The sequence below is a fragment of the Marinobacter sp. DSM 26671 genome (assembly GCF_900112835.1).
GTDB lineage: Bacteria > Pseudomonadota > Gammaproteobacteria > Pseudomonadales > Oleiphilaceae > Marinobacter > Marinobacter flavimaris.
The window spans coordinates 57,672-172,352 of sequence record NZ_FONF01000003.1; the positions used below are offsets into that span (position 1 = coordinate 57,672).

At 58.8% G+C, this 114,681-nt stretch carries 106 protein-coding genes, 1 other RNA gene and 1 riboswitch (2 of these 108 running past the window's edge); of the genes, 69 read left to right on the top strand and 38 right to left on the bottom strand.

The window, feature by feature from the left end; all coding sequences use genetic code 11:
• From BM035_RS04170 to BM035_RS04185, 3 genes are all read left to right on the top strand, one after another.
• Window positions 1–491, top strand: the final stretch of a protein-coding gene (locus BM035_RS04170; RefSeq protein ID WP_053113106.1) for an alpha/beta fold hydrolase. 541 nt of this gene lie to the left of the window's left edge; only the last 491 of its 1,032 coding nucleotides appear in the window; its start codon lies off the left edge, out of view; its stop codon occupies window positions 489–491.
• Window positions 492–675: 184 nt separating this feature from the next.
• A riboswitch (guanidine-I (ykkC/yxkD leader) is annotated at window positions 676–784 on the top strand.
• 66 nt (window positions 785–850) lie between these two features.
• On the top strand, window positions 851–1,666 hold the full coding sequence (locus BM035_RS04180) for an ABC transporter permease (protein WP_008171002.1): 816 nt from the start codon (window positions 851–853) through the stop codon (window positions 1,664–1,666).
• Window positions 1,666–2,451: an ABC transporter ATP-binding protein gene (locus tag BM035_RS04185; protein ID WP_053113107.1), complete on the top strand. Its 786-nt coding sequence runs from the start codon at window positions 1,666–1,668 to the stop codon at window positions 2,449–2,451. The genes BM035_RS04180 and BM035_RS04185 overlap by 1 nt, the downstream gene beginning before the upstream one ends.
• Window positions 2,452–2,515: 64 nt before the next feature.
• On the opposite strand, the gene BM035_RS04190 is transcribed toward BM035_RS04185, so the two are convergent.
• The 3 genes from BM035_RS04190 to pedF form a co-directional block, all read right to left on the bottom strand.
• Window positions 2,516–4,291, bottom strand: a complete 1,776-nt coding sequence (locus BM035_RS04190) for a PQQ-dependent methanol/ethanol family dehydrogenase (RefSeq protein WP_092030407.1) — start codon at window positions 4,289–4,291, stop codon at window positions 2,516–2,518.
• Window positions 4,292–4,482: 191 nt separating this feature from the next.
• Entirely contained in the window at window positions 4,483–5,439 is a 957-nt protein-coding gene (locus BM035_RS04195) for a substrate-binding periplasmic protein (RefSeq protein ID WP_092030408.1), read from the bottom strand.
• 77 nt (window positions 5,440–5,516) lie between these two features.
• Complete coding sequence (gene pedF, locus BM035_RS04200; RefSeq protein WP_092030410.1) at window positions 5,517–5,945, bottom strand: cytochrome c-550 PedF; 429 nt, start codon at window positions 5,943–5,945, stop codon at window positions 5,517–5,519.
• 366 nt (window positions 5,946–6,311) lie between these two features.
• Between pedF and BM035_RS04205 the strand changes: the two genes are divergently transcribed.
• Both BM035_RS04205 and BM035_RS04210 read left to right on the top strand, forming a co-directional pair.
• Complete coding sequence (locus BM035_RS04205) at window positions 6,312–8,165, top strand: methanol/ethanol family PQQ-dependent dehydrogenase (RefSeq protein WP_175497336.1); 1,854 nt, start codon at window positions 6,312–6,314, stop codon at window positions 8,163–8,165.
• Between the two features lie 68 nt (window positions 8,166–8,233).
• Window positions 8,234–8,887 carry a pentapeptide repeat-containing protein gene (locus tag BM035_RS04210; protein WP_092030412.1) on the top strand — a complete coding sequence of 218 codons (654 nt, stop codon included), beginning with the start codon at window positions 8,234–8,236 and terminating at the stop codon, window positions 8,885–8,887.
• A 12-nt stretch (window positions 8,888–8,899) separates the two neighbouring features.
• Here the strand turns inward: BM035_RS04210 and BM035_RS04215 are convergent, their stop codons facing one another.
• Window positions 8,900–9,556, bottom strand: a complete 657-nt coding sequence (locus BM035_RS04215) for a response regulator (protein WP_092030413.1) — start codon at window positions 9,554–9,556, stop codon at window positions 8,900–8,902.
• Complete coding sequence (locus BM035_RS04220; RefSeq protein ID WP_092030415.1) at window positions 9,553–10,773, bottom strand: sensor histidine kinase; 1,221 nt, start codon at window positions 10,771–10,773, stop codon at window positions 9,553–9,555. Before BM035_RS04220 ends, BM035_RS04215 begins: the two co-directional genes overlap by 4 nt.
• A 163-nt stretch (window positions 10,774–10,936) precedes the next feature.
• On the opposite strand from BM035_RS04220, the gene BM035_RS04225 reads away from it, so the two are divergent.
• From BM035_RS04225 to BM035_RS04240, 4 genes are read left to right on the top strand one after another with little or no spacing between them, the layout of a single operon-like run.
• Window positions 10,937–12,109, top strand: coding sequence for an ABC transporter substrate-binding protein (locus BM035_RS04225; protein ID WP_175497337.1), 1,173 nt, complete (start codon window positions 10,937–10,939; stop codon window positions 12,107–12,109).
• 41 nt (window positions 12,110–12,150) lie between these two features.
• Complete coding sequence (locus BM035_RS04230) at window positions 12,151–13,125, top strand: YVTN family beta-propeller repeat protein (protein ID WP_092030417.1); 975 nt, start codon at window positions 12,151–12,153, stop codon at window positions 13,123–13,125.
• Entirely contained in the window at window positions 13,122–13,844 is a 723-nt protein-coding gene (locus BM035_RS04235) for an ABC transporter ATP-binding protein (RefSeq protein WP_092030419.1), read from the top strand. The genes BM035_RS04230 and BM035_RS04235 overlap by 4 nt, the downstream gene beginning before the upstream one ends.
• 1 nt (window position 13,845) lies before the next feature.
• Entirely contained in the window at window positions 13,846–14,652 is an 807-nt protein-coding gene (locus BM035_RS04240) for an ABC transporter permease (protein WP_092030421.1), read from the top strand.
• A gap of 208 nt (window positions 14,653–14,860) precedes the next feature.
• On the opposite strand, the gene BM035_RS04245 is transcribed toward BM035_RS04240, so the two are convergent.
• Genes BM035_RS04245 through BM035_RS04255 form a run of 3 tightly spaced genes read right to left on the bottom strand, consistent with a single transcriptional unit; the run spans window position 14,861 to window position 17,251 of the window.
• Window positions 14,861–15,532 (bottom strand): ATP-binding cassette domain-containing protein, encoded by a 672-nt coding sequence (locus tag BM035_RS04245; protein ID WP_092030423.1) that lies wholly within the window; start codon window positions 15,530–15,532, stop codon window positions 14,861–14,863.
• The gene (locus BM035_RS04250; RefSeq protein WP_092030425.1) at window positions 15,525–16,301 is read right to left on the bottom strand and encodes an ABC transporter permease; all 777 of its coding nucleotides are present in this window, start codon (window positions 16,299–16,301) and stop codon (window positions 15,525–15,527) included. Before BM035_RS04250 ends, BM035_RS04245 begins: the two co-directional genes overlap by 8 nt.
• A complete protein-coding gene (locus tag BM035_RS04255) occupies window positions 16,298–17,251 on the bottom strand; it encodes an ABC transporter substrate-binding protein (protein WP_092030426.1) in 954 nt (317 codons plus the stop codon). Before BM035_RS04255 ends, BM035_RS04250 begins: the two co-directional genes overlap by 4 nt.
• Window positions 17,252–17,621: 370 nt before the next feature.
• Between BM035_RS04255 and BM035_RS04260 the strand changes: the two genes are divergently transcribed.
• On the top strand, window positions 17,622–18,299 hold the full coding sequence (locus BM035_RS04260) for a response regulator (protein WP_062786421.1): 678 nt from the start codon (window positions 17,622–17,624) through the stop codon (window positions 18,297–18,299).
• Between the two features lie 54 nt (window positions 18,300–18,353).
• Here BM035_RS04260 and BM035_RS04265 read toward each other — a convergent pair whose 3' ends face one another.
• The 4 genes from BM035_RS04265 to BM035_RS04280 form a co-directional block, all read right to left on the bottom strand.
• On the bottom strand, window positions 18,354–20,615 hold the full coding sequence (locus BM035_RS04265; protein ID WP_092030608.1) for a hybrid sensor histidine kinase/response regulator: 2,262 nt from the start codon (window positions 20,613–20,615) through the stop codon (window positions 18,354–18,356).
• Window positions 20,593–21,762 (bottom strand): nitric oxide-sensing protein NosP, encoded by a 1,170-nt coding sequence (gene nosP / locus BM035_RS04270; protein ID WP_441295076.1) that lies wholly within the window; start codon window positions 21,760–21,762, stop codon window positions 20,593–20,595. Before nosP ends, BM035_RS04265 begins: the two co-directional genes overlap by 23 nt.
• A gap of 239 nt (window positions 21,763–22,001) precedes the next feature.
• Window positions 22,002–23,102 carry a porin gene (locus BM035_RS04275; protein WP_092030431.1) on the bottom strand — a complete coding sequence of 367 codons (1,101 nt, stop codon included), beginning with the start codon at window positions 23,100–23,102 and terminating at the stop codon, window positions 22,002–22,004.
• Between the two features lie 187 nt (window positions 23,103–23,289).
• On the bottom strand, window positions 23,290–24,696 hold the full coding sequence (locus BM035_RS04280) for a WS/DGAT domain-containing protein (protein ID WP_092030609.1): 1,407 nt from the start codon (window positions 24,694–24,696) through the stop codon (window positions 23,290–23,292).
• Window positions 24,697–25,020: 324 nt separating this feature from the next.
• Here BM035_RS04280 and BM035_RS04285 point away from each other — a divergent pair, with 324 nt between their 5' ends.
• The gene (locus tag BM035_RS04285; protein WP_008170999.1) at window positions 25,021–25,944 is read left to right on the top strand and encodes an alpha/beta hydrolase; all 924 of its coding nucleotides are present in this window, start codon (window positions 25,021–25,023) and stop codon (window positions 25,942–25,944) included.
• A gap of 83 nt (window positions 25,945–26,027) precedes the next feature.
• A complete protein-coding gene (locus BM035_RS04290; RefSeq protein ID WP_053113119.1) occupies window positions 26,028–26,777 on the top strand; it encodes an FFLEELY motif protein in 750 nt (249 codons plus the stop codon).
• Between the two features lie 20 nt (window positions 26,778–26,797).
• Here BM035_RS04290 and BM035_RS04295 read toward each other — a convergent pair whose 3' ends face one another.
• The gene (locus BM035_RS04295; protein WP_014578400.1) at window positions 26,798–27,076 is read right to left on the bottom strand and encodes a polyhydroxyalkanoic acid system family protein; all 279 of its coding nucleotides are present in this window, start codon (window positions 27,074–27,076) and stop codon (window positions 26,798–26,800) included.
• 125 nt (window positions 27,077–27,201) lie between these two features.
• Here BM035_RS04295 and ubiE point away from each other — a divergent pair, with 125 nt between their 5' ends.
• From ubiE to BM035_RS04340, 9 genes are all read left to right on the top strand, one after another.
• A complete protein-coding gene (gene ubiE, locus BM035_RS04300) occupies window positions 27,202–27,993 on the top strand; it encodes a bifunctional demethylmenaquinone methyltransferase/2-methoxy-6-polyprenyl-1,4-benzoquinol methylase UbiE (RefSeq protein ID WP_092030433.1) in 792 nt (263 codons plus the stop codon).
• Entirely contained in the window at window positions 27,993–28,634 is a 642-nt protein-coding gene (locus BM035_RS04305) for a ubiquinone biosynthesis accessory factor UbiJ (RefSeq protein ID WP_092030435.1), read from the top strand. The genes ubiE and BM035_RS04305 overlap by 1 nt, the downstream gene beginning before the upstream one ends.
• Window positions 28,631–30,274, top strand: a complete 1,644-nt coding sequence (gene ubiB / locus BM035_RS04310) for a ubiquinone biosynthesis regulatory protein kinase UbiB (RefSeq protein WP_092030437.1) — start codon at window positions 28,631–28,633, stop codon at window positions 30,272–30,274. The genes BM035_RS04305 and ubiB overlap by 4 nt, the downstream gene beginning before the upstream one ends.
• Window positions 30,275–30,301: 27 nt before the next feature.
• Window positions 30,302–30,718 carry a phosphoribosyl-AMP cyclohydrolase gene (gene hisI / locus BM035_RS04315; protein ID WP_064229909.1) on the top strand — a complete coding sequence of 139 codons (417 nt, stop codon included), beginning with the start codon at window positions 30,302–30,304 and terminating at the stop codon, window positions 30,716–30,718.
• Window positions 30,719–30,730: 12 nt separating this feature from the next.
• Window positions 30,731–31,060, top strand: a complete 330-nt coding sequence (locus BM035_RS04320) for a phosphoribosyl-ATP diphosphatase (RefSeq protein WP_014578404.1) — start codon at window positions 30,731–30,733, stop codon at window positions 31,058–31,060.
• A gap of 88 nt (window positions 31,061–31,148) precedes the next feature.
• Complete coding sequence (gene tatA / locus BM035_RS04325; RefSeq protein ID WP_014578405.1) at window positions 31,149–31,388, top strand: Sec-independent protein translocase subunit TatA; 240 nt, start codon at window positions 31,149–31,151, stop codon at window positions 31,386–31,388.
• 11 nt (window positions 31,389–31,399) lie between these two features.
• Entirely contained in the window at window positions 31,400–31,873 is a 474-nt protein-coding gene (tatB, locus tag BM035_RS04330) for a Sec-independent protein translocase protein TatB (RefSeq protein ID WP_092030439.1), read from the top strand.
• Window positions 31,870–32,655, top strand: coding sequence for a twin-arginine translocase subunit TatC (gene tatC, locus BM035_RS04335; RefSeq protein ID WP_092030440.1), 786 nt, complete (start codon window positions 31,870–31,872; stop codon window positions 32,653–32,655). The genes tatB and tatC overlap by 4 nt, the downstream gene beginning before the upstream one ends.
• The gene (locus BM035_RS04340) at window positions 32,652–33,371 is read left to right on the top strand and encodes a 16S rRNA (uracil(1498)-N(3))-methyltransferase (RefSeq protein ID WP_092030442.1); all 720 of its coding nucleotides are present in this window, start codon (window positions 32,652–32,654) and stop codon (window positions 33,369–33,371) included. The genes tatC and BM035_RS04340 overlap by 4 nt, the downstream gene beginning before the upstream one ends.
• Before the next feature lie 13 nt (window positions 33,372–33,384).
• On the opposite strand, the gene BM035_RS04345 is transcribed toward BM035_RS04340, so the two are convergent.
• The 5 genes from BM035_RS04345 to BM035_RS04365 are packed head-to-tail and all read right to left on the bottom strand — an operon-like array spanning window position 33,385 to window position 38,770.
• Window positions 33,385–34,299 (bottom strand): DUF808 domain-containing protein, encoded by a 915-nt coding sequence (locus tag BM035_RS04345; protein ID WP_092030444.1) that lies wholly within the window; start codon window positions 34,297–34,299, stop codon window positions 33,385–33,387.
• A gap of 19 nt (window positions 34,300–34,318) precedes the next feature.
• The gene (locus tag BM035_RS04350) at window positions 34,319–35,542 is read right to left on the bottom strand and encodes an FAD-dependent monooxygenase (protein ID WP_092030446.1); all 1,224 of its coding nucleotides are present in this window, start codon (window positions 35,540–35,542) and stop codon (window positions 34,319–34,321) included.
• Window positions 35,535–36,818, bottom strand: a complete 1,284-nt coding sequence (ubiH, locus tag BM035_RS04355) for a 2-octaprenyl-6-methoxyphenyl hydroxylase (RefSeq protein ID WP_092030448.1) — start codon at window positions 36,816–36,818, stop codon at window positions 35,535–35,537. The genes BM035_RS04350 and ubiH overlap by 8 nt, the downstream gene beginning before the upstream one ends.
• A gap of 6 nt (window positions 36,819–36,824) precedes the next feature.
• Window positions 36,825–38,144, bottom strand: a complete 1,320-nt coding sequence (gene pepP, locus BM035_RS04360) for a Xaa-Pro aminopeptidase (protein ID WP_092030449.1) — start codon at window positions 38,142–38,144, stop codon at window positions 36,825–36,827.
• 26 nt (window positions 38,145–38,170) lie between these two features.
• Window positions 38,171–38,770: a UPF0149 family protein gene (locus BM035_RS04365; RefSeq protein ID WP_014578413.1), complete on the bottom strand. Its 600-nt coding sequence runs from the start codon at window positions 38,768–38,770 to the stop codon at window positions 38,171–38,173.
• Between the two features lie 136 nt (window positions 38,771–38,906).
• Between BM035_RS04365 and BM035_RS04370 the strand changes: the two genes are divergently transcribed.
• On the top strand, window positions 38,907–39,470 hold the full coding sequence (locus BM035_RS04370) for a ZrgA family zinc uptake protein (protein ID WP_092030451.1): 564 nt from the start codon (window positions 38,907–38,909) through the stop codon (window positions 39,468–39,470).
• A gap of 6 nt (window positions 39,471–39,476) precedes the next feature.
• Here the strand turns inward: BM035_RS04370 and BM035_RS04375 are convergent, their stop codons facing one another.
• The gene (locus tag BM035_RS04375; RefSeq protein ID WP_008170977.1) at window positions 39,477–39,998 is read right to left on the bottom strand and encodes a DUF3299 domain-containing protein; all 522 of its coding nucleotides are present in this window, start codon (window positions 39,996–39,998) and stop codon (window positions 39,477–39,479) included.
• Window positions 39,999–40,065: 67 nt separating this feature from the next.
• Between BM035_RS04375 and BM035_RS04380 the strand changes: the two genes are divergently transcribed.
• The 6 genes from BM035_RS04380 (at window position 40,066) to BM035_RS04405 (ending at window position 43,543) form a co-directional block, all read left to right on the top strand.
• Complete coding sequence (locus BM035_RS04380; RefSeq protein WP_092030453.1) at window positions 40,066–40,782, top strand: ABC transporter ATP-binding protein; 717 nt, start codon at window positions 40,066–40,068, stop codon at window positions 40,780–40,782.
• Window positions 40,779–42,053, top strand: coding sequence for an ABC transporter permease (locus tag BM035_RS04385; protein ID WP_092030455.1), 1,275 nt, complete (start codon window positions 40,779–40,781; stop codon window positions 42,051–42,053). Before BM035_RS04380 ends, BM035_RS04385 begins: the two co-directional genes overlap by 4 nt.
• Before the next feature lie 103 nt (window positions 42,054–42,156).
• A complete protein-coding gene (locus BM035_RS04390; protein ID WP_008170964.1) occupies window positions 42,157–42,363 on the top strand; it encodes a TIGR02449 family protein in 207 nt (68 codons plus the stop codon).
• Window positions 42,363–42,659: a cell division protein ZapA gene (locus tag BM035_RS04395; protein ID WP_014578418.1), complete on the top strand. Its 297-nt coding sequence runs from the start codon at window positions 42,363–42,365 to the stop codon at window positions 42,657–42,659. The genes BM035_RS04390 and BM035_RS04395 overlap by 1 nt, the downstream gene beginning before the upstream one ends.
• A gap of 62 nt (window positions 42,660–42,721) precedes the next feature.
• Window positions 42,722–42,903: non-coding RNA, 6S RNA (gene ssrS, locus BM035_RS04400), on the top strand.
• A 4-nt stretch (window positions 42,904–42,907) separates the two neighbouring features.
• A complete protein-coding gene (locus tag BM035_RS04405; protein WP_008170954.1) occupies window positions 42,908–43,543 on the top strand; it encodes a 5-formyltetrahydrofolate cyclo-ligase in 636 nt (211 codons plus the stop codon).
• On the opposite strand, the gene BM035_RS22590 is transcribed toward BM035_RS04405, so the two are convergent.
• Window positions 43,525–43,686 (bottom strand): hypothetical protein, encoded by a 162-nt coding sequence (locus BM035_RS22590; RefSeq protein ID WP_008170953.1) that lies wholly within the window; start codon window positions 43,684–43,686, stop codon window positions 43,525–43,527. The genes BM035_RS04405 and BM035_RS22590 overlap by 19 nt on opposite strands.
• A gap of 269 nt (window positions 43,687–43,955) precedes the next feature.
• Window positions 43,956–45,491 (bottom strand): threonine ammonia-lyase, biosynthetic, encoded by a 1,536-nt coding sequence (ilvA, locus tag BM035_RS04410; protein WP_008170952.1) that lies wholly within the window; start codon window positions 45,489–45,491, stop codon window positions 43,956–43,958.
• A gap of 151 nt (window positions 45,492–45,642) precedes the next feature.
• Between ilvA and rpiA the strand changes: the two genes are divergently transcribed.
• From rpiA to ppa, 3 genes are all read left to right on the top strand, one after another.
• Complete coding sequence (gene rpiA / locus BM035_RS04415) at window positions 45,643–46,323, top strand: ribose-5-phosphate isomerase RpiA (RefSeq protein WP_092030457.1); 681 nt, start codon at window positions 45,643–45,645, stop codon at window positions 46,321–46,323.
• Between the two features lie 146 nt (window positions 46,324–46,469).
• The gene (locus BM035_RS04420; RefSeq protein WP_092030459.1) at window positions 46,470–47,609 is read left to right on the top strand and encodes an acyl-CoA dehydrogenase family protein; all 1,140 of its coding nucleotides are present in this window, start codon (window positions 46,470–46,472) and stop codon (window positions 47,607–47,609) included.
• Window positions 47,610–48,083: 474 nt separating this feature from the next.
• Window positions 48,084–48,611 carry an inorganic diphosphatase gene (gene ppa, locus BM035_RS04425; RefSeq protein ID WP_008170949.1) on the top strand — a complete coding sequence of 176 codons (528 nt, stop codon included), beginning with the start codon at window positions 48,084–48,086 and terminating at the stop codon, window positions 48,609–48,611.
• An 83-nt stretch (window positions 48,612–48,694) separates the two neighbouring features.
• Here the strand turns inward: ppa and BM035_RS04430 are convergent, their stop codons facing one another.
• Both BM035_RS04430 and BM035_RS04435 read right to left on the bottom strand, forming a co-directional pair.
• Complete coding sequence (locus tag BM035_RS04430) at window positions 48,695–49,747, bottom strand: DUF2333 family protein (protein ID WP_014578424.1); 1,053 nt, start codon at window positions 49,745–49,747, stop codon at window positions 48,695–48,697.
• Window positions 49,748–49,754: 7 nt separating this feature from the next.
• Window positions 49,755–51,755, bottom strand: a complete 2,001-nt coding sequence (locus tag BM035_RS04435) for a bifunctional diguanylate cyclase/phosphodiesterase (RefSeq protein ID WP_092030461.1) — start codon at window positions 51,753–51,755, stop codon at window positions 49,755–49,757.
• Between the two features lie 198 nt (window positions 51,756–51,953).
• Here BM035_RS04435 and BM035_RS04440 point away from each other — a divergent pair, with 198 nt between their 5' ends.
• The 13 genes from BM035_RS04440 to BM035_RS04500 all read left to right on the top strand — a co-directional run bounded on the left by BM035_RS04440 (window position 51,954) and on the right by BM035_RS04500 (window position 68,045).
• Entirely contained in the window at window positions 51,954–53,567 is a 1,614-nt protein-coding gene (locus BM035_RS04440) for a diguanylate cyclase (protein WP_008170942.1), read from the top strand.
• Window positions 53,568–53,883: 316 nt separating this feature from the next.
• Complete coding sequence (gene aroQ / locus BM035_RS04445; protein ID WP_008170941.1) at window positions 53,884–54,324, top strand: type II 3-dehydroquinate dehydratase; 441 nt, start codon at window positions 53,884–53,886, stop codon at window positions 54,322–54,324.
• A 27-nt stretch (window positions 54,325–54,351) separates the two neighbouring features.
• Window positions 54,352–54,819 (top strand): acetyl-CoA carboxylase biotin carboxyl carrier protein, encoded by a 468-nt coding sequence (accB, locus tag BM035_RS04450; protein ID WP_008170940.1) that lies wholly within the window; start codon window positions 54,352–54,354, stop codon window positions 54,817–54,819.
• A gap of 18 nt (window positions 54,820–54,837) precedes the next feature.
• Window positions 54,838–56,184 (top strand): acetyl-CoA carboxylase biotin carboxylase subunit, encoded by a 1,347-nt coding sequence (accC, locus tag BM035_RS04455; RefSeq protein ID WP_014578428.1) that lies wholly within the window; start codon window positions 54,838–54,840, stop codon window positions 56,182–56,184.
• Window positions 56,185–56,186: 2 nt separating this feature from the next.
• The gene (gene prmA / locus BM035_RS04460) at window positions 56,187–57,083 is read left to right on the top strand and encodes a 50S ribosomal protein L11 methyltransferase (RefSeq protein ID WP_008170937.1); all 897 of its coding nucleotides are present in this window, start codon (window positions 56,187–56,189) and stop codon (window positions 57,081–57,083) included.
• 61 nt (window positions 57,084–57,144) lie between these two features.
• Window positions 57,145–58,401, top strand: a complete 1,257-nt coding sequence (locus BM035_RS04465) for a DUF3426 domain-containing protein (protein ID WP_092030463.1) — start codon at window positions 57,145–57,147, stop codon at window positions 58,399–58,401.
• 224 nt (window positions 58,402–58,625) lie between these two features.
• Window positions 58,626–59,624 carry a tRNA dihydrouridine synthase DusB gene (gene dusB, locus BM035_RS04470; protein ID WP_008170935.1) on the top strand — a complete coding sequence of 333 codons (999 nt, stop codon included), beginning with the start codon at window positions 58,626–58,628 and terminating at the stop codon, window positions 59,622–59,624.
• Entirely contained in the window at window positions 59,621–59,938 is a 318-nt protein-coding gene (gene fis / locus BM035_RS04475; RefSeq protein WP_008170934.1) for a DNA-binding transcriptional regulator Fis, read from the top strand. Before dusB ends, fis begins: the two co-directional genes overlap by 4 nt.
• 84 nt (window positions 59,939–60,022) lie before the next feature.
• Window positions 60,023–61,603: a bifunctional phosphoribosylaminoimidazolecarboxamide formyltransferase/IMP cyclohydrolase gene (purH, locus tag BM035_RS04480; protein WP_008170932.1), complete on the top strand. Its 1,581-nt coding sequence runs from the start codon at window positions 60,023–60,025 to the stop codon at window positions 61,601–61,603.
• A 12-nt stretch (window positions 61,604–61,615) separates the two neighbouring features.
• Complete coding sequence (gene purD, locus BM035_RS04485; RefSeq protein ID WP_008170931.1) at window positions 61,616–62,902, top strand: phosphoribosylamine--glycine ligase; 1,287 nt, start codon at window positions 61,616–61,618, stop codon at window positions 62,900–62,902.
• A gap of 194 nt (window positions 62,903–63,096) precedes the next feature.
• A complete protein-coding gene (locus BM035_RS04490; RefSeq protein ID WP_092030465.1) occupies window positions 63,097–65,238 on the top strand; it encodes a TonB-dependent receptor family protein in 2,142 nt (713 codons plus the stop codon).
• A gap of 184 nt (window positions 65,239–65,422) precedes the next feature.
• On the top strand, window positions 65,423–66,361 hold the full coding sequence (locus BM035_RS04495; RefSeq protein WP_092030467.1) for an alpha/beta fold hydrolase: 939 nt from the start codon (window positions 65,423–65,425) through the stop codon (window positions 66,359–66,361).
• 109 nt (window positions 66,362–66,470) lie between these two features.
• Entirely contained in the window at window positions 66,471–68,045 is a 1,575-nt protein-coding gene (locus BM035_RS04500; RefSeq protein WP_092030469.1) for a cation:proton antiporter family protein, read from the top strand.
• Between the two features lie 2 nt (window positions 68,046–68,047).
• Here BM035_RS04500 and senA read toward each other — a convergent pair whose 3' ends face one another.
• From senA to BM035_RS04515, 3 genes are all read right to left on the bottom strand, one after another.
• Window positions 68,048–69,439: a selenoneine synthase SenA gene (gene senA / locus BM035_RS04505; protein ID WP_175497338.1), complete on the bottom strand. Its 1,392-nt coding sequence runs from the start codon at window positions 69,437–69,439 to the stop codon at window positions 68,048–68,050.
• A gap of 69 nt (window positions 69,440–69,508) precedes the next feature.
• Complete coding sequence (locus BM035_RS04510; protein ID WP_082220614.1) at window positions 69,509–71,323, bottom strand: SLC13 family permease; 1,815 nt, start codon at window positions 71,321–71,323, stop codon at window positions 69,509–69,511.
• 163 nt (window positions 71,324–71,486) lie between these two features.
• Window positions 71,487–73,079 (bottom strand): isocitrate lyase, encoded by a 1,593-nt coding sequence (locus BM035_RS04515; RefSeq protein WP_014578440.1) that lies wholly within the window; start codon window positions 73,077–73,079, stop codon window positions 71,487–71,489.
• A gap of 278 nt (window positions 73,080–73,357) precedes the next feature.
• On the opposite strand from BM035_RS04515, the gene BM035_RS04525 reads away from it, so the two are divergent.
• Genes BM035_RS04525 through BM035_RS04535 form a run of 3 tightly spaced genes read left to right on the top strand, consistent with a single transcriptional unit; the run spans window position 73,358 to window position 75,601 of the window.
• Window positions 73,358–74,851: a DUF1538 domain-containing protein gene (locus BM035_RS04525; protein ID WP_053113140.1), complete on the top strand. Its 1,494-nt coding sequence runs from the start codon at window positions 73,358–73,360 to the stop codon at window positions 74,849–74,851.
• Complete coding sequence (locus tag BM035_RS04530) at window positions 74,848–75,198, top strand: hypothetical protein (protein WP_014578443.1); 351 nt, start codon at window positions 74,848–74,850, stop codon at window positions 75,196–75,198. Before BM035_RS04525 ends, BM035_RS04530 begins: the two co-directional genes overlap by 4 nt.
• A gap of 13 nt (window positions 75,199–75,211) precedes the next feature.
• Window positions 75,212–75,601, top strand: a complete 390-nt coding sequence (locus BM035_RS04535) for a CBS domain-containing protein (protein ID WP_014578444.1) — start codon at window positions 75,212–75,214, stop codon at window positions 75,599–75,601.
• A gap of 7 nt (window positions 75,602–75,608) precedes the next feature.
• Here BM035_RS04535 and BM035_RS04540 read toward each other — a convergent pair whose 3' ends face one another.
• Window positions 75,609–77,555, bottom strand: a complete 1,947-nt coding sequence (locus BM035_RS04540; RefSeq protein ID WP_053113141.1) for a CASTOR/POLLUX-related putative ion channel — start codon at window positions 77,553–77,555, stop codon at window positions 75,609–75,611.
• A 71-nt stretch (window positions 77,556–77,626) separates the two neighbouring features.
• Window positions 77,627–79,378, bottom strand: coding sequence for a C4-dicarboxylic acid transporter DauA (gene dauA, locus BM035_RS04545; protein WP_053113142.1), 1,752 nt, complete (start codon window positions 79,376–79,378; stop codon window positions 77,627–77,629).
• A 112-nt stretch (window positions 79,379–79,490) separates the two neighbouring features.
• On the opposite strand from dauA, the gene BM035_RS04550 reads away from it, so the two are divergent.
• Together BM035_RS04550 and BM035_RS04555 are read left to right on the top strand one after the other, a co-directional pair.
• Window positions 79,491–79,670 carry a hypothetical protein gene (locus tag BM035_RS04550; RefSeq protein WP_008173301.1) on the top strand — a complete coding sequence of 60 codons (180 nt, stop codon included), beginning with the start codon at window positions 79,491–79,493 and terminating at the stop codon, window positions 79,668–79,670.
• A gap of 88 nt (window positions 79,671–79,758) precedes the next feature.
• Complete coding sequence (locus BM035_RS04555; protein ID WP_008173303.1) at window positions 79,759–80,703, top strand: ChaN family lipoprotein; 945 nt, start codon at window positions 79,759–79,761, stop codon at window positions 80,701–80,703.
• Between the two features lie 9 nt (window positions 80,704–80,712).
• Here the strand turns inward: BM035_RS04555 and BM035_RS04560 are convergent, their stop codons facing one another.
• A complete protein-coding gene (locus tag BM035_RS04560) occupies window positions 80,713–81,246 on the bottom strand; it encodes a macro domain-containing protein (protein ID WP_008173304.1) in 534 nt (177 codons plus the stop codon).
• A gap of 116 nt (window positions 81,247–81,362) precedes the next feature.
• On the opposite strand from BM035_RS04560, the gene BM035_RS04565 reads away from it, so the two are divergent.
• Window positions 81,363–82,073 carry an SIMPL domain-containing protein gene (locus BM035_RS04565; protein ID WP_053113143.1) on the top strand — a complete coding sequence of 237 codons (711 nt, stop codon included), beginning with the start codon at window positions 81,363–81,365 and terminating at the stop codon, window positions 82,071–82,073.
• A gap of 9 nt (window positions 82,074–82,082) precedes the next feature.
• On the opposite strand, the gene BM035_RS04570 is transcribed toward BM035_RS04565, so the two are convergent.
• Window positions 82,083–83,150, bottom strand: coding sequence for a beta-N-acetylglucosaminidase domain-containing protein (locus tag BM035_RS04570; RefSeq protein ID WP_008173310.1), 1,068 nt, complete (start codon window positions 83,148–83,150; stop codon window positions 82,083–82,085).
• 118 nt (window positions 83,151–83,268) lie between these two features.
• Between BM035_RS04570 and BM035_RS04575 the strand changes: the two genes are divergently transcribed.
• The 6 genes from BM035_RS04575 to BM035_RS04600 all read left to right on the top strand — a co-directional run bounded on the left by BM035_RS04575 (window position 83,269) and on the right by BM035_RS04600 (window position 89,553).
• Window positions 83,269–83,727: a hypothetical protein gene (locus tag BM035_RS04575; protein ID WP_008173312.1), complete on the top strand. Its 459-nt coding sequence runs from the start codon at window positions 83,269–83,271 to the stop codon at window positions 83,725–83,727.
• Window positions 83,728–83,872: 145 nt separating this feature from the next.
• Window positions 83,873–84,949 carry a TRAP transporter substrate-binding protein gene (locus tag BM035_RS04580; protein ID WP_008173314.1) on the top strand — a complete coding sequence of 359 codons (1,077 nt, stop codon included), beginning with the start codon at window positions 83,873–83,875 and terminating at the stop codon, window positions 84,947–84,949.
• Window positions 84,950–85,051: 102 nt separating this feature from the next.
• On the top strand, window positions 85,052–85,597 hold the full coding sequence (locus tag BM035_RS04585; protein WP_008173316.1) for a TRAP transporter small permease subunit: 546 nt from the start codon (window positions 85,052–85,054) through the stop codon (window positions 85,595–85,597).
• Window positions 85,594–86,889: a TRAP transporter large permease gene (locus BM035_RS04590; protein ID WP_053113144.1), complete on the top strand. Its 1,296-nt coding sequence runs from the start codon at window positions 85,594–85,596 to the stop codon at window positions 86,887–86,889. The genes BM035_RS04585 and BM035_RS04590 overlap by 4 nt, the downstream gene beginning before the upstream one ends.
• 226 nt (window positions 86,890–87,115) lie before the next feature.
• The gene (locus tag BM035_RS04595) at window positions 87,116–88,429 is read left to right on the top strand and encodes an SAM-dependent methyltransferase (protein WP_053113145.1); all 1,314 of its coding nucleotides are present in this window, start codon (window positions 87,116–87,118) and stop codon (window positions 88,427–88,429) included.
• A complete protein-coding gene (locus BM035_RS04600) occupies window positions 88,429–89,553 on the top strand; it encodes an NAD(P)/FAD-dependent oxidoreductase (protein WP_053113146.1) in 1,125 nt (374 codons plus the stop codon). The genes BM035_RS04595 and BM035_RS04600 overlap by 1 nt, the downstream gene beginning before the upstream one ends.
• A gap of 63 nt (window positions 89,554–89,616) precedes the next feature.
• Here the strand turns inward: BM035_RS04600 and BM035_RS04605 are convergent, their stop codons facing one another.
• Together BM035_RS04605 and BM035_RS04610 are read right to left on the bottom strand one after the other, a co-directional pair.
• A complete protein-coding gene (locus BM035_RS04605; protein ID WP_092030473.1) occupies window positions 89,617–91,341 on the bottom strand; it encodes a choice-of-anchor I family protein in 1,725 nt (574 codons plus the stop codon).
• 157 nt (window positions 91,342–91,498) lie between these two features.
• Window positions 91,499–91,972: a Dps family protein gene (locus BM035_RS04610; RefSeq protein WP_014578457.1), complete on the bottom strand. Its 474-nt coding sequence runs from the start codon at window positions 91,970–91,972 to the stop codon at window positions 91,499–91,501.
• Between the two features lie 229 nt (window positions 91,973–92,201).
• On the opposite strand from BM035_RS04610, the gene BM035_RS04615 reads away from it, so the two are divergent.
• The gene (locus BM035_RS04615) at window positions 92,202–92,477 is read left to right on the top strand and encodes a DUF2061 domain-containing protein (RefSeq protein WP_175497340.1); all 276 of its coding nucleotides are present in this window, start codon (window positions 92,202–92,204) and stop codon (window positions 92,475–92,477) included.
• An 18-nt stretch (window positions 92,478–92,495) separates the two neighbouring features.
• Here BM035_RS04615 and BM035_RS04620 read toward each other — a convergent pair whose 3' ends face one another.
• Entirely contained in the window at window positions 92,496–93,938 is a 1,443-nt protein-coding gene (locus tag BM035_RS04620) for a dihydrolipoyl dehydrogenase (RefSeq protein ID WP_008173330.1), read from the bottom strand.
• A 173-nt stretch (window positions 93,939–94,111) separates the two neighbouring features.
• On the opposite strand from BM035_RS04620, the gene BM035_RS04625 reads away from it, so the two are divergent.
• Window positions 94,112–94,783: a LysE family translocator gene (locus tag BM035_RS04625; RefSeq protein ID WP_053113149.1), complete on the top strand. Its 672-nt coding sequence runs from the start codon at window positions 94,112–94,114 to the stop codon at window positions 94,781–94,783.
• Here BM035_RS04625 and BM035_RS04630 read toward each other — a convergent pair.
• Window positions 94,728–95,780, bottom strand: coding sequence for a 3-deoxy-7-phosphoheptulonate synthase (locus tag BM035_RS04630; protein ID WP_014578460.1), 1,053 nt, complete (start codon window positions 95,778–95,780; stop codon window positions 94,728–94,730). The genes BM035_RS04625 and BM035_RS04630 overlap by 56 nt on opposite strands.
• Window positions 95,781–96,140: 360 nt before the next feature.
• On the opposite strand from BM035_RS04630, the gene BM035_RS04635 reads away from it, so the two are divergent.
• Window positions 96,141–96,929 (top strand): secretin N-terminal domain-containing protein, encoded by a 789-nt coding sequence (locus tag BM035_RS04635; protein WP_092030474.1) that lies wholly within the window; start codon window positions 96,141–96,143, stop codon window positions 96,927–96,929.
• A gap of 2 nt (window positions 96,930–96,931) precedes the next feature.
• Here BM035_RS04635 and BM035_RS04640 read toward each other — a convergent pair whose 3' ends face one another.
• Window positions 96,932–97,438: a hypothetical protein gene (locus tag BM035_RS04640; protein ID WP_008173338.1), complete on the bottom strand. Its 507-nt coding sequence runs from the start codon at window positions 97,436–97,438 to the stop codon at window positions 96,932–96,934.
• 226 nt (window positions 97,439–97,664) lie between these two features.
• Between BM035_RS04640 and BM035_RS04645 the strand changes: the two genes are divergently transcribed.
• Both BM035_RS04645 and BM035_RS04650 read left to right on the top strand, forming a co-directional pair.
• Complete coding sequence (locus tag BM035_RS04645; RefSeq protein WP_008173339.1) at window positions 97,665–98,765, top strand: efflux RND transporter periplasmic adaptor subunit; 1,101 nt, start codon at window positions 97,665–97,667, stop codon at window positions 98,763–98,765.
• The gene (locus BM035_RS04650) at window positions 98,765–101,854 is read left to right on the top strand and encodes an efflux RND transporter permease subunit (RefSeq protein ID WP_014578464.1); all 3,090 of its coding nucleotides are present in this window, start codon (window positions 98,765–98,767) and stop codon (window positions 101,852–101,854) included. The genes BM035_RS04645 and BM035_RS04650 overlap by 1 nt, the downstream gene beginning before the upstream one ends.
• A gap of 64 nt (window positions 101,855–101,918) precedes the next feature.
• Here the strand turns inward: BM035_RS04650 and BM035_RS04655 are convergent, their stop codons facing one another.
• Both BM035_RS04655 and BM035_RS04660 read right to left on the bottom strand, forming a co-directional pair.
• A complete protein-coding gene (locus tag BM035_RS04655; RefSeq protein ID WP_092030476.1) occupies window positions 101,919–102,884 on the bottom strand; it encodes a helix-turn-helix domain-containing protein in 966 nt (321 codons plus the stop codon).
• Window positions 102,885–102,973: 89 nt separating this feature from the next.
• Entirely contained in the window at window positions 102,974–104,662 is a 1,689-nt protein-coding gene (locus BM035_RS04660; protein ID WP_092030478.1) for a putative bifunctional diguanylate cyclase/phosphodiesterase, read from the bottom strand.
• 237 nt (window positions 104,663–104,899) lie between these two features.
• Here BM035_RS04660 and BM035_RS04665 point away from each other — a divergent pair, with 237 nt between their 5' ends.
• The 5 genes from BM035_RS04665 to BM035_RS04685 all read left to right on the top strand — a co-directional run bounded on the left by BM035_RS04665 (window position 104,900) and on the right by BM035_RS04685 (window position 110,537).
• Window positions 104,900–106,531, top strand: coding sequence for a methyl-accepting chemotaxis protein (locus BM035_RS04665; protein WP_092030480.1), 1,632 nt, complete (start codon window positions 104,900–104,902; stop codon window positions 106,529–106,531).
• Between the two features lie 50 nt (window positions 106,532–106,581).
• Window positions 106,582–106,896 (top strand): DUF3301 domain-containing protein, encoded by a 315-nt coding sequence (locus BM035_RS04670; RefSeq protein WP_008173344.1) that lies wholly within the window; start codon window positions 106,582–106,584, stop codon window positions 106,894–106,896.
• Between the two features lie 129 nt (window positions 106,897–107,025).
• Window positions 107,026–107,952: an esterase/lipase family protein gene (locus tag BM035_RS04675; RefSeq protein ID WP_008173346.1), complete on the top strand. Its 927-nt coding sequence runs from the start codon at window positions 107,026–107,028 to the stop codon at window positions 107,950–107,952.
• A 7-nt stretch (window positions 107,953–107,959) separates the two neighbouring features.
• Window positions 107,960–109,063 (top strand): lipase secretion chaperone, encoded by a 1,104-nt coding sequence (locus BM035_RS04680; protein WP_092030613.1) that lies wholly within the window; start codon window positions 107,960–107,962, stop codon window positions 109,061–109,063.
• Window positions 109,064–109,142: 79 nt separating this feature from the next.
• Entirely contained in the window at window positions 109,143–110,537 is a 1,395-nt protein-coding gene (locus tag BM035_RS04685) for a sensor histidine kinase (RefSeq protein ID WP_092030482.1), read from the top strand.
• Here BM035_RS04685 and BM035_RS04690 read toward each other — a convergent pair.
• A complete protein-coding gene (locus BM035_RS04690; RefSeq protein WP_092030483.1) occupies window positions 110,470–111,129 on the bottom strand; it encodes a response regulator transcription factor in 660 nt (219 codons plus the stop codon). The two genes, BM035_RS04685 and BM035_RS04690, sit on opposite strands and share 68 nt — an antisense overlap.
• A gap of 229 nt (window positions 111,130–111,358) precedes the next feature.
• Between BM035_RS04690 and BM035_RS04695 the strand changes: the two genes are divergently transcribed.
• The 3 genes from BM035_RS04695 to BM035_RS04705 all read left to right on the top strand — a co-directional run.
• Window positions 111,359–112,657: a substrate-binding domain-containing protein gene (locus BM035_RS04695; protein ID WP_254775365.1), complete on the top strand. Its 1,299-nt coding sequence runs from the start codon at window positions 111,359–111,361 to the stop codon at window positions 112,655–112,657.
• A 113-nt stretch (window positions 112,658–112,770) separates the two neighbouring features.
• The gene (locus BM035_RS04700; protein WP_008173357.1) at window positions 112,771–114,066 is read left to right on the top strand and encodes a pyridoxal phosphate-dependent aminotransferase; all 1,296 of its coding nucleotides are present in this window, start codon (window positions 112,771–112,773) and stop codon (window positions 114,064–114,066) included.
• A gap of 56 nt (window positions 114,067–114,122) precedes the next feature.
• On the top strand, window positions 114,123–114,681 hold the 5' portion of the coding sequence (locus BM035_RS04705; RefSeq protein WP_008173359.1) for an inositol monophosphatase family protein. 266 nt of this gene lie beyond the right edge of the window; only the first 559 of its 825 coding nucleotides appear in the window; the start codon lies at window positions 114,123–114,125; its stop codon lies beyond the right edge, outside the window.

The window sequence follows — 114,681 nt, forward strand, 5'->3', positions numbered from 1 at the left end:
ACGCCTTCGAGAATGGCCGTTACCGGAGTCCACCCGAACGCGGACTCCGGGCCTTCGGCCGGGTTTATGCGGGCTGGGCTTATTCCCAGGCGTTTTTCCGTCACGAGCTCTGGCGCGAACAGGGTTTTGGCTCCATTGAAGAGCTGCTTCGATTCTGGGAGCAGGATCATCTGGGCCAGGACGCCAATGATCTGCTCACCGTACTGAACACCTGGCAGAACGGTGATATCAGCGACAACCCCGTATTTGGCATGGATTACGAAGCGGCGCTCTCTGCCATTGCCATGCCTACCCGAATGATGCTCTGCACCACCGATCTCTACTTTACCGAGGAGGACGCCAGTGAGGATGGCCGCCGGATGCCCGGCGCAACCGTGGAATCGCTGGAATCGGACTGGGGCCACGTTGCCGGTGGTGCGGGCCGGGAGGCTGCAAGCCACAATCGCATCCTTGCGGCCGCCCGGGCCTTGCTCTCGGGAAAGGCGTCATGATCGAGCATCCGAACCTATGCCGCACCAACCCGGTGCATATTTTTGCCGATGCTTTTGCCGGGATGACCCGTTTTCGCCCGCTCTTCGGATCTGGCATGCCATCTGCACTGTTTCCGACTGACGGTTTTCAAAAACCCGATCCGTTCAAAGCACTGTTCACAACACCGCAGACAGAGCGACGGACAAAATGGGTGACTAGGGTTCCGGTCCGGGCAGTCAAGATTCCCGGATGGCTGGTCCGAGAGTTACCGACCTCTGGGGAGGTTACACGGCGGGACAAAAGCCCGGGAGACTGAATCGCAAGGGACGCTGTTACCCGCGATGACCTTGCCGTGTTGTGTAACCAGAGGAGACGATTCATGCGAATGATCAACCATCACCCCGGGCGTGTTTCCGCTACCCTCTTGGGCCTGCTGCCCTTTCTGTTGATCATGCTCATCTACAGCCTGGCCTCCCAGGAGCGCCTGGCAGACAACCCCAACGACAAACTCCTTCCCGGCCTGGAGCAGATGACCGCGGCCGTGGATCGCATGGCTTTTCAGGAGGACCGTCGCAGCGGCGACTACCTGATGTGGCAGGACACGACCGCCAGTCTGGCGCGCCTTGGAATGGGCGTCGGTATCGCCGCCTCGCTGGCGCTGGTGGTCGGTATTCTCAATGGAGTGCTGCCACTGGTCAGGGCCAACCTTGCTCCTCTGGTTTCTGCCCTTTCCATGGTGCCGCCGCTGGCCATACTACCGATTCTCTTCATTGTGTTCGGGCTGGGCGAGCTTTCCAAAGTCATGCTGATCGTAATCGGAACCGCGCCCATCATGATGCGGGATGTGGCCCAGCGGGTCCGCGAACTTCCCGGCGAGCAACTGATCAAGATCCAGACCCTGGGTGCCAATTCCTGGCAGGTGATCACCCGCATGGCCCTGCCCCAGGTGCTGCCCCGCCTGATCGACGCCGTGCGCCTTAGCCTTGGCCCCGCCTGGCTGTTCCTGATTGCTGCCGAGGCGATTGCCTCCACCGAAGGCCTCGGCTACCGGATCTTCCTGGTGCGGCGCTACCTGGCCATGGACGTGATCCTGCCCTATGTCATCTGGATCACCATTCTCGCCATTGTTATCGACCAGTGCCTGCGTCTGGCAAACCGCAGGCTGTTCCCCTGGTACAACGCAGGAGGCCACTGATGAGCTTTATAACCGTTAACAATCTCTGGAAGGAATACGGCGATCAGGTGATCCTGGAGAACCTGAACCTGAGCGTGAAACAGGGCGAGTTCTGCACCCTCGTGGGCGCCTCCGGTTGCGGCAAGTCCACCTTCCTGAAAATGCTTCTGGGCCAGGAAACCCAAACCCGCGGCGAACTGCTACTGGAGGGCGAGGCCTTCCCCGGCGAGCCGGACAGAAACCGGGGTATCGTATTCCAGCGCTACTCTGTGTTCCCGCACCTGACAGTGCGCCAGAACGTGCTGATGGGCCTGGAACTCGAACAGAAACCCTGGCTGGGCAAGCTGTTCGGCGGCGCCCGCAAGGTAGCTCTCGAAAAAGTGGACGACATGCTGGAGTCGGTGGGCCTGAGCCCATCCGCCAACAAATGGCCCCACGAACTGTCGGGCGGCATGCAGCAGCGCCTAGCTATCGCCCAGTCGCTGATCATGCGCCCGCGGGTTCTGTTGCTGGACGAGCCCTTTGGCGCATTGGACCCGGGGATTCGCGGTGACATGCACGACCTGCTGCTGAAACTCTGGCAGGAAACCGGCACCACCATCTTCATGGTGACCCACGATCTGAAGGAAGGTTTTTACCTGGGCACCCGACTGCTGGTGTTCGACAAGGTGCGCAACGATCCCCATGACCCACAGGCATTTGGTGCCACCATCACCTACGACTTGCCGATCGGGCAGACAGATCGAAAACTGTTCGAAGACATTCACCAGTCGGTCAGCGAGACAGCCCGTAATCAGGCCGCCTGATCTAACGGACAGCTCAATAAAAAAGGTCGCCCCAGGGCGACCTTTTTTTTCACTTTCGCTTGGATCAGTTGCTGGCAACCCGATCCTTCGGCAGCTTGAAGGTCCAGACCATACCGCCCTGGTTGAAGTCCTTCACTACCTTGGCCACTTCGCCACCCCAGAGCGGAACCGCGCCACCCCAGCCGGACGCCACAGAGACGTACTGCTCGCCATCCATGGTCCAGGTGATGGGCGTGCCCACGACACCGGAACCGGTGTTGAAGCGGTAGAGCTCTTCGCCGGTCTTGGCATCAAACGCCTTCAGATGGCCCTCGGGCGTACCGGTGAACACCAGACCACCGGCCGTTGTCATCACGCCACCCCACAGCGGTGCGGTGTTCTCGTAACGCCAGACTTCCTCACCGGTTTTCGGATCCATGGCCCGAAGTACGCCGATGTAGTCATCGTTGGCCGGCTTGATGGTGAACCCTGCACCCAGGAACGCAGCGCCCTTCTTGTAGGAAACAGGCTCGTTCCAGATATCCATGGACCACTCGTTCGAGGGCACGTAGAACAGACCGGTCTGCTGGCTGAAGGCCATGGGCATCCAGTTCTTGCCGCCGAGGAAGGCTGGCTGAGCCAGAACCATTTCACCCTTGCCACCTTCCATATCGGCAGGATTGCCCGGGCGTCCGCCCTCGGTGTAAATCGGACGGCCGGTCTTCGGATCCAGGCCCTCTGCCCAGGTGATCTTGTCCACGAACGGGAAGCCACGAATAAAGTCACCGTTCTCGCGGTTCAGTACGTAGAAGAACCCGTTACGGTCGGCGGTGGCCGCTGCTTTCACGGTTTTACCGTTCTCTTCGTAGTTGAAGGAGATCAGTTCGTTAACACCATCATAGTCCCAGCCATCGTTCGGGGTGGTCTGGAAGTGCCACTTGATGCTGCCGTCGTCCGGATCAATCGCCAGTCGGCTTGAGGAGAACAGGTTGTCGCCGGGGCGCAGGTGCGAGTTCCAGGGCGCCGGGTTACCGGTACCAAAGAACAGGGAATCGGTGTCCGGATCGTAGGTGCCGCCCAGCCAGGTAGCCGCGCCGCCGTTCTTCCACATTTCGCCGGGCCAGGTCACGCCTGCCTTGCCACCGGAAATGCCGTTCTCGATCTTCTTGCCGTCTTTGTAAACGTAACCCATATGGCCTTCTACCGTCGGACGGGTCCATACCAGATCACCGGTATTGGCATCGTAGGCTTCCACCTTGCCGACAATACCGAATTCACCACCGGAAACGCCGGTAATGACCTTGCCCTTGATGACCATGGGCGCGGCGGTGATTGCATAACCGGCCTGGTAATCGGCTACCTTCTTGATCCACATCGGCTTACCGGTGTCCTTGTTCAGGGCAACCAGTTTGGCGTCCAGGGTACCGAAGATCACCTTGTCGCCGTAGATGGCGGCACCGCGGTTAACCACGTCACAGCAGGGCATGATGCCATCGGGCAGACGGGCATCGTACTGCCAGATCTCTTCGCCGGTTCTGGCATCGATGGCATAGATGCGGGAGTAGGAGGCGGTCACGTACATGACGCCGTCCTTGATCAGCGGCTGGGATTCCTGGCCGCGCATTTTTTCGCTGCCGAAGGAGAAAGCCCAGGCCGGCTGCAGATACTGAACGTTGTTGGTGTTCAGATCTTCCAGAATGCTGTAGCGCTGTCCCTGGGTACCCATGCCATAGCTGACAATGTCTTCCGGGGTGTTGTGATCGTTGAGGATGTCTTCGTCGGTTACCGCATGGGCCCCGTAGGAAACTGCCATAGCCAGGGCGCTGGCCGCAATGCGAATCCCGAACTTGTTGGTTCTCATGGTTGCGCTCTCCAAGTCTCTTGTTTTCGGTTCTGTGTGTTCGTTTCAGGCCGAACCGGGAACTTTTCCCGCCTCTGATACGATTCTTCGCCTTGAGGGCAAAACCAACAATTGCTCCCCGGAACAGGTTTTCTCATCACTTGGTATTACTACTTCACAAAGCCGTCCGGGTTTTGGGCAAGGACAGGGAGTTACAGATTGCCCTCTGCCCTGGCAATGGCCTGCTCATCCAGGAAGGCCCGGTAGTAGCCTGGCACGCTGTAGCGAAGATTCTGGCTGGCCATGAGCTCATTCATCTCTCCGGTTTTCACCAGCCTGTCGATGATGGCTTCAAGGGCATAGCCCAGCTGGCGATGGGTGTGTTTGATCGCCATGCCCACATCCCAGACCTGTTTGCCGATGCCCGGGAAACCATTGCCAGCAGCCTTGAATGCCTTGTTCCCGGGTTTCGCCAGTTCGTGATCGATCTCCGATCGCATACCCATGACAGCACTGACCTCGCCATTGCGCATCGCCTCGAATGCATCCGCCACGTTGGTGTAATGGCGAACCTGCTCCCGCATGCGGCCCCCGAACGCGGAGGTCAGATAAAAATCAGGCAAGGTATCTATCTCGACGCCAATGCGGTTGTATTGAAAAACCGCCACGGTTTCGACGGCATCGAGCTTTTCGGGGTTGTAGGCAATTTGCCAGGTTTCCTGCTGATACGGGCCGAACAGAACGACCTGTTCGTTGATGTACTCGCCGGTGGAATCCTGCATGTAGGCGTAGGTCTTGTCGTAGGGCACGCGCAGCATGACATCAGCAAGCCGCTGTTTGGCCAGGTAGTGCCCTTTCCAGACGTTGTTGCGCAAGTCGTCGCCGAGATTCTCGTCGGGAATGATCCAGTGCACCTTGAACTCAACGCCCATTTCCTCGGCAATCCGTCGCCCGAGCTTGATGTCGATACCCCTGGGTTCACCATCAACCTCGTAGGAATAAGGCGGGAAATTTTCATAGACGCCGACTTTCAGATAGCCGGAATCCAGAATGATGTCGTAGGTGCGCTCCGCAGGCCGGTTGAGCAGTTCGTTTCCGTCGTCAACCTCCTGGGAAAGGACAACCTGAGCAAACAACAACAGGGCAAGAATTCGAGACAGTATTTTCATTGTTTTCTCCCAACGACGAAGGGCCGGCACAGGGCCGACCCGAATTCAGGCATTCGTTTTGACAGGGGCCGAGTTCATCACTCCGGCTTGGGCAGGGATTCCACATAGGTGCGGATGGCCCACATGGCGTTCTGGTCCATGCTTTCCTTCCAGGAAGGCATGCCACGGTCGGTACCGTTCATTACGCGACCGATGTAGTACTCGTCATCCCATTCGGTCAGTTCGCGAAGGTCCGGCGTCAAGCCGCCAGACATCGCCCGTATGCCATGACAGGCGGCACAGTTGCCAGCATAGGCGCTCTCGCCAATCTTTATCGCCTGGGCGTTGTATTCACCCAACTCATTACCTTCGCGGAAGGGGTTCTCGATGCGAACGTCATCGCCCAGCTCCGGCAGGTTGCCCGTATCCACTTCCTGTGGTGTGACATTGCCGTGCGCAATAGCGAAACCGGCCAGGCCAAGCATGGCCGTAGCCACGATTGCTTTCAGTGAAAAGGACATTGCCATTGGTCTTACCTCTGTTATTGGATTCCCCGTGGTTGGCTGTTGGATTTGTCAGTTGCCAACTTGCTGATCACCAGTCTAGGAATCCCGTTCGCCAATCCGAATGCCACTTTGGGGTTTTTGGCTTAGTTCCTTGGTAGTAGACGCTCAGAGCGAAGGCCAAAGCACGAGATACCCAATCGATGCTCCAAAAATGGCCACTTTTCATGAAGAAAGGAGTATTTCGGGAATTTTTCCCGGTTTTTAATGCCCGTTTCCCGGGTGCCCCATGCTCTTTTCCGTCGCCACAGCCAACCCCCTGAGCCAATACTCGAGGCGTCGATGCCATGAGCAAGACGATGGTTACAACAAAAACCAAGGGGAAAGACTATGAACATCAAAACACGCAAGCGCCCGCTCCTTCGCGGGATCGGACTGGCCCTGGCTCTCGGGTCAGCAGCAGGACTGGCCGCCCAGGCTAGTGCCAAAGACGTTACCTGGGAAGATATCGCCAACGATGCCCAAACAACCGAGAACGTGCTGGGCTACGGCATTGGCCCCAAGGCGCAGCGGTACAGTCCCATGACCACGATCAACCGGGACAACGTCGAGCGCCTGGTTCCGGCCTGGTCATTCTCGTTCGGCGATGAGAAGCAACGGGGCCAGGAATCCCAGGCGCTGGTTCATGACGGTGTTATTTACGTAACCGGCTCTTACTCACGCCTCTGGGCCCTGGACGCAAAAACGGGGGAACGGCTGTGGGAGTATAACCACCGGCTTCCGGAGGGTATTCGCCCTTGCTGCGACGTGGTCAATCGAGGCGCAGCCATCTTCGGCGACAAGGTCTTCTTCGGCACTCTGGATGCAGGCATCGTTGCCCTCAACAAGGACACCGGCGACATCGTATGGCGTGAAAAATTCGCCGACCACGAAGCCGGCTATACCGTGACCGGCGCGCCTACCATTGCAAAAGACCAGAAGACCGGGAAGGTTCTGCTGATTCACGGATCTTCCGGGGATGAGTTCGGCGTGGTCGGCAAGCTGTTTGCCCGGGATCCGGATACCGGTGAAGAAGTCTGGATGCGACCGTTCGTTGAAGGCCACTATGGCCGCCTGAACGGCGAAAAAAGCACGCCCACCGGCGACCCCCGCGCGCCCAGCTGGCCGGATGATCCCAACACCGAAACCGGCAAGGTGGAAGCCTGGAGTCATGGCGGCGGTGCCCCCTGGCAAAGCGCCAGCTTCGACGCGGAAACCAATACCATCATCATTGGTGCCGGCAACCCGGCGCCCTGGAATACCTGGAAACGCACATCACCTGGCGGTGACCCTGCCGACTACGACAACCTGTACACCTCCGGCCAGGTGGGTGTAGACCCAACCACCGGCGAAGTGAAGTGGTTCTACCAGCACACGCCGAACGATGCCTGGGATTTCTCCGGCAACAACGAGCTGGTGCTGTTTGAATACGACGAGAACGGCGAAACCGTCAAAGCGACCGCCCATGCCGACCGCAACGGTTTCTTTTATGTTGTCGACCGTGAGAACGGTGAATTCAAGAAAGGCTTTCCGTTCGTGGACAACATTACCTGGGCCGAGCGCATTGGTGAGGATGGCCGCCCTGTGGAGAGAAAAGGTCAGCGTCCGCCACCTGTAGCAGAGGGTGAAACCCGTGGCGAGGCCATTGAGGTATCTCCGCCTTTCCTCGGCGGCAAGAACTGGAACCCCATGGCTTACAGCCAGGATACAGGACTCTTCTACGTGCCCGCGAACCACTGGAAAGAGGATTACTGGACTGAAGAGGTCACCTACAAGAAAGGTGCCGCCTACCTGGGCCAGGGCTTCCGTATCAAACGCATGTACGACGACCACGTGGGCATCCTTCGCGCCATGAATCCACTCACCGGCGAGATCGAATGGGAGCACAAGGAACGTTTGCCACTGTGGGCCGGGGTGCTGGCAACCAAGGGCGGACTGGTGTTCACCGGAACCGGCGACGGCTTCCTGAAAGCATTCGATGCTGAAACCGGCGAAGAACTCTGGAAGTTCCAGACCGGCTCGGGAATCATCTCCTCTCCGATCACCTGGGAGATGGACGGCGAGCAGTACATCGGCGTTGCCTCCGGCTACGGCGGCGCGGTTCCTCTCTGGGGCGGCGACATGGCCGAGCTGACCAAGCCCATTTCCCAGGGTGGGTCATTCTGGGTCTTCAAAATGCCCTCCTGGGCACAGGCCTCCCGCTAACTGTCCTCCGGACTGAGCCTGGCGGTTCGCCAGGCTCCTTTTTCCGGCCAAGATTCAGGAGTGAAATCATGAGACCTATGGCTACCGCCTCACTTTTATTGTTCATGGCACCGGCACTGGCCGGCGATTACATGGCCGACCTGGACGAGGTCCCTGTCATTAATGGCTGCAAGCTGGAACGGGAGACCAGCTGTGCCGGCGCTGACCTGCAGGGAGCGGATCTGTCGAATATGGATCTGCGCTCTGCCAACTTCCGAGGTGCCAACCTGTCGGGCGCCAACCTGAGCCATACCAGCCTGCGAGGTGCCAACCTTGATGGCGCAAACCTTGACGACGTCACGGGCTACCGCCTTCAGGTCTACCGGGCCAGCATGCGCGGCGCATCGCTGAAGAATGCCCAATTACAGGGGATGCAGGGCGAGTATTTGTTCGCCCAGGGTGCGGACTTCAGCGGGGCCGATCTGACCGGCGCCAACTTCGACTTCTCCCGTTTCTCCGGTGCCACCCTGGTAAACGCCACCATGCCCTTTAGCAGCTTCGAGATTTCCTGGCTACCGAAGGCGAACCTGAAAGGAGCCAACATGAGAGGGGCGAATCTTCAGGAAGCCAAGCTTGGGCTGGCCAACCTGGCTGATGCAGACCTGACCGGAACCCGAATCCACTATGCCACCTTTGAGGGCACCCATATGGAGGGCTGTACGGCCTGCCCCTTTGACTGGTAATCCGGGGCGGGCTCAGACCCGCCTCGCTTCCTCAAGCTGACCATAACGAATCAGACCGGCATCCACCGCCAAATGAATCAGCTCCACGGACGAAGACACCTGAAGCTTGTTTTTCAAGCCGGCCAGGTGGTTGGAAACCGTTTTACTGCTGACACATAACCGTTCGGCGATTCCGCCGACACTCTCGCCCCTGGCGTACATCAGCAATACCTCCATCTCCCGCTGGGTCATATCCCTGAGCCGATGATCGACAGGTCGCTCCTGATTCATGGCCAGTCGAGTTGCAATCGGATGTTCGATATAGGGCTGTCCGGCGGCGACCCTCTTCACTGCTTCTGCAAGCTCCTCGGGGGCGCAGCTTTTGGAAACAAACCCCAGGCCACCCACATCCAGGGCCTGCCTTACCATTGGCAGCTCATCGTGCATGGTAAAAAACAGGATAGCCGCCCCACGCCAGCGCTGACGCAGTCGACGCCCGACTTCCAACCCGGAGATGTCGGGGAGCCCCATATCGAGCAGCACCACGTCCGGTCGCAGTTCCCCGTAGCGGGCAACCGCATCCTGGCCGTTGTCGACTTCGGTGATTGCCACCGCTGGAAGCATCGAGCGCAAAAGATTGGCGATGCCCTGGCGTACCACTTGGTGGTCATCCACAATCATCAGTTTCACAGCACACCTCCGGTATTCGGGCTGAGCGGCACAGCAAGCCGAATGCGAGTTCCTTCGCCAATACGACTCAGAAACCTGACCTCACCACCCAGGCAGCGGGCCCGCTCACACATTGAACGTACGCCGAGACCCGCATTGCCGGGCAGCTGATCATTGCCGACACCGTCATCACGCACCTCAATGCTCAGCTCGTCGTCTTTGCGGGCAACCGCAAGCGTGGCGCAGGACGCGTTGGCATGTCGGGAAACATTGTTCAGGGCTTCCTGCAGGAATCGGTAAAGGTGGGTCTGCTGCTCACCGGTAAATTCCGGCAACCGCTCGTCCATGGCCAGGCGACATTCAAGCCCGCTGAGCTGCTGCCATTGCTCCGCCAAATGCCGGATTGCACTGCCAAGACCAAGTTGCTCCATCACCAGCGGATGCAGATCCTGTAACAGGTGCCGGAAATGTTTCTGGATGGTCTCGCAGTGTTCCGCCAGCTCCATGGCCTGCTGTTTTTGTCGATCACCCAGGTCCGGATCGTAGAGCAGACTGCGGGCCTGGGCGCGAATTCCGGTGAGGTACTGGCCCAGATCGTCGTGCAGTACCCGGGCTATGTGTTCCCGCTCCCGATCCTGTAACTGCAGCAGTTCATTAAGCAGACGGCTGACGGTCTGCTGCTCCGACTCCAGCGCCCCGGCCATGGAATTAAACCGACAAACCAGCGCATCCAGTTCCTGTTCGCCCTGACGCGGCAGCCGGGAAGTCAGCTGACCCGCCGAGACCGCGCCCATGGCCTCGGACAGGCTGGCAAGCGTGCGCATGCCTCGCCCAACCATTACGAAAAGGGCCAGGAAACACAGGCCCATACCGATTGCATAAGCACCCGAGATCAGCAGGAACCCTTCCCAGATTTCCTCAACCTCGTCGGCGGGATCAACCTGCCAGCCATTGACTACCGGCCGGGAAGGTTCTCCGGCAATCATCGCCGAGAACCAGGCTGGCACTTCTCCGACGGACCCGGATTCCATATCAGCCGGGATCATGTGACGCATGCTGCTGACGACGGATTCCGGAAGATCAGCAGGGCTTCCCAGGCTCTGTGCCAGGCCGGCAACACCGTCGAGCTCGCGCTGGACATCATGACGGGCCTGCTGTGTGTAGAGCAGCGCTCCAAGCAGATAGATCAGCAGGAAAACCGCCAGCATCAAGAGGGAAATCTTCCGGTATACGGTCATTGTTTTTATCCGTTGCGGGTAAACAGCTTTTCTATCTCCATGCTAAAGCCGCCAGTTTTGACAGGAATAGTTCTTTAGTACCGCCACTTTCCTACTTTCTGAATATTTCCGGGACTTTTTCCCTTCTCTAAGCTGGAAGCACAACAACAAACCGGAGAATCCCATGTCTTTTCTGTCCCGGACAGCGGCCACTTCAATGATCACACTAGCGGCAGCAAGCCCGCTTCAGGCTGAGACCCTGGATGTGCGGATTGGTTATCTTCAGTGGGTTCCGGATCAGGGACCGGTGCTTTCCAATGTAATCCCGGAACCTGAAGACGCCGGTCTGCGAGGCGCCGAGCTGGCCATCAACGACAACAGCACCACCGGCAAGTTTCTGGGCCAGACCTACTCACTCCGGAGTGAGGTTGCCGATTCGGAAGAAGCGGCCATCGCGGCCTTTGATGCCATGCGTGAGAGCGGCATTGAGCTCTTCGTGGTGAACGCTCCGGCCCAGACCTTGAAGACCATCACGGGCAAGAGCGGCGACAACACCCTGGTCTTCAACGCTGGCGCCAAGGACGATGCCCTGCGCACCGGCCAGTGTCACGTGAACCTGCTGCACACCATGCCCAGCTATTCGATGCTCACCGACGCCCTGGGCCAGTGGCTGAATAAGCGACGCTGGGATGAGGTTTTCCTGATTACCGGGCCGACTGAAGCAGACAAGGGCTGGGCCGATGCCTTCCGCCGTTCCGCCAAGCGCTTCGGGCTGGAGATCGTCGAAGACAAGCCCTGGACCTTTGACGCCGACCTGCGCCGTACCGCCTCCAAAGAACTACCGCTGTTCACCCAGGCCAGTGATTATGATGCGGTTGTAGTCGCTGATGTACGGGGCGATTTTGGCGAGTACGTGCCGTTCAACACCTGGCTGCCGCGCCCGGTGGTGGGCACCCAGGGCATGTCACCGGTCACCTGGCATCGGGTGGTGGAAAGCTGGGGTGCCGCGCAACTTCAAAACCGTTTCCGCGAATTGGCTGGGCGGGATATGAACGGTGAAGACTACGCGGCTTGGGCTGCCATTCGGTCAATGGGTACGGCAGTGACCGACCTGAATTCTGCGCACCCCACCGACATCCGAAATTTCCTGTTCAGTGACAAATTCCAGCTGGCCGCGTTCAAGGGCCGCAAACTCACCTTCCGCGACTGGAACGGCCAGCTGAGACAGCCGATTCCACTCGTGCATCCCCGGGGACTGGTAGCACGAGCTCCTTTTGAAGGCTTCCTGCACCCGAATACCGAAATGGACACCCTCGGCTTCGACAGACCTGAAAGCGAGTGCCGGATTAACGGCTGAGCCCATGCCGGCCAACGTTCAAAACAAAAAGGAGTCACACCATGAAAACCCTGTTCAAACAGACCGCACTGGCCGCCATGATCGGCCTGTCGACACCGGCACTGGCCAGCGTGGCCTATGTGTCCAACGAGAAAGATAACACCCTGTCGGTGATTGATACCGAAACCCAGGAAGTGATTGAGACCATCAGTGTCGGCCAGCGGCCCCGGGGTATCCTGCTGTCCAAAGACTTTACCAAGCTGTACATCTGTGCCAGCGACGACGACACGGTTCAGGTGCTGGATCTGGCCACCCGCAAGATTGTGGACACCCTGCCTTCCGGTGAAGATCCGGAGCAGTTCGCGCTGCACCCGAATAACAAGCACCTCTACATCGCCAACGAGGACGACGCCATCGTGACGGTGGTGGATGTGGATACCAAGGATGTTCTGGCCCAGATCGATGTGGGCATTGAGCCGGAGGGGATGGCGGTGAGCCCGGACGGCAAGTGGGCGGTAAACACCTCCGAAACCACCAGCATGCTGCACTGGATCAACACCGAGACCTTCGAGATCGAGAAGAACATCGTAGTGGGCCAGCGTCCGCGCCACGTGGAGTTCAGCAAGGACAGCAAGACTGCCTGGGCCTCCGCGGAAATTGGCGGCACCGTGCACATCATCGATGTCGAAAACCTGGAGCAGATCCACGAGATGTCCTTCAAGGTGCCCGGTGTGAATCAGGATCGGGTCCAACCGGTAGGTATTGAGCTGACGTCTGACGGCAAGTACGCGTTTGTGGCGCTTGGCCCCTCAAATCATGTGGCGGTAGTCGACGCAAAAACCTATGAGGTTCTGGATTACCTGCTGGTGGGTGCACGCGTCTGGCAGCTGGATCTCGACAAGGACGAGACGCATCTGTACACCACCAATGGCGTTTCCGGGGACGTGTCCGTGATCAATCTGGAGGACATGAAGGTCATTAAATCCATCAAGGTGGGCCGCTACCCCTGGGGTGTGGTCATCGATCCGACGTCATGACCATCGAAGCGAGCAACCTCAGCTTTCGTTACGGCGACAAGCCGGTGCTCCGGGAGGTCAGCTTTGTGCTGACCTCTGGCCGTTTTCACGCCCTGCTCGGGCCAAACGGGGCGGGTAAATCCACCCTTTTTGGTTTGCTCACCCGGCTGCTGGCCCTGCAGCAGGGTGATATTCTGTTGGGTGGCCAATCACTGAAAAAGCAGCCGGCGGAGGCCATGCGCAAGATTGGCGTGGTGTTCCAGCAGAATGCCCTGGATCTGGACCTGACCGTTCGCCAGAACCTGCAATACCACGCGGCGTTACACGGGCTGTCCCGCAAAGAAGCCCGCACCCGCGGTGACCGGGAACTGGAACGCTTCAACTTGCTGGACCGGGCCAACGATGCCGTCCGCCAGCTCAACGGCGGTCACCGCCGGCGCGTGGAAATTGCCCGAGCCCTGTTGCATGAACCCTCGCTGCTGTTACTCGACGAACCCACGGTGGGTTTGGACGTTGCAAGCCGAAAAGCGCTCAACGAGCACGTGCGTACCCTGTGCGAAGAAGACGGCCTGACCGTACTCTGGGCCACCCACCTGATCGAAGAAGTTCGCACTGACGACCGGGTGCTGATCCTGCACCAGGGCCAGTTGCTGGCCGACGGCAATGGCCAGGCCATCTGCGAAGCCGAAGGCACCCGGGATCTGGCCGAAACTTTCCATTCCCTGACCGGAGCCGGCTGATATGAAGGCAGCACACTACTGGCACTGTTTTGTGGGCATCCAGACCCGGGAGTGGCTGCGGTTCTGGCAGCAGCGCACCCGCTTCGCCAGCGCCCTGGTGCGGCCACTGCTCTGGCTGGTGGTGTTCGCCGCCGGGTTCCGGGCAGTGCTGGGTATTTCCATCATCCCGCCCTACGAAACCTACATCACCTACGAGACCTACATCGCCCCGGGGCTGTGCGGCATGATCATCCTCTTCAACAGCATGCAGGGTGCCCTGTCCATGGTGTACGACCGGGAGCTGGGCAGCATGCGGGTGCTTCTGATGAGCCCCCTGCCCCGGCCGTTCCTGCTGGTCACCAAACTGCTGGCCATGGGCGTGGTGTCCATTGGCCAGGTGTATGTGTTCCTGCTGCTGGCACTGCTGGTGGATGTGGAGCCACCGCTATGGGGTTACCTCGCGGTGTTGCCAGCGCTGATTCTGACCAGTCTGATGCTTGGCGCTCTGGGCCTGCTGATCGCCACCTGGATCAAACAGCTGGAGAACTTCGCCGGGGTGATGAACTTTGTCATTTTCCCGATGTTCTTCATGTCCTCGGCGCTCTATCCGCTCTGGCGCATGAACGAGGCCAGCCCCTGGCTGTACTGGATCTGCCAGTTCAATCCGTTCACCCACGCGGTCGAGGCGATCCGCTTCTCGCTGTACCTGGAGTGGAATCCGATGGCTTACGGGATTACCGCCGGTGTGACGGCGGTGCTAGCGCTACTGGCCACGGCAGGCTTCCGGCCCCAACGCACCAGGATAATTGGGGCTTCCAAGCCGGCTTGATTTGGTGCCAGTGGTCAGCGCGGAGAAGGTTTCCAAAACACGCTCCTTACGGCACATCCCTGTGACGCTTGGGCTCCGCCATCCCTGGCTCCGCACAGTTTTGGAAACCTTCTCCCCGCTGACCACCCATACTCCGTGCAAACCGCCAACACAGGTAGGTCGGATTAGCAAAGCGTAATCCGACAGACTGCGGACACCCTCGATCAACCTAAGAGCCCGTCAAATCCAGATCACGAAGGCGCCCAAGAAGCCCATCGACCAGCCCAGGCTCTGCCAATACATCGTCCCACTGCAGTCGCGCAGGCTTGCCGTCGAGATACCACAGGCGGTTCGCCAATATCTCTGCATCACCGCCATCATGGGTAACGCAGATCATCGCCATATCAGGTTGCGAGTTCAGGATTCCGGCGATCAAGGCTTTCAGTTCGCCGGCCATGATGGGGTCCAGCGAGGCAAACGGCTCGTCCAGCAAGAGCAAGTCCGGTTTCACCGCCAGGCAACGGGCCAGGGCGGCTCTTCGGGCCATACCGAGTGACAGTTGGTCCGGGAGATAATGGCCGTATCCGGCCAGGCCAACCTGGCCCAGCAACGTCCCGGCCTCGTCATCGCTGGCACCAACCAGCCTGAGATTGGCGTGTAAAGTCCGCCATGGCAGCAGGCGATGCTCCTGAAACAGGTAGCCCACCCGGAGCTGCTCCCGGCCGATAACGGCGCTCTCTGGCACCGATTTATCGAGACCGGCAATGGCGTTCAGTAACGTGGTCTTGCCGATTCCCGAGGGTCCCAGCAGGCAGATGCGGTCGCCTCGCGAAACGGTTGCGAATACCTCTCCGAGCACCGGCTGGCCGAAATCACGGCCGGCGATTCTGAGTTCAAGCATGAGCGGCCTCCGGCTGGCGCCAGCGGCTGGATCGACGCTCGAGGGGCTGCAGGATGGCCAGCTCGATCAGCTGGACGACGGCTATAAAGGCCAGGCTGTAGGCCAGAATGGCGGCCACGTCGAATACCTGAAACGCCATATGCAGCTGGAAGCCGACGCCACTGGAGCGGCCCAGCAGTTCCACCACAAGGACAATCTTCCAGATCAGGGCAAGACCACCCCGGGTGGCGGCCATGAGGTAGGGAAACAGCTGCGGCACCCACACTTCACGCAACCGTTGCCAGCGGGTGAACTCGTAAACGGTGGCCATTTCCTCAAGCCGGTAGTCGAGGCTGCGGGCGCCTTCGCGAACCGTCACCGCAACGTTGGGCACTTTGTTGATCACGACCGCCATCACGGCAGCCACTTCCACCAGGCCGAACCACACGTACATAAGGATGATGGTGACCAGCGCCGGCAGGTTGAGTAACAACACCAGCAGGGGATCGAACAGGGCATTGGTGGTTTGTGACCGGCCCATCACAATGCCGATGGCGGTGCCAATCGCCATGGCCAGAACAAAGGCGACCACCACGCGGGCCAGGGTCGCCCCCAGGTGATGCCAGAGCTCGCCGGACGCCGACTCCCGAACCATGGTGTCCAGTACGTTCGCCGGCGTTGGTAAAAGGGGCGACTGAAGCAGCCAGGCCGTCAGCGCCCAGAGCACGACAAACGAGGGCAGAACTATCCAGTAGCTCCAGAGCGGCGGGCGGCCGGTAGGGCCTTTCACGGCTGGCTCCGGTAAAACAGATTGGCGGGCATCAGGCGGTCCGGGTCGGCACCTGTGAGGGTCATCAATCGCTGCAGGTCTGCAATACGCTGTTCTGTTTGTGGCGCAGGCGTGCCGGCGACGAAGCCCTCGCGCAATGCCGTGAAGACGCCATCTTCAGGATTACCCATCAGGGGACGCAAGCGTTGCCAGGGTGATTCACTGTCCGCCAGCTCGGCTTTGGCCTCTTGAAGGGAGGCCGCGAAACCATCTATCAACGATCCATGATCGGTCGCCCATTTCGCAGGGAAGACATAACCCAGCACCGGCAGGTTGCGATCCAGGTCCAGCTCAGTGAGCAGATCGGCCATGCTGAAGGCCGACCGCCAGCCGCCCTCACCCCGGAGACGGGCCGCGAAATGCCAGTAGGTGACGATCACGTCTACCTGTCCCCGCTTGAGAGCCTGGCTGAGCAGCGGCGGAGCAGCGAACTGGATCTCTGCGGATTCGTCCAGATTGATACCCTGCCGCTCCGCGACTTTCTGGAGCAGTATCCAGCCCTTGCTGTCCGGCCCGCCGGCTACGCCGATGCGCTTGTCCGCCAGATCCGCCACCGAGCGGATCGGGGAAGTCTCGGCGACAACGATATCGCCGATCTGGGATGAAAAAGGCACATAAAGGTAGGGCGCTCCTGCCTGAAACCTGGACTGCGCCCACAGCAGGTCGGCCACTGCGCCATTCACCGAACCGCTGGTGACCGCGAGCCTGGAGGCCGGCAGGTTGGCCACCGGTTTCAGGTCCAGCCGATAGCCATTCTCCCGATCCAGTTCCCGATGCAGGATATGGTCAAGCTCCCAGTGGGCCGTGCCGAACTGCAATACGCTGACGGACAGTACGGGCAGCTCAGAGGCTCCCTCCCCGGTCTGGGCACCACCTGCGAGGCTGAAGATAAGACACACCAGGGCGGTCACTCCCTTTTTGATCCAGCGATCGGCAAGAGAGGGTTGGGAGACTAGAGTTATTGTTGGTTGTAGGCTCATTGCTCCACGATACGAAGCCCACAGCCCGGCAAGAATAGTACTTTGGTGCCTGTTTTTTGGTGCGATGGTCGCATTCAACCCGAGACCAAGATGGCGTGTAATGAAACCATCACAATAATAAACAGAGGATCGGAACCGATTCCGGCGATTCTCTGCACAGGAGGCCGCCATGCTGAACGAGCTCGAAGCCGCACTCTCTACCGAGAACTACCCTTCCGAAAACTGCCATCATGATTCTGAAAAACGCTATCATGATTCGGAAGCCATTCCCGACACTGAAAACAAACAGGTAGACCCATCCATGGAGCCGGCTTACAAGATTCTGATTGCCGACGACCACCCACTGTTCCGCGAAGCCATCAGCAGCGTTATCGCCTCTGGCTTTGAGGGCAGCGAGATCATCGAAACCGACGATCTGGACAGCGCCCTCGATATTACCCGCGAGAACGACGATCTGGACCTGATCCTGCTGGACCTGAATATGCCGGGCATGCATGGCCTGAACGGTCTGATCACGTTGCGCAATGAAGCCCCGACCATTCCGGTGGTGATTGTCTCTGCCGAGGAAGACAAACAGGTGGTACTGCAGGCCATTACTTACGGCGCCTGCGGCTTCATTACCAAGTCCTCGCCCCGGGCCCAGATGACCGAAGCCATCCAGCAGATCCTGAACGGCAACGTCTACCTGCCGTCGGATATCATTCGCACCGGCAAGGAAAGCAACACCCGCCGCAGCCGCAATGAAGACAATCCGATTTCACCGGAGCTGCTGAACTCCCTGACCCGCCGCCAGCTGCTGGTGCTCGAGCGCATGTCCAAGGGCGAATCCAACAAGCAGATTGCCTATAACCTGAACATTGCCGAGACAACGGTGAAGGCCCATGTGTCTGCGATCCTTCGCAAGCTCGGGGTTCACAACCGGGTTCAGGCAATTCTGTCTGCCAGTGATGTGGATTTCAGTCAGTATTTGAAGCGTTAAGGTAGGGTGTTTGTCGGATTGGGCGCAGCCGTAATCCGACACCTATCGTCAATATCAGCTTCTAAGCAAATGACTCAGCGCACTGCGCAGCTTAAGGGGCTTCACCGGCTTGTTCATCAGCAGATGCCCAAGCTCGCGGATATGCTGCTTTAGCTCATTGGTGTAGTTGGCGGTAATCATCACCACCGGCGCCGGGCAGTTCCGGCGGCCATTGATCTCCGCCACCACATCCACGCCGTTTTCATCGTTGTCCAGATGATAGTCCGCCAGGATCAGGTCCACTTCACTGGTAGCCGGATCCAGCTGACGCTCGAGATCCTCAAGGGACACCGCCGTCACCACCTGGCAGTCCCAACCTTCGAGCAGGGTTTGCATGCCCTGGCAGATCGACAGGTCATTATCGATCACCCAGATTCGGGCACCGCCAAGACCACTATCGAAAGACACGGCTCGATTCTGGTCGGCCGTCGGCTGCCTCGGCTTCAGTTTGCCAATGGGGACCCGGACGCTGAACACTGATCCCCTGCCCTCAATGGAATTCACCGTCACCTCATGCCCAAGCATGCGCGATATCTTGTCCACAATGGCCAGACCAAGCCCCAGGCCTTTATCGGGTTGTGAGCCGGCCGGACGGATGCGTTTGAATTCCTGGAAGATCTCGGTGAGCTTGTCTTCGGGAATACCGGGGCCGGTATCCCACACCTGCAACAGGACATGGTCCGTTTGTCGACGGCAGCCAAGCAGAATCCGGCCGTTGCCGGTATAACGGATGGCGTTGGTCAGGAAATTCCGGAGGATCCGAGCCAGTAGCTGGGAATCCGACTCCACAATCGCGGAGCTGGCAACGAAATCCAGTTGCAGCCCCTCGGCCGTGGCCATCTGCCGGAATTCCCGGGCGATGTTATTGAGCAGGTCCCGAAGATCAAAGGCGGTGACATCCGGTTTGATAACGCCGGCATCGAGCTTGGAAATATCCACCAGGGTGCCCAGAAGGTTTTCGACGTCGTCCAGAGAGGTACTGACCGACCGAACCAGGCCTTCCGCCTTGGGCCCGAACGACTGTTCCAGCAGAGCACTGGTAAACAACCGTGCGGCATTCAGAGGTTGCAGCAAGTCATGGCTGACCGCAGCGAGGAACTTGGTTTTCGAGAGATTGGCCCTCTCGGCCTCCAGCTTGGCATCCCGAAGCCGGGCTTCTACGGCAGCCCGTTCGGTGATTTCCTGGCGCAGCTGGTTGTTCAGGCCGGTCAGGGCCGCGGTGCGCTCCTTCACCCGTCGCTCCAGGTTGTCATAGGCCTGTTCCAGTGCCAGGGCGGTCTTGCGGCGGTCGGTGATGTCCCGTATCAACACAAAGAAACCGATGATGTCTCCCTGCTCATCGAAATTGGGAACGTAGGAGCGCAGCATGTGGCGCACCTCACCCTGCTCACCGGTCTCCTCGAATTCAAATGTGACATTGTGGCCGTCCATGACATCGAGGATCTGGGGAAGTAGGCGCTGGTAGAACTCGGGCGAATGTACCTCGTTGAGGCGCTTGCCGAGTGGCGACTCACCTTTGCGCCCGTACCAGGACTCGTAGACCTTGTTGCAGAACTGGATGGTCATATCGGCCCCGATGTAGGCAATCAGCGCCGGAACATGGTCGGTCACCACCCGAATCCAGCGCTCGCTTTCTTCGAGCGCCTTGATCCGCCGGGCCATTTCGCTGTTCTTCACATCGGTGATGTCGGAGTAGAGCACGACCAACCCGCCTTCCCGGGTCGGTCTCTCGGTAACCTGAACCCAGCGGCCGTTGGCCAGCAAGAACACCACGCCTTCCGAATCCGGATGGCTGTGTTCCTCCAGAACCAGACCGCAGGCCACCGCCTGCCGCTTCACTTCTGAAATACGGGTACCCTGGCCTGGCGCCTCAACACCGGCATGCCGCCAGTAGCTCCGGAACCGACTGTTGCTCTGGATCAGGCAATGCTGGTTATCAAACAGCACAAAGCCGTCGGCAATGCTCTCGATGGCATCGCTCAACCTCTGGCGGGTTGTCTCGGCTTCTTCCCGGGCCCGATTCAGGGCCTTGTTGCTGCCCTTGAGCTGTTCCATGGCCTGGTTCAACGCCTCGGTTCGCTCCCGAACCTGCTCGGCAAGCACCACCGAGTGCTCGAAGGCCGCGTAGGGCTCCGGCTTATGGGCAGAGCCGGACTCCACCCGGACAATCAGGGCATCGCGAATTCGCCTCAGGCGCTCGTTCTCCGCCTCAAGCTCGGCAATTCGCTGGTCCCGCTCGTCCTCGACGGGTGCTTCAATCTTGTCCGGAACGGACATCAGGCTGGCCAATGACCACCCCCGTAAACGTCTGGTTGATATGCATACCGTCGAACTGCTCGCCATAGGTATTGAAGCCAATCACCTTGTGATGGCGAAGGAACTCCGAGACTGCCTCCACTTCCCCGGTCAGTTCAGCCTCCAGCCGTCGCAGAAAACAATCGCAGCCAATCGTAACCAGGGGCGGCCCCACGACCTGCTCTGCCGCCTCGATCTGGGTGCGAACGCTGTCCAGCAGGGATTCCGGCGCCATCGCCGTCATCACGATTCCCGTTTCCACTGCACAGTAGAAAGTCAGGCTCTTGTCCGGATTCACCCGCTGCACCGATCGGACGAAATAGTGACCGCCGATTTTTACTCCCATGGGCCTGAGTGCGAAGACCTTGCGATCCAGTGCTTCGACATCCACACCAACGGCGCGGGCATAGGCATCAGCTGCCGGCTCTGCATTAAGCTCATACACCGTGCGGCTTTCCGCGCAGGCGTCGGTCACGACCAGCTTTTCACTGCGCTCGACCATGTGGTGCGTGGAAAAAACCCGGAAATCCAGCGGTGTGTTCACCAGCAACACCGTGGCGGCTCCGGTGTGGAACTGGCCATCGTAGAACACATGGGTGTTGGCCAGGCGCTCATCGTCGCCGGCGGAGCCGCCGAACTGGGGAATGGTGCCGAGCGCCGAATTGAGCGTTGCCAGCACCAGCTCTTCACGACTCGACAGACCGTCCAGCAGCGTAATGGCAAAGGTGTTGCCCTTGACCGGCGCCAGCCTGGCGTCCCGACAGGTTGAAAGCAGGCCGTCGATTACGCCCTGGGCATCTTGCAGGGTGAACCGGTCCAGTTCCCGGATCAGGGCGCAATCGATGGCAAAATAGCGGCTGTCAAAGCCGATGGCGGTGATGCATCCACGTCCGTAGCCGTCCGGAGTGATCTCCCCGGCCGAAGTGCAGCCGCAGACGCGCACACCCTGAAAACTGTGCTCAAGGGCACTACCAAGTCGACCCAGGTCGTATTCCGCAGAACAGAAGAAGAGTACACAGCCAAGATGCTCGTGGCTGAGCTGGCTGGCGAGATTGGTGGCGGCCAACATGGGATCGCGAACGCTGGAGCTCGCTACCCGGACCGCAGGCAGGGTCGTCGCTGGCTTCATAAACGCGGTTCCCGAAAACGGATGACTTTTCACCGATTCTACGGCATCCGCAAACGCAGCCAATGCGACTTCAGTGCTTTTAATCGGCGCGCCAAAATGATTGTAAGCCATTGATTAAACTGCCTCCTGAATCAATGCCTGGTGGCGCTGCCGGTTTGCCTCAAGGCAAACCGGCACTTTAGTCTTAGACAAACCAGCGCAGCGAGAGGCCTCCTGCCACCCGCAACGCCAGGTAGGGCTTAGAACATCACGATGGCGCCAAGGGCGATGGTGTCCGCCTCAGTGGTGGTTGCACCGGTGGTGCGGTTGTTGTCTTCGTACATGTTGTACTCGGCAACCAGCTTGAAGTTTCTGTTTACATCGTGGAAGAACCCGAGCGTTGTGCTCTCGGTTTCCAGATTCAGGATTTCAGCGTCCGTCTCGCCGTAGGAAAGCACAACGCGATTGGCACCGAAGGCATAGGAGCCCTGAACCAGGAAGCCGTCGGCATCGTCTTCGGTCACCGCACCGTTGCCGATCAGAACCGGGTTGTCACCCTTGGAAGTAAAACCGGAAGCAGCCAGGGTCAGTCCCGCGACCGACGCCTTGATACCGTAGCCGAGGCCTGTGCTGTCGACGGTCGTGCTGCCATTTTCAGCAGACTGATAGCGCCCGTTCACCCAGCCGGTCAGGGCCACATCGTTCAGGTTGGCGTTGTAGGTTACCTCGGACTCGAAGCGGGGTGCGGCATTTTCGTCATTGGCACCGGTCACCGTATCGGCGGGATCCAGAACACCGGCCGCGACCTTGAGGCCACCCATATCCGGCGAGCGATAGGTAATCTGGGCGGAAGGTGTCGGGTACGGATAGCCTGCGCGGATATTGCCGAAGGAAACGCCACCGGCGACGCCCGGGGAACCGAATCCCATCAGGATTTCGTCGAGGAAAATGTTGGAGCGGGCATACAGGCCGAAGTCCTTACCAATCAGCACCTGACCAAAATCGCCGTCTACCGTGGCATAGAACTGACGCACGTCGATGGCGGTGTCTGTGGGTGAATCAAGACTGTCATTGATGGTGGTCCAGAACGAAGAACGTCCGCCCAGGGTCAGATCACCCATATCCTTGCTGAAATTGAAGCCGATGGTGTTCGGCAGGAAGCCCATCTTGATGCGGGAATCCCGAACGTCGTTCTGCTTGTCGTCACGGTTTACGTAGAATGCGTTGAAGTAGCCATCCACGGAAAAGCTGGTGCCGTCCTGGTTATACAGCTCAACAGCGGCATTGGCTCCTGCGCTGGCGCCCATGGCCGCTGCCATGGCAATCGCTAACCCTGACTTTCTGACGTTATTGTTTTTCATAGTTCCCCCGGTTGTTTTTGGAAATCTGGGATCGGAGGCCCGGATCATCCGGACGCCCCAGGCGCGGTCTGTCGCCTGAATTCCATGGTCGGTGATGCAAGGGAGGGGGAAAATGCTTCGACGGAGCAGGTTTTCTGCTCATTTGGGAGGCACTTGAATTGAAACTTTGGGAGTACGACCCGGCGGATCAGTCGCCGGGGAACTGAGCCAGTTCCTGCAGGCAGTCGTTGAGGAAGTCTTCGGGGTCGGCCATCACCGCCTCATCGGCAACGACGCCAAACTGCACCTGGTCGGCGTAGCTGACAATGCTGATACCCAAACCGATATCCCCGGCCTGGGGCACCCAGAACATCTGTTCGGTTATCCGGCAGCCGGCAATATACCGGGCCTCCGGAGTGCCGGGCACGTTGGACACCACGGCACTGGCCTTGCGGTAGAACACCTCGGCCAACGGCTCCCGCCAAGGCTCTGGAACAATCGTGGCGCTGGCCGCGAGACCCCAGGCAATGCCGGGCTGCCAGCTTTTCTTAAGACGGCGGGTTTCGTGCTTGATGCGGAAAAGTCGCTCGAGGGGACTTTCACCATCCACCGGCAAAGGTACAAACACGGTGCCAAAATAATTGCCCAGCGCGCCGGGTGCCGGCTTGAGCTCCTCGGGCAGGCGACTGCGAATATCCACCGGTACGGCGGCATGCAGCACGGCTTCATCGAGGTCCTCGCCTTCAATGCCCAGGCGGGTGCGCACAGCCGCCGCCACACAGCTCAGCAACACATCGTTGATGGTTACATTGGTAGCTCGGGCAATGTTTCTGAAGCGGTCGAGGGGCACTGGCTCGGACCAGCGACAATGTCGCCTCCCCAGCAACGGCTGCCTGAGATCCGTCGCCGTGTCTTCCGGCTCCACCAGGAACTCCGAAAATTCATTGACCAGCTTCAGGCTCTTCTGGGCGACCCGCTCCAGCAAGCGACCCGCGTCCTGCCATTGATTACCGGCGGACCGGTCTGCATTGCCAGCACCGTGGGATTCTTCAGAAGGCTCTTCGGATGCCATCAGTTGCCCGAACCAGGCCTTTGCCGCAGCCGTCCAGCGTGACAGCTCCGCGATTTCGGGGGCGCCGTAAATGGCGGGATGCTGCTGGGGAGAGGGCGGGCACAGTCGGTCAAAGATGCCCAGCAGAGACAGGCCATCGGCGTAACAGTGGTGAATGCGCAGCAGTAGCACCGCCCCACCCTCGGCATTGGGCGCAAGCCAGAATTTCCAGCGCGGGCGATACATGGGCAGAGGCTGGTTCAGACGCGCGGACACCCATTCCTGAAGGCTGTCGGGCGTGAAACGATCCACAACCACATCAAGGTGGTGGCTAACATCAAACGTCGGATCCTGCTCCCACCACCAGGCAGGTGAGCGCTTGACGGGCATGTACCGGAAACGCTCCCAGGCCATCCAGTACACCCGCAGAAACTCCCTGAAACGGGGCGCAGTAAGCCCATCAACCCGCAACATCACGGTGATGGTCATGGGGTTTTCCGGGCGTTCCAGGGCCAGCCAGGCCGAATCCGCAGGTAGCAGGAGATGCGATTGTTCGTGACTCAAACCCGAACGTCCCTGGAAAAGTGGTGAAGGTAAGTAAAAACCGAACTCCGCATTGTGCCAGACAAGCCCTTCCGGCTCCATATGCGGCACCAGCGTACGCTGTTACAAAAAATTACACGTGAGTAACTGTTCAGTCCTATACTGGTTATAAGCCGTAGTGCAATGGTTATTACGCGCTGTCGATCCGCGATCGATTGGCCCTGAGGGATCAAAAATTCTTTATTCAGGGCCAGTAACACAGCGAGATGATCAGGGTACAAAAGGCTTACCAGCACACCCTAATTCCAATAACAGGTCATTGCCGTGCTGGACGGGAGAGCAGTTATGAAAGCGAGCCACGTTCGCAAACTGATAAAACCGATTGAGAGCGCCTACTCGGAAATGTTCTCCGGGCGGGTGTATCGCGTTGGCAAAGGCGCTGTGTCCGTTCGCAACCACAGCGGCAAGGCCGAGCAGACCGTTGTCGGCGTGCACGGCTTTCTGGAGAACCACTGCTACTTCACCCAGGCCTATGAAGCGCCCACCACCGAATTGATCCTGCTCACCTGTAGCAATTACCACATCCCGGTGAACGGCGTGACCCCGGAGACCCCGGACTGGGAAGTGCCGATCAAGCACCTGGAAGGCACCATCGAATACGACGCCTGCATTCTCAATCAGGCGCTTTCCAGCCTGCCAACCACTGACAACATTCGGGTTCATGGTCATTCCCGTGGCGGGGCGGTGATCCTGGAGGCCATCAAGCAATGGCCAGAGCTGTATGACGACGTGGAAGTGGTACTGGAAGCACCCGTGCTCCCCAACGGCAGGCTGTCGGCGCTGGTGACCACCATTCTGGAACCTGTAAGCCACGGTATGTGGCCCTGGCTGATACGCCTGATCAACAGCGCTCCGTCGTCCGCCTACGGACAGACCTTCTTTGGCAAGATGAACCCGCGCAAGAAGCAACTGCTGAGCAAACTGTTTTCCGCCACCAAGGATCATCTGACCATTGTTCGTAACATCGAGAACATCATGGACTGGATGGCACGGACAGACACCAGCGTTTACAGCCATGTACGCCACGGCACCTTCCTGATTCCGGCGGTCGACCGCATTCTCGATCGTTCCTCCATGCTGGCCAGTGCGCGCCAGAGCCCGACCACCATGCGAATCGTCGAAACCGAGGCGCCGAGCCACTTCATCACCCTCGACAGCAAGGAATGGGTCCCGGGGTTCGAAACGCTGCCCGCCGCCGCACAGGGCTAATGCCCGGGCATTGCCCTACTGCAAGACCGCCGTAGCTCCGCTAAACTACGCTCTTTTCCTCAGGTTTAGTGGAGCCATCGCCCATGTACCGTGAGCGCCTCGTCGCTACCGAAGCCCGCTCCGAAAGCGCTCGCCGGCTGCAGCAACTGCTTCTGGACTACCATGATTTCCGGCGCCTGAAAGCCGAGCATCCGCTGATGGAACACGCCGTCTCCGTCGCCGACTGGCAGGCGGAGCGGCTGAAGTCGACCCATGAGGATCTTTATCGCCATCCCGGATATCACCACGGCCTCGAATTTCTGCTGACCGACCTCTACGCCCCGGCCGGCATGACCCGCCGGGACGACAATATTGATCGGGTGTTTCCCAAAATGGTGAAGTGGTTGCCAGATAATCTGCTGGACACCTTCGCCGGCCTCGTGGAACTGAACCTGATCACCCAACAGCTGGACCTGGAGCTCGCCGAACTGTTCCATCAGCAAGGTGTGTCTGCGCGGGCAATCACCACGGACGCCTATTGTGCAGCCTACCGGGAGAGCCGACGGCTGGCGCAGAGAGAGAAACAGATTACCCTGGTGGCAGACGTTGGCCAGCAACTTGATCGCTATGTCCGCAACCGCACCCTTGGATGGCTGCTATCGATGACCCGGGGCCCGGCGGAGATGGCCGATCTGACGGATCTGCACAGCTTCCTACACCGGGGCTATTCCGCCTTCCGGAAGATGGACGATGTGGAGCTACTGATCGACCGGCTGGTTTCCCGGGAACAGCGGGTGATGCGCAACATTCTCGACCATCACCCGGACCCGTTCAGCCTGCCGGAAAACCTCTGAGCCGGGGATAGTTGGCTGGCTCAGGCCTTGATGATCTGGTCCAGCTGGGAGTGGATTTCCTGCTCGATCCGCGATTTGAAGGGCCGCAGCATCATGCCCAGCTCCAGGTGAATGTGCAGGTCTGTCGGGGTGATGTTCAGGTGTCCCTTGACGCCACTGCGCTTGAACTTCAGGTGGTCGCCTTCCCACTCATAATGCACGTCAAACTGACTGGACAGGTCTTTGGCAAGGGATTCTGCGGCCTGCCTTGCGTGTTCTTGATCCAGGGTGTGCGGGCGATGTACATCAATTACAGACATGAAGCGGTTTTCTCTCGGATTTGAACGAATTTACAGTTTAGGGCGCTATTTAACTCACCGCCACCCTTGTAGCAACCCCGTCAGCGGTTAGAATACGAGGTTCAGATTCTGACAGGACATCTCCCATGAGCGAGCAGCAAACGCCAGCCAACCAGGCCGCAAACAACAACGGCCAGGACGACGTCACCCACTTTGGCTTTCGCAATGTGCCGAAAAGCCAGAAGGCGAGCCAGGTGGCCGAAGTATTCCACAGCGTGGCGGGCAAATACGACCTCATGAACGACCTGATGTCCATGGGGATCCACCGGCTCTGGAAGCGCTTCACCATCGAGCTTTCCGGAGTGCGTCCCGGCCACCAGGTACTGGATATTGCTGGCGGCACTGGCGATCTCACCATGAAGTTTTCAGACCTTGTGGGTCCGTCCGGCAAGGTGGTGCTGGCCGACATCAATGCCTCCATGCTGCAGGTGGGCCGCAGCCGGCTGACTGATCGCGGCTATGCCGGCAACATTGAATACGTACAGGCGGATGCCGAGCATCTGCCGTTTCCGGACAACAACTTCAATGCGGTATCCATCGCCTTCGGTCTGCGCAATGTCACCGATAAAGACCAGGCCCTGCGCGACATGACCCGGGTTCTCAAGCCCGGCGGCAAGCTGATGATCCTGGAATTCTCCAAGCCGACCAATCCATTGCTGAGCAAGGCCTACGACACCTACTCGTTTTCCGCTCTGCCATTGATGGGCCAGCTTATCGCCGGCGACAGCGAAAGCTACAAGTACCTGGCCGAATCCATCCGGATGCATCCGGACCAGGACACCCTCAAGGGCATGATGGAAAATGCCGGCCTGGTGAACTGCAAGTACTACAACATGACCGGCGGCATTGTCGCCCTGCATGTGGGAATCAAGCCCTGATGTTTCCCGGCCCCACCCTGCTTTCCGCTGTCTCCGCGATCCTGGAAAGCGCCCTGAACCGGGCGCTGGAACTGGATCCGGCGGGGCATCATGCCCTGATGGAAGCACTTGCGGGCCCGGTGCAGTTCAACATTACCGATCCTTTCCCCCTGACCTACACCCTGGATCGCGCCGGAAACCGCGTTCGGGTTGGCAGCCAGCCGGTCGACCAACCTGCTCTTGAGGTTACCGGCAAACCCATCGCCTTTGCGGCACTGGCCACCGGTGATGACCGGGTCTTTGCCGATGGCCGCCTCGAAGTTACCGGCGACACGGCCCTGGCCCACCAGCTGCAGCGCGCACTGAGCCAGCTTGAGCCGGATTGGGAAGCCGCCATGGCCCGGCATATCGGTGATGTACCCGCACACTTTTTGGGTCAGCGCATTCGCGGCGCCATCCGTTGGAGCCGTCAGGCCTTTCACTCCCTGAACGCCAATATCGAGGAGTATGTGCACGAAGAAAGTCGCGCCCTGCCCGGTCGGCGGGAACTGGAAGCTACGTTCGAGGATATCGACGAACTGAACCTGCGCACGGAAAGACTGGAAGCGCGGCTTAATCTGATTGAAAACCGCGGCAAGACTGACGAATCGGAGAACCTGTGACCCGCCTGCAACGCCTGTTCCGAATTGCCTGGGTATTCTGCCGCTATCGGCTGGACACGTTCCTGCCAATCGCAGAACTGCCCGCGCCCCTGAAGGTGTTTTTCCTGCTGGCGCCCTGGCACCTGTTCCCGCAACCGAAGCTCGATCGTGGCGACCGCCTTCGGCTGGCGCTGGAGGAACTGGGCCCCGTGTTCGTAAAGTTTGGCCAGATCCTCTCGACCCGAAGGGATCTTCTGCCGGACGACATGGCGGAATCCCTGAAGAATCTCCAGGACCGGGTACCGCCGTTCCCGAGCAATGAAGCCCGGAGCATTATCGAAACCTCCCTCGGTGCCCCGGTTTCGGACCTGTTTGCCGAATTCAGTCCGGACCCGCTTGCCTCGGCATCGGTTGCCCAGGTGCATGCAGCCACCCTGCGCAACGGCCAGAAGGTAGTTGTGAAAGTTCTGCGACCGGGCATCGAGAAGGTAATCCGTCAGGATCTGGCTCTGATGTACCTGATGGCCGGCCTGCTGGAAAAATACTGGTCCGAAGGCAAGCGCCTGCACCCGGTGGAAGTGGTAGCCGACTACGATTCCACCATTCACGATGAGCTGGATCTCCAGCGCGAAGCCGCCAACGCCAGCCAGCTGCGCCGGAATTTCGAAAACTCCTCGCTGATCTACATTCCCTTTATCGACTGGGACTACACCCGCAAATCCGTGCTGGTGATGGAGCGCATTCACGGCATCCCCATTGCCGATACCGCAGCCCTGAAGGCCGCTGGCGTCAACATGAAGGTGCTGGCTGAAAAAGGCGTGGAAATTTTCTTTACCCAGGTGTTCCGGGACAGCTTCTTCCATGCCGACATGCATCCGGGCAACATCTTTGTGGATACGTCCAATCCCTCGGATCCCCGATATATCGCCATCGATTTCGGCATCGTCGGCACCCTGGCACCGGACGACCAGAGCTACCTTGCCCGCAACCTGCTCGCCTTTTTCCGCCGGGATTATCGGCAGGTTGCGCAGCTGCATATTCAGTCCGGCTGGGTACCGCCCGACACGCCAGTGAACCAGTTTGAGGCGGCCATACGTACTGTTTGCGAACCCATCTTCGAGAAGCCGTTGAAGGATATCTCGTTCGGCCACTTCCTGTTGCGCCTGTTCCAGACCGCACGGCGGTTCAATATGGAAGTGCAGCCTCAGCTCGTTTTGCTGCAGAAAACCCTCCTGAACGTGGAAGGTCTGGGCCGACAGCTGTATCCCGATCTGGATTTGTGGAGCACCGCGCAACCCTACCTCGAGACCTGGATGCGCAAACGCATTGGCCCTTCGGGGCTGATCAAGTCGCTGCAGTCGCACCTTCCCTCCTGGCTGGAACAGTCGCCGGAAATGCCCCAGCTGGTGCACGATGCGCTCTTGCAACTGCGGCAGGCGGGGCCCACCGAGCCCCAGAACCGGGCAACACTGGCGTTGCTCCGGGAGCAGCAGGTCCGTACCGAGCGGCGTTGGCGGCGGGCGACATTGGCGGTACTGCTCATTGCAGGCGGCTTTCTGGGCACTCAGCCCGAGAGCCGGCAGTGGATTGAAAGCGTGCCTGCCTGGAGCTGGGCCCTGTTTGCCGTCGCTGGCGGGCTCATGCTCCGGGGCAGCCGATAACCGATAAAGATTTCAGGATTCACAAAAATGCAAAATAGCTCGGATAACGTCGAGACCCCTGACTGGCTGGATGCCATTCGCTGGACAGAGGAGGGTCTGGTTCCGGCCATCGCCCAGGACGCCGACACCGGCGATATCCTGATGATGGCCTGGATGAACCGCGAGTCGCTCAGGCTGACCGCCGAAGAAGGGCACGCCGTATACTGGTCGCGCTCCCGGGGCAAGCTCTGGCGCAAAGGGGAAACCTCGGGGCACCAACAGGTCATCCGGGACATTCGACTGGACTGCGACGAGGACGTCATCCTGCTGAAAGTAGAACAAAAAGGCGGCATCGCCTGCCATACTGGCAGACGCAGCTGCTTCTACCGGACCCTGAAAGACGGTCAGTGGGTCAGCGTTGACCCGGTGATCAAGGACCCCGGCACTATTTACGGCAGCAACTGAGGAGCAAGGACTGTGAGCGATGTACTGGAAAACCTGGCGAGGGTTCTGGAGGCCAGGAAAGAGGCAGACCCGGAAACATCCTATGTAGCCAGCCTCCACGCCAAGGGCCTGAACAAGATCCTGGAAAAAGTGGGGGAAGAGTGCACGGAAACCCTGCTGGCAGCCAAGGACGCAGAGCATTCCGGGGAAACCCGGGACGTGGTCTATGAAACCGCCGACCTCTGGTTCCACAGCATGGTCATGCTGTCGAGACTGGGCCTTGGCCCGAAGGACATCCTGGACGAACTGGCCAGCCGGTTCGACCTGTCAGGCCTGGAAGAAAAAGCGTCGAGGAACAAGTGAGCGGTAATACCTCTAAAGGGGTTTCCGCGTAACGGTTCTGGTAACGTACAATGTCATTGAACAGAAACATTAAAACGAGGACCCCGTAATGGGTATCAGCATCTGGCAATTACTTATCGTACTCGGCATTGTCATTCTGTTGTTCGGAACCAAGAAGCTTCGCAACATCGGCAGCGACCTCGGTGGTGCCATTCGCGGCTTCAAGAAGTCCATGAGCGATGAGGACTCCAAGGCCGAGAACCAGGAATCCCTGGAAGGCAAAGAAGGGGAGCAGCCACAGCAACAGGCGGCGGCCGAAGACAAGCCCCGGGACAAGTCCCACAGCTGAGACCAGGCTGAATGTTTGATATCGGCTTTCTTGAGCTGCTGATCTGCGGCGTCATAGCGCTATTGGTACTCGGTCCAGAGCGCCTGCCTGCGGCTGCCCGTGCGGCTGGCCGCTGGGTGGGTGGTGCACGGCGCATGGTTGGCCAGTTCACCTCGGAACTGGACCGGGAGCTAAAAGCCGGCGAACTCCGCGACGAGCTTCGCAAGGCAGGAGATGTTGGCCTCGACGACGTTCAGAAAACCGTGCGTGGCGCCCTGGACGAAGCCAGGAAATACGAGCACATGATCCTGCCCGAGAACGAGACCCAGAAGCCAAGGCCTGCACCTGCGACACGGCGTGTGTCCGGCCAGACAAAGGCCTCCGAGGCTCCGGCACAGGATCAGGCTGATACCAGTGACGCCCCGCAGACGCCAGACACAGGCTCTGCCGGGAACGAACAACCTAAAAACGAAACCCCGCAAAGTCCGCCGGATAACCGTTCATGAATGCAAAACCCGACGGCAACCAGCTGCCTCCGGAACAGCAGGAAATGCCACTGATCGAGCACCTGCTCGAGCTGCGTAATCGCCTACTGAAGATGGTTCTTGCGGTGCTGGTCTGCTTCGCGGCCATTTACCCGTTTGCCAACGAGCTGTACCTGTGGCTGTCTGAACCTATCCGTTCCCTGTTGCCCGTTGGCCAGACCATGATCGCAACAGATGTTACCTCGCCCTTCTTCGCACCGCTGAAGCTGGCCCTGGTTCTGGCTGTGTTCGCTGCCATTCCGATCATTCTCTACCAGCTCTGGAGCTTTATTGCCCCGGGCCTCTACGCCCACGAAAAACGCCTGGCCTTTCCGCTGCTGTTTACCTCGGTCATCCTGTTTTACGCGGGCGCGGCGTTTGCCTATTACGTGGTTTTCCCGCTGGTGTTCGGCTTCTTTACTGCGATAGGCCCCGAAGGCATCGTCGAACTTCCGGACATCACCAGCTACCTCAATTTTGTACTCAAGATGTTCTTCGCCTTCGGTGTGGCCTTCGAAATTCCGATCGCCACGGTGCTGTTGATCCTCACCGGCGCCACCACGCCCGCCGATCTTGCAGCCAAGCGCCCCTACGTGGTGGTGGGCTGTTTCATCATCGGCATGCTGCTGACGCCGCCGGATATTATTTCCCAGACCCTTCTCGCGGTTCCCATGTGGATCCTGTTCGAGGTCGGCATCCTGTTCGGGCGGCTGGCAAAACGGGAAGTCGCAGACCCGGAAAGCGAAGAGCCCGCCGGCGAATGAATCTGGCTTTACTGTTTGACGAGGATTTCGTGGCAACTGACCGTGCCGTTCTGCGCGGTCGACGCCTGGCGCACCTGCAGTCCGTGATCAAAGTGGTTGCTGGCGACACCGTGCCGGTCGGCCGCGCGGATGGCCAGTTGGGAACCGGCGAAGTTATCCGGCTTACCGATAACGAGGCGGAGCTGCGGGTGACGCTGGGTCAGGCTCCGCCGGCGCCTCTGCCGCTCACCCTGATACTCGCCATGCCCCGGCCCAAGATGTTCCGTCGCATCCTGCAAACCTGCGCTGCCCTCGGCGTGAAGGACCTCTGGCTGATCAACAGCTACAAGGTGGAGAAAAGCTTCTGGCAGACGCCGTGGCTCTCAGACGAACAGCTTCGGGAGAACCTCACGCTGGGGCTGGAACAGGCAAAAGATACCCTGATGCCCCAGGTGCATATCCGAAAGCTGTTCAAACCCTTCGTGGAAGATGAGTTGCCGGCGCTATTGGCGGATAAACGAGCCCTGGTAGCGCATCCCGGCACAAGCACCCCCTGCCCTGTGCACCTTAACCAGCCAACCGTGCTCTGCATTGGCCCGGAAGGTGGCTTCGCGGCTTACGAAGTGGGCAAACTGGAAGAAGCCGGCTGCCAGAGCGTGCATCTCGGCCCCCGTATTCTGCGGGTCGAAACCGCGGTACCGGTACTGGTGAGCCGGCTGTTCGACGCCTGCCTCTAGAGCCCCGGTCTTCTCAGGCGTTCCTCGCCTGCCACCATCGCGTCAGTGGCGTGATAATGGCCACCAGTAGCGCACCTGCCAGCACACCGAACAGGCCATTGGCCACCGTTGGCACGAGCACACCAGCCACACCACTGAAACCCTCGGCAAAGTGATAAATAGCGTCGTATACCGGCGTCAGTCCGTGGGTAAGAATACCACCGCCCACCAGAAACATTGCCAGAGTGCCCAGAATGGAGAGTGTCTTCATCAGATAGGGGGCCAGCCAGAGAATGCCTGAACCCAATTGCTGGAGCACCGGGCTCTCTTGCTGGCTGAGGTAGAGGCCGCCGTCGTCCAGCTTTACGATCCCTGCCACCAGGCCGTAAACAAAGACTGTGATCATAATCGCAACCACCGCCAGCACCATGAACTGCATGCCGATGGTCTGGGTCGTTACCGTTCCCAGGGTAATGGCAATGATCTCGGCAGACAGAATGAAGTCGGTGCGGATGGCGCCCTTGATCTTGTCTTTCTCGATCGCCCGCAAGTCGACGTCCGGGCTCTTTAGGGCTTTACGCAGCTCGCCCTTGCGCTTCTGGTCCTGCTCCCGGTGCAAAAACTTGTGCACCAGCTTCTCGAAGCCCTCAAAACACAGAAAGGCACCGCCGAGCATCAGCAGAGGCGTTACCAGCCAGGGCATGAAAAAACTGATCGCAAGGGCCGCCGGCACGAGGATGGCCTTGTTGATCATGGAGCCGCGGGCAACCGCGAGGACCACTGGCAGTTCCCGGGCAGGCCTTACACCGGTCACCTGCTGGGCGTTGAGCGCCAGATCATCCCCCAGAACACCTGCGGTTTTCTTGGTGGCGGCTTTTGTCATCAGGGCAACATCGTCCAGAACGGTGGCGATGTCATCGATCAGAACCAGAAGGCTGCTTCCTGCCATTGGACAATTCCTTTTTTATTCAGCCGTTAAGCCCCATGGCCTCGGCAGCTATACGATTTTTCACCGGCCCCATCTGGTTGAGCCAGCGCAGGCCGGTATTTCGCAGCCAGCGGACCGGCAGCTCATCACGGCCGAACAGCTGCTTGAAGCCCTCCATGGCGGCCATCATGGCGAGATTCTCGCCTTTCCGGCGGCGCTGATAGCGCGCCAGAACCAGTTCATTGGCTGGACTCAGGCCCGCCTTTTTGGCTCGCGAAAGCTCATCGAGCAGAGCCCGTACATCTCCGTAGCCAAGGTTGGCACCCTGTCCCGCCAGCGGATGAAGGGTATGGGCCGCATCGCCGACGAGGGCAAAACCGGGGGCAATGTAGTCCTTCGCGTGGCGCTGTCGAAGCGGAAAGGCGAAGCGGCCGGAAATGGACTCCACCGATCCCAGCTCGCGCTCAATCGCACGCTCAAGTTCAGCGGCAAAGTCGGTGTCGTCCAAAGCCATCAAACGCCGTGCTTCCCCGGTATCCTGAGACCAGACAATGGAACAGAAATGCTCATTTCCGGACTCTGGCAGCAAGGGCAAAAACGCCAGCGGCCCGGTCGTCGAAAATCGCTGCCACGCGGTGAAACGGTGAATCTGGCTGGTTTTCACCGTGCATACGATTGCCTGCTGGTCGTAGTCCCACTCACGCGTTGGCAGGCCAACCCACTGACGCAGACGGGAATTGGCACCGTCACACCCCACCAGTAGCCCCGCCGACAGGGATCGACCATCCTCCAGCTCAACCGTGTAACTCTCAGACAACCGTTTACAGCCAGTAATCCTCGCGCCATCAATCAGTTCGACCGGACTTTGTTCCAGGGCCCTGAACAGTGATCGCACGATGCTGCGGTTTTCGACAATCGTTCCGAGGGCTCTCGCCTGCAGCTCGGCTGCCTCAAACTGTATTCGCCCCGTGCCGTCGCCATCCCAGACGGTCATGGTCTGGTAAGGACAGTGTCGGCCCGCGGTAACCTCGGACCAGACTCCGAGCTGCTCCAGCAACTGCTGGCTGGCGACTGAAATGGCACTGACCCGCGGCTCGAAATCTCCAACGGTGGTGGCAGGGTCCGGTGCCTGAACCAGGGTTTCGTGATCGGAGCCCTCTACAAGCGCCACCTGCCAGCCCTGGCGCGAGAGCCCGAGAGCCAGGGCGGAACCGATCATGCCACCGCCAGCCACAAGAATATCGAACGTTTGCGCCTCACTCATTAGCCGGCGCCTCCCGGTTCAGGTTTCCGGGCCGCTCAATCACGGCCCTGCGGCCGCCCAGGCCCATGGCCTTGCGGGCAAACCAGCGTTTTGCCCCAGGCAACAGATCAAGACCCACCAGGCCGGCATCGCGGGCCGCCGCAACCGGCAGCATGGAATGCCCGAACAAACGAACAAGCGAATCGGAGAAGCGCACCGTCTGTTGCCAGTCTTCCCGATGCAGTGTCTGGTAGCGCTTCAGGACCTCGAGATCGCCAATCGACCTGCCCTGCTCTTCAGCCAGGCGAAACTGTTCGACCAGCGTCATGAGCCCTCTCAGCGCGAGATTGAAGCCCTGCCCGGCGACCGGATGCAGAGCATGGGCCGCATTGCCCACCAGGGCGACCCCGGGGCGCACTGGCTCATCCACCGTGGTCAGGGTCAGCGGATAATGATGACAGGCACCGATGCGGGTAAAACGACCCAGACGCCAGCCAAACCGGTCCTGAAGCCAGCGACATTTCTCATCGTCGGGCAGCGCCAGAACCTGCTGCAGAACCTCATCGGATAGCGTCCAGACCAGTGCCGACTGATGTCCGGCTCTGGTCGGTGATCCATGGGGCAGGAGAGCCATGGGACCGGCATCGGTAAATCGTTCAAAGGCAGTGAATCCATGGCCGTCACTGGTGGAGACATTAGCGATCAGGGCGTTCTGGCCATAGCTGTGACGATCCGGCCGGAACCCGAGCCTTTCCCGCAGACCGGAACGACCGCCATCTGCAACGACGAGGCAACGGGCCGTCAGTTCCGCGGTCTCTTCACCTTCTTCTGAGAGCTGAACACGGACGCCGCCCGGAATGGGCGTCATGTCCGTCACTTCTGCCGGCGCCCGCCACTGGACGTTGGTCTCCAGAAGCTCACGCATCAGGCACAAACCCATCCAGCGATTGTCCGCTACGTAACCAAGCGCCTCTTGGCCATGCTCCGCGGCATGCAGCCGGGTAGCGCCGAAATGCCCCCGATCAGAAACATGGATATGCTCGATGGGCGTGGCGTGCTCAGCGAGCCGGTGCCAGAGCCCGAGCTCTTCAAAGATCAGCCGGGAGCCCCAGGCCAGCGCGGTGGAACGGGCGTCGTAGCTGGGCTGGTAGCTGTCCGGCAGGGCGTCGGGAGACAACGGAAACGCCTCGACCACCGTCACACGGAGCGACGGCACCATCCGTGCCAACGCCAGGGCCAGGGTTGCTCCGGCAAGGCCACCACCGGCAATGATCAGATCAGTATCTGTCTTGGTCACAGGGTGTCAGTCCGCCATCAGGGCTTCAATTTCGGCAATGGTTTTCGGGACCGCTTCAGTCAGCACACGGCAGCCGTCTTTAGTCACCACCACGTCGTCTTCGATGCGAATTCCGATGCCACGCCACTTCTCATCCACGTCGGTATTATCCGGAGTAATGTACAGCCCCGGTTCAACCGTCAGGGCCATTCCGGGTTCCAGCTGGCGCCAAGCGTCACCGACCTTGTAATCGCCCACATCGTGCACATCCAGCCCAAGCCAGTGCCCGGTGCGATGCATGAAGAAGGGTTTGTAGGCTTCGTTGGCAATGGCATCTTCCAGGGTGCCGGACAACAGCCCCAGATCAATCAACCCCTGGGTCAGCACTTCCAGCGCCGCCTCATGGGGCCGGTTCCAGTGATTTTCCGGCGACACAGCCTCAATGGCCTGGTACTGGGCTGCCAGCACCACCTCGTAGAGGGCCCGCTGCTCGTTGCTGAACTTTCCGCTGACCGGGAAGGTGCGGGTAATGTCAGAGGCGTAGCACTGGTATTCACAGCCGGCATCGATCAGAACCAGATCGCCGTCTTTCAGCGGTGCACTGTTCTCAATGTAATGCAGGATACAGCCATTTGCGCCCCCACCCACAATCGACGGGTAAGCCGTTGAGCGGGCGCCATGCTCCATAAAGGTGTGGATCAGTTCGGCCTCAAGATTGTACTCGAAGCCGCCCTTGCGGGCCCGCTTCATGGCTCGACAATGGGCCTCGGCGCTGATCTGGCCGGCTTTGGCCATGATCTTGATCTCATTGGCGCTCTTGTACAGCCGCAAGTCATGAAGCAGGTGCTCCAGGGCCACGAATTCGCCTGGCGGGTGAGCGCCACTGCGAACCTTGCTGCGAATCATCTTCACCCAGTCCATGACCCGGGCATCGAAATGATCGTCCTTGCCCAGGGGATAATAGACCCGGCTACGACCTTCAATCATGCCCGGCAGGATGTCGTCGATATCTGCGATCGGAAACGCATCGTCCAGGCCATAGCGTTCGATGGCCCCTTCCGGGCCAACCAGGAAACCGTCCCAGAGTTCCTTCTGCGGATTTCGCTCCTTGCAGAACAGCACCGACTCACCATGCTCGCGCCCCGGAATCAGTGCGAGCACAGCTTCCGGCTCACCAAAACCGGACAGGTAATGAAAATCACTATCCTGGCGAAACGGGTGCAGCACATCCCGATTACGGACACGCTCCGGAGCGGCCGGAATTATCGCAATACTGTCTGGCGCCATACGCTCCATCAGCTTGCGACGGCGCTCGGCAAACTCCCTTACGGGAATCATGGAGTTCATAGTCTCTCCTGCGATCAGGACCCGGCTCAGTGCAGGGTCGGCGAATCAGACTTCGGCGGTTCGGGGGCATTGAATTCGGTAAAGACGGCGAGCGCCCCCAGCCGGATGTATTCGGTAATCTCCAGCAACTGCTGCTCGCTCTCGTCGTCCGCTTCTTCCTCTTCGGATAGCTGGCTGATGGCCACCATATCCTCGATCAGCTCCCGGATCTCGTCCGGCGCCTGGCCGAGTGACTCGCCGGCCGAAAGTGCCATACCCTCGAGAAATCCCCGCACCCAGGAAACCAGGGCTTCCAGCCGCTGCTCAATGGCATAGTCGTCATCCGGCAGTAAAGGATGGAAACTCATGTCTGCTGATTTCAAGAGCTCGAGGGTCTGTTCATAGGCTTTGTTCATGAACGGAGCGAGATCATCGGACTCTTCGGCCGCGTTCTCGGCCAGCCCCATGTGTTCGCACACCATGGCCAGCCACTCCGGCTCTTCGATACGCGATCCGGCCGCCAGGCGACCACAGAGCGCGCCGTGCAATTCGGATGGGTGGCTGAATGCCTTGTGAGCTGTAAAAACGTTGGCCCAGCGCTCGAATTCTGCGGCGCGGGCAGCACCGGAAGTGTCGGTTTCTGACATGAAACAGGCGGATCCTGTGTTAATGGATTAGAGGTCTATCCTAGCATTCAGGCGGTGCCAAGGCACTGCCTGTTGATTTTTATCCGGCAAGCGAACAATATGTTATAACGTATCATTTCTACCGAGAGATATAGCCATGTCCTTACGAGCCAAAACCTGCTTCTTCCTGGCTGGCGCCGCGATTGCAAGCGCTGGCCCTGTGCTTGCCAGCGACAATCCAGGTGCGCACCAGCACGGTCATGCCGAACTACAACTGGCCATCAAGGGAGAGCAGATTGATCTCCTGTTCACATCGCCGGCCTACAACCTGGTGGGGTTCGAGCATCGTGCCCGTTCGGACGACCAGAAAGCACTGGTTAACGAAGTAACCAACTGGCTTGGACAGACTCCCCTTGCGGACACCAGTGAGGGGGGCTGCGCCGTCATGAATGCGGTAGTGCATCATCAGGCAGGTGGCGATGATCACGGACACAGCCATGGGCATGACCATGATCATCCGGACGAATCATCCCACTCGGATTTCGAAGTCACCCAGACCCTGAGCTGTCCGGGCCTGGGCTCATCCCAGGCGCTTGCAACACCCATTACAACCCGGTTTTCCGGAATAGAGCATCTCGGCGTTCAGTGGGTAAGGCCACAAGGTCAGGGATCAGCCCGTCTGGGCCACGGAGAAAGCAGGTTTGAACTCCGCAGCCGATGACAGCGTCTATTCTTCGTACGGCTCAACCCCGGTTGCGACCATAGAATAGGAAGACGTGCCGATGTCGTTTTCGGTGCGGTCAATGACCAGCTTGCCTTCGACCCACACCGGATCGTACAGGGCTTCGAGCGTGAAACCTTCCTTGTACTTGACGTGAATGATCTGATTGGGGGGCGGTGGCGGCACATGAATACAGGCGCCGTAGTAGGGCACCAGGAAGAACTCCAGGATGCGCATGTCCTCGGTTGTCTTGAGGGGCACCACGAAGCCGGGAATGCGGCCTTCAACATTGCCCATTTCCGGCACAACCCGACCGGTCATGATCTCATCCGGCAGCAGCGGCGGGCCATCGCCCTCGTGCTCAATCTCTGGCATATTCTCCAGCAGCGCCAGATCCTCGGCGGGCATCAGTTCAAGCCAGTCGATCTCCCGGGTTTCAGTCCGGCCTGTTGATGGAAGTACACACACCAGGGTAAGCGCGATGAAAAAAGGCAGCGCAAAGCGCGAACGTGCCGGGGCAGACATCATTGGACCAAAGACTCCTGAGATTACTATCCGGAAACCGCCATCATACACCGGGCCGACGGCAACCAACATGACCAGCAAGACAGACTCAGCCAGCCACAGTTCCCGAAGCACAGAAACTGCGATGGAAGTCAGCGGGCTCGCCTTTTCCTGGGATCCTGTCCAGCCCCGCCTCAGCTTTCCGGACATCATACTGAAACGCGGCGAACACCTTTTCCTGCACGGCCCGAGCGGCAGTGGCAAAAGCACGCTGCTCAGCCTGTTGGCAGGCATGCTTCGGCCGGCCTCTGGCACTGTCCGCGTACTCGGAACCGATATCCACCGGCTCGGTGCCGGCGCCCGCGACCAGTTCCGGGCCGACCACATGGGCGTGATCTTCCAGCAGTTCAATCTGGTGCCCTACCTGAGCACACGAGCCAACGTCACCCTGCCCTGCGGACTTTCTGAACTGCGCAGAGAGCGCACCGAACCGACCGTCGAAGACGAGGCTGAGAGATTGCTTGCCGCCCTGTCCATCCCCGCGGACCACTGGCAGAGGAAAGTCACCAGGCTGAGTATTGGCCAGCAGCAACGTATCGCAGCCGCCCGGGCGCTGATTGGCGCGCCCGGCCTGATTCTCGCGGACGAGCCGACTTCCGCACTGGATGCCGACAACCGGGACCGGTTCCTGGAACTGCTTCTAACTCTTGCGCACCGGCACAACACCTCGGTTCTGTTCGTCAGTCACGACCAGTCCCTGGCCCGCCATTTCGATAATCAGCTGGAACTGCAGGGTGACCGGACATGAAAGCACGCCTGGCCCTGACACTCGCCCTGGCCAGCCTCTGGCACCGGAAAAAAGTACTGGCCCTGGTGTGCCTGACCCTGACCCTGAGCGTTTCCCTGTTGCTGGGCATCCAATACCTCCGCACGGAGGTCAAGCAGTCCTTCACCAGCACCATCAGCGGTACAGACCTGATCATCGGCGCCCGAAGTGGCCAGTTGAACCTGCTGTTGTACACCGTGTTTCATATTGGCGATGCCACCAACAACATTCGCTGGTCGACCTATCAGGGCCTGAAACAGGATAACCGCCTGGCCTGGCTGATTCCGATTTCCCTGGGAGACAGCTACCGGGGTAATCGTGTGGTCGCCACAGATGAGAACTTTTTCAAGCACTTCCGCTACGGCCGCGACCTGCCCCTCGAACTGGATGAAGGCCAGTGGTTTGAAGGCGTCTTTGATGTAGTGTTGGGTGCCGGCGTTGCCCGCTCGCTGGCGCATCAGGTGGGCGAGCAGATCGTGCTATCCCATGGCGGTGGACGCACCAGTTTCTCCAACCACGAAGACACGCCGTTTACCGTCACCGGCATACTGGCGCCCACTGGCACGCCGGTGGACCAGGCCGTGTATATCAGCCTGGATGGCATGGAGGCCATGCACGTAGGCTGGGAATCCGGGGTCGCCATCCCCGGACGGACAATCACACCGGAGCAGGCAAAGGGCCGAGATTTCACACCCGATGCCATTACCGCCGTGTTCGTTGGTATCGACCGGCAAATCCTGACCTTCCGCATACAGCGGGAAATCAACCAGTTTGCCGGCGAGCCGCTCTCGGCCATACTTCCGGGAGTCGCCCTCAGTGAACTCTGGCGGCTGATGGGCCAGTTTGAGCGAGCACTGCTGGGCATAACCGGTTTTGTCGTGGTAACCAGCCTGATCGGGCTGATTGCCGTACTTCTGACCCTCCAGGCCCAGCGGGCCCATGAAATTGCGGTGCTGCGGGCAACCGGTGCCTCTCCGGCGCTGATTGCCTCACTTTACATCCTCGAGTGCGTGGTTCTTGCCCTTGCCGCCTGCGTGATGGCTTTGGCCCTTGGCATGGCGGGCCTTGCACTGGCGAGCCCATGGTTACTGGCCAACTATGGCCTGCAGATTGAGCTTCGCCCATTAACGCCCGAGGAATGGACTTTAATGGCCCTGGTTCCGGTTGCCGCCTTCACCGTGGCGCTGATACCCGCCTTCAACACATGGCGCCAGAGCCGCCGGCTGGGCTTTGGCGAGGCAGCAGATCAGTGATGGGCATCACGCAGGGAACGCAATGACAAGCCTGTAAATTGACCGACTTAGCGTCCACACTTATAGTTGAGCTTAATATCATAAAACCACTGCTGGGCACGTCATGGAACAGTCCGAAGTACAGGCATTAGCGGACAAGCTGGACAGGCTGATTGAACGCTGTCAGAAACTTGAGCGGGACAACGCCACATTGCGGGAACTGCAGGACGACTGGAACCGGGAACGGGCCCAGCTGGTGCAGAAGAACGATCACGCGAAGCACAAGATCGAAGCCATGATCAGCCGCCTTAGGGCCCTGGAGCATCACTGATGGCACAGCAATCCACCACGGTTGAGGTGAAAATCCTCGACAAGGAATACCTGGTCGCCTGCCCCGAGGAAGAACAGGAGGCACTGCTGCGTGCCGCCCGGCATCTGGACAGCAAAATGCGGGAAATCCGCGCCGGCGGCAAGGTTTTTGGTACCGAGCGCATTGCTGTAATGGCCGCTCTCAACATAACCCACGAACTGCTCGAGCGCGACACCATGTCCGATGCCACCAGCACCTTGCTGCGAGCCATGGACAACAAACTGGACGGAGCGCTGGGTGATGGCTCCGGTCGTTAAATCCCCGGAGAATCTCAGACAGGTGTTGCAATCGGCCCCGACACTGCCCGTATAATGAGAACAACTTCCTGGGCTGTTCGGGATAGTCGGATACGTCCTCGAGCCGATGCGCACTACCCAGGTGGCTACTTCAGGGCATTGTGAGCACGTCCCCGACAGGGGAAAGCCTAATATGTCACAGCGGCCACCGACCTTGAACTTTGGGTTCAAGGGCCACATCCGATAACGGCAGCCCGGGAAGCTTTATTTTGAGCCAGTTTATCGAGCCTCAACCGTTCCAGTCCCACCCTGATACCCTGTCGCGCAGTGAACTTCGCAAACGCCTGCGGCAGAATCGTCGCGACCTGAGCGCTGAAAAACAGCAACAGGCCGCCGAGCACCTGGCCCTCAATCTGCTGAAGAATCCAGACCTGCACCGGGCCCGGCACATTGCCATTTATCTGCCCAACGACGGCGAAATTGACCCCCACGTATACCTGGACATCGCCCGGCGCAAGGGCATCCGCTTCTACCTGCCGGTACTCCATCCGATTCATGAAGGCAGGCTGGTGTTCAGCCCCTACTACGATGGCGTGGAACTCACCGCCAACCGGTTTGGCATTCCCGAGCCAGGGTTCAGCAAAGGCCTGCGGCGCCCGGCCTGGGCACTGGATGCAGTACTGTTTCCGTTAGTGGGGTTTGACGAACAGGGCGGAAGACTGGGGATGGGAGGAGGCTTTTACGACAGAACGTTTGCCTTCAGCCGGATACGGCCAAGGCTGGCGCCGAAGCTGATTGGCCTGGCCCACGATTTCCAGAAAGTTAAGAAGCTGCCAATAGAGCCCTGGGACGTGCCCCTTCACAGCGTAGTGACCGATAAGCGACGTTACCGGTTCAGCGGCTGATTCATGACTTGAACGGAGCCAACCAGATTGGCCGCTCGTGCGTCTTTATCTTCGGAGGCGTGGATGGATGTGAAACCAGTAATCACAAGGCCGATGGCAAAAATCAGCACAATGGCTTTGATGATGTCAGGCTTGCCGCCCATGGCTTCAGTTCCTCAAAATGCGGTTTTAAAAGTGTCGGGAAATCAGATAGCTATTCTTGACTTCAAGAATCAGAAGAAAGACTAACACCTATCTGTACTTTTACAATTTTTCACAGATTAAAATTCAGTAAGCTTTGCATTCGGGGACCGGCCAGGGTCTGGCAGGGCTTTCCAAAACACGCTGTGGATACATCCCTGTACGCTTGGCTCCGCCATCCATGGCTCCGCACAGTTTTGGAAAGCCCTGCCAGACCCTGCCCTACCCAGAGTTAACTTGAACGCGCGTTGCCCTGCCCAAGAAACAGCTGATAGGCCTCGTTGTCCGTCATGTTGTCATAGCGGAAGCCAACCTTATCCAGCATTTTCTCGAAATCCTGCACTTCATCGTCGTCCACCTGGGCGCCCAGCAGAACACGGCTGTAGGCTGCACCGTGGTTGCGGTAGTGGAACATGGAGATATTCCAGCGGGTACCAAGAGACATCAGGAACTTCAGCAACGCCCCCGGACGCTCCGGGAACTCGAACTGGAACACCTTTTCGTTGGTGATGGTCGGCGCGTGGCCGCCCACCATGTGACGGATGTGCTGCTTGGCCAGATCGCTGTCGGTTAAATCGACCACCGAGTATCCGCTCTCCCGAAGATCCTGAACCAGATCCTCGCGGCCGTGACCACCCGCGGCAATCTGGATGCCAACGAAAATCGTGGCATTGGTAGCATCGGCGTAGCGGTAATTGAACTCGGTGATGCTGCGCTTGTGCAGGGCGTTGATGAAGGTCTTGAACGCGCCCGGTTTCTCCGGAATGGTCACCGCCAGGATGGCCTCGCGTTTCTCGCCCACTTCCGTGCGTTCGGAGATGTAGCGCAGACGGTCGAAGTTCATGTTGGCACCGCTCAGGGTGGCAATCAGGTTCTCGCCCTCGACTTTCTCGCGCTCGATGTATTTCTTGATGCCGGCCACACCCAGGGCACCGGCCGGCTCGGCAATGGAGCGGGTATCCTCGAACACATCCTTGATGGCCGCGCAGATTTCGTCGGTGGATACGGTGATCACCTCGTCCACGTGGTCCTTGCAGATCTCCCAGGGGTACTTACCAATCTGCTTGACTGCCACACCATCAGCAAAGATGCCCACTTCATCGAGCACCACGCGTTTGCCCGCTTTCATGGCGGCCTGGAGGCAGTTGGAGTCCTCCGGTTCGACACCAATCACCTTGATCTCGGGGCGCAGATACTTGATGTAAGCGGCCATGCCGGCAATCAGCCCGCCGCCACCAACACAGATGAAGATGGCGTGGATCGGCTTGCTGAACTGCCACATGATTTCCATGGCCACCGTGCCCTGGCCGGCGATCACATCGGGATCATCGTACGGCGGAATGTAGGTGTAGCCGTGCTTTGCGATCAACTCCTGAGCGTGGGCCGCCGCCTCGTCGAAGGCATCGCCCTTGAGAACCACCTTGGCACCGTGATCCCGTACCGAACGCACCTTGATCTCCGGCGTGGTCTGCGGCATCACAATTACCGCCTTGATCCCGAGATTCTTGGCAGCCAGCGCCACACCCTGGGCATGATTTCCGGCCGACGCACAAATGACACCCTTGGCCTTCTGCTCCTCGGAAAGCTGCGCAATCCGGTTATAGGCACCACGAATCTTGAAGGAAAACACCGGCTGAAGGTCTTCACGCTTGAGCAGAATATTGTTGCCAAAGCGCTTGGACAGACTGCGGGCTTCAGTCAGGGGTGTTTCGATGGCCACGTCATAGACGCGCGCATCGAGAATCTTCTTGATGTAGCGTTGCGGCATAGCAGTTCCGGCTTTTGGTCGATGTGTGAGTGATGACTGGCTGAGAAAAACCCACAGTGTAGAAAGTTTGCACGGCAGCCGTCTATAAGCAGAGGGCTCTTAAGCGCTATAATGCCGGCAAAGCCAACCTGATTTGCAGCCGGAGCCAATGATGAACCAGGACGAACTGAAAAAAGACGTCGCCAAAGCCGCCATTGATTACATTGCTCCTCGTCTTGATAGCGAGAGCGTGATCGGTGTGGGCACTGGTAGCACGGCCAATTTCTTCATCGACATGCTCGCGGAACTCAAGACCGAGTTTGACGGCGCCGTTGCCAGCTCGGAGGCCACCGCCGAGCGTCTGAAAAGCCACGGCATCCCGGTTTACGACCTTAACAGTGCCGGAGAACTGGAGTTCTATGTGGACGGCGCTGACGAAACCAACGACCGCCTGGAACTGATCAAAGGCGGCGGTGCCGCGCTGACCCGGGAAAAAATCGTGGCCGCGGTTGCCAAGACCTTCATCTGCATTGCCGATGACTCCAAGATGGTCGGCGTATTGGGCAAATTCCCGCTTCCGGTCGAAGTCATTCCCATGGCCCGGAGCCATGTTGGCCGGGAAATCGTGAAACTGGGCGGTGATCCGGTCTATCGGGAAGGGGTAGTGACCGACAACGGCAACATTATCATCGACGTCCACAACATGGACATTTCCCAACCGATCCGAGTCGAAGAAAAGCTTAACAACATCGTCGGCGTGGTCACCAATGGCCTGTTCGCCCGCCGCCGCGCTGATCTCCTGCTGCTGGGAACAAAGGACGGCGTGAAAAGCATCTCCAGCGAAGGCGCCTGACCGACTTCTGTCGCTCCTCGATGTCGAAGCTGGCCTTTCGGGCCAGCTTTTTTATTGCCTGAATGAACGAACAACCAAGCGCTTGCTTGGTAATAATATTTAGGCGACACTGCTTCCCATTGATTCCGATCAGGGAGAGCCAGACCGTGTCCGAATACTTCAACGAAACCCATCAGCAGGTCCGCGCGACCGCCCGCAAGTTCATCGAAACCCACGTGTTGCCGCACATCGACGACTGGGAAGAAGCGGGTGAATTTCCCCGGGATCTCTACAAAAAAGCCGGGGATGCAGGTTTGTTGGGCATTGGCTTTCCGGAAGCATTGGGGGGCATCGGAGAGGGCGACATTTTCCTGAAAGTAGCCGTTTCTGAAGAGCTTATGCGCTCCACATCAGGCGGTCTCATCGCTGGCCTGGGGTCTCTGGATATCGGGCTGCCGCCAGTCGCCAGATGGGCAAAAAAGGACATCCGTGAACAGATCGTGCCGCCGGTGCTGCGGGGCGAAAAAATTGCCGCCCTGGCAGTGACCGAACCCGGCGGAGGTTCCGATGTCGCCAACCTCAAAACCCGGGCCGTCCGCGATGGCGACCATTACATTGTAAACGGCAGCAAAACCTTCATCACCAGCGGCATCCGCGCCGACCACTATACGGTTGCTGTACGCACCGGTGGAGAAGGCCACGGCGGTATCAGCCTGTTGTTGATCGACCGGGACATGCCCGGATTCTCCACCGGCAAGAAACTGCGAAAAATGGGCTGGTGGGCCAGCGATACCGCCGAGCTGTTTTTCGAGGACTGCCGCGTGCCGGCCGACCGCCTGATCGGCGCCGAAAACGCCGGCTTCATCGCCATCATGAGCAATTTCCTGTTCGAGCGTCTCAGCTTGGCCATCATGGCCTACATGACCGCCCAACTGGCCTACGAAGCGGCGCTGGAATACACCCAACAACGCACGGCGTTCGGCCGCAATATCACGGGCTTCCAGGTGACCCGCCACAAGCTTGTGGATATGGCGACCCAGATCGACGTAGCCCGGGAATACACCTACCGCTGCGCCGCCCTGATGCAGGCGGGCAAAAACCCCATCAAGGAAGTGGCGATGGCCAAGAACTTCTCGGTGGATGTCTGCGAAAAGGTCACCCGGGAAGCGGTGCAGCTGTTCGGTGGCATGGGGTATATGCGGGAAACCGTCGTCGAGCGCCTCTATCGGGATGCCAAGATTCTCTCCATCGGCGGCGGCACCACCGAGATCATGAAGGAACTCATTGCCAAGCAGATCAAGCTCTGAGCTGTGGGTTCCGCGTTCGCCCTCTTGTCCTGACCCAGCTTGCTGGGTTTTGGTGGCGGGGCATGTCAGTGGCTGTTCCAAAACACGCTACGAGCACATCCATGTGCGCTTGTTTCGGGCCATCCATGGCCCTCTACAGTTTTGGAACAGCCACTGACACGCCCCGTTCGAACACTTTGCAATCCTCGTGTTGAATATTGCGTTCTTTGTTTCGGGTTTACTTCAACGGTTTTCCTCAAAGGTTCGGGCGGGTATCTGGCGGGGCTTTCCGAAAACGTGGAGCGCCAGGGATGGCGCGACCGAGCCCTACAGGGACGTATTCACGGGCGTTTTTCGGAAAGCCCCGCCAGATAGCCGCGTGCACCCAACTCAACGACCAAGGTTTAGTTTCGAACTGCAGGATACTCCCGTATAATTGCGCCCACTTTTTAACCGCAGTTAAACGTACCTTTAACGTACCAGGAAGGATCGCACATGCAATTCGACAACATCCCCGCAGGCAAGAACCCGCCTGAAGACATCTACGTTGCTATCGAAATCCCGGCCAACAGCTCCCCGGTGAAGTACGAACTGGACAAAGACATGGGCGCCCTGCTGGTAGACCGCTTCATGGCGACCCCCATGTTCTACCCGGCCAACTACGGTTTCATCCCGCACACCCTGGCCGACGACGGTGACCCCCTGGACGTACTGGTTGTAACCCCCTACCCGATCCAGGCCGGTTCCGTGATTCGCTGCCGCCCCGTGGGTGTGCTGAACATGGAAGACGAAGCCGGTGGCGACGCCAAGCTGGTTGCAGTTCCCCATGACAAGCTGACCACCACTTACCATGACGTGAAGGAAATTGACGATCTGCCCGAGCTGCTGCGCGACCAGATCAAGCATTTCTTCGAGAACTACAAGACGCTCGAGCCCGGCAAGTGGGTAAAAGTGCAAGGCTGGGACAACGCCGACGCCGCCAGGAAAGCCATCGTGGATTCCGTTAACGCCTACAAAGGCTAAGCCGGACTCTTCTTGGTTTGATGGCATAAAAAAACCGGGCTTAGCGCCCGGTTTTTTTGTTTCTGGATCGAACTCTCCTGTCATCAGCCCCGGGACAGCAGGTCCCGCATGTCACTGATCGCCGAGTTGGCGCGGGAAAGGTAGGCGGCCATGGTCAGCGAGTGGTTGGCCAGTACGCCAAAGCCGCTGCCATTGAGAATCACCGGGCTCCACATTTCGCCCTGAGCGCCCTCAAGCTCGATGATCACCTGCCGTACGCTGGCCATGGCGTTCTTGTCCTGCAGCACTTTCCGGAAATCCACTTCAATTGCCCGGAAGATGTGCAGAAGCGCCCAGGAGCTGCCGCGGGCCTCATAGAAAACGTCATCAATTTTGGTCCAGGGTGTCTTCACGTCTTCTCCGGTCGCTTCCTCAGCAAGAGGATCACCGGAGTTCATGGTGATCACCGAGTCTGATACCGATGCCTTGCCGACACTCTCACCAAGTGTACGGGACAGACTTCCCAGGCGAGTCTCCAGGTCCGCCAACCAGTTGCTCAGGTTATCCGCTCGGGCGAAAAACTGGGCGTCGGCCTGTTCCGGGCTCGACAGCCGGTCAAGGTAACGCTTCAGAGCGGTAATACCCCGACGGTACTCGGCCTCGGTAGACGGGATTGCCCAGCTCTCGCTGTCGAAATGGAACTGGGGCTCGGCGATCGTCAGATCCCGATCTTCCGCGGACTGACTTTGCGAGCGGCTGATGTCTTTGCGCATGGCGCGCGAAAGATCCCGAAGCTGAACCAGAACGCCGTACTCCCAGTTCGGCATGTTATCCAGCCAGAGTCCAGGCGGGAAAATGTCGTTGGAAATATAGCCACCAGGCTTGTCTAACAGGGTTTCTGCGATACGAATCATGGTGACCGTGGTGGCAAAGCCGGTAATGGGCTCCCTTTCCATCGTGTTGGCCACCGACCTCGTGTGCTCGCGCACCGAGAAGGTGTCCGGCTCGCTGCTCCAGATCATGCCGAGCACCAGCGCCACCAGTAGGTAGACCACAACCAACGCCAGAATCAGTTTGCCAATTACGCCGCTGCCGCCGGCATAATCCTGAACATCGTCTTTCTTGTCCTTGAAGTACTGTCTGATTTTGCCTGGCATATGACTTTTAATCCCCTGTCTGTTGATTGTCAGCGGCAAACGGCCTGCCCAGATGGTAACCCATGGCCCCGTCGATACCCAGTTTACAGAGTACCGAGTATTCCGCGGCAGTTTCCACTCCTGTGGCGAAGACTTTCACGCCACGACTGTGAGCGATGGCCACCACAGACTCAAGGTAGAAGCGGTTATCTTCATGGGTGTCGATATTGTGGATGAAGCTGTTGTCGATACGCAGGGCCTGAAACCTCAGATTTCTCAGGTAACTGAACGGTACGCCTCCCACCCCGAAGCGGTCGACCAGTACCGGAACACCGAGTCGCCCCAACGCCCGGACCAGTAGGCCCACCGCGGTCCGGTGGTGATGGATTGCCTGTTCTGAAATACCGATCCAGAGATTCCTTGCCGGCGAACCAGCCTGCCGCAGCTGGTCCAGCAAATCCGTGCGAAATGCCTCGCTGGCCACGGAGGCATTACCAAGCGAGACCGCCAGCGGCTGATCCGGGCTCTGTTTCAGGCAATCGAGCACCCGCTGGACCAGCAGACGATCAAGTTCCGAGATCAGCCCGAAACGCTCAGCCATTGGTACAAAAGTGCCTGCCTTCAAGGCCCCTTCGGCGGAATCGATCCGGGAAAACACCTGATGATAGACCGGCATGAGCCGGCCCTCGTTCACCATAGGCTGGAGCCACAGCGACAGGGCCTGCCGGCGGATCGCCTGACTGATAATCACCCGCCAGGTTTCGAGGTTGTGATGGCCGTCTTTCTCAGGGTCAGCCAGATGGCAGCCACTCTCGGCCCTGCTCTGGGCAGCGCGCAATGCTTCGTCCGCGGCCGCCATCAGATCCCGGGCACCACGCCCCTCAAGGGTTCTCGCCAGCCCGGCATGAACAGAGGTGTCCATCGGCGAAGCAAGATCTGCATAGACCCCATCGAGGTCCGTGACCAACTGACGACACCAGACACCGGCATCAGCCGGCATCGCACCGGGCAGAAAAATGGCAAATTCGGCGCCCGTTCGGCGCCCGGCAAACGACCCGGCATGCTGCATGACGAATTCGCCAATCCAGGTTGCTACCCTCAGCAGCAACCGGTCGGCCTCGCTCCGGCCATAGGCCTGGTTATATCCCGAAAAGTCGGCCAGTTGAATCAGCATGAGAATTCCGGGTGCCGCCTTTTCCTCGGACTCCACCTCCACCTTCAGGCGCTGGTCGAAGGCACTCCGGCTGGCCAGCCCGGTGACCGAATCCTCGTTGTTTACCCGGCGCAGGTGCTGAATGAGTTTCGCCTGGCCTTCGAAGAGCTGGCCGAGGTCATCCGCCATCCGGTTCATGGCGTCGGTCACCTGATTGATCTCGCGGGTCGACTTGATAGAGACCCGCCTCCTGAAATCCCGCTGCCCGAGGGCCTTTGCCTGATCCTCCAGTGCATGAAGCGGGCGCAGGGTACGACGAAGCAGAAGGAAAACCGCAAACAGTCCAATCCCCCCGATGACGGCAGTACTGGCAGTCAACCCGACGGTGATTCGCCAGAGGTCCTCATAGGCGCGACCGGGATGGCTGATTACCTGCACGGTTCCCAGACGGCTCCAGCCACGGACGACTTCTGCCTCGGCAACTGGCAGCGGAAGATCTGCGAGGTCGCGGAACCAGGCGGGGACAGCCACTTTATTGAGCGTCATGGCCCGACCGGCAACCTGCTCGCCCTGATGATTCAGATAGCTGACTGACAGGTAGCGGCCACTATCAAACACCGCATCAATGAGGGAGGCGGAGGCGACCGGATCGCGGCCGTCGATGGCATTGGACAGGGACAACCCGATGGCCGTGGCCCCGTCACGGGCATGACCTGCCAGCTGATCCGAGACATAGTCCCGGAAATAACCGTAGCTGGTGATAAACACCGCAACCAACAGGGTAACCAGCAGACTTCCGGTCAACACCAGAAGCAGGGTTCGCAATGTGACCGCACCCTGTTGCGTCTGCTTCAGGGGGATGTGCTTCCGTGCCATGGGGAGCTTCTCCGCATTGGCTGTGAGCCAGCCGGCCAGGTGTTTGTGACCTGCACCGCAGAGTTGACAAACATTTACATAGCGCAACCTACGCCGACAACATTAAACACTATAGACTCTGCAAAAGGACTAAGGTTGAAAAATCGTCCACACCGGGAAAGGACGACCAATAATGAAAAAGAGACAGGCCCGAGCAACATGAACGACGAAAGCCAGAAAGAAAAACTCAGGCAGCATTTCGCACGCCGTGTGACAACCCAGGCCCGGGTTGTTCTGGATACCTGGCAGAAAATTCACGAGGACCGGGACAAGGCTTCGGCCCACCGCAACGAGTTCGCCGCGGCTACGGACAAACTGGTGCGCTACGCCCAGCGGTTTGAAATGGACAGCCACGCCCGGGCCGGTCAGACCACGCTGGCGCTGATCAACCAGTGGGAACCCGGATCTGCCCTGAACGAGAGCCTCGAGCGACAACTGCAGGATGCCATCGAGACCTTGTCCCAGAGCACTCTGCGCAGGACCGACCTCAACAGTTCTGAAGCGCCCCACCAATTTCGTCGAACCCCGGTTTACATTGCCCTGGCCAACCAGGAAATGGCAGCCCGCCTGATCCGGCAGCTGGAATTCTTCGGCTTCCGGGCATCCGCTTTTGCCAATGCCGATGAACTGACCGAAGCCTGCGCACTGCACAAGCCGGAAACCATCCTGGTAGACGTCAATTTTGGCGGCTCGCCCAATGCCGGCATTACCACCATCGAACGCCTGCAGGAACGACACGATACGCCGATTCCGATTATTTTCATGAGTGACGAGGACGGTTCTATCGAGACCCGTCTGCAGGCTTCCCGCTGCGGCGGGGAAGAGTTCTTCTACCCTGCTGTCGATCCGGGGCAACTGATCGAAAAGATCGAGACCTACACCCACGGCAACACCGTGGAGCCCTACAAGGTCCTGGTTCTGGATGATTCCCGGGCCCAGGCGAAATATATGGAAACGGTTTTGAAGAAAGCGGGTATGACCGCCCACATCATCACCGACCCGATGCAGATCATCCACGCCCTGGAGGAGTTCTCGCCGGAGATCATCATCCTGGACATGTATATGCCGGGCTGTACGGGCATGGAAATCGCCCGGGTGATCCGCCAGCAGGACCGTTTTCACAGCGTGCCCATCATTTACCTCTCGGCCGAGGAAGACGTGACGAAACAGCTCCATGCCATGAGCCTGGGCGGCGACGACTTCCTGACCAAACCGATCGACCCGAAACACCTGATTGCCACGATCCACAATCGCGGGCGACGCGCCCGCTCGTTGCTGGCCCTGATGATTCGCGACAGCCTGACGGGCCTGTTCAACCACACCCACACCCTCCACCTGCTGGACCAGGAGATCGTGCGGGCGCGCCAGAAACAACAGCCGCTGTGCTTTGCGATGATCGACATCGACTATTTCAAGAAGGTGAACGATACCTTTGGCCACCCGATCGGCGACCGGGTACTGCGCAGCCTGTCGATGTTCCTCAAACAACGCCTGCGCAAGACCGACCACATCGGACGCTACGGTGGTGAGGAATTTGCCATCATCCTGCCCAACACCCGTCCGAGCGATGCCCGGAACGTTCTCAATGAAATCCGGGAGCGATTCTCCGAGTTGCAGCAACCGGCCGGCGACCGGGAATTCAATGTCACCTTCAGTTGTGGCATCGCAGCCTGGGACGACGACACTTCCCAGGCACTGTGCGAGCGGGCCGACCGTGCGCTGTACAGCTCCAAGGAGCTTGGCCGCAACTGCGTAACCCTGGCAGATTCCTGAATCCGGGCCGTGCCGCGGCCCGAATCCCTCCCCCCAGACTTTTCAGACAATTTTCGGTCGGGCATGGCTCAGTCACTGCCCGGCTGCTACCTTTTATGAAACCAACGTCGTATGGAAGTTCGTTCCGCCGTTCACGACAATGATTGTCATCAGCGGAAAGATCCCGTTTCGATTCATTTGCCGGCTTTTTACGACCAATGGACAACAGGAACGATTGTCAAAAAGTGTTGATCTGAACAAAACAAGCACGCACCATTGGGGGAACATGCCGTTAAAATCGGCGATCCTGTAAAAAGACATCAAGGCAGACAGAACCATGTCGACAATTCTCGTGCTCCACGGACCCAACCTCAACATGCTCGGTACCCGCGAGCCGGAGGTCTATGGTTACGAGACACTGGCAGACATCGACGACCGGTTGCGCTCACTGGCAGCAGAGCATGGGCATCATCTGCTGCACCTGCAATCAAATGCCGAATACGAACTGATTGAGCGGGTTCACGAGGCCCGGGCGGAAGGCGTGGACTTCATCATCATCAACCCCGCCGCCTTCACCCATACCAGCGTTGCCCTGCGCGACGCCATGCTGGCCTCGGGAATTCCATTTATAGAAGTGCATCTTTCGAACGTGCATGCCCGGGAACCGTTCCGGCATCACTCCTATTTCTCGGATATCGCCGAAGGCGTTATCTGTGGGCTGGGTAGCCAGGGGTACGACCTCGCACTCCAGGCAGCCCTGAAACGCATTCACCGATAGACCTGACAAAACGGGACTGGACTGACTATGGATATTCGTAAAATCAAGAAACTGATTGAGCTGCTCGAGGAATCTGACGTCGAGGAGCTGGAGATTCACGAGGCCGACGATTCGGTACGCATCTCCCGCCGGCGTGAACCGGCTGCCGGCACCCAGTACGTGAGCCACTACCCTGCGCCAGCGCCTGCCCAGCAGCCAGCTCCGGCGCCGGCAGCGTCCGCTCCGGCTTCGGAAGAGTCCTCTGCGCCAGCGGCCCCGGCCGGACACAGCGTGAAGTCTCCCATGGTAGGCACTTTCTATCGCTCACCCTCGCCCACCGCCAAGGCGTTTGTGGAAGTTGGCCAGACCGTCAATGTGGGTGATGTCATCTGCATCGTGGAAGCCATGAAGATGATGAACCAGATTGAGGCCGACAAGAGCGGCACCATCCAGGACATCCTGGTCGAGAATGGCCAGCCGGTTGAGTTTGACCAGCCCCTGGTCGTCATTTCCTGAACGCGGTGATAGCTACTCATGGCCATGTTAGAAAAAGTTCTGATCGCAAACCGGGGTGAAATTGCCCTCCGGATTCTGCGCGCCTGCAAGGAGCTGGGCATCAAGACAGTGGCAGTGCATTCCCAGGTCGATCGCGACCTGATGCACGTACGGCTTGCCGACGAGTCTGTCTGTATTGGCCCGAACAGCGCGACCGACAGCTACCTGAACATCCCTACCATCATCAGCGCCGCCGAGGTAACCGATTCCGTGGGTATTCACCCCGGCTACGGCTTCCTTGCCGAGAACGCCGATTTTGCCGAACAGGTGGAAAAGAGCGGGTTCCGCTTCATCGGCCCCAAGGCCGAGACTATCCGGCTGATGGGCAACAAGGTGTCCGCCATCAACGCCATGATCAAGGCCGGCGTTCCGACCGTGCCGGGCTCCGATGGCCCGCTGGACGACGATGAAGAGCGGACCCTGAGGATTGCCAAGGAAATTGGCTACCCCGTCATGATCAAGGCGGCTTCCGGTGGCGGCGGCCGCGGGATGCAGGTGGTCCATTCTGAAGCGGCCCTGCTCAAGGGTGTCCAGATCACCCAGAGCGAGGCCAAAAATGCCTTCGGCGACCCGACGGTTTACCTCGAGAAGTTCCTGGAAGCCCCGCGTCACGTGGAAGTGCAGGTACTTGCCGACATGCATGGCAACTGCATTCACCTGGGCGATCGCGACTGCTCCATGCAGCGCCGGAACCAGAAGGTAATAGAGGAAGCACCGGCTCCGAACATCAATCCGGAATCCCGGGAACGCACCCTGAAAGCCTGTACCGATGCCTGTAAGGAAATCGGTTATGTGGGCGCCGGTACGTTCGAGTTCCTGTATCAGGACGGCGAGTTCTATTTCATCGAAATGAACACCCGTGTCCAGGTAGAACATCCGGTCTCCGAGATGGTCACCGGTGTTGATATCGTCCGCGAACAGCTCCGCATTGCCAGCGGCCTTCCGCTGCAATACACCCAGGACGACATCCGGATTTCCGGCCACGCCATGGAGTGCCGGATCAACGCCGAGGATCCGAAAACCTTTATCCCCAGCCCCGGCAAGGTTAAACACTTCCATGCCCCGGGCGGTAATGGTGTGCGGGTGGATTCTCACCTGTACAGCGGTTACACGGTTCCCCCCTACTACGATTCCCTGGTGGCCAAACTGATCACCTGGGGCGACGACAGGGACATTGCCCGGCGCCGGATGAAGAACGCGCTGGACGAACTGGTGGTCGAGGGCATCAAGACCAATCAACCACTGCATCGGAAACTGGTACGCGATGGTGGCTTTAAACAGGTAGACTTCACCATCCACTACCTTGAGAAACTGATGCGGGATTAATCATGCCCTGGATACAACTCCAGATCCCGGCTGATCCGGACAACGCGGATCAGCTGGAGGATCTGCTCATGGAGATGGGCTCTGACGCCGTCTCCATGGAAGATGCCGCCGACCAGCCCCTCTATGAGCCGGACCCCGGCACCACCCCTTTATGGAGCCAGACAACGGTGACCGGGCTGTTCGATTCCGGCCGGGATATCGAGCAGCTCTGCGCCGATATCCGGGATGCCTGGCACCAGCAAACCCAGCAGGCCCTTCCGGAAATCGACGTCACTCTGGTTGAGGACAAGGATTGGGAACGGGCCTGGATGGACGATTTCCAGCCCCTGAAATTCGGCGAGCGGCTCTGGATCGTCCCGAGCTGGCATGACGCACCTGACCCGGATGCGGCGAATCTGATGCTGGACCCCGGTCTGGCCTTCGGTACCGGCACCCATCCAACCACGGCCCTCTGCCTCGAATGGCTTGATGGCCAGGATCCCCATGGCAAGCAGGTGATCGATTACGGCTGTGGCTCCGGCATTCTCGGCCTTGCGGCCCTGCTCCTTGGCGCAGACCATGTGATTGGTGTCGATACCGACCCGCAGGCCCTCGAAGCCAGCCGGGAAAACGCCCGCCGCAACGGTGTCGAAGACAGCAAGCTGGACCTGTTCCTGCCAGACAACGAGCCCGAGACCAAAGCCGACATCATGCTTGCCAACATCCTGGCCCAGCCCCTGATCGGCCTTGCTCCCCATCTTGCCTCGCGGACCAGGCCCGGCGGCGATCTGGTGCTGTCCGGCATCCTGTCTAACCAGGCCCGGGAAGTAATGGCCGCCTATGAGCCATGGTTCGTCATGGACGAGCCCGAGCAGCGGGAAGAGTGGATACGCCTCACAGGACGGCGCCACGACAGATGACGAAACCGGTCTTAACGACTAAACTCCGAAACTCGTAGCCTAGTCGCTTTCAGGAAGAAGCATGACCCAGAGCAGCCTGCAGACACAGTGCCCGAATTGCCAGACCCGCTTCCGGGTAACCGAAGAACAGCTTGGCATTGCCAAGGGCAAAGTGCGCTGCGGGAACTGCATGAAGGTGTTCAATGCCATTGAGCACCAGGTTATCCCAGGCGGTGGCGAGAAACCACGAACCCCCGCCACCCCGGCACAACCCGCAGGTGCATCATCGCCTGCCGGCTCTACCTCCGGCTCCGGCGTCAGCGAGGAGGATTTTGTCTTCGCCGATAACCCGGAAGAAGATGCGGCGGAAGGGCCTTACGCCGGCACCAAGCTGACCTTCTCCGATGACGAGTTAAGCGATAGTTTCCGCAGCTTTGATGAGCGCGACGAAACAGATTACAAAGACGCTGACACCGACGGCCCCGATGAGCAAGTCGATGAGAGCTGGGCCGAAGCCATTCTTCAGGATGACGAGCCAGCATCCCGAAAACCTTCTGCCCCCCAGCGCCCCGAGCCTGCCCCCGAACCGGAACCTGAAGACACCTCTCCCGAACCGGAGCCGAGGCCAGCACCTCGCCCTGAGCTGAGCCTGGAGGAAGAACCGGTGTTTGAGCAGACCGGAACACCCTCCTCCGCGGCGACCGGGCCGGCCAAAGATTCTGATCCGTTCGATGACTTTGTGGACGAATCCGGTTTCGATTTTGATGAGCCGGAGCGACCGGCCGACGCGTTCCATGCCGACCCGCCCTTCCGGGATCTACGCCGGGAGCCGGTTGCTGTCGATTCCGGTGGAAGTGGCGTCCGCACGATCGTGTGGAGCGTGATTGTACTGGGTCTGATCGGTGTTCTGATCGCCCAGGTAACCTGGTTCCAGTTCGATCGACTGTCGGCCATCCCCGAGCTGCGCCCCTTCTATGAGAAAGGCTGTGAACTGGCCGGCTGCGAACTCAAACCGCTGATCAATGTGGAAGCCATCCAGAGCCGGAAACTGGTGGTGCGGACCGATCCGGATAATCGCTCGCAACTGGTGGTCGATGCCGTGATCATTAACCGGGCCGACTTCGAGCAACCCTTTCCCGCCATTGCCCTCACCTTTTCCAACCTGAATGGCGATGTGGTGGCACAGAGTCTGTTCACGCCTGAGGAGTACCTGGCCGGCGAAGGTCGGGAGCTGGACGCCATGCCCACGGATACTCCCGTTCGCATTGCCATCAACATTCGGGATCCGGGCCGTGACGCGGTGAATTACAACATCCTCTTCCGCCCCCACGCACCCTGATGCCGTAAGCAAGTATTCACTCGACAGCCATTCCCGACGGTCATCGTACAGAACAAAAGTCAACCAGAAAGGGCGAAAAATAATCAGTTTTTTCACCGCCCAGCCCCTTCAATCATTGTCCACCCGGCGGTATCATTACCGCCCTTCGGATGCTGGATCGGTTACTTATTGAACAACCGCTCAGCCCGACCTTTGCTTAACCCGCTGTGACACGGACTCAGATCATGCTGCCAACGGCAAAAATCGGGCCGTACACTTTGCCCAACCCCTTGATTGTTGCGCCCATGGCTGGCGTGACAGACCGCCCTTTCCGTCTTTTGTGCCGGAGGTTGGGCGCGGGTCTGGCGGTGTCGGAGATGGTCATAGCGGACAGCAAACTCTGGCATACGCGCAAATCACAGACCCGCCTGAACCATGAAGGCGAGCCTGAGCCCCGCTCGGTGCAGATTGCCGGCGGCGATCCGCAAATGCTGGCCGATGCCGCCCGTCAGAATGCGGAATTCGGCGCCCAGATCATCGACATTAATATGGGCTGCCCGGCCAAGAAGGTCTGTAACAAGGCCGCCGGTTCCGCCCTGATGAAAGATGAAGCCCTGGTTCGCGACATTCTGGAGTCGGTGGTTCAGGCGGTTGATGTCCCAGTCACCCTCAAGATGCGAACCGGATGGGACCGGGAAAACCGCAATGCACTGGTTATTGCCCGAATGGCGGAGGATGCCGGCATTCAGGCAGTGGCCATTCACGGTCGGACCCGTGCGGACAAATACGAGGGCAATGCCGAGTACGACACCATCGCCGATGTGAAATCCCGCATCAGCATTCCGGTGTTTGCCAACGGGGATGTTACATCGCCTGAGAAAGCCCGGGACGTCCTTCGCCATACCGGCGCCGACGGCCTGCTGATTGGCCGCGCTGCCCAGGGCAGCCCCTGGATTTTCCGGGAAATCCGGCATTTCCTGGAAACCGGTAGCCACATGGCCGCACCGGAGCTTGATGAGGTCGAGGAAATTCTGACCGAGCATCTCCAGGCGTTGCATGCTTTCTATGGTGAGACCATGGGCGTGCGTATTGCCAGAAAACACGTGGGCTGGTACCTGCAGTCCCACGATCCGGGTAAACAGTTCCGCAAACGCTTCAACGCGATCGACGATGCGCTGGAGCAGAGAGACACGATTCAACGGTATTTTGCAGGCTTACGAAATGGAGAGGTATTCGCAGCATGAGCGCTGAGACTTTGGCAAACGACAACCTGAGCACCCCGGCCAACGATGATATCCATCAGTTGCAGACGGTGAACAGCAGCGGCAACACCGTCACCCTGCGCGACAGCGTTGAGGTCGCCCTGAAAAACTACTTCGCCCAACTGGACGGCGCTCCGGTGACCGAGGTCTACCAGCTGGTGCTTTCCGAAGTGGAAGCCCCGCTGCTTGAACAGGTGATGAAATACACCCGCAACAACCAGACCAAGGCCTCCACCATGCTGGGCCTGAACCGCGGGACCCTGCGCAAAAAGCTGAAGCAGTACGGTCTGCTATAATCCAGACACCCTGATTTGAAGAGGGCCTCCCGGACACCATTCGCGAGGCCCTTATTCGTTCATCTCCAGCGAAGAAAGTGACCCATGGCAAACCAGGCTAACACCTCCGTCCGTCGCGCTTTGATCAGCGTGAGTGATAAAACCGGCATCGTCGATTTCGGCCGTGCCCTGACCGAACGCGGCGTTGAGCTGCTCTCCACCGGTGGCACTTACCGGCTCCTGAAAGAAAACAGCATCCCGGTAACCGAAGTCTCCGACTACACCGGCTTTCCCGAGATGATGGATGGCCGTGTAAAAACCCTGCACCCGAAGATTCATGGCGGGATTCTCGGGCGCCGGGGCACTGACGATGCGGTGATGTCCGAGCATGGCATTAGCCCTATCGATATGGTTGTGGTCAATCTCTACCCCTTCGAGGAGACCGTTGCAAAGCCGGACTGTGATCTGGCGACCGCTATCGAGAACATTGATATCGGCGGTCCGACCATGGTTCGCGCTGCTGCCAAGAACCACAACGACGTCGCCATCGTGGTCAACGCCAGTGATTACAGCCGGGTCCTCAAGGAACTGGAGGCCAACGATGGCCAACTGACCTACAGCACCCGGTTCGATCTGGCCGTAAAAGCGTTTGAGCACACCGCTGGCTACGATGGCGCCATCGCCAACTATCTGGGCGGCCGCACGCCGGATAACGACAACGCTGATTTCCCCCGCACCTTCAACGCCCAGTACGTGAAGGTCCAGGACATGCGTTATGGCGAAAACCCGCATCAGCGCGCCGCATTCTACGCCGAGCGCAACCCCAAGGAAGCCTGCGTGGCCACGGCCAAACAGCTTCAGGGCAAGGAGCTCAGCTACAACAACGTGGCCGATACCGATGCCGCCCTGGAATGCGTGAAGCCTTTCGCGGATCCGGCCTGCGTGATCGTCAAACATGCCAATCCCTGTGGTGTGGCGATCGGCGCCGATATCCGTCAGGCCTACGACCTGGCGTTCGCCACGGACCCCACATCGGCTTTTGGTGGCATCATCGCCTTCAACCGTGAGCTGGATGCGGAAACTGCCAAAGCCATCATTGATCGCCAGTTTGTGGAAGTGATCATCGCGCCGACCGTTGCTCCGGAAGCAGTGGAACTGGTAGCCGCAAAGAAGAACGTGCGTCTGCTTGCGTGCGGCGAGTTTGACGGCGACCGTGCCCGTTCCATGGATTACAAGCGTGTAACCGGTGGTCTGCTCGTTCAGGACCGGGACCTGGGCATGGTGGCCATGGAGGACGTCAAGGTGGTCACTGAGCGCCAGCCCTCCGAGCAGGAACTCAACGACCTGTTGTTTGCCTGGGAAGTGGCTAAATACGTCAAATCCAACGCCATTGTCTATGCCAAGGCGGGTCGCACCATCGGCGTCGGCGCTGGCCAGATGAGCCGTGTTTACAGCGCGAAGATTGCCGGTATCAAGGCCGCCGACGAGGGCCTGGAAGTGAAAGGGTCGGTCATGGCGTCCGATGCCTTCTTCCCGTTCCGCGACGGCATTGACGCTGCTGCGGCGGCTGGTATCACCGCTGTCATCCAGCCTGGTGGCTCCATGCGCGATCAGGAAGTGATTGATGCGGCCAACGAACACGGCATCGCGATGGTCTTCACCGGCATGCGCCACTTCCGGCACTGAGGGGTTATCACCATGAATATTCTCGTTATTGGCTCCGGCGGCCGCGAACACGCCCTGGCCTGGAAAGCCGCGCAATCCCCCAAGGCAGACCGTGTTTTCGTGGCGCCCGGCAACGCCGGCACGGCACGGGAAACCGGCCTGGAAAATGTCGACATCGACGTGATGGACCTGGACGGTCTCGCCAACTTCGCTGCCACCAACCACGTTGGACTTACCATCGTCGGCCCGGAAGCGCCGCTGGTCGCAGGCATCGTCGACAAATTTGAGCAGCGTGGCCTGAGGGTTTTCGGCCCGAGCGCCGGCGCTGCCCAGCTTGAGGGCTCCAAGGCTTTCACCAAGGATTTTCTGGCACGCCACAAAATCCCGACAGCCGGCTACGGCAACTTCACTGATGTGGACGAAGCCCTGGCCTATGTTCGCCAGCAAGGCGCTCCAATCGTCGTCAAAGCCGACGGCCTGGCTGCCGGTAAAGGCGTGATCGTTGCGATGACCCTGGAAGAAGCCGAAGATGCCATCCGCGACATGCTGGCCGGGAACGCGTTTGGTGATGCCGGTAGCCGTGTCGTCATCGAAGAGTTTCTGGAAGGCGAAGAAGCCAGCTTTATCGTGATGGTGGATGGCGAGCACGTTCTGGCCATGGCCACCTCCCAGGATCACAAACGCGTGGGCGACGGCGACACCGGTCTCAATACCGGTGGCATGGGCGCCTACTCGCCGGCCCCGGTGGTGACCGCGGATGTTCATCAGCGCATCATGGATGAAGTGATCTATCCGACCGTGCGCGGCATGGCGGCCGAGGGCCATCCCTATAAGGGGTTCCTCTACGCCGGCCTGATGATTGACAACAGCGGCACCCCCAAGGTGATCGAGTTCAACTGCCGTTTTGGCGACCCGGAAACCCAGCCGATCATGCTGCGGATGAAGTCGGACCTTGTGGAACTCTGCGACGCGGCCATCGACGGCAAGCTCGACCAGTGCGATTCCGAATGGGATGACCGCGCCTCCGTCGGTATCGTGCTGGCAGCCGGGGGTTACCCGGGCAGCTATAACAAGGGCGACGCCATTTCCGGCCTGCCGGACACCGAGACCGAAGGCGAGAAAGTGTTTCACGCCGGCACCCGTCTCAACGGAGACCAGGTGGTTACCAACGGCGGTCGGGTGCTCTGCGCCACGGCTCTGGGCAATACCGTCACCGAAGCACAGAAGCGTGCGTATGAGCTGGCCTCCCGGATCCGGTGGGATGGCGTGTTTTATCGCAAGGACATCGGCCACCGCGCCATCGGCCGCGAGACCCACTGAGCCTGGCCGACCGATCCGATCCTATTCTCAATCCCCGGCCGACCGGGGATTTCTTCGCCTGACCTGACACCTGCCTGCTTCATAAGCACTGACTATTGACTTTATAGTTACGGAACCGTAAAGTTTCGCCCGAACGTAATAGCAATGATTGTCACTTACATTTAGAAAAACAAATGGTAATGGAGATTAACCACATGTTTAAACCTTCCCGCTTATCACTGGCCGTGGCTGTCAGCCTTGCCCCGGGCGCCAGTTGGGCAGTCGGCGATGATCAGCCCCAGATGCTTGAACCCATGGAAATCATTGGCGATGCGTCCGCAGCCCAGACCTTGCCAGGGTCAGGCTACGTCGTTGGTGAGGCGCAGTTGAAAACCGAGGTTGAGACCGACATCAACCAGGTGCTGAAAACCGTCCCGGGCGTCTATGTGCGGGAAGAAGAAGGCCTGGGCCTGCGCCCCAATATCGGCATCCGCGGCGCCACGGCCGAGCGCAGCAGTAATATTACCCTGATGGAAGATGGCATTCTGATCGCACCGGCGCCCTACTCCAATCCGGCCGCCTATTATTTTCCGACACTGAAGCGCATGTCCTCGCTGGAAGTACTCAAGGGTGCCCCGCTGCTGCGCTATGGCCCGCAAACCACCGGTGGTGTCATCAACCTGATTTCCACACCCATTCCCGATCAGCGGCAGGGCTATGTTGAGACAGTCACCAACGACCGCGGCTCCACCGACGTTCACGCAACCTATGGTGACACGGCCGGCGACTGGGGCTACCTGCTTGAGACCGTCCAGCGCTCCGCGAAAGGCTTCAAGGAGATTGACCGCAGTAACCGCGATACCGGCTTTGATATCGAGGACTATGTCGGCAAGCTGCGCTGGCAGGGAGAGCGCCAGAGCGTGACCGCCAAGCTGCAATACTCCGAGGAAACCTCCAACTCCAGTTACCTCGGCCTGACCGATGCGGACTTCAGCCAGGATCCGAACCGGCGTTACGGGTTGTCCAGCATCGACCAGATGAACAATACCCACTCCGGTATCAGCCTGACCCATCAGTTCGACTGGAGTAATACCGTAAGCAGCACGGCCACCCTCTATCGCAACGACTTCAAGCGGAACTGGTTCAAGCTCAGCGGCGGCGGAAGCATCATCGACTCGGCAAACGGCGGCGACGCCAATGCCCAGGGTATTCTGGACGGCACAGTTGACGCCAGCGGCCTGGATTACAAAAACAACGCCAGGGACTACCTGTCCGAGGGCGTGCAGGTAAACTTTGATGTCGACATGGGCAGCCACCAGTTTGATTTCGGCGCCCGCTACCACGAAGATGAAATGGATCGTTTCCAGCCGGTCGATGTTTATGACCAGGTCAACGGCTCTCTGGTGTTCCAGAACACTGTCGCCCCCACGGGCAGCAATAATCGCTTTGAGACCGGCGAAGCCCTGAGCTTCTGGGCGCTCGACACCTGGCAGGCGACGGACAAGCTCAGCGTTAACCTCGCCCTGCGCTACGAGGATGTACAGACCAGCCGCACCCAATACGCGGATCCCGGCCGCACAACCGTCGACAGCACCCGCGCCAATGACAGTGCTGAACTCCTGCCCGGCGCTTCCTTTACCTATGACCTGTCCCAAAGCTGGCAGGTTCTGGGTGGCGTGCACCGGGGTTTCTCCCCTCTCGGAGGTGGTGCCAAGGCAAACGAAGATCCGGAAACCAGCAAGAACTGGGAGGCCGGCCTCCGGTACTTTGGCAATGCGTTCTTCGCGGAAATGATCGGCTTCTACAGCGACTTCTCCAACAAGGCCGAAAACTGTTCCGTGGGCTCGCCGTGCAGCAATGGCGCCACCTCTGGCAGTTTTGTAACCGGCGAGGCTGAAATTTCCGGTGTTGAGTTCCAGCTCCAGACCGGCACCCGGGCAGGCGAGTTCTACCTTCCGGTCAGCCTTACCTACACCTTTACCCAGGCGGAAATCAGCAAGGACAATGCCGCTTCGGGCCTGAAAAAAGGCGAGCAGCTCAAGGACGTACCTGAAAACCAGATGAGCTTCCGGACAGGCATGGAACACCCGAGTGGCTGGGACAACTACCTTGTGGCCACCTACGTCGATGAGATGTGTGTCAGCGCGGGATGCAACAACACCGCCACGAAACTGGACGAGACCGAGTCCCTGTTCCTGGTCGATTTCATCAGCCGCTACGCACTGACCGCCAGTGCCGATGTCTTCCTGAAAGTGGACAACCTGTTCGATGAACAGCAAATTGTCTCACGTTTGCCCGATGGCGCCATGGCGAACCTGCCGCGCACCGCTTCACTGGGGTTAAGCGTTAATTTCTGACGAATGACCGGTTTGGCCTGGTTTCCGGGCGAACCCGCTGTGAATGGCCCACTGATGAGACCCGGCCCGTTGGCCGGGTCTTTTTTTATGCCGGGCAGGGGAAGCAATTCCCATTCTCCGGCCCGAGAGTAAGGTAGACTGCGGACACAAAGTTCCGACCACATCGCCCAAAGGAGTCCCTTCGATGCGCCGCCCGTCACCGGTATACCTGCTGATCATACTGGCCGCTTCCCTGCTGTTCAGTGCCTGCTCTCGTCAGGACATCTACCAGACCGCGATTGATTTTGAACGATCATCGGCGGGTCTGGAGGCGGCGAGCGTGGCAGTGGGCAACCTTGACATCGCCTATCTCAGGAACCAGGAAATGAGCGCAGGCGACACCATCGTCATGATCCATGGCTTCGGGGCCAACAAGGACAACTGGACCCGTCTGGCCGGCCACCTGACCGACGACTTCAATGTCTATGCGATCGATCTGCCGGGGCATGGTGACAGCAGCAAGCCCCTCGACATCGGCTACCGCCTGGAAGATCAGGCCGGTTATGTCGCACGCATCCTCGACGCGCTGTCGGTTGATGAGGCACACGTCATGGGTAACTCCATGGGCGGGGCGATTACCGCGCTTTACGCCGCCAATCATCCGGACAAGGTGCAATCAGCGGTACTGTTCAGTCCCGCCGGCATCCTGGAATACGAGAGCGAACTGGTGGATCTGGTTAAGGCCGGTGACAACCCCCTGATTCCGAAACAGCCCGGTGACTTTGAACGCCTGATGGACTTCGCACTGGAGAAAAAACCGTTTGTGCCCTGGCCCATTATGGGCGTGCTGGAGGAGCGCGCCATCGCCAACCGGGAGGTCAACGAGGTCATCTTTGCCGCCATTCGCGATGCCGGTTCCGGGGCAGATTTCCGCAATGCCATCACCCGGATCAAGGCGCCGGTACTGGTCGTCTGGGGCAAGGAAGACCGGGTCATCAACTACCGTAACGGTGAGATCTTTGAGGCGGCGATACCCGATGCCTGGCTGGAGGTGATGGAGGGAATCGGCCACGCGCCGATGCTGGAAGCCCCCGAGGAGTCCGCACAACTGTTCCGGCAATTTATCGGGCCGCCGGCGGAGTAAACCGGATTTCCGCAAAAGTCATGGAATTCCGCCCTCAGCGACTACAAGGGCATGGGAAAACAGGGTAGCCTAGCAAGCATTATGCCCCTGACCTCTGAACTGACCACTCATGCCTGAAGCAATCTGGATAACTTTTGCCTTTGGTCTTGGCCTTCTGGTCAAGCTTGTGGGGCTCCCCCCTCTCGTCGGTTACCTGGCCGCGGGTTTTGTTCTGAGCGGCATTGCCGAAACAACCGGCGTCGTGATCGAAGAGACCGACGTCCTTGAGCGAATTGCGCACCTGGGTGTATTGCTTCTGCTGTTCACGGTGGGGCTCAAGCTGAAACTCCGGTCCGTGGTCAGCCCGGAGGTGATTGGTGGAAGCCTGCTGCATTTCGGGATCACCTGCGCCATCTTTACGCCGGGCCTCTATCTGCTGATGGAACTGTCCTGGAAGACCGCCTTTCTGCTGGCCATCGCGCTCTCGTTCTCATCTACCGTACTGGCCGCCAAGGTCCTGGAATCCAAGCGGGAGCTGCGAGCCTTTCACGGCCGAGTGGCCATTGGCATCCTGATCATGCAGGATCTTATCGCCCTGGTCGTGATGAGCGTGGCCGCCGGGCAGACGCCCTCGCAATGGGCACTGATTATCTTTGGCCTGCCCCTGCTACGCCCTGTGCTGTTCCGCCTGCTGGATGCCAGCGGCCACGACGAACTGCTGGTCCTGCTCGGGCTCTTGCTGGCACTTGTCATTGGCGGGCTGGGCTTCGAATCCGTTGGCCTGAGCTCGGAGCTGGGGGCACTGGTGTTCGGTGCCATGCTGGCGAATCATCCGCGATCCCAGGAACTCTCCAAGTCGCTCTGGAGTGTAAAAGAGGTTTTTCTGGTGGGGTTCTTCCTGCAGATTGGCATTGGCGGCCTGCCCGATGGGGAGGCCCTCCTGTTCGCGGTCATCGCTGGCCTGGTGCTGCCGCTCAAAGGCATCCTGTTCTTTTTCCTGCTACTGGCGTTCCGGTTGCGGGCCCGCAGTGGCTTCCTGAGTTCGCTGGCCCTGACCAACTACAGCGAGTTCGGGCTGATTGTCGCGAGTGTTGCGCTACCCGAATGGCTGGTTCCGCTGGCGATTTCGGTGTCGCTCTCGTTTGTCTTTTCCGCGCCACTCAACCGCTTCTCCCACACGCTTTACGAGCGTTTCGCCCATGGCCTCAGCCGCTATGAGGGCAGCAAACACCATCCGGATGAACAGCCCCTGTCGCTGGGCGATACGCGGGTCCTGATCATGGGAATGGGGAGAACGGGCACCGCTGCCTACGATTGGCTGAGGGAGAAGCAGCCGAAACTGATGGGCCTGGATTCCGATCCGGCAAAGGCCGCCCAGCACCAAAAGGAAGGGCGTAACGTGGTCTTCGCGGACGCCGAGGATGCCTCCTTCTGGAACGGTCTGCACATGCCCGCCATTGAATCGGTGATCCTGGCCATGGGCGACATCGAGGGCAAACTGATTGCTGCGCGCACGCTCAGAACGATGGGATTCAAGGGCTTTATCGTGGCTCACACCATGTACCAGGATGAAGCAAGACAGATTCAGGAAGCCGGCGCCGACGAGGCCTACCTGACCATGAGCGAGACCGGTGTCGCCCTGGCCAGCCACCTGATGGACAGGACACCCGCGAAACCCTCCCTGATTGTCGGCAAATCCGTGTAGCCTCAACACCCAGGGCGGCCACGTGGCGACTCCTCGTCAAGCGCGCAGGTGCGAAACCCGGTATAGACGTCGTTGCGTACCGGCAGGTAAGCCTGGCGATAGGTGCCGCGAATCAGGCAGGAGGAGGTGGCGCAACCGCCCCCGCGGGTCACCTTGTGATCACCGAACTGCAGGGTCGACATGAACGGGTACATATCCACCCTGAAGCCGTCGTAGGGGAAGAACTGGCTGCTGGTCCACTGCCAGACCGTGCCCGTCATCTGGCGGCAGCCAAAGGGGCTGTCGCCGGCCGGGAAATCAAACACCGGATTCTGTGCCATGGCACGGCCATTCAAATCAGCGCGTTGCTCATCCGGCGCCGTGTTGCCCCAGGGAAAACGCCGGAACGGCTTGCCCGGGCGATTACCAAGGGCGGCCACCTCCCATTCAAACTCCGTGGGCAAACGACGCCCCGCCCACCGGCACCAGGCTTCAGCCTCCCAGAACGTCACATGAGTGACCGGTGCATCCGGATTGAGCGGCTGCCAGCGATCGAACACCCGCTCCTGCCACTGCTCATCATGCCAGCGCCAGTAAAGCGGGTGGCGGGGCGCCCGTAAAAGAGGCTCGTCACTGCCGTGAACCAGGGCAACATCGGTTTCGGTCTCGAGCCATTTCCGCCCGCCAAAAGACCAGAGCTCTGGCCGCCGATAGCCACCGTCTTCCACAAACTGCATAAATTCCCGGTTGCTGACCAGACATTTTGAAATTGCGAACGATTCCAGCGTCACGGTAAACCATGGCTTTTCATTGTCGAAGGCAAAATCGTCACTGGCGTACTGCCCGGACTCACCCGGCATCCCGATCAACCACTCTCCTGCCGGAACATAGGCGTCTCCCTGATGCGAGTCACCTGGCGCCGGTCGGTAAAAATCAGTACCCGGCGGAGCCGGGTAGCCGACGGTCTGACGGCACCAGATCATAGACTCGATGTGCATGTTCTGGTGGTAGATTGCGTAGCGGTAGAGGTAACGGGCCTGGTCGGTTAACGGTTGCTTCTCAATCCGCTCGGCCACGCGGTCATAGATGAGATTGAAATAGTCGAGGGTTTTCTGCCGCCCGGGAAACAACTCCCGGTTCCATCTATCCCGGTGTTCGATGTGGAACGAATCCCACAGGTCGTCCATGGCAGGATCATGGCTCGGTGTGCCATCCAGCAGGTTGAAGACGAAGACTTCGTAAAAGAAGGCCGCATGCCCCATTTCCCAGAGCGGTGGATTGACGCCCGGATGGTAGGGAACGTCCAGCGCGGTCTCGGGAAGAGAACACACGAGAGTCTCGGTTCGCTTCCTTGTCCATTCAAGCTGCTCCAGCAATTCCGACTTTGCCAGATCGATTTGCTCAATAACTGTCATCGTGCCAGTCACCCATCAAAACAGATGACTAACAGCATAACAGAGAGTACAGACACCGGTTAAACGGCGTCACGCCCAGACCGCCAGAATGACCGGCACAGCTACCACGGTCACGAGGAGAGACAGCGGCAGCCCCAGCCGCCAGTAGTCCCCAAAGCGATAACCTCCGGGCTCCATAACCAGAGCATTGGATTGATGCCCTACCGGGGTCAGAAAGGCGCAGGAGGCGCCAACCGCCACCGCCATCAACATGGCATCGGCGGCAATGCCAAGCTGCCCGGAAAGACTCAAGGCAATCGGCGCAACCAGGATGGCCGCTGCCGCGTTGTTCACAACGTTCGACAGCAGCATTGTGCCCGTGAGGACAATGGTAACAACCACCCAGGCATCGCCTCCGGAACCCAGCATCAGCATCCAGGACGCGATCAATTCTGCCCCACCGGTAGTCTCAAGGGCCTGCCCCACAGGAATCATGGCGGCCAGCAGCACGATAACGGGCCAGTCAATCGCCCGGTAGGCTTCCTGGTTGCTAAGAACCTTGCTGAGAACCATGACCACGGCGCAGGCGACCAGCGCGACGGGGGGCGATAACCAGCCAACCACAATCAATGCTATGGCGGCGATAAAAAGGCCGCCAGCCAGAAGGGAGTTGCGCTCCCTGCCAAACCGGAGACCCCGCTCGGCCAGGGGCAGGCAGCCGAGCCCCTGAAGCGTGACACTCAAGGTTTCCTCCTCGCCCTGGACCAGAAGGATGTCGCCAGCCTGAAAACGAATATCACCCAGACGTCGCTGCAACCGCTGACCCTGACGCGCAATCGCAACGATGTTGAGACCGTTCTGCTCGCGAAGATTGAGCCTGTTGGCGGTTTTTCCGATCAGCCCCGATTCCGGCGTGATGACCGCTTCGATCAAACGCACGTCGCCCTCAGACAGGGACTTTTCGCCCGGCTTTCCCGACTCTGGTTCTTCCTGATCGGACGCTTCTGAAGAGGCTTCCTCCACTCTCGCCAACTCGAGCCCGGTGCTGTCCAGAAAGTCCTGCAAGGCATCGGTATCCGCTTCCACCAGGAGCAGATCATCGCCGCGCAGGACGGAGAACGTAGAGGGAGCCAGCGACCGCTTGTCATCCCGGATAAGCGCCAGAACCACGACGTCCTTCTCGGCATCGGCGCGCGTCAGAAGCCCATGAAGGGTTGCCCCAACGTGGGAGGAATCCTCAGGCACCCGAAGCTCGGTAACATAGTCGCCCACACTGAACAGCTTGCCACCGTCGTCGGGCTTACCCCGCCGCGGCGTCAGTCGCCACCCGACCAGCGTGATAAAGCCAATGCCTGCCAACGTAATGGCAAGGCCCACCGGTGCGAAGTCAAACATGCCGAACGAACCAGCTTCCCGATAACTGGCAATGATGATGTTCGGAGGCGTGCCAATCAGTGTCATGGTTCCCCCGAGCAGGGAACCAAATGCCAGGGGCATCAGCAGCAGCGAGGGCGACCGCCCGGCTTCCCTGGACATCCAGACCGCCACCGGCATCAACAGTGCGAGTGCACCAACGTTGTTGATAAACCCCGAGCAAAGGGCCACCACTGAAGTCAGCATCAGCACCTGCAGCGTCGGCCTGTGCCCGACCTTTCCAAGCAGCCTGGCCAGGCGGTCAACCACACCGCCGTTGACCAGCCCCTGGCTGATCACCAGAACCGCCGCCACCGTGACAACCGCGGGATGGCCAAAGCCGTCGAACAGCTGATCCACAGGCACGATCCCGGCAATCGAGACAGCAAGAAGCGCGATCAGGGCGACCAGATCGAACCGGATTCGGTTCCAGACGAACAGCACCAGGGCGATACCCAGTATCGAAAAAACAATGGCCTGATCCGTGTTCAACACCTTCCCTCCGGTTGGCACCGAGCTTGTTTCTCTTCAGGTTACAGTATCGAACACATCACGAGCGATACACCAAATATCCTCGCCTCAACGAAAAAACCCCGCCGAGGCGGGGTTTTTGTGGCTTCCGGATTACTCCGGAAGAGACAACTGAACTGTTCTATTAACCGAACTGGTTCATGGTATTGTCTTTACCACCGGCCTTCAGGGCCGCTTCACCAGCGAAGAATTCCTTGTGGTCGTCACCGATGTTGGAACCAGCCATGTCCTGGTGCTTAACGGTAGCGATACCCTGACGGATTTCCTTGCGCTGTACACCAGCCACGTAGGCCAGCATGCCTTCGTCACCGAAGTAACCCTTGGCCAGGTTGTCGGTAGACAGGGCCGCGGTGTGGTAGGTCGGCAGGGTGATCAGGTGGTGGAAAATACCCGCTTCACGTGAACCGTCACGCTGGAAGTTACGGCACCACTCGTCGGCCAGCTGACCCAGCTCGGTGTTGTCGTACTCTTCGCTCATCAGCTTGGCGCGGTCGTAGGCAGAAACGTCCTTGCCTTCTTCCTTCCATGCGTCGAATACCTGCTGACGGAAGTTCAGAGTCCAGTTGAAGGACGGGCTGTTGTTGTAAACCAGCTTGGCGTCGGGAACCACTTCCTTGATGCGGTTAACCATGGCTGCAATCTGGCCAACGTGCGGCTTCTCGGTTTCGATCCACAGCAGGTCAGCACCGTTCTGCAGGCTGGTGATGCAATCCAGAACCACACGGTCTTCGCCAGTACCCGGCTTGAACTGGAACAGGCCAGACGCCAGACGCTTCGGACGAACCAGCTGACCATTCTGCTTGATCACAACGTCGCCGTTGTTGATGTCTTCTGCCTTCTCGATCACTTCACCGTCGATGAAGCTGTTGTACTGGTCGCCCAGATCGCCCGGCTCGTTGGTCACGGCGATTTTCTGAGTCAGGCCAGCGCCCAGGGAGTCAGTACGGGCAACGATAACACCGTCGTCCACACCCAGCTCCAGGAACGCCAGACGAACGGCGTTGATCTTGGACAGGAAGTCGGCGTGGGGAACCGTTACCTTGCCGTCCTGGTGACCACACTGCTTCTCGTCAGAGACCTGGTTCTCGATCTGGATACAGCAGGCACCGGCTTCAATCATCTGCTTGGCCAGCAGGTAAGTCGCTTCGGCGTTACCGAAACCAGCGTCGATGTCAGCGATGATCGGAACAACGTGAGTTTCGTGGTTGTCGATCTGCTTGATCAGCTCTTCAGCCTTGGCGTTGTCGCCGGCATTCTCGGCTTCTTCCAGGGCACGGAACAGGTGGTTCAGTTCCCAGGCATCCGCCTGACGCAGGAAGGTGTAGAGCTCTTCGATCAGGCCAGATACGGCAGTCTTCTCGTGCATGGACTGGTCAGGCAGCGGACCGAACTCGGAACGCAGTGCAGCAACCATCCAGCCGGACAGGTACAGGTAACGACGCTTGGTGGTGCCGAAGTGCTTCTTGATGGACAGCATCTTCTGCTGACCGATGAAGCCGTGCCAGCAGCCCAGGGACTGGGTGTACTGGGAAGTGTCCTTGTCGTAGTTCGCCATGTCTTCGCGCATGATCTTGGCGGTGTACTTGGCGATGTCCAGACCAGTCTTGAACTTGTTCTGGGCGCGCATGCGAGCGGCGTGCTTCGGGTTGATGGCGTTCCAGGTCGGGTGCTGCTTCAACAGGGAAGCGATCTGGTCAACGTCTTGTGCGTAGGGCATGGTCTCAATCCTTTCTACGTTGGTTTTCTAAGTCGATGCGGAGAAGCGTACAGCCACTTCCGAAGCCAACAACCTGCTCACTTTTTGAGCGAAGCGCTGACGTTGATGGTTACTTTAGTGGTTTCAAATTTATAATTGAAATTTATATGATCTATTTTCGGCATTTTCCTGGTGAATGGTAAGAACCCCTTATTCTTGAGTTGGATCAACATCGGAAAAGTGGCTATTGTTACTGTTAACAGTGAGCAAGCATCACCCGACCCCATCAGGCGCAAACAGTGTTCTACCTGCGAGCTTTCAGCCACTCCCTTGTGCATGCCCTGAAGAACCTGTTTCCGATCATCGCCGTCGTTGTCTTCTTCCAGCTTGTTATTCTCCGGCAAATGCCGGACAACACGTTTGCGATGGCAGCGGGTCTGCTGATCGTGGCTGTCGGCGTTGCCCTGTTCCTCCAGGGCCTTGAGCTGAGCATCTTCCCGGTTGGCAAAAGTCTGTCCAATCAGTTTGCCCGCAGGGGCTCTGTGCCGGTTCTGCTCTCGTTCGGCTTCGCAATGGGCTTTTCTGCGGTGGTGGCAGAGCCGGCACTGATTGCCGTGGCCCAGCAGGCGGAGGAAATCAGCGAGGGCAAGATAAAGGCCCTGACACTCAGGATACTGGTGGCCGTTTCCGTTGGCCTCGTCGTTGCCCTGGGCGTGTTCAGAACCATATTTGGTTACCCGCTGCACTGGTTCATGATCATCGGTTACATCGTGGTGGTGATCATTACCTGGTTCGCGCCACCCGAGATTGTTGGTCTTGCCTACGATTCAGGTGGCGTGACCACCAACATCGTCACCGTTCCCCTGATTGCCGCCCTGGGCATTGGTCTCGCGGCTTCCATTCGGGGTCGAAACCCCTTGTTGGACGGCTTCGGACTGGTTGCCCTCGCGGTGATGGTTCCCATGATTACCGTTCAGCTTTACGGGATTTTTGTCTATTCCGGTGTTACCACCGATCCGACCACGGTGCCAACCCTGGTACACAATGGAACCGCCGATCAGACTCCCGTTCTGCTGACGATGCTGCTCGATCTTGCCGGCATGATCCGGGATGTACTTCCGATCATTATCACCATCCTTTTTTTCCAGTACCTGGTGTTGCGCCGGGGGCTGACCAACCCGCGCAAGATCCTGTTCGGGTTTGCGCTGGTGGTGCTCGGTCTCTATGCCTTCGTGGTCGGTCTGAAACTCGGCCTGTTCCCGATCGGCACCAGTATGGCCCGGCAACTGATGAGCATGGAGGGCTTCGTCTTTGTCTATCTCTTCGCCTTCATGATCGGGTTCGCCACCACCATGGCCGAACCCGCGTTGATCGCAATCGGACACCAGGCGGAACAGGCCGCGGCCGGTACCATAAACGGCAATGCCATCAGGATTATCGTGGCGGTCGGGGTCGCTGTCGGGATCACCCTCGGCGTCCACCGGATCATCAGTGGCGACTCCATTCACCATTACATCATTGGCGGCTATATTCTGGTCATCATCCTGACCGCGCTGGCCCCGAGATACATCATCCCGCTGGCGTACGATCTTGGCGGGGTTACCACCTCCGAGGTTACCGTACCTCTGGTAACCGCACTGGGTATTGGTCTGGCCAGCAGCATTGAAGGCCGTAACGTGCTGATCGACGGGTTCGGCCTGATTGCCTTCGCCTCCATCTTTCCGATCGTGACGGTGATGGGCTACGCCATCATTGTTGAAATGCTTGCCAAGCAGAGGAAAACAGACTCATGAAATTTTCGGTTCTGGTAGCAATTGTTCCAGAGGATCAGGAACAGGACTGCGTTAATGCCGCGAGGGACCTTGGCGCCGGTGGTATCACGGTGATTCCCGGCCGCGGCATCAGCAACACCGCGAAAAAAACCTTCTTCGGCCTGACCTACGACGGCAGCCAAAGCGTTCTGCTGATGGTGCTGGAGAAGGGCCTCTCGCTCGATATTCTGAAGGTTATCCAGAAGATACTCATGCCCGACCATAACGATTCCAGGGGACTGGTGTTCACACTTCCCCTGGAACACCTGGGCGGGATCGACATGTCCCAGGTCGCAAAATTCGAACAACATCTGAAAGATTCACTGTAACCGGAGAACAGCCATGAAACTGGTCAAAGATGTGATGGTGCGGGATGTAATGACCATCTCTCCGTTTGCCAGCATCCGTGAGGCGCTGTCACAGATGAAACAGCACTCTGTGAAATCGCTGGTGGTGGAGAAAACGAGCGAGCACGATGCCTGGGGTCTGATCACCTATACCAACGTGCTAAAAACGGTTATTGCCGAAGACGGCGACATCGACCTTCTGAACGTTTACGACGCCTGCGCCAAGCCTGTCATCAGCGTTGGCGAGAATCTGAACGTCCGACACGCTGCCAGCCTGATGAGCAAATACCGGGTAAAGCGCCTTCTGGTGCTGGCCGACAATGATCTCAAAGGCTTTGTGGTCATGGACGACATCATGGCGGCCCTGCTCGACAGCATCGACTGACCGGCATTCAGGTCATGCAAAGCACCACCAACCGGTCACCCGGCTGTAACTCAAGGTAGTCCTTGCGGGGCGGGTTCAGCTGCAGGTGGCGCTCGCTTTCATTGGCACGGTGCCGAAATATCCCGAGTGCCAGTTCACCTTCGGCCGCCACCGTTTTTTCCAGCACCTGAAACGTCGCACTGGCGGGCAAAGGGTAATCCGCCGGATCCCGGAACTGGATCTCGGCACCGCCAACGGTGAACAGTTCATCCAGCACGATGCGAAGCTCGCGCCGCAACGCCACCTGCGCCAGAACATGACTGAGAATCATGGGGCTGATCATCATCTCGCTCTGATGCCCATCCAGCAGGTGCCGGTTGTCGGGGTCGCTCAACTCCATGATCAGTTGAGGCCTCCGGGCAAAATCGGCCAGGATGTCCTCAAGCTGCAGGTACCCCACCATCGCCCGGGCATCGGCCTCTTCACCAGAAGCCAGCCGGTCACTGCTCAGCAGGATCACGGTATCGTAGCCCGCCGGCCCTATCCGGCGGAGCTCCCCCTCCACCATGTAGTCCGCCTCGATATGCCGACAGGTCAGGCGGTCCGAATTGTCGACATAGCGTGCAATGGCCTGTTCCCGTTCGGCTTTGGGAACCACGGAGACCAGATCCACCTCAAAATGACGGTGGCCATAGCTGAGGAACTCCGCGATCAGGCTGGGCACGCGTCGGTTCCAGCCTAAGACCAGAACCCGGTGATTCATCTGGTCCACGGGCCGCTCAACCCGCACCGCCTGCCCTCTCACCAAGGCAGGCAAGGGCGCCTTTTTGGGATTCGGCTCGGTCTCGGAGTAATCCCGGGCCATGATGACCACCCGATCAGCCGATGCAATGGGTGAGTCTGAGGGCGCCAGCAACTGGACGTCCCATCCTGAACCGCTGGGTTTCAACAGCCCCAGCACGATGACTTCGGGCCGGGCGGCCGCCAGCTCGCCCAGCGTCATGCCTGCCAGCGACTCGCCTCCGCGGATATAGATCTCGTTACCCTCACCGGCTGTCAGCAGCTCGTTGAACACTTCAGACAGGCCAGGATGAAGGATGTTCTGCACCATCAGGCGACTGATGGTGGCATCGCCTGCCACGACCTCCACGGCCCCGGGGTAGGCCCGCTCTATCACCGGGAGTTTGCGGACGTCCTGGATCTCGGCCACCACAAACGGCAACGAGGACTGAAAATGCCTTGCCTGCGCGGCTATGGACAGCAGCGCCTTGACCGTCTCCACGTCCGATGTGACCAGGCTGCCAGCTTCGTGGGCCGCGCTGGGCACGATAACCGCCGCTGCATCCAGGCAAGCCACCCGGTGCAGGGCATCCGGCTGGATTGCGGATCCCGATCGCAGGATGATCTGGCGGGCCCGGCGCCCGATACCAGGCTCGGTGCGCAACTCATGAACCTGGGCTGCAGACGCCTCCTCAGACAACACCACGAGGTTGAGCTTCTGGGCATCGTGCTTTTCCAGAAAACGGCGCACCCGGCCACTGGAGCCCAACAGCTCGGAGAGCAACGGGAGGGTCTGGCTGGTCCAGCCCAGCACCACCACATGATTCTTCAGCGTAACCGGCGTAAGGCCTCTCTCAAGATCCGCCATTTTAGCGATCAACCACCGTGTCAGGATCGCCACCAGAGTGCCCATGAACACCACATAGCCGCTAATAGTCAGCAGGGTCGAAACAAAGCGCTGCCAGGTGCCAACGTCGTCACCCAGGTAACCTGGATCGGTCAACCGAAGAAACGCCCACCAGATTGCAGAGCCCGGATCTTCGAAGTCGCCGCCCTGGGGAACCACAAGCAGGCCACCGATTAACGAGATCAGGCCAATGAAGACACCGACCACGAGAAGCTGAAATCCCGCGCCTTTGACGAGCTGGCGTTCCAGTATGAATTTGACTCGGTCGATCAGCCGGAAAGGCAGCATGGCAGTCCTCTTGAAGAGAGTATTTTCGTCGCGTCAGGGTAGACCATCCGGAAACGGATGGAATCAGGTTTTTATCCGGAAGCCCGATCAGTTTCAGACGCAGGGCAACTGATCAGACGCAAAGCTTCGTCCAGGGAGGAAGTATAGCGGCTAACGCCAGCTATCGGCGCAACCCCGGCACGAGCGAGGGTGCGCAAAGGCTGGAACTGAAGATCGGCAATCACAATCTGTGTACCGTCCCGTTCACAGGTAGCAATAAGCTTGTTCAAAGCGGACAGCCCGCCGGCATCGAGAATCGTCACGCCGTCCATGTACAGAATGAATCCGCGGGCGTTCCGGGCGAGCACTGCCAGTTCCCCGAAAATCCGGTCCGCAGCGGCAAAAAACAGGGGGCCGTTTATCTTGAACACCTGCCAGCCATCGGGCAGCCGGGATTCTGCAATCCGTTTGCTCTGGGTGATATCTGTAACCCGGGTCATCTGGGCCATTTCCCGCATGAACAGGACCGCCGCCAACAGGACGCCGGTGGTGATGGCAATGACCATGTCGAGCAATACCGTCAGTGAAAAGCAGGTGAGAAAAACCAGGATGTCGCTGCGCGGCGCGGTTTTCAGAAGATGCAGGGACTTGGGGGCCTCACTCATATTCCAGGCCACCATCACCAGCAGGGCGGCCATGGCCGGCATGGGAAGATACGCCAGCAGGCCCGCCAGCGAAACCAGCGCCAGCAGAACGACCAGCGAATGCACCATTGCGGAGACCGGCGACTCGGCGCCGGCCCGGTAGTTGGCCGCCGAGCGGGCGATGGCGGCCGTGGCGGTAATGCCGCCGAAAAACGGCGTGATGATGTTGCCAAGGCCCTGCCCCATGAGCTCGCTGTTGGCGCTGTGGCGTTTGCCAGTCATGCCATCAAGCACCACGGCGCACAGGAGAGACTCGATGGCCCCAAGCATGGCAATGGCAAAAGCTGCCGGCAGCAGATCCCGGACCAGCGACCATGACAGCCCGACGGGCTCGCCCGATGCCCCTGCCTGCTGCCACGGCCAGGCGAATTCCGGCAAGAACGGCGGAATACCCGCTCCCTCGGTGCCGTCCGGCAGGAGATAACTGAACCTTGAACCAATGGTATCGATAGCAGCACCCTGGGCATTCAACCAGAGCGTAAGCAGGCTTCCGATCACCACCGCTGGCAGATGCGGGGGCACCGGGGTTTTCAGGCGTGGCCAGAGCAACATGCAGGCAAGGGTGACACCGGCCACCAGGGTACTCATACCATCAAATTCCGGCAGCGCACCGGTCAGCAGGGCCAGCTTGTCCCAATAATGCTCGGGCATATCGCCAACCTGAAGGCCCAGAAAATCCCGGATCTGCAGGGTGGCAATCACCACGGCGATCCCCCCGGTAAACCCGAGGGTTACCGATTCTGGAATGTATTCGATAAAACGACCCAGTCGCATCAGAGCCATCAGAATCAGCAAAACGCCCGACATCAAGGTGGCCAAAAGCAGACCGCCCAGCCCATAGCTCTGGGCGATGGGGTACAGAATGACAACGAAAGCAGCGGTGGGGCCGGAGATGCTGAACCGGCTGCCACCGGTCAATGCGATCACAAACCCGGCAATAATGGCGGTGTAGAGGCCGTACTGGGGTGCAACACCACTGGCGATCGCCAATGCCATGGCCAGGGGTATGGCAATAATGCCCACCGTCAAACCCGCCATCACATCGCGCAGGAAACGGCGGCCCCGGTAGGGCTCATCAATACACGCTTCCCGGAATGCGTGGGCCATCCGGAGAGAAAAAAGGTGGGCTCGATGCGGCATGGGTGACTCGTTAATTGCAACTTTTAACGACTAATTATATGCTCATTATATCTACATTCAATGTTAATACGGTTAACATCATCGAAAGCCACCCGAGGTAAAGAAAAACCCAATGGAAAACCGCACTGCCCGCCTGACGTTGCTGATCGATCCCGAGAAAAAGGCCGCCTTTGAAGAACTGTGCAAGCAGGAAGATGTGACGCCATCCCAGAAAGTGCGCCAGTTCATTCGGGAATACGTGGAAGAAAGACTGGGATCGGACTGGCGCGAAGATCGTAAAAAGAAATCCTGACGGGGTTCATTACGTAAAGACTATGATGAAACCTATCGCGCCAATCCTGCTGTTTGCCACTTTGTCTGTTATGAACGGATGCACTGCCATGCCTTCATCGAAAGCCCCCGACACGCTGAATTCGGCACCGCAAACCCAGTACGATGCCCTGCTCGTAAACCCGGCAAACAAGACCGCGCTGACTCCGGAAGAACTGGCGCAGCAACTAGCCGACGTCGATGTTGTGGTTGTCGGGGAATACCACGGGCACCATGGCTCACACCTTCTGCAATCCCGGCTTCAGAGCGCCCTGTTTCGGCTGCGGCCGGAGCAGATTCTCAGCATGGAGCAGTTCAACCTGGATCGTCAGGACGAACTGAACCGTTATCTGCGGGGAGAGACGGGCGAAACCGAAATGATCGAAGACGCCGAAGCCTGGGACAATTACCGTGCCTCCTATCGTCCATTGGTGGAGTTTGCACGCCGGCACGACCTTCCGGTGATCGCGTCCAATGCGCCGGCCGACGTGGTCCGCTGCGTTGGCCGCAAGGGCCCGGGCTATCTCGACCGTATTTCAGACACCTTGAGACAGAAATTACCCGCCAAACCCTTCATGGACACCCCGGAATACCGGGAAAAGTTCATGGCGGCCATCGGTGCAAGCCACCAGGCAGACGACACCATGAGCGAGCGGATGGACAACACCTACAAGGCCCAGTTGCTCAGGGACAACGCCATGGCAACACGTATTCTTCAGGCGCGGACAGAGCACCCGGAGCACCAGGTACTGCACGTGACTGGCACCTTTCACAGTGAAAATGGCCTGGGCACCGTGGCGCTTCTGAAACAGCGCGCGCCTGAAATCTCGGTCGCCATCGTAAGCCCGGCTTTCTGGCCTTGGGACGTCAACGAAGCGCCCCTGGAGAATAATCGCGCCAAGGGTGATTTCATCTACTTTATCCAGCCTCTGCCCGACGAATTCCGGGACGCCCAGCGGGAACGTGAGGCGATGACAGCCCGCTTTCGCCGCTCGACCGACAAAAGCTGTGACTGAAACGGCCGGCTACCGGCCTGACAGGCCCGATTCCAACTCAAGTGCCTGTTCAAACACCTTCCGGTCCTCGTCGCTGAACAGCACAAACCGGACAAGGCGAACAGAGTTGAGCTCCGCCAGCGTGTCAGACACCGCCTTCATGGCCACTGCCGCCGCATCCTGCAGTGGATAGCCGAAAACCCCGGTGGAGATGGCAGGAAAAGCGATGGACGTCAGCTTATGCCGATCTGCCAGCAACAGGGCATTTCTGAAACACTCAGCCAGCAAACGGTCGGATGGCTCGTCGACCCCGTAAACCGGCCCCAGACAGTGGATTACGTGTTGGTTTGGCAGCTCGTGAGCCGAGCTGATGACTGCCTGCCCCGGCCTGATCGGCGCCAGAGCCCGGCACTCCTCTGCCAGCCCCGGTCCGGCGGCGCTGTGTATGGCGCCTGCCACGCCACTCCCTGGCAAAAGTTCGGCGTTGGCGGCATTGACGATCACATCCATATCCTGCTGTTCAGCAATGTTTCCTCTGATGCACTCAACTTTCACAACCGTCATGTTTCCTTCCTTTTCGCTTGGGGCGTGAAACGCTAATCTTGACCATGACCTCAGGATAGCAGCCAGACACCGGACGCTTTCCGGAACATTCCGGTGACGTAATACAGGGACACCCCATGAAACTTTTTGCCTCAGTGATTCTCGGCGTCAGTGCCATCATTTCTGCCGCCCTGATTGGCAATGGCCTGACCGATCTGCGCACAGGCGACCGCTACGTGACCGTTAAAGGTGTGGCTGAACGGGAAGTGAATGCCGATCTGGCCCTGTGGCCGATCCGCTTTCTCGCCACCGGTGCGTCCCTGAGTGAAGCCCAGGAAAGGGCCAGAAGCAGCCGGGACGCGATCATGGCGTTCCTCAAACTGCAGGCCATTGACCAGAATGCGGTCGAACTCCAGCGCCTGGATGTCACCGATACCCGGGCCAACCCTTACCAGGCCAACAACGGAGAGCAGAAGTTCATCATCAGCCAGACGCTGATGGTACGCAGTACTGACATCGACCGAATCCGGCAGGCAGCCCAGGGTGTCAGTGAACTGGTGGACTCCGGAGTGGTGCTGTCTTCGGACTACGGCCCGTCCGGCCCGACGTACGTATTTAACGGGCTCAACGACATCAAGCCGGAGATGATTGCCGAGGCCACGGCATCGGCCCGGGAAGCTGCCGACCAGTTCGCCCAGGATGCAAAAGCGGAACTCGGGGGGCTGCGACGTGCCAATCAGGGCGTTTTCCAGATTCTGGCCCGGGATCAGGCGCCGGGCATCATGGAACAGCAACAGCCGGTAAAAACCGTCCGGGTAGTCTCAACCGTCGAATATTACCTTCGCTAGCCCAACCGCCTACTGCGTGGCCACCATCTCATCGGTCACCTGATATTCACCCGCCAGCCAGCGCAGAATCTCGTTGGCTGCAGGGTGGTCAAAGGCATCGTAGGTATGCTGAAGGCTCTGGCGCTTTTCATCACTGATCCGGCCCAAGCCAGCGTCTTGCAGCACCAGTAAATCCGCATGCAGCTGCGCTGCCAACTCCCTGCCCAGCACCTCGCGGGCGACATGGCGGAATGCCTGGCCGTATTGATAGGAGGGTCCCAGGCGGTAGGACTCCGCCAGCGTGATAGCCGGGATGGCCGTCAGCGTTGGCTGCAGGGCCGGATTGATACCATGGCCGGCAAGGTGCGCCGCGTTGGCCGCCGGTCGCCCGGTGAAGGCTCGCAGGTGCAGATGTTGCGACATCCGGTCGCCGTCGTTGACCGGGTAGTTGTCCCAGAGCACCGGCTTGCGGCCAAGCAGGTCTCCGACACGTTTCAGATGGCCGGGTGACACTTCCCGGGAACACACTTCCTCTCCGGTCCAGAACACGTTCACCGAGTGGTCCAGCTTGCGCCCGAGCGTCTCCAGATAATCCGCCGGACGCTCCCCGAACACGCGGTCGAGAACCGGATCATCGGAATAATAGCTGGGACAGACACTCAGCTGTTTGATTGAAGTACGGTCACGGACCCAGTGCACAATGTCCGTCTGGGTACCGGCAAGGTCCGGAGTGTCTGACCGCATGTCATCGAACAGAATCGCCAGCTCATCTATCCCGATGCGCTCCAGCAGGGCGAGTTTTTCTGCCAGCGACGCCCTGGCTTCGTCGTCAAACCGGTTGAACACCTCGAACGGACTCAGGCCGACACCAAAACGAACGCCTTCGTTACGGCAAAAGCGAGAGAAATCGGCCAGCTCCGCGGCCATCGCCGGCGGGTGCGGCTGCTGCCACTTCCGACGCAGAAAAACATCCGCCTTCGGGGCATAGAGATAAAATCCGTAACCATGGGGCGCCAGGGTGCGAACCAGTTGCCGCCGCTCCTGCCAGGTCCACATGGGGCCGTAAAATCCTTCAATGATGCCGAGTGTCGTTGCCATGGCCGATTTCCGCTCCGCTGGTTCCCGGGCCCGGTTCAGGTACCCTGTAATCTCCAAGTTTGACTAGACTTACCGGTAAAGCCAACTACAACCGAACTGCCCGACAAGGAGCAACTCAATGGAAATAAAAACGTTCGAGGATCTCATCGAATGGACGAGGCAACTGCACGCGCATCTTGCAAGGTGCCTGAAAGAGTCCGCCAAGCTCAACAACGACGAGCGAGCCAGCGCCCTCCTCGACTACCTGTCCAGCCACGAAACCATTCTCGAGAAAGCCGTACGGGAATTCGAGAAACAGGCTGATCCGAAGGCTCTCAATACCCGCATGTACGACTACCTGAACCACAAACCAATTAGGGCCAGTGCTGACTCCTACACGCACTACGCGTCAATGAGCTTTCAGGATATTGCCAGGGAAATCTTCCAGTTCCACGACCAGGTGATGGATCTCTACGATTCCCTGATTGGCAAGGCAGAGATTCCCGAGGCCAAGGCATTGCTTGAGGATCTGCTTTCCCTCGAAGAGCACGAGGCCATGCGACTGTCGAGCCAGATCAGCCGCATGGACGACATCTGATCCGCCGTACGACCAAGGTCGTACACCAAGCGGTTTTTGATTTCGTTTGTTAACGATAATTGCTAACGTGAACTAGCATTAAGAGTGATTTTCCCCAAAAGGGGAGACGCTCGACCCACAAAAAAGATAAGAGGATAGAAGAGCAATGAAGATCCGTTCTGTTCTTTCCGCGGCTGTGCTGGCTGTGGCAACAACCTTTGCCTCCTCGCAGGCGCTCGCCCAAGATACCTTCACACTCCGCCTTGCAGAAACCTGGGGGCCAAACTTCCCGATTTTCGGTGACACCACCAAGCGTTTTGCCGAAACCGTCGAGAAAATGTCTGACGGACGCCTGAAAGTCCGCATCGATTCCGCCAACAAGCACAAAGCCCCGCTGGGCGTGTTTGATATGGTCAAGGCTGGTCAGTACGACATGGGCCATTCCGCATCCTACTACTGGAAAGGCAAGGTTCCAGAGACCCTGTTCTTCACCAGTATGCCGTTTGGCATGAACGCCATGGAACAGTACGCCTGGTTCTACCACGGCGGTGGCATGGAGCTGATGCAGGAAGTCTACGAGCCGCACAACATGCTGTCGTTCCCGGGCGGTAACACCGGCGTTCAGATGGGCGGCTGGTTTCGCAAGGAAATTAACTCGCTGGAAGACCTTCAGGGTCTGAAAATGCGCATCCCTGGCTTCGCTGGTGAAGTGTTCGCAGAAGTTGGCGTTAACCCGACCAACATCGCCCCGGGCGAGCTTTACACTGCTCTGGAACGCAACACCATCGATGCTGTTGAGTGGGTAGGTCCTGCCCTGGACTTGCGTCTCGGCTTCCAGCAGATCGCCGACTACTACTATACCGGCTGGCACGAGCCTGCGACCGAACTCCAGTTCCTTGTGAACAAGCGGGTTTGGGACAAGCTGCCAGCGGACCTGCAGGAGATCATGCGTGTTGCCATGCGCACTGCGTCCTACGACATGCTGGTTCACTCCCAGCACGCCAACGCAGAAGCTTGGGCTAATATTCGCGAAGAGTACCCGAATGTCCAGATCAAGCGTTTCCCAGACGAAATCTTTGACGCCATGTACGAAGCCAACAACAAGCTGCTGAAAGAAGCAGCTGCTGAAAGCGATATGGCTGCCAAGATTATCGACTCCCAGCAGAACTATCTTGAGCAGAGCCGCGCTTACACCAACATTTCTGAGCGCGCCTACCTCAACACTATGGCTGAAGTCGAGTAAGATATAGGCTTTAACGGAGCCGGGATCGCTCTCTGAGTGATCCCGGTTTTGTCGTTTATAGCAACGGATAAAAGCGCCAGTCCGTCTGGCGGGGGATCATCAATGCGGTGGATTATCAAACTGGACGACGGGCTTGCCCGGCTGTCCATCTTCTGTGGCTGGGTTGCCTGTGTCGCGATGATACTGATGGCAGCCAACGTCTTTTACGACGTAGTGGCCCGATACGCTTTTAACAACGTTTCAATCGGCATGCAGGAAATGGAGTGGCACCTCTATTCTGTGGTGTTCCTGCTGGGTATTCCCTACGCATTGCGCACGGATGGTCATGTTCGGGTCGACGTTTTCTACACCAAATGGAGCAACAAGGCCAAGGCCTGGGTCAACCTTGTTGGCGCCTTCATTTTCGTCATTCCCTTCGCTTATCTGATCGGCATTTACGGCTACGATTTCGCCCTCGACTCTTACAGCATGGGTGAAGGTAGCGGTGATCCGGGCGGGCTGCCGCACCGATGGATTATCAAATCCGTTATCCCTGTCAGTGCCGTCTTCATCGGTATTGCCGGCCTCAATATGGCGACTTACGCCGTACGAGTGATGGCGGGGGACAAGGAGTATGAAGGTGAACACAGCGGAGGAGGCCTCGCATGATCGGTATGATTATGTTCGGTGTGGCCCTGCTGATGCTGATGCTGGGCTTCCCGGTTGCATTCACCTTCGGTGGCGTTGCGCTGTTTTTCGGAATTTTCGCCGAGGGCATGGATCTCTTTGCCTTCATGCCCTATCGCATCATGAGCGTGATGCAGAACACCGTTCTGATGGCAGTACCGCTGTTTATCTTCATGGGCGTGGTGCTCCAACGCACCAGGCTGGCGGAACAACTTCTGACCTCCATGGGCCGTCTGTTCGGTGGCCTGCCCGGTGGCCTGGCTATCTCGACGATTCTGGTCGGTGCACTGCTGGCCGCCTCTACCGGTGTTGTAGGCGCCAGCGTGGTTGCCATGGGTCTGATCTCGCTGCCGGTCATGCTGGCGCATAAATACGACAAGAGACTGGCCACCGGTACCATCTGTGCGTCCGGCACCCTCGGTCAGATCGTGCCGCCATCCATCATCCTTATTATTCTGGGCGATGTCCTTGGCCTTCCGGTTGGGGATCTGTTCAAGGCCGCGGTCTGGCCCGGCGTTGTGTTGGTGGGGCTTTACATCATCTACATCCTGGTGCTGACCAGACTGAAACCTGAAACCGCGCCGGCCATGCCGGATGAGCCAGGCGTGTCCCGTAAAAAGGAAGTCTTCAATGCGCTGTTGGCGATCATCCCGCCGCTGGCACTGATTGTGGTGGTTCTGGGCTCGATCTTCACCGGCATTGCCACGCCAACCGAGTCATCCGCTCTTGGCGGGGTTGGCGCCGTGGTTCTGGCCATCATCTACCGCCAGTTTTCCTTCAAGATGGTATGGGATGCATCCAAGGATACTGTGAAGGTGACCGCCATGGTCTTCGCGATCCTGATCGGTGCAACAGCCTTCTCCATGGTGTTCAGCTACACCGGCGGCGACTATCTGCTGGAAGAATGGTTGCTCCAGCTGCCCGGCGAGAAGTGGGGCTTCATCATTCTGGCCATGGTGGTCATTCTGGTATTGGGTTTCTTCATCGACTTCGTTGAAATCTCTTTCATCATCGTGCCGATCCTTGCCCCGGTGGCGGAAGCTATGGGCATCAACATGCTCTGGTTCGCCATCCTGATCGCCATGAACCTGCAAACGAGCTTCCTTACGCCACCGTTCGGGTTCTCGTTGTTCTACCTCAAAGGCGTCGCACCGCCGGGAGTGCGAACGACCGATATTTATAAAGGCGTACTGCCCTTCATCCTGATACAGATGTTCGTGCTGGCGCTGATTGTGATTTTCCCTGAATGGTTTGGTATGAGCTCCTCATACTGACCCGAATAATGCCGGGCCCCTGGGCCCGGCATTTTTTTATCCGCCTATTTTCGCTCTTCGCTATCCTTCCAATAGTTTTCCTCTATTTTCAGCCAACCTGACAAAATCTCACTGTTTTCTATACTGAACGGACAACCGGCGATTCTCAGACTGGTATTCGGGAACCCTGGCGCGCGCGCATCGACAAAAACATTGATGTTGAGGTTATCAAGGGAGAGCGGAGTCCATGAACCAGAGCACTGCCCAGAAAACCCGTGACAACGGGCAAGAATCCAAAAGCCATGTTCTGACCCTGCCACTGGAAAATACCCACGTGGACCGGTCACCGCACACTTACGAGCGCTGGCTGATCGCCAAGCTCATGCGGATGGCGGGATCACCGCCGCTGCGCTTCCGGCTCTGGAACGGCGATGTGATCGAACCGGAGGGTCAACACGCGCAGTTCACCCTGCATCTGACCGACCCCAAAGCCCTTTACGCGCTGGTAACCAATCCCAACCTGGCGTTCGGAGACCTCTACAGCGCCGGTCGCCTGGAGGTGGAAGGTGACCTGCCGGACCTGATGGAAACCCTCTACCGGTCCGTTCACCAGGCGCGTCAGAAGTGGCCGAAATGGCTGGAGGCCCTGTGGCGCAACCACAACCCCCGATCCACCGGCATCCCGGAAGCCAAGGAAAACATTCACCATCACTATGATCTGGGCAACGAGTTCTATCAGCTCTGGCTGGACAGCGCCGAAATGCAGTACACCTGCGCCTACTACGAGACGCCGGATCTGAGCCTTGAACAGGCCCAGCTAGCCAAACTCGAGCACGTTTGCCGCAAACTCCGGTTAAAGCCCGGCATGACGGTGGTCGAGGCCGGCTGCGGCTGGGGTGGCCTGGCCCGCTACATGGCCCGCAATTACGGCGTGAAGGTCCACTCCTACAACATCTCCAGGGAACAACTCGCATTTGCCCGAGAAGAAGCTCGCAAGCAGGAACTCGATCATCTGGTGGAGTATATCGAGGACGATTACCGGAACATCAGGGGGCAATACGACGCCTTCGTATCCATCGGCATGCTCGAACATGTGGGCAAGGAGAATTACGAGGCCCTGTCCGAGTTGATCAAACGCAGCCTCAAGCCTGACGGCATTGCCCTGCTGCATAGCATTGGCCGCAACCGCCCGATGCTGATGAACGCATGGATCGAGAAACGCATCTTCCCGGGTGCCTATCCGCCGAGCATCGGCGAATTCATGCAAATCTGTGAGCACGGCGATTTTTCAGTCCTGGACGTCGAGAACCTGCGCCTGCATTACGCCCAGACCCTGAGTCACTGGATGGAGCGCTTCAACCAGAACGAGGACAAGGTCACTGCCATGTACGACGGCCACTTCACCCGGGCCTGGCGCATGTATCTGGCCGGTTCCATCGCCGCCTTCCGGGCAGGTTCTCTGCAGCTGTTCCAGGTGGTCTTCAGCCATGGCGACAATAACCAACTTCCCCGGAACAGACGGGATCTTTACGACTTTCCTGCGGCACCCGAGGAGGCCTGATGGACTACTACGACCTGATCATCGTTGGAGCCGGCCCGGCCGGATCCACCCTGGCCAGCGCCCTCGAAAACAGCGGCAAAAAAGTGCTGATCATTGATAAACAGAATTTCCCCAGGGACAAAACCTGCGCAGGCTGGGTTACGCCTGCCGTGATGGAGACCCTGAGCATTGACCCGGAGGAATACTCCCGCGGGCGAACCCTGCAACCCATCCGGCGGTTTCGCATCGGGATGATGGGCCAGCCGGCCGTGGAGAACGATCACGGCGACGTAGTCAGCTATGGTATTCGCCGGTGTGAATTTGACGACTACCTGCTCAGCCGCGTCAACGCTCCGAAACAGCTGGCCACGCCGGTCAAATCCATCGTTCGTAAAGACGGCAACTGGGTCGTCAATGACACCTGGGAAGCGCCTCTTATTGTCGGTGCCGGCGGTCACTTCTGCCCGGTTGCGCGATTGTTGGGGGATGGCCCCGGTGGCCATGAAACCGTTGTGGCGGCCAAAGAGGTTGAATTTGAAATGACACCGGACCAGGCTTCAGCCTGCCTGGCCCGGGGCGATACGCCCGAACTCTGGTTCTGTCGGGACCTGAAGGGCTATGCCTGGGTGTTCCGTAAGGGCAATTTCCTGAATATTGGCCTGGGCCGGGAAGACAACCACAAGCTGACAGGGCATCTGGAAGCGTTTGTCGAGGAAATGAAATCCACCGGCCGGATTCCACAAGACCTGCCCGGACGCTTCAAGGGCCACGCCTATCTGCTCTACGCCCATGCCGACAGACCCCTGGTGGACGACGGTGTGATGCTGATTGGCGACGCCGCTGGCCTTGCCTACACCCAGAGTGGCGAGGGTATACGGCCGGCGATCGAATCCGCCCTTCTGGCAGCCGATGTGATTGGCGAGGCCACCGACTACTCAGCCTCCTCCCTGCAGATTTACGGTGATGCCATTGCCGAACGCTTCGGCACTCGCGCCTCCGAGCCAGACCAGGGCTGGCAGGTTCCTGACTGGGTCAAGATGCCTCTGGCCAGCAGCCTGATGCGCTCCCACTGGTTTACCCGCAAGGTGGTTACAGAGAAGTGGTTCCTGCACCAGGAGGTGCCACCGTTGAAAGTTGCTGTCTGAGGCGAAAAGCAAAACCCGGGAGCACCTATCATGATGCTTCCGGGTTTCTTTCAGGGTCAGAACTCAGTTTGCAGTCAGTTCAATTACGTCGATGCTGTACAGCGTCGTGGTGCCGCTCACTTCGTTGCCAACCGCCAGCATTGGCTTACCGCTGGGGCTGTCATCCGCAGAAATGAACGCCAGGCCTTCCGGTCCAAGATCACCGGCCATACCCGCCTCCAGATCCGCCTGGGATACCGAAAAATCTCGATTATTCAGATATTGGACAAACTCCGGATTCTGGGGATTAGTAACGTTGTAGACCATGATGCCGCCAACTCGCTCCAATCCAATAAACGCGAAAGTCTGGCCATTGATTATGCCTACGGCCACCGCCTCCGGCTCAGGGCCCTTGTCGTCCGATCGATTGTCGAAGGAATTTTCGTCATTGTTGCCGTTGAAGTTGTCGGGGATCAGGCTAGCGGTGACTCGTTCGAATTCGCTGCCGCTGTCGAAAACACGCTGGCCGTCAGCGCTCCAGATACTGAATGAGCGTGCCCCATAGCTGTACAGGGTGTCGTATTCGCAGCTGTTTTCCACGTAGAACTTGACGTCGTCCACGTCCACATTGGTGTCACCGTTCAGGTCGCCGAGTTCAGCGGGCAGCTGTGATGGGTCGCAGCCGTTGCTGATGCCCATGGTGGAGGTGGTGTTGAGACGACCCAGGTTTTCGTCATCCAACAGATTGGTTATGGCCGCCAGCTCACCGGCTGGGTTCAAGGTCAGGTCGCCCATGCGGAATTCTTCGGTCCAGCCATCGTAATCCCGCGAATCACCCTCGTTGGCGGTGATGTAGTAGGTTTTACCGTTGTAGCCGTAGCTTGCGATGGCGTCGGGCATGTACATGCCTTTCACTGGCCAGTTGCGAATGTTGATACCGCTGTCACGGTTGCTGGCGTCCAGTTCGTTGCCGATGATGCTGTGGTCCTTGAAGCCAAGCGGCACGATGGCCGTGATTTCACCGGCAGCGATGTCCAGTTCGGCAACGGCGTTATTTTCCTGCAGGGCCACCCAGGCTTTGGTGTTGTCGATGGATACGGCTATGTATTCCGGCTCCATGTCCTGGGCCAGTGTGGCGCCTGGGCCGAAGACCCGCAGGCCCGCGGTTACCAGGTCGGCCTGGTCAGCATTGAAACCGGTGAAATCGGCGGTGGTCACGGTGGCAGACGCTACGCCGTTGGACAGATCAATAATGCTGACTGAGCCTTCAGGATCGACGCTATAGTCGTCACTCGGCTCGCCTTCGTTGGCAACCAGCACTTTCATGCCATCACGCGTGAAGGTCACCATGTCGGGCAGCGCGCCAACCACAACTTCACCAACTTTGTTGAGGTCCGTGCTGTTGTAGAACACAACCTTGCCATTTGCCTGCTTGTTCTCGGCTTCAATGGCCACTGCCACAAGATCACCATAAACCGCGACGCTATTTGCAGCAGCACCCTCAGCTGTGGCGTCAATCGTGCTCAGTTTCACAGGCATCGCTGGATCATTGATATCGAGCACATCGATCGTACTGGCGAGGGCATTCACTACGAATAGTCGCTGATTCGAGGGGTCGTGGGCGACAATCTCGGCAGCACTCTCGTCAAAAACCTCTCCTTCCGCCTGATAGGAGCCCACCACATTCAGCTCAATGAGCGTCTGACTGGTGCCAGGTGCACCGTCTGTGCCGTCGTCGCCGTCACAGCCGGCAAGGCCGAGAACTGTTGCCAGTATGGCGGTACCAAGGAGGGATTTACGCAGTTCCATATTCGCCTCGTCTTTTAAAGTGTGTTGGTTCACGACACACGTTATTGAGGCAAGGTGACATAACTGCGTCAGACAGAAGACAATCTGATGACAAACGCATTGCAGCGACAAAAAAATGGCGACCCCGCAGGGTCGCCATTCATTCAGCGCACTCGGCTCAGTGACCGAGGTAGCTGCGATACATCCACACCGTCTTCTCTTGCTGGGAGATATAGTCGCTCATCAGGGCAACGGTACCCTCGTCGTCCGCTTCACCGGCCAGACTGAGCAGTGTCCGCTGTTTGCCGATCAGCTTGGCAAAACTTTCGACAATGTTGTCCATCGCTTCCTTGCCGTCGGAAACATCTTTTCGCTCCGGCACTTCCGAACGCTCTATGTAGGTACTGTAGGCATGAGCCGGGCGATGGCCCAGCGTCAGAACCCGCTCTGCAATCTCGTCGATCTTGAGTAGCAGATCGTCGTAGAGCTCCTCGAACTTTACATGCAGCTCAAAGAAGTTGTCGCCTTTGATGTTCCAGTGGTAGCCGCGAACATTCATATAAAAGATCTGATAGTTGGACAGCAGATCATTCAGGGAATCAGCAAGCTTTGCCGTTTTCTCGGTATCAAGACCAATGAAATTCTTACCCATAACGCTTCTCCTTCGCGGTTATATAACAGGTTTATATATGAATATACGCCTGATCGGCGGACGTCAGGAAGTTTAGTTTGCTAATCTCGATGATAGGATTGATGAATGACACTATAGAAGAAGAAATAAAGATAGCCCTAACCTATCAATCATCTAAGTACATTTCATTTAACAATCATTCTCACCCGGCGTCTAATGATCGCATTAAAGAACGACACCGGAGACAATCATGAGCGCGTTAAAACTATTCGTACACAACCATGGCACGAATGGCGACCAGTCGCTGATAAAGACGGTAACGTTCGCCCTCACCCATTTTACCGTCGCTTTTACCGTGGCTTACCTGCTCACTGGTGACCTGCTCATCGGAAGCCTCATAGCCATGGTGGAACCGGCCATCAACACGGTTGCCTATTTCTTCCACGAAAAGATCTGGGCGCGGCGCCAGCGAAATGCAAGGGTTCCAGAGGGAACACTGAGCGAGGCGAGGCCTCATATCTGTTGATTCCTTTTAAGGGCCGGCTCAGACACCCGGCCCGCAATCGGTGCAACCCTCCTCTGGCGCCGGTCCGATGCTGAGGTTGCGGTTCAGGTCCTTGAGCGCGGTCCTCAGGCCTTCTTCGATAACCGGATGATAAAACGGCATTTCCAGCATCTCGGTGACGGTCAGCCTTCGCTGGGCAGACCATGCGAGCAGGTGGGCAATATGCTCCGCGGCCGGACCAAACATCTCTGCGCCCATGAACAGGCCGCTTCCATGCTCTCCATAAACTCTGAGTAGGCCCCGGTTCTTGCCGATAACCCGACTGCGGCCCTGATCCTCGAAGGACACCTCTCCAACGGCGAAACAGCCGCGGCAGCGCTCATCAACCTGGTGAATCGTCAGCCCCACCGTCGCAATCTGCGGATCGGTGAAGACCACGGCCAACGGCGTGCGGCGAAGCCCGGTTCGCACATCCGGGTATGACCCGGCGTTATCGCCCGCGATCCGGCCCTCGTCGGCTGCCTCATGCAACAGCGGCAGACTGTTATTGGCATCGCCTGCGATAAATATGTGGCTCTGGCCACAGCGCAGGGTATGGGGATCAAACAGGGGCCCTCCCTTTTTATCCAGCTCAATACCGGCGTTCTGGATATCCAGCCCGTCGACGTTAGGACGACGCCCGGTAGCCGCCAGCAGGTAATCGAAGGTTTCCGTCGTTGCACCGGCGTTGCCACTCTCAAAGGTAATGGCAACGCCCTCTTCAACACGTTCAACCTTCTTTACATCCGAATCCGGATCCAGAGGAAATTCTTCATTAAACGTTTTCAGCGCGTAATTCCGGATGGTTTCATCCTGGATAGGACCAACCGAACCGCCAACCCCGAACATACGGACACGCACACCCAGCCTGCTCAGGGCCTGGCCCAACTCCAGACCAATCACCCCCGGGCCAAAGACTGCCACCGAATCGGGAAGATCCTGCCATTCGAAGATATCGTCGTTTACAACCAGCCGATCCTTGGCATCTTTCAGGAACCCGGGAACATTGGGTCGGGAGCCAGTGGCGATGATGATACGCCCCGCCTCAACCTCGACATTGCCGTCGACGACCAGACGATTCGGGCTGGCAAACCGGGCGTGGCCTTCCATTCGATGCGCATCCGGAAACTTCTCGACCGAATCAATCACCGAAGCAACAAAGCGGTCCCGTTCGCTTCGCACCCTTTCCATCACCCGCTTTCCGTCGATCCTGATATCCCCGGCAGACACGCCGAAAAGCTCACCAAGCTGCATCTGATGAGCGTTATCAGCGGCCGCGATCAACAACTTGCTCGGCATACACCCGACTCTGGCGCAGGTGGTTCCATAATGGCCGCCTTCGATCAGCACAACCTTGTCGGTTAGTTTGCGCACGCGCTGGTAAGCCACCATACCGGCGGTTCCAGCTCCGATAATGGCAACGTCTACGGTTCGCTTTTCCATACAAGGGTCTCCTGACAGGCATTCCCGGAATCGGGAACAGGGAAGATTGGGACGGCTGTGCCCCCAGTATAGAAGCCGTGACAAGTTTCACCCACACGATGAAAAACGCACCGATTCCGCCTATGCTGTCAGACTTTTCAGGCAACGGACGTCTCAACGGAGGAATTGGGAAGATGCAGAGTTACTGGCCGGAATTTCTGACGGTAGCCTTTGTCCACCTGCTGGCAGTGGCCAGTCCCGGGCCGGACTTTGCCGTGATGCTCAGACAGGCTCTGTGCCAGACCCGGCGAAACGCGCTGCTAAGCGCCATTGGTATCGGCGGGGGCATTCTGGTGCATGTGTGTTATTCACTGCTGGGCATTGGCCTGCTGATCCAGCAATCGATCGTGCTCTTCAATGTTCTCAAGGTGCTGGGGGCACTTTACCTTGCCTGGATTGCCGTCCAGTGCCTGCGGGCAAGGGCCGGCGGCATTCATGTGGAACAGGATCCGACGGGTGGACAGTCCGGTATCGCAGCCCTGCGATTGGGCTTTCTGACCAACGCGTTGAACCCCAAGGCAACGCTGTTCTTTGTGTCCCTTTTCTCTGTTGTGATCAGCCCAGGCACACCCATTGTGCTCCAGGCCGGCTATGGCATTTACATGGCCCTGGCCACGGCACTCTGGTTCGCCATGGTTGCCATTTTCTTTACCCTGCCCCGCGTCCGCCGCGGGTTTAACCGGTTCGGGCACTGGCTCGACCGGCTGATGGGCGGCGTTCTCCTGTTGCTGGCCGGACAGCTACTGCTGTCTACAGTGAGCGGATCAGAGCCTCCGTCTGCGCCCATCCAAGACACGGATCGGTGATCGAACAGCCGTAGCGCAGATCTTCGCCGTCGTCCTGACGCCCCGGCTCCAGGAAGCTTTCCAGCATCAGACCCCGGATATGGTGGTTACCGGCGCGGCGCTGCGCCATCACGTCCTGGGCAATATCCAGCTGTCGTTCTGACTGCTTGCAGGCGTTGTCGTGACTGCAGTCCACCATGACGGCTGTGGACAATCCCGCCTCTGCCAGGGCGCCCACGGCCTGCTCAATGCTGGCCGCATCGTAATTGGTGATACCGCGGCCACCGCGCAACACCAGATGGGTGTCGGGGTTGCCCCGGGTGGTAATCATCACCGGCGCGCCTGTTGCCGAAACCCCAAGATGATGATGGGGATGGGACGCCGACTTCATGGCATTGGTAGCGACAGCGATACCACCATCGGTGCCATTCTTGAAGCCGGTCGGCATGGGTAGCCCACTGACTATCTCCCGATGCACCTGCGACTCGGTGGTTCGGGCACCAATAGCCGTCCAGCTCACCAGATCCCCGAGGTAATCCATGGCGAACGGGCTCAGGGCTTCGGTGGCCAGTGGCAGCCCCATGGCAGCCAGATTCAGGAGCAGGCGGCGGGAGCGACGCAGACCCTCATGCAGATCGCCTGCACCCGTGCGCTCGGGGTCGTACAACAGCCCTTTCCAACCCACCGTGGTCCGCGGCTTTTCCAGGTAGGCCCGCATAACGATAAGGAAGCGATCACTGACTTCATCCGCCAGGGCTTTCAGCTTTTCCCCGTATTCGAGTGCGGCCACCTCATCGTGGATGGAGCAGGGCCCCATGACGATCAGCGTTCTCGTGTCGCTGCCCTGCAGAATCCGCCGGATTGCCTGCCGGTGTTCATCGACCTGCCGGACAATGTCGTCGCTGGCCGGCATCTGAAGTTTGAGCTCCGCCGGCGTTGGCAGAACCACTTCTTCCCGGTGGGTGGCCGGTGATCCGACTACCTGGTGTGTCAGTTCAGTGTTCAAGGACATATTCATGTCAGTGCTTCCGTTTCCCTGCGTCAGAATCAAAAAAGCCCCGGCTGGTGGGCTACCAGTCGGGGCTTTTCGAGTCCGGTGGCAGCCTGGGTTTTCTGCCGGGCTGCCTTCCTCGTTATTCGTTCGATGAAGATCCTATGGGCGGCCCCGGCTCTGGCTAAAATAAAAGCCATAACCAAACCACCAGAAAAACACAGCAGCGACTGCAGCCGCCGGCTTGGCGCCGAAAGCTTGCAAAACATTCAATTGACAGGTCGCGTGTGTCGTCTTCATGCTTTTCAATATATACCCACGGTTTTCACCTTGGCAACCCGCATGCCGGAGTTTTTTCACCACCGACATCAGGGTTGGGAGCAATCAATGGTCTATTTTGTCCGACGATATCCTCTGCAGCTGGCCCTGGCGTTCTTGCTCGGGCTGATCTCCAGTCAGGTTCTGGCCCAGGCCGAGTCCCGCACCTACCAGCTCAACAACAGGCCGGGTGACGATGTGGCGGTGCAGATCCGCGAGCTCTATCAGGGCTCGCCGGTAACCGTGACTGCAAGGGGGCAACAACTGGTGGTGCGCGGCGAACCGCCCTTGCTGGAGGAAATCGGACGGCTTGTCGAAACGCTGGATGTAGCGCCAGTCCAGGTTCGGATCACCGTTCGCTCCAGAACCGACAGCGGCGGCAAGCGCTCAGGTGCAGGCATCTCCGCGTCCAACGGTCAGGCAGGAATATCCGCAGAGCGTCGCGTTACCAGTACCGGCAGCGCTCAGGAACGATCAGTGATCATGCAGGATGGCCAGTCGGCGCACATCACCTCGGGCCAGGTCCGGACAATCCCCGTCGCTGTTCGTGGTGGCCGAAATCCTGCTGCCTTTCTACAGCAGGTCGAAACGCGCAGTGGCTTTCTGGTCAGCCCCCAGGTTATTTCTGATCAGGCGGTCGAACTGAGCATTGTTTCCTTCGAGGAAGAACCGGCAAACCTGGACGGCTACGAAACGGAGGCGGTGGTCACCATCCGGCGTGTGGAGCCGGGACAGTGGGTAACACTGGGAAGCACCGCAACCCGATCAACCCAGGAGCGCAGTGGCATTACCTATCAGGTGAACAGCAGTCGGTCCGAGAACCGGAGTTTTGAAGTGCGGGTCGACGTTTTGCCCTGATATCAGGCGTGGCGCTTGCCCAGCAGGACCTGCTTGGCTTCGTTCAGTTTGGCCGCCAGGTAGTCGTTCCCGCCGCGATCCGGGTGCAGTTTCTGCATGAGCCGGCGGTGGGCCATCACGATGTCCTCCTCGGCACAACCGGCTTTCACGCCGAGGATATCGCAGGCTTCGCGCTCTGACATCTGGCCGACCAGATCAGCGCCCGGACCAGCGTGATCGTTCCCCTGCGCATGCCCGTCTTCCCGCTGTTTCGACCCCATGAACCGGTTGATTTCAGGGGCAAACTTCAACAAGGCGGGGAGTTTGCGCAACAGCGGAATAACGGCCGCCACCGCCGCTGTAAGCACATGGATCCGGCCCGTTAGCACCATAAACACCAGCAGTGCGCCGCCCACGACCAGGATAACTTTCCAGGTGGCCGCCTTCTTCTTTTCGGCGGACAACGCACCCCATTGTTTCAGAATCACAAACACGGCGGCTGCCAACGCGATTCCCAGAATCCACTGCATTGTTGATCCTCACCCTGAATACCGTCGTAATTCTGTCACTGTCGCCTGTTACATTACCAGTGCCCTGCGCGGAAAACCCCCCGCCAAGAAAACGACCATGATATCTGTCAAATCTGACCAATCCGAAGTCTAGATAGAAATACTTACAACCCGGTGACATTAGCGACCCTGTTTTGTAGGATGCTATGCTTCCCAAAATCTGACACAGATCCTCAGGACCCGAATCATGCGCACTGCTTCCCGCTTTCTGATCGTCATTATATTTCTCGGCGTAGTGCTCGGAGGCATCTTCGGCTACAAATTCTACCAGTTTGGCCAGATGCAAGAGCAGATGTCCCAGCCCCAACCGCCCGCGCAGATTTCCGCCGTTGAGGCTCAGAACGAAGCCTGGACACCGGCCATCAAGGCCGTGGGCAGTGTTGAAGCCATTAACGGCATCCGGGTGGCCAATGAGGTACCCGGTGTGATTGAGGCCATCAATTTCGAATCCGGCGACGTGGTCAAACAGGGCGATGTATTGATCCGCATTGACGCCGCCATTGATGAGGCTGCCCTTCGCACTCGCCGTGCCGAGGCGCAACTGGCCGAGCAGGAATTCAAACGGGTATCCGACCTGTTACCCAAGCGCGCAGTGTCGCAGTCCCAATACGATGAAGCCAAGGCCAATTTCGACGCCGCCCGCGCGCGGGTCAATGAAGCCGAGGCCCAGTTGAGCAAGAAAATTATCCGCGCGCCCTTCGATGGCACGCTCGGTATCCGGATGGTCGACCAGGGCGAATACATTGCCACCGGCACCCCAATTGTCGAGATCAACATGCTGGATCCGATTTATGTCGACTATACCCTGTCCGAGAAAAACCTGCCGAACGTAGCAACAGGCTATCCGGTGGTCGCCACCGTCGCAGCTGTTCCGGAGCAGGATTTCGAGGGTTCCGTCAGCGCAATCAACACCTCGGTTAACCCGGAGACCCGGACTGTCCGGGTTCGCGCCACGCTGTCTAACCCGGACAACCTCTTACGCCCTGGCATGTTTGCCACCGTATTGACGCAGCAACCGGAAGACAACGAGGTAGTCACGGTGCCGCGCACCGCCATCTCCTACAACACTTACGGCGACTTTGTGTTTGTCGTTGAAGAGAATGACGACGGGAATCTGGTGGTTAATCGTCGCACGGTAACCACCGGCGAAACCCGCAACACCCGCGTAGCCGTTCTGTCCGGGCTGGAAGCTGGTGAAACCGTTGTAGAGAAGGGGTTGCTGCGCCTGCGCGCAGGTCAGAAAGTTGCCATTCAGGACGAAGAGCAGAAGCAGGGGGCGTCTGAGTAATGCGCTTCACCGACATTTTTATCCACCGTCCCGTACTGGCGACGGTGGTCAGCCTGCTGATTCTGCTTCTGGGCGCCCGCGCGGCCATGGAAATGGAAATCCGGCAGTACCCTGAGCTTGAAAGCACCACGGTGACCGTGACAACGGCCTACCCCGGTGCCAGCTCCGACCTGATCAAAGGCTTTATTACCACGCCGCTGCAGCAGGCCATTGCCGAGGCGAGTGGCATTGACTATCTCACATCCACAAGCTCGCAGGGCACTTCCACCATTGAAGCCAAAATGGTGCTGAACTATGACGCCAACGCAGCCCTTGCTGAAATCCAGGCGAAGGTGGCGAGCCAGCGCAACGTTCTGCCGGCGGAGGCCCAGGACCCGGTCATCACCTCCACCACCGGTGACTCAACCGCCCTGATGTATATCGCCTTCTACAGTAACGAGCTGGCGGTGCCCGAGATCACCGACTACCTGACCCGCGTTGTCCAGCCCCGACTGCAGGCGCTTTCCGGTGTCGGCAAGGCCGAACTGCTGGGGCGTAAATTTGCCCTTCGGGTTTGGCTGGATCCGGAGCGCCTGGCGGCCGTCGACATGACACCGCAGGAGGTAGTCGCAAAGCTCCGCGCCAACAACTACCAGGCTGCCGTAGGTAACACCAAGGGCACCTACACCGAAATCAGCATGACCAGCGACACCGACGTCGCTGATCCGGATGCGTTCCGCAACCTGGTCGTCAAACAGTCCGAAGGCACCCAGATCCGACTGCAGGACATCGCCCGAGTCGAACTGGGCTCGGAGACCTACGATCAACTGGCTCTTTACAAGGGACAGCCTGCCACTTACGTGGCGATTGAACTGGCCCCCGGAGCCAACCCGCTGACCGTCGCCGGCCTGGTGAAGGGCGAGCTGCCGGACATCGAAAGCCAACTACCTTCGGGCCTGGATGTTCGCCTGGCTTACGACGCCTCAGACTTTATCGAAGATTCCATCAACGAGGTTATCCAGACACTGCTGGAAGCCATGATCATCGTTCTGGTGGTGGTGTTCCTCTGCCTCGGCTCGGTTCGGGCTTCGATTGTTCCGTCGGTTGCGGTGCCGCTGTCACTGATTGGCGGCGCCTTCATCATGTTGATGTTCGGTTTCTCGCTGAACCTGCTTACCCTGCTGTCGATGGTTCTCGCCATCGGTCTCGTTGTGGATGACGCCATTATCATGGTAGAGAACGTTCACCGGCACATTGAGCAGGGAGAATCCCGTTTTGACGCCGCAATCAATGGTGCGCGGGAAATGGCGGTTCCCATCATTGCCATGACCACCACCCTGGTGGCGGTGTACGCCCCGATCGGCTTCATGGGCGGGCTTGTTGGCTCCCTGTTTACGGAGTTCGCCTTCACGCTGGCCGGTACCGTGGTTATTTCCGGCATTGTTGCCCTGACGCTTTCTCCGATGCTGTCGGGCAAGGTTCTCAAACCCCACGGCAACCCGGGTAAATTCGAAAACCTGGTAGAGAAAACGTTCAACGGCCTCGCCGCCACCTACAAGTCGGCCCTGAGCTCACTGATGCAAACCAAGTCGGTCGTGGTTTTCTTCGCCGTCGTGGTGCTGGGCTCAATCTATTTCATGGTCTCCATGAGCCAGAACGAGCTGGCTCCCACCGAGGACCAGGGCATTCTGTTCTATCAGGGCCTTGGCCCACAGACGTCGACACTGGATTACCTGCTGGAGCACGGCGATGAAATCCAGGAGCGTATGTCGACGGTTCCGGGCTACAACGAAGACTTCATGATCATCGGGATCACCGGCCCGAATGCCGTATTCGGTGGTTTCAAGATGGCGCCCTGGAGCGAGCGGGAAATCAGCCAGTTTGAGGCCCAGCCCAAACTTGATGCCGAGCTCAAAAACGTCACCGGGCTGCAAACCGCAGTCTTCCCGCGCCCCTCACTGCCGGGCTCCGGCGGCGGTTTGCCGTTCCAGTTCGTAATCACCACCGGTAACAACTATGAACAGCTGGACCAGGTGGCTGACGAACTGCTTGGCAAAGCCATGGGCAGCGGTAACTTCATGTTCCTGCAGAAGTCCATCAACTTTGATCGTCCGATCACGCGTATCAACGTTGATCGGGACCGGGTGGCGGACCTTGGCCTGTCCATGCAGGACGTCGGCCAGAGCCTGTCGAGCATGCTCGGAGGCGGCTACATCAACCGTTTCAGCATGGAGGGCCGTTCCTATCAGGTTATTCCGCAGGTGGATCAGCAGTTCCGGCTGGACGCCCAGGCACTCAATGAGTACTACATTCGGGCAGACAACGGCGAACTGGTGCCGCTGGGCAGCGTCGTCAGCTTCACCCAGGACGTTGAACCGTCCAACCGGACCCAGTTCAACCAGCAGAACTCGCTGACCCTTCAGGGTGTGGTTATGCCCGGGGTGGCCGCTGGCACTGCCATGGATTTCATGGAGCAGACCGCCGCCGAAGTGTTCCCGCAGGGTTACACCTACGACTACACCGGCCAGACACGACAGTTGGCCACCCAGGGCAGCGCATTGATGGTGACCTTCTTCCTGTCGCTGCTGGTCATCTACCTGGTTCTGGCAGCCCAGTTCGAAAGCTGGCGGGACCCGTTCATCATCCTGGTTTCGGTGCCCATGTCGGTAGCCGGGGCAATGGCGTTCATCGTGCTCGGGTTTGCCACCATGAACATCTATACCCAGGTGGGTCTGATCACGCTGATCGGGGTGGTGTCCAAGAACGGTATCCTGATTGTCGAGTTCGCCAACCAGTTGCAGAAGGAGCGTGGGCTTAACAAAGTGGACGCGGTCATCGAGGCTGCCGCCATTCGTCTGCGGCCAATCATCATGACATCACTGGCGCTGATCTTTGCCATGGTGCCTCTGCTGATTGCCATCGGTCCAGGTGCAGAAAGCCGCTTTGCCATCGGCCTGACCATCAGCGCGGGTCTTGGTATCGGCACCCTGTTCACTATCTTTGTCTTACCGGCGTTCTATATCCTGTTGGGCCGTGATCATCATGGCTCAGCCTCCGAGGAATACGGTAACGGCTCCGGACCTGAGGAAAAGTCAGCTCCGGCCCACTGATAGGAAGCAAGGTATCAGGCCCGGCCACGACAACGTGCGCCGGGCCTTTTTTTGCATGAGACAATCACGTCTCTACAAGTTCCTCCGCGGACGCAACGCTGTGTCGCAGCAGGTTACGTCGCCATTGGACGGTTTCGCTGGGCAGCTCCCCAAAATGCTCCCGGTACATGGCGGCAAATCGGCCAAGGTGGGAAAATCCTTCATCCGCAGCGTACCAGGAGATGTGTGGCACCTCACACTGACAGTCAACCAACCGTTCCCGAACCCGGGTCAATCGAGCCCTCTGATAGAACCGATAAGGCGTAATACCCGTTTCCCGCTTCATCAGGTAGTAGAGATTCCGCTCGCTGACCCCGGCGTAACTTGCCAGTTCCTTGAGGTCGAACTCCCAGGCAGGATCCTGCATGATTTTTTCGACGACGCGTTGCAAACGGCGGTCAAGGGTGCGTTCGGAACACACAGCTGCCTTCCCGGGTGTCCAGGGCGTTTTCATAGTCTCGAAAAGACGATTGGTCAGTCGTTTGGCCTGAACATCATCGCGGACAAAGTGCAAACGGTCCAGGTAACAGTTGATCATGACCTCCAAAACGGATAGCCAAGCCTTGGACGGTAGAAGAAGCGAATCATCAAGAGCACCATTGTTTGGTTTCAAAATGATGACTTCAGTCTTGGGCGCCAAGCGGAGTTCAAACCTATCCTCGGGACGGGCAAGGAACAGCTGATATAGGCTGCCCCAATCTCCACCTTGAGTGGCGATTTCGGGCATGCCACACCCCGGAAATAGGAGTACCGGATCCGAGGTTCTGCAGCCCGAAACGTCCATGCCCTTCCCGGCTCTCAGCGAGATCACATGCCCAAGCTCACTCTCAAGCACCGATATGGCACCTAGCCGTCCGCTGCCCGAGTGGAGCCGACAAAGTATGTCATCGCAGCCAGACAGCTCGCGCAAAGCGGCGAGCCATTCATCCAATGAGGCATTGTTCAGTCTCAGGTATGCGTCCAGAGCCGACTTTCGAGCTATAGGTCCCATAAATTCCCGCGTGGAAAGCCTGGGGTACTTCTATCGGAGGCCGCGCCGTTTCACTAGCCACATTTTGCAAGACCTTAATTATTACAAGGTTATTTACTGTTATCTTGATATTGATCAATCAAATCATTGTTCCATGTGCCCCAGGGGGCCGGTCGGGCCAGCAGGTACCCCTGGCCCCGGTGACATCTCAACTCGCGCAGTTTGTTTTGCTGCTCACTGCTCTCTATGCCTTCCGCAACCACCTCCAGATCCAAAGCATCTGCAATCGCCAAAATGGCAGAGACGATACGCGAATCTCGCGATTCCCCACCCAGTCTTTGAGTAAACTGACGATCAATTTTCAGCACCTGAACCGGCAGCGTATGCAGATAGGCCAGAGAGGAATAACCGGTCCCAAAGTCATCAATGGCGACAACTACCCCATGGGCACCGAATTCACGCAGCTTATCGAGGCATTGATGGGAAAGATTCATCAAATGGGTTTCGGTAATCTCGATTTCGGGACGCCATCCCACTGCTCGAATTCTCTCGAACAGTGGATTCAAGAGGGCTTCAAGACGGGAGTCCGTGATCTGCCGGGCCGAAATATTGAGAGCGAGCCTCAGACCACGGAGAAATGAGGCAGGGAATTCGGAGAGATCCGACTCAATGCAACGGACCAAATGCTCTGTGAGCTCATGGATATGGCCTCGTTGTTCGGCGATCGGCACAAAATCAGCGGGTGACACAACGCCAAATTCAGGGTGAGTCCAGCGCAAAAGTGCCTCCAGCCCGGCCATCTTGCCGGTATCGAGGTGGTACTGTGGCTGGTAAACAACCGTGAACTCCTCCGGTGCCGTTTTCAGTGAAACAATTAACGCCTCGGATAGCAGCTCGGCCTGCCGACCCTGTTCGGTGTCGATCGCATCGTAAATCCGGAAACAGGCCCGCCCCGCAAGCTTTGCTGCGTACATGGCCCGATCCGCGTTCTGCAGAAGCTCGGATGCCTGACTGCCATGGTCCGGATAAACGGCGGCGCCAACAGATGACGACAAAAAGTACTCGCGATGATCGACAATTACTGGCGCCCTGAAGCTCTGAACCATCCGCTGACACACGCTCTCGAGGTCATCATCATTTCGCAGCTCGATAATAGCGGCAAATTCGTCACCCGACAGGCGGGCCACGACGTCCCCGCGGCGAAGCACACTCTGGATACATAGAGCTGCCTGCTGCAAAACCCGGTCACCACAATCATGTCCATGCAAATCGTTTACGGACTTGAAGAAATCCAGGTCGATATAGAGCACCGCAAACGCCTGACCGTCCTGTGCCCTCTGTGAGACACGTGCCTTCAGAAACTCCTGAAACAGCGCGCGATTGGGCAGCTCGGTCAACGGGTCGTAATAGGCTAGCGAGGCGAGGCGCTCATCGTCAGCCGTCATATCACCGACATCCATGAAAACACCGGCGTAAAACCGATGGTTTTCGTGCTCCACCGGATAGATCGTCAACCACTGTGGATAGGTCTCGCCGTTCTTGCGACGATTCCAGACCAGTCCCTCCCAGCGCCCCTTATGACCAATGGCCCTCCACATGGATTGATAGAACTCGCGGGAGTGAAATCCCGAGCTGAGCACCGAAGGGGGTTGGCCAAGCACCTCGTCCGTCCGGTAGCCGGTGACTGAACGGAATTTCTCGTTCACGTAAAGAATCCTTGGCTCCCTGGTTGCCAGCATGATGGCTTTTGGGTGGTTGTCGACGAGAGCCCTGAAATCTTGTTGTTGTAATGCCTGCATGCACTGCTCACTCCTTTTTAGCAGCCCTGAATCATGTCCGATCAGTTCCACCCAAAAGCATAAGCAGTATCTGTCGCCAACCTAGCCACATATTGCAAAAGACGAGAAACTACCAGGGGAAACCGCAAATAGATGAACATATTTTCATTTATTGCAATAACCGGATATTCAGGACAAAAGAACGGGTTGATAGTAGGCCAACAACGAGAAAAACACTGACCCGTGCAAGGAAACGCCATGCGAGTCAACGAACCGGTCACTCAGAAAGAACAGGTTTACCCGGACCACTACCACCTGATCACCACCACCGACCTTCGCGGCAAGATCACCGCAGCAAACGAAGAGTTTGCCGAAGTCGCTGGCTATACGATTGACGAACTGGTCGGCCAGCCCCACAACCTGATACGGCATCCGGACATGCCGCCGGGGGCATTCGAAAATCTCTGGCAAACCATTAAATCCGGCGAATCCTGGCGGGGAATGGTGAAGAACCGCTGCAAGAACGGCGATCATTACTGGGTGGACGCTTTTGTTACGCCAATTCGCAAAGACGGCGAGATTGTTGAGTTCCAGTCTGTTCGCACACGCCCCCGACCAGATCAGGTTGCCCGGGCGGAGAAACTCTATTCGGCCTGGAAACAAGGCAAAGTCCCCCGCAGATACCTTGCAGTCAGTCCGCCCCTGGCATTGAAACTGGGCTGCCTGTATGGACTGCTGGCGGTTGCCCTGCTCTGGTTCGGACTTTCAGAGCTCGCCCTGTCCCATCTAGTGACATTGCAAGGGCTGCTGCTGGCAGTATTCGCGGTACTGGTCTGGCTTACCCTTCCTGTGATGCGCAGCGCCAGATCGGCTTGTACCGAAACCCACCCGGCCATGCCCTGGATCTATACCGGACGCAGGGATGAAGGTGCCTGGATCGAATTTGATCGCCAGAAAAGGGATGCCGTTCTTCGGGCCGTTTCCGCCCGCATGCACGCCAATGCGGGCAAGCTCCACGGCCGGAAACAGCGGACCGTCGAGTGGGTCGCCAACTCTGTGGCCAGCATCCGGAGCCAGCAGGGCGATATCCAGGACATAACCCGTGCTTTTGAGGAGCTGGCGGAAAGCGTGCGACGGGTCAGCGAACTGACCGCACGGACCCACGACGCAACGGACGACGCGCGCCAGTCAGCCAACCAGTGTCGCGGACAGATGACATCCATGAATCAGTCGCTGTCCGAGCTCGGCGGGCAGCTCTCTGTGGCCAATGACCGCATGCAGGCGCTGTCCGAAAAAAGCGATGCCATTGGCATGGTTCTGGATGTGATCTCCGACATCGCCGAGCAGACCAATCTGCTGGCTCTCAATGCCGCCATCGAAGCGGCGCGAGCCGGCGAATCAGGTCGCGGCTTCGCCGTGGTTGCCGATGAGGTTCGGGGGCTGGCCCAGCGAACCCACGAATCCACCCGCAAGATCGATGAGATGATTGCTGCCCTGCAAAGCGAAACCCGTGAGGTGGTCGAGGTGATCAACAACGGCACCCACTGCTGTCAGCAAACGGCAGGCATCGCCAATGAGGCCAGCGAGACGCTGGAAGCGACCCTCAGAGATGTGGATCTCATTACTTCCTGCACCCATGAGGTAGCCGGCGCTACCGAACAACAGGCGGCCTTGAGCGTTCAGGTGGAACGTCAGGCAGCACGACTCCTGGAACTCGGTAACCGCTCTGTCGAGAGCAGCGAAAACGCCCGGGAAGAGTCGGAACACCTCGGCAATAACGTGGATCAGGCCCAGTTGCTGACCAGCCATTTCCTGCAGATGCTGTGTGACCGACTGTTGCCGGCGCCGGAATCCGGGAAGCGTCAGCGATTCCCCGAGCCGACGCAATAGGGTAGGCTGGCGATCATCCCTTTGAGCAACCGTGGAAGATCGCTGAGACCGTGACTCTTGGAACCCTGTTCTGGCTATTCGTGGCCGGATTCGCTGTCTGGTACTGGTGGCGCGCCAAAGCCATCAAGGATTTCGTGCTCCAGGCAGCGCGTCGCTATTGCAAAAGCATGGACGTGATGCTGCTGGATGATGCGGTATTCCTCCGTGGTCTATGGTTCAAACGCGACGATCAGGGGCGGATCCGAGTCTGGCGCCGCTTCCTGTTCGATTTCACATCCACCGGTGAGGAGCGCTACACCGGCCGTATCATCATGCTGGGCCAGCGCATCCAGCATATGGAGCTGGAACCCCACCGGTTTTCCTGAATACGCAGCCTTCCTGTCCTCACCCATTTGGGCGATTCCTGATCGCTCCTGACATACCAATAATCGACAACGCATCGACGACCGTCGGCTGCCTGATGCAGCCGTCAACAAAAACAACAGGAGTCACACATGCGTATTCGATTTACCACAGCAGTTGTGCTGGGGCTGGCCTTGCTGTCCGCCTCATTTTCAAGCCACGCCGGCTACACCCAGACCCGCCACCCGATTGTCCTGGTTCACGGCGTCACCGGGTTCAACACCATCGGCGGCCTGGTGAACTACTTCCATACCATTCCCTGGAATCTTGAGCGCAGTGGCGCACAGGTCTATTCCGCCAGCGTGTCCTTCGTCAACAGCAGTGAGCAGCGGGGCCAGCAACTGGCGAACTACGTCAACAGCCTCGGCCATTCCAAAGTCAACCTGATGGCCCACAGCCAGGGCGCGCCTACCTCCCGGGTGACTGCAGCCCTGATTCCTCACCGTATTGCCTCAATCACCTCCATCGACGGCGTTAACAAGGGCTCCAAAGTGGCCGATGTGGTCCGGGGAATCCTTCCGCCGGGTAGCTATGTCGAAGGCGGCGCCAACGCCATCGCCAACGCCCTGGGCGATCTGATCAATGCCTTGTCCGGAGCAGACAACCCTCAGAACGGGCTGGCGGCGCTGGAGACCCTCACCACACCTGGTACAACCAGCCTGAACGATGCCCTTGGCTGGAAAGGCGTGAACCGGAATAGCTGCGCCGGAACCAGCGAGGATGTCTGGATAGACGGCAATCGCATCAAGTTCTTTTCCTGGACCGGCCGGGGCGTGTGGACCAATGCGTTCGACATTACCGACCCGTTCCTGGGTATCACTTCACTGGCCTTTGGCAGCGAGCCCAACGACGGGCTGGTAGGCGTCTGCTCAACCATGATGGGCCGGGTGATCGGCACCCACTACGACATGAACCACGTGGACGCCATCAACCACCTTCTCGGAGCCCGTTCTCTGTGGACCAACCCTGTCACCCTTTACCGCACCCAGGCCAACCGGCTTAAAAACCGCGGTCTGTGAGGTGACCATGAAGCGGACATCCATCGAAGCGCGTCGGTGGCTGTTCCCGGGTGCACTGGCGGCCGTCCTGGTCGCCGGTGCTCTCTGGTATGGCCTTGCCGGAACAGCCCAGACAAACGCCGAAATTTCGGCTTCAATGCCACCATCATCCGCGGCCCCGGCGAAGTCGCCAACGCCAGCATCCGAGCACAGCGCCAAAGCGGTCCCGGAAGAGCCTTCTTCGGGACAGGAGCAATCCCGAACTCCTGATTCCCTCGGGCCGACCCCGTTTGCGGCGTCGCTATCAGGGACACAAATTGACGGCGCCCTGACAGCCGATAACAACGGCGAGCTGGTTATCAATCTCCGGGTGCGTGACTTTTTCGATTACTTCCTCAGCACGGTCGGCGAGGTGACTCCGGAAACAGCTATTCAACAGATCGAAACCATGGCCAGGAACCACTTGCCTGAGCCCGCTTCCACCCAGGCGCTGGCGCTCCTCGATGAGTATCTCGCCTATAAACAGGCGTCACTGCAGGTCCTGCAAACCCGACTCGACCCAGCCCGAACAGAGGATCCGGGCTATCAGCTGACGGCGCTGGGCGATGCCCTGGCACAGCTGAAACAACTGCGCGCCAGCACCTTCAGCCCTGATGCCCACCGGGCTTTCTTCGGGCTTGAGGAGGCTTACAGCGAATACACACTGGCGACACTCGCCATTCAGCAGCGCACAGACCTGAGCGAACAGGGCAAACAGGCACTCGTACAGTGGCACCGCAATCAGTTGCCCGAGGAATTGAGGACAACCGAAAAACACCTTCACGCGAGCAGCCGACAACAACAGGCCCGGACAGCCGCCATTGAATCTGCCTCGTCTGCGGAAGCCGCCGGCAGGCAACTGGAAGAGCTTGGCGTGGGTCCGGACGGTGTCGAGAGCGTCGTAAAGTATCTCAAGCAGCGTAAGCGCTTCGACCAGCGCTTCGATGCGTTCCGGGAAGCGATGGAACGGGAGGAATCCTCGGGTCTGGCCGAGGCCGACATCCAGGAACAGCAAGAAGCTCTGCTGGAACAGCATTTCCCTGATGAGCAGGACAGAACCTGGGCACGGCTGAAGATGCTCGGTAACGGCTGACCGGAATGTGCTCGGGTTCGCGAAGCCAGTCGGCCGGGGCGGATACAATCCAGAAACCTGCCCGACACTGGAAACGGCCATGACAACCGAGCAGATCAGACAACAACAGGCCGCCGGATTTCGGAACCTGCGCTTTGCGCCCGATCTGGAGGAGGCTTACCGGCGAACCCGGTCCGGACTGATCCGACAGCGAGCCCGGCCCGTTTCAGTGGCCGGCCTGCTCCTTTTTTTGATCTACGCGGTTATGGATGCACTGACCCTGCCGCCAGAACTGGCTCAGGTCACGGTCTCCATCCGGCTCGCCGTCACCTGCCCGGTGATTGCCTCAGTTGTCTGGCTCGCCTACCGCGCGTCTCCCTCGGACAGGCTCTTCGAGCGCATCTATACCCTGGCCTACCTGGTAGGTGGCCTGAGCGTGGTCGCAATCATAGCCGCCGCGCGACAGGTTGCCTTTCCGCTGCCCTACGAGGGCATGATCCTGATGCTCATGTTCGGATACTTTGCCATGGGGCTGCCGTTCTTCAGCGCGTCCATGGTCTCGCTTGTTCTGATCGTAGGCTATCTTCTGACCGAACTCTGGAGCGGTATGTCCGGCTCCGACATCGCGACTAACCTGTTTTTCCTGACCACGGCCAACCTTATCGGCATGGTTGGCGCGTGGACCAGTGAATACCGCCACCGAGCGCACTTTCTGGACCGTAAGCTGCTGGATCACATGCATCAGGCGGCCCGCGACGAGAGCCGGCGAAAAACGGAACTGATCACCGCAGCCAGCCATGACCTGCGCCAGCCTCTGAACGTGATCGACATAACGCTGGAAAGCCTGTCACCAAGCAAACACGGCCCCGCAGCGCACCCGGCCACCCAACAGTTGAGGGACATGATTCGTCATCTCCGGCGCCTGCTGGGCACCGTATTCGACAGCGCAAGGCTCAACGAGGGCATGGTGCAAGCCGTTATCCGACCAACCACACTGGCACCGGTATTCCGGGATCTCAACGATTTGCTGGCGGACTCGCTTGGCAATAACAAGATAGAGGTTCGGATTGACCACCCGGGTAGTGATCTTCAGGTTATGGCGGATCCATCACTGTTGTCGCGGATCCTCCAGAACCTGATATTCAATGCGGTGCAACACAGCGGCGGTACTGAAGTTACCCTGTCAGCAAAAGCCATGGGCTCACATGTGTTGCTGGAAGTCGCGGATAACGGCATCGGCCTGCCATCCGGGCTGGTGGATAACCTGTTCTCACCCTACGTGAGAGGCGCAGGCCCCAGTGAGTATCCGGGTCTCGGACTTGGCCTGACCATTGTTCAGGAATTTGTTGCGCTGATGCGGGGAGAGTGCGGCGCCGAGTCGAAGTCTGGCGGGGGGTCTGTGTTCTGGGTCCGGCTTCCCGCGGCCGTCACAACCACCCACGAGCCCGCGCCAGATTCACGCATTCTGTCCGGTTGTGAACACCAAGCTGGGTAAAAATCGCCTTGAGATGGGTTTTCACCGTGTGCTCCGTCAAATTCAGGCTCTGGCAAATCCGTTTATTGGGAAAGCCCTGGGCCAACAACAGGAGCACGTCCATTTGCCTCGGGGTCAACGACAGCCCCGGTGCCACAGGATCGTTACCGCCAGGGAAATACCCCTCACCGCGGCTTACAGAGCGGACCATGCTCACCAGCGCCGACCGCCCGGCAGATTTCGCCAGAAAGCCACTGGCACCGGCTGCCTGCGCAGCTCTTACCGTGGCTTCGTCTTCACTGCTGGAAATGATCACCACCGGAGGTGGCTCCCTATGGCTTGCCAGCCTGGGTAACAAAGCCAACCCTGTTTCGCCCTGCAAAGCGATATCGAGCAGGATCAGCTGAAAATCGTCCTGACGGACCAACAAACCCGAGGCGCCCTCAACGGTGCTGGCGATCACAACGGATTCGGCCAAGCCCTCCTGACGGATCAGGCCCGCCAACCCCTGGGAAAAAAGGGCATGGTCATCGACCAGCAACACCTTCTTCATGGGAACTGGTCGTGCGCCCGCAGCAGGGGCCTGCCCGGCTTTCGATGTTATGGCATCCATGGATGTGCCTCTGCCCGCTGTGTTTATTTTTGTTACGGCGGATGCGTCACTATAGGCCAGCCGAACGCTGCGCTCCGCGCACTGCTTAACATTTTTTTACAGGGACCTGCGGCCTTGCGTCCCAATGTGTAGGCAGTGAAACACAAATGTCATATTTCTGAAGCATCCTTCCAGCTTCTCAACCAACTGTCTGGTAAGGGTTTTTCGAAAGATGCCGCGATTCACACGGATGACTGCAACACTCCCGGGACTGCTACTGCCCGCTCTTATGGCCTTTCAGGCCCAGGCCTATGACCTGGAAATTCACGGTTCCAATACCGTCGGCGCTACCCTGGCGCCAATTCTGGTTACCGGCTATCTGGAAGAGCATGGCGGCGGACAGGTTGCAGCCAGGGGTACCGGCGTGGAAAACGAAAAAATCCTGCGAGCGCCTGTGAACAATCGGGCGGCCGAGGTGCTGGTTGCAGCGCACGGATCAAGCACCGGCTTCAAGGCGATGGCCGCAGGCAAGGCCGACATCTGGGCCTCTTCCCGCCCGGTAAAACCGCAGGAAGCAGAGCAATTTCGCGCCCGGGCGGACCTCACTGCGCCCGAGAGCGAGCACGTTATTGCCATTGATGGCCTGGCCATTCTGGTGCACCCGTCCAACCCCGTAAGCAAAATGAGCATCGAAACCCTGGGCCGCGTATTCTCCGGGCAGATCCGGAACTGGTCTGAGCTGGGCGGCCCGGACCGCCCGATTCATCTCTACGCCAGAGATGACCGTTCCGGAACCTGGGACACCTTCAAATCCCTGGTTCTTGGAAAACAGTTCGAACTGGACAGCAACGCCAGGCGCTACGAATCCAACGACCAGCTGTCGGATGACGTAAGCAAGGATCCCTCGGGTATTGGTTTCTCGGGCCTCGCCTCAGTGCGTAACAGCAAACTCCTGGCGATCTCGGAAGGCAATGCCCCGGCGCTTCACCCCAACCAGCTCACCGTTGCCAGCGAGGATTATCCGCTATCACGACGCCTGTTCATGTACACGCCCGGGAGTGACGTCCCGCCACTTTCCGCAGGTCTGATTGGCTTTGCCCTCGGCCAGCAAGGCCAGGCACTGGTTGCAGAATCCGGATTCATCTCCCAGAACCCCATCGCGGTCAAGCCGGAATTCGACGAATCGACGCCCGAGAGTTTTCGCCGCCTGACCGGCAACTACCATCGCCTGACGGTCAATTTCCGTTTCTCCGAAGGCCGGACCAAGCTCGACAACAAGGCCCGCCGGGACCTGCAGCGAGTTCAGCAGTATCTGAACCAGAACGGCCGATCCGCTGACGACCTGTTACTCATCGGGTTCGCCGACACCCAGAGCCATGAATTACGTGCCCAGATGATTTCCGAGCTCCGGGCCCTGTCGGTCCGCAAGGCCCTGCAGGAAGTGAACGTGCCGGATGTTGCCTACACGGGTTATGGCCAGTACATGCCGGTGGGCGGCAGCGGCAGCCCGCGCAATGGTCGGGTGGAAGTCTGGATCAAATCCCGATAGCCGAGACCAAAGTCTGAGGAAAAACTGCGGCAATCACCTATCCGCCACGACATCACAGATATGTTTGGGTTTCCTATACTGACGGGGTCATTTCCAACCAACAGACAGGGACAATGGACATCCAAAACGACCACCGTTACGCGATCAACCTGAACGTCCGGGGTATTCAGCCCTCGGCCACCCTTCGAATCAATGAGCTGAGCAATCACCTCAAATCCGAGGGCAAGGACATTATCAAACTCGGGCTGGGGCAGTCCCCTTTCCCGGTTCCCGATCGCGTGGTGGAGGCGCTCAAGGAGCACGCCCACGAAAAGGACTATTTGCCGGTAAAAGGGCTCAAAGGCTTACGCGAGGCAATCGCCGGCTATATTCGCCGGAGTGAGCGCATGCACTGCACCTGGGAAGACGTGCTGATTGGCCCGGGCTCCAAGGAACTGCTGTTCATGCTGCAGCTGGCCTACTATGGTGATCTGCTGATCCCGCGTCCGAGCTGGGTCTCCTATGCCCCGCAAGCCCGGATCATCGGCCGCTCGGTTCACTGGCTGCCAACCCATGCCGAGAACAACTGGCAGCTTACCGCCGAAGAGCTGGATATCATCTGTCGGGATGATCCCTCGCGGCCCCGGATTTTGATCCTGAACTACCCGTCCAACCCCACCGGCTGCACCTACACCGACGACCAGCTACTGGCCATTGCCAATGTGGCCCGAAAATACCGGCTGATCCTGCTCTCCGATGAGATCTACGGTGAGGTGCATTTCGAGGGCAGGCACAAATCCATTGCCCGGTATTACCCGGAAGGCACCATCATCAGTACCGGCCTCAGTAAATGGGCCGGTGCCGGCGGCTGGCGCCTTGGCACATTCATTTTCCCCCGGGAACTGAGGCCCCTGCAGGACGCCATGGCCATCATCGCCAGTGAAACCTACACCGCGACGAGCGCGCCGATCCAACACGCGGCCATTGCAGCGTTCAATGGCGGTGACGACATCGACGAATACCTTAAACAGTCCCGTCGGGTGCTGAAGGTTGTTGGCGAGTACATGCACCGTCGACTGAGCGACATGGGCGCGGTAGTCCAGAAACCGGAAGGCGCGTTCTACCTGTTCCCGGACTTCTCCGGCTTCCGCGAACAACTGGCCAGTAAAGACATCAAGACCAGCCAGGCCCTCTGCCAGGCCCTGCTGGAAAACACCGGCGTGGCCATCCTGCCGGCCAGCGATTTTGGCTTCGTGCCGGATCATCTGGCGGCGCGCCTGGCCTTCGTCGACTTCGACGGCGCCGAATCGTTAGAGCTCGCCGGCGGCGACTATGCCGAACAGGAATTGGGCGACGACTTCGTGAAACAGGCTTGCCCGCGGCTGGTCACCGCCATGGACAAGATGGAGCAGTGGCTGAACAGCCTCTGATCCCGCCGTGTTAGACTGGCGCCCTCATTCTCTAACGGGATATCAACGGGGGCGCCATGTCTGATTCAGTTTCTCTGCTCGAGATTACCGACTTTGCCGAAAACCTGGCCCGCGAGGCCGGCGAACTGATTCGCCGCGAGCGGGACAACAACGCCCTGCGCACCGATTACAAACATCAGACCGAGCTGGTAACCCACGCCGACGTGATGGCGGACGAATTCATCACAGGCGCCATCCGCAAACGCTTCCCCGGCCACCGGATTCTCTCGGAAGAGACCATGCCCGACCTTAGCCAGGCCGAAGAGCTGGATACACCCCTCTGGATCGTCGACCCCATCGATGGCACCGTGAACTATGCCTATGGCCATCCCCAGGTAGCCGTCTCCATTGCCTATGCCGAAAAAGGTCGGGTTCAGGCCGGTGTGGTGCATGCGCCCTTCCCCGGCGAAACCTTCCGGGCGACCCGCTCAGAGGGCGCCACGCTGAACAACCATCCGATCCGCCACAGCGGCGCCACCGTGCCCCGGGATGCCCTGTTTGCAACCGGCTTCCCCTACACCAAGGACGCCCTGGAACCGCTGGTCAAACGCCTGGATGCAATGATTCACCAATGCC

What these genes read in the sequence shown, in the direction of transcription:
- BM035_RS04180 (WP_008171002.1), top strand. Translation starts at nt 851, where the DNA reads ATGCGAATGATCAACCATCACCCCGGGCGTGTTTCCGCTACCCTCTTG.
- BM035_RS04185 (WP_053113107.1), top strand. Translation starts at nt 1,666, where the DNA reads ATGAGCTTTATAACCGTTAACAATCTCTGGAAGGAATACGGCGATCAG.
- BM035_RS04190 (WP_092030407.1), bottom strand. Translation starts at nt 4,291, where the DNA reads ATGAGAACCAACAAGTTCGGGATTCGCATTGCGGCCAGCGCCCTGGCT.
- BM035_RS04195 (WP_092030408.1), bottom strand. Translation starts at nt 5,439, where the DNA reads ATGAAAATACTGTCTCGAATTCTTGCCCTGTTGTTGTTTGCTCAGGTT.
- pedF (WP_092030410.1), bottom strand. Translation starts at nt 5,945, where the DNA reads ATGGCAATGTCCTTTTCACTGAAAGCAATCGTGGCTACGGCCATGCTT.
- BM035_RS04205 (WP_175497336.1), top strand. Translation starts at nt 6,312, where the DNA reads ATGAACATCAAAACACGCAAGCGCCCGCTCCTTCGCGGGATCGGACTG.
- BM035_RS04210 (WP_092030412.1), top strand. Translation starts at nt 8,234, where the DNA reads ATGAGACCTATGGCTACCGCCTCACTTTTATTGTTCATGGCACCGGCA.
- BM035_RS04220 (WP_092030415.1), bottom strand. Translation starts at nt 10,773, where the DNA reads ATGACCGTATACCGGAAGATTTCCCTCTTGATGCTGGCGGTTTTCCTG.
- BM035_RS04225 (WP_175497337.1), top strand. Translation starts at nt 10,937, where the DNA reads ATGTCTTTTCTGTCCCGGACAGCGGCCACTTCAATGATCACACTAGCG.
- BM035_RS04230 (WP_092030417.1), top strand. Translation starts at nt 12,151, where the DNA reads ATGAAAACCCTGTTCAAACAGACCGCACTGGCCGCCATGATCGGCCTG.
- BM035_RS04235 (WP_092030419.1), top strand. Translation starts at nt 13,122, where the DNA reads ATGACCATCGAAGCGAGCAACCTCAGCTTTCGTTACGGCGACAAGCCG.
- BM035_RS04240 (WP_092030421.1), top strand. Translation starts at nt 13,846, where the DNA reads ATGAAGGCAGCACACTACTGGCACTGTTTTGTGGGCATCCAGACCCGG.
- BM035_RS04245 (WP_092030423.1), bottom strand. Translation starts at nt 15,532, where the DNA reads ATGCTTGAACTCAGAATCGCCGGCCGTGATTTCGGCCAGCCGGTGCTC.
- BM035_RS04260 (WP_062786421.1), top strand. Translation starts at nt 17,622, where the DNA reads ATGGAGCCGGCTTACAAGATTCTGATTGCCGACGACCACCCACTGTTC.
- BM035_RS04265 (WP_092030608.1), bottom strand. Translation starts at nt 20,615, where the DNA reads ATGTCCGTTCCGGACAAGATTGAAGCACCCGTCGAGGACGAGCGGGAC.
- nosP (WP_441295076.1), bottom strand. Translation starts at nt 21,762, where the DNA reads ATGAAGCCAGCGACGACCCTGCCTGCGGTCCGGGTAGCGAGCTCCAGC.
- BM035_RS04275 (WP_092030431.1), bottom strand. Translation starts at nt 23,102, where the DNA reads ATGAAAAACAATAACGTCAGAAAGTCAGGGTTAGCGATTGCCATGGCA.
- BM035_RS04285 (WP_008170999.1), top strand. Translation starts at nt 25,021, where the DNA reads ATGAAAGCGAGCCACGTTCGCAAACTGATAAAACCGATTGAGAGCGCC.
- BM035_RS04290 (WP_053113119.1), top strand. Translation starts at nt 26,028, where the DNA reads ATGTACCGTGAGCGCCTCGTCGCTACCGAAGCCCGCTCCGAAAGCGCT.
- BM035_RS04295 (WP_014578400.1), bottom strand. Translation starts at nt 27,076, where the DNA reads ATGTCTGTAATTGATGTACATCGCCCGCACACCCTGGATCAAGAACAC.
- ubiE (WP_092030433.1), top strand. Translation starts at nt 27,202, where the DNA reads ATGAGCGAGCAGCAAACGCCAGCCAACCAGGCCGCAAACAACAACGGC.
- BM035_RS04305 (WP_092030435.1), top strand. Translation starts at nt 27,993, where the DNA reads ATGTTTCCCGGCCCCACCCTGCTTTCCGCTGTCTCCGCGATCCTGGAA.
- hisI (WP_064229909.1), top strand. Translation starts at nt 30,302, where the DNA reads ATGCAAAATAGCTCGGATAACGTCGAGACCCCTGACTGGCTGGATGCC.
- tatA (WP_014578405.1), top strand. Translation starts at nt 31,149, where the DNA reads ATGGGTATCAGCATCTGGCAATTACTTATCGTACTCGGCATTGTCATT.
- tatB (WP_092030439.1), top strand. Translation starts at nt 31,400, where the DNA reads ATGTTTGATATCGGCTTTCTTGAGCTGCTGATCTGCGGCGTCATAGCG.
- tatC (WP_092030440.1), top strand. Translation starts at nt 31,870, where the DNA reads ATGAATGCAAAACCCGACGGCAACCAGCTGCCTCCGGAACAGCAGGAA.
- BM035_RS04340 (WP_092030442.1), top strand. Translation starts at nt 32,652, where the DNA reads ATGAATCTGGCTTTACTGTTTGACGAGGATTTCGTGGCAACTGACCGT.
- BM035_RS04345 (WP_092030444.1), bottom strand. Translation starts at nt 34,299, where the DNA reads ATGGCAGGAAGCAGCCTTCTGGTTCTGATCGATGACATCGCCACCGTT.
- BM035_RS04350 (WP_092030446.1), bottom strand. Translation starts at nt 35,542, where the DNA reads ATGAGTGAGGCGCAAACGTTCGATATTCTTGTGGCTGGCGGTGGCATG.
- pepP (WP_092030449.1), bottom strand. Translation starts at nt 38,144, where the DNA reads ATGAACTCCATGATTCCCGTAAGGGAGTTTGCCGAGCGCCGTCGCAAG.
- BM035_RS04365 (WP_014578413.1), bottom strand. Translation starts at nt 38,770, where the DNA reads ATGTCAGAAACCGACACTTCCGGTGCTGCCCGCGCCGCAGAATTCGAG.
- BM035_RS04370 (WP_092030451.1), top strand. Translation starts at nt 38,907, where the DNA reads ATGTCCTTACGAGCCAAAACCTGCTTCTTCCTGGCTGGCGCCGCGATT.
- BM035_RS04375 (WP_008170977.1), bottom strand. Translation starts at nt 39,998, where the DNA reads ATGATGTCTGCCCCGGCACGTTCGCGCTTTGCGCTGCCTTTTTTCATC.
- BM035_RS04380 (WP_092030453.1), top strand. Translation starts at nt 40,066, where the DNA reads ATGACCAGCAAGACAGACTCAGCCAGCCACAGTTCCCGAAGCACAGAA.
- BM035_RS04385 (WP_092030455.1), top strand. Translation starts at nt 40,779, where the DNA reads ATGAAAGCACGCCTGGCCCTGACACTCGCCCTGGCCAGCCTCTGGCAC.
- BM035_RS04390 (WP_008170964.1), top strand. Translation starts at nt 42,157, where the DNA reads ATGGAACAGTCCGAAGTACAGGCATTAGCGGACAAGCTGGACAGGCTG.
- BM035_RS04395 (WP_014578418.1), top strand. Translation starts at nt 42,363, where the DNA reads ATGGCACAGCAATCCACCACGGTTGAGGTGAAAATCCTCGACAAGGAA.
- BM035_RS22590 (WP_008170953.1), bottom strand. Translation starts at nt 43,686, where the DNA reads ATGGGCGGCAAGCCTGACATCATCAAAGCCATTGTGCTGATTTTTGCC.
- ilvA (WP_008170952.1), bottom strand. Translation starts at nt 45,491, where the DNA reads ATGCCGCAACGCTACATCAAGAAGATTCTCGATGCGCGCGTCTATGAC.
- rpiA (WP_092030457.1), top strand. Translation starts at nt 45,643, where the DNA reads ATGAACCAGGACGAACTGAAAAAAGACGTCGCCAAAGCCGCCATTGAT.
- ppa (WP_008170949.1), top strand. Translation starts at nt 48,084, where the DNA reads ATGCAATTCGACAACATCCCCGCAGGCAAGAACCCGCCTGAAGACATC.
- BM035_RS04430 (WP_014578424.1), bottom strand. Translation starts at nt 49,747, where the DNA reads ATGCCAGGCAAAATCAGACAGTACTTCAAGGACAAGAAAGACGATGTT.
- BM035_RS04435 (WP_092030461.1), bottom strand. Translation starts at nt 51,755, where the DNA reads ATGGCACGGAAGCACATCCCCCTGAAGCAGACGCAACAGGGTGCGGTC.
- BM035_RS04440 (WP_008170942.1), top strand. Translation starts at nt 51,954, where the DNA reads ATGAACGACGAAAGCCAGAAAGAAAAACTCAGGCAGCATTTCGCACGC.
- aroQ (WP_008170941.1), top strand. Translation starts at nt 53,884, where the DNA reads ATGTCGACAATTCTCGTGCTCCACGGACCCAACCTCAACATGCTCGGT.
- accB (WP_008170940.1), top strand. Translation starts at nt 54,352, where the DNA reads ATGGATATTCGTAAAATCAAGAAACTGATTGAGCTGCTCGAGGAATCT.
- accC (WP_014578428.1), top strand. Translation starts at nt 54,838, where the DNA reads ATGGCCATGTTAGAAAAAGTTCTGATCGCAAACCGGGGTGAAATTGCC.
- prmA (WP_008170937.1), top strand. Translation starts at nt 56,187, where the DNA reads ATGCCCTGGATACAACTCCAGATCCCGGCTGATCCGGACAACGCGGAT.
- BM035_RS04465 (WP_092030463.1), top strand. Translation starts at nt 57,145, where the DNA reads ATGACCCAGAGCAGCCTGCAGACACAGTGCCCGAATTGCCAGACCCGC.
- dusB (WP_008170935.1), top strand. Translation starts at nt 58,626, where the DNA reads ATGCTGCCAACGGCAAAAATCGGGCCGTACACTTTGCCCAACCCCTTG.
- fis (WP_008170934.1), top strand. Translation starts at nt 59,621, where the DNA reads ATGAGCGCTGAGACTTTGGCAAACGACAACCTGAGCACCCCGGCCAAC.
- purH (WP_008170932.1), top strand. Translation starts at nt 60,023, where the DNA reads ATGGCAAACCAGGCTAACACCTCCGTCCGTCGCGCTTTGATCAGCGTG.
- purD (WP_008170931.1), top strand. Translation starts at nt 61,616, where the DNA reads ATGAATATTCTCGTTATTGGCTCCGGCGGCCGCGAACACGCCCTGGCC.
- BM035_RS04490 (WP_092030465.1), top strand. Translation starts at nt 63,097, where the DNA reads ATGTTTAAACCTTCCCGCTTATCACTGGCCGTGGCTGTCAGCCTTGCC.
- BM035_RS04495 (WP_092030467.1), top strand. Translation starts at nt 65,423, where the DNA reads ATGCGCCGCCCGTCACCGGTATACCTGCTGATCATACTGGCCGCTTCC.
- BM035_RS04500 (WP_092030469.1), top strand. Translation starts at nt 66,471, where the DNA reads ATGCCTGAAGCAATCTGGATAACTTTTGCCTTTGGTCTTGGCCTTCTG.
- senA (WP_175497338.1), bottom strand. Translation starts at nt 69,439, where the DNA reads ATGACAGTTATTGAGCAAATCGATCTGGCAAAGTCGGAATTGCTGGAG.
- BM035_RS04515 (WP_014578440.1), bottom strand. Translation starts at nt 73,079, where the DNA reads ATGCCCTACGCACAAGACGTTGACCAGATCGCTTCCCTGTTGAAGCAG.
- BM035_RS04530 (WP_014578443.1), top strand. Translation starts at nt 74,848, where the DNA reads ATGAAATTTTCGGTTCTGGTAGCAATTGTTCCAGAGGATCAGGAACAG.
- BM035_RS04535 (WP_014578444.1), top strand. Translation starts at nt 75,212, where the DNA reads ATGAAACTGGTCAAAGATGTGATGGTGCGGGATGTAATGACCATCTCT.
- BM035_RS04540 (WP_053113141.1), bottom strand. Translation starts at nt 77,555, where the DNA reads ATGCTGCCTTTCCGGCTGATCGACCGAGTCAAATTCATACTGGAACGC.
- dauA (WP_053113142.1), bottom strand. Translation starts at nt 79,378, where the DNA reads ATGCCGCATCGAGCCCACCTTTTTTCTCTCCGGATGGCCCACGCATTC.
- BM035_RS04550 (WP_008173301.1), top strand. Translation starts at nt 79,491, where the DNA reads ATGGAAAACCGCACTGCCCGCCTGACGTTGCTGATCGATCCCGAGAAA.
- BM035_RS04555 (WP_008173303.1), top strand. Translation starts at nt 79,759, where the DNA reads ATGCCTTCATCGAAAGCCCCCGACACGCTGAATTCGGCACCGCAAACC.
- BM035_RS04560 (WP_008173304.1), bottom strand. Translation starts at nt 81,246, where the DNA reads ATGACGGTTGTGAAAGTTGAGTGCATCAGAGGAAACATTGCTGAACAG.
- BM035_RS04565 (WP_053113143.1), top strand. Translation starts at nt 81,363, where the DNA reads ATGAAACTTTTTGCCTCAGTGATTCTCGGCGTCAGTGCCATCATTTCT.
- BM035_RS04570 (WP_008173310.1), bottom strand. Translation starts at nt 83,150, where the DNA reads ATGGCAACGACACTCGGCATCATTGAAGGATTTTACGGCCCCATGTGG.
- BM035_RS04575 (WP_008173312.1), top strand. Translation starts at nt 83,269, where the DNA reads ATGGAAATAAAAACGTTCGAGGATCTCATCGAATGGACGAGGCAACTG.
- BM035_RS04580 (WP_008173314.1), top strand. Translation starts at nt 83,873, where the DNA reads ATGAAGATCCGTTCTGTTCTTTCCGCGGCTGTGCTGGCTGTGGCAACA.
- BM035_RS04585 (WP_008173316.1), top strand. Translation starts at nt 85,052, where the DNA reads ATGCGGTGGATTATCAAACTGGACGACGGGCTTGCCCGGCTGTCCATC.
- BM035_RS04590 (WP_053113144.1), top strand. Translation starts at nt 85,594, where the DNA reads ATGATCGGTATGATTATGTTCGGTGTGGCCCTGCTGATGCTGATGCTG.
- BM035_RS04595 (WP_053113145.1), top strand. Translation starts at nt 87,116, where the DNA reads ATGAACCAGAGCACTGCCCAGAAAACCCGTGACAACGGGCAAGAATCC.
- BM035_RS04600 (WP_053113146.1), top strand. Translation starts at nt 88,429, where the DNA reads ATGGACTACTACGACCTGATCATCGTTGGAGCCGGCCCGGCCGGATCC.
- BM035_RS04605 (WP_092030473.1), bottom strand. Translation starts at nt 91,341, where the DNA reads ATGGAACTGCGTAAATCCCTCCTTGGTACCGCCATACTGGCAACAGTT.
- BM035_RS04610 (WP_014578457.1), bottom strand. Translation starts at nt 91,972, where the DNA reads ATGGGTAAGAATTTCATTGGTCTTGATACCGAGAAAACGGCAAAGCTT.
- BM035_RS04615 (WP_175497340.1), top strand. Translation starts at nt 92,202, where the DNA reads ATGAGCGCGTTAAAACTATTCGTACACAACCATGGCACGAATGGCGAC.
- BM035_RS04620 (WP_008173330.1), bottom strand. Translation starts at nt 93,938, where the DNA reads ATGGAAAAGCGAACCGTAGACGTTGCCATTATCGGAGCTGGAACCGCC.
- BM035_RS04625 (WP_053113149.1), top strand. Translation starts at nt 94,112, where the DNA reads ATGCAGAGTTACTGGCCGGAATTTCTGACGGTAGCCTTTGTCCACCTG.
- BM035_RS04630 (WP_014578460.1), bottom strand. Translation starts at nt 95,780, where the DNA reads ATGAATATGTCCTTGAACACTGAACTGACACACCAGGTAGTCGGATCA.
- BM035_RS04635 (WP_092030474.1), top strand. Translation starts at nt 96,141, where the DNA reads ATGGTCTATTTTGTCCGACGATATCCTCTGCAGCTGGCCCTGGCGTTC.
- BM035_RS04640 (WP_008173338.1), bottom strand. Translation starts at nt 97,438, where the DNA reads ATGCAGTGGATTCTGGGAATCGCGTTGGCAGCCGCCGTGTTTGTGATT.
- BM035_RS04645 (WP_008173339.1), top strand. Translation starts at nt 97,665, where the DNA reads ATGCGCACTGCTTCCCGCTTTCTGATCGTCATTATATTTCTCGGCGTA.
- BM035_RS04650 (WP_014578464.1), top strand. Translation starts at nt 98,765, where the DNA reads ATGCGCTTCACCGACATTTTTATCCACCGTCCCGTACTGGCGACGGTG.
- BM035_RS04655 (WP_092030476.1), bottom strand. Translation starts at nt 102,884, where the DNA reads ATGGGACCTATAGCTCGAAAGTCGGCTCTGGACGCATACCTGAGACTG.
- BM035_RS04660 (WP_092030478.1), bottom strand. Translation starts at nt 104,662, where the DNA reads ATGCAGGCATTACAACAACAAGATTTCAGGGCTCTCGTCGACAACCAC.
- BM035_RS04665 (WP_092030480.1), top strand. Translation starts at nt 104,900, where the DNA reads ATGCGAGTCAACGAACCGGTCACTCAGAAAGAACAGGTTTACCCGGAC.
- BM035_RS04675 (WP_008173346.1), top strand. Translation starts at nt 107,026, where the DNA reads ATGCGTATTCGATTTACCACAGCAGTTGTGCTGGGGCTGGCCTTGCTG.
- BM035_RS04680 (WP_092030613.1), top strand. Translation starts at nt 107,960, where the DNA reads ATGAAGCGGACATCCATCGAAGCGCGTCGGTGGCTGTTCCCGGGTGCA.
- BM035_RS04685 (WP_092030482.1), top strand. Translation starts at nt 109,143, where the DNA reads ATGACAACCGAGCAGATCAGACAACAACAGGCCGCCGGATTTCGGAAC.
- BM035_RS04690 (WP_092030483.1), bottom strand. Translation starts at nt 111,129, where the DNA reads ATGGATGCCATAACATCGAAAGCCGGGCAGGCCCCTGCTGCGGGCGCA.
- BM035_RS04695 (WP_254775365.1), top strand. Translation starts at nt 111,359, where the DNA reads ATGACTGCAACACTCCCGGGACTGCTACTGCCCGCTCTTATGGCCTTT.
- BM035_RS04700 (WP_008173357.1), top strand. Translation starts at nt 112,771, where the DNA reads ATGGACATCCAAAACGACCACCGTTACGCGATCAACCTGAACGTCCGG.